At 68.3% G+C, this 91,174-nt stretch carries 88 protein-coding genes, 1 tRNA gene, 1 pseudogene and 1 riboswitch (1 of these 91 cut by a window edge); of the genes and pseudogenes, 47 read left to right on the top strand and 43 right to left on the bottom strand.

Annotated features, from left to right (window positions below; all coding sequences use genetic code 11):
• The 4 genes in view from rapZ to ACFFU4_RS01145 are tightly spaced (at most 40 nt apart) and all read left to right on the top strand, a layout consistent with a single transcriptional unit that may run on beyond the window.
• Positions 1-279, top strand: partial view of an RNase adapter RapZ gene (gene rapZ, locus ACFFU4_RS01130; protein ID WP_377066188.1) — the final stretch only. It extends 624 nt beyond the left edge of the window; the window shows 279 of its 903 coding nt (coding positions 625-903); the start codon falls outside the window, past its left edge; its stop codon occupies positions 277-279.
• Positions 276-668: a PTS sugar transporter subunit IIA gene (locus tag ACFFU4_RS01135; protein WP_377066190.1), complete on the top strand. Its 393-nt coding sequence runs from the start codon at positions 276-278 to the stop codon at positions 666-668. The genes rapZ and ACFFU4_RS01135 overlap by 4 nt, the downstream gene beginning before the upstream one ends.
• Before the next feature lie 11 nt (positions 669-679).
• Positions 680-958 carry an HPr family phosphocarrier protein gene (locus ACFFU4_RS01140; RefSeq protein ID WP_377066192.1) on the top strand — a complete coding sequence of 93 codons (279 nt, stop codon included), beginning with the start codon at positions 680-682 and terminating at the stop codon, positions 956-958.
• A gap of 40 nt (positions 959-998) precedes the next feature.
• The gene (locus ACFFU4_RS01145) at positions 999-1,898 is read left to right on the top strand and encodes a lysophospholipid acyltransferase family protein (protein ID WP_377066194.1); all 900 of its coding nucleotides are present in this window, start codon (positions 999-1,001) and stop codon (positions 1,896-1,898) included.
• A gap of 245 nt (positions 1,899-2,143) precedes the next feature.
• On the opposite strand, the gene parC is transcribed toward ACFFU4_RS01145, so the two are convergent.
• Positions 2,144-4,450: a DNA topoisomerase IV subunit A gene (gene parC, locus ACFFU4_RS01150; RefSeq protein ID WP_377066196.1), complete on the bottom strand. Its 2,307-nt coding sequence runs from the start codon at positions 4,448-4,450 to the stop codon at positions 2,144-2,146.
• A 93-nt stretch (positions 4,451-4,543) separates the two neighbouring features.
• On the opposite strand from parC, the gene ACFFU4_RS01155 reads away from it, so the two are divergent.
• The 5 genes from ACFFU4_RS01155 to ACFFU4_RS01175 all read left to right on the top strand — a co-directional run bounded on the left by ACFFU4_RS01155 (position 4,544) and on the right by ACFFU4_RS01175 (position 8,117).
• On the top strand, positions 4,544-5,371 hold the full coding sequence (locus ACFFU4_RS01155; RefSeq protein WP_377066198.1) for an SDR family NAD(P)-dependent oxidoreductase: 828 nt from the start codon (positions 4,544-4,546) through the stop codon (positions 5,369-5,371).
• A gap of 110 nt (positions 5,372-5,481) precedes the next feature.
• Positions 5,482-5,688 carry a twin transmembrane helix small protein gene (locus tag ACFFU4_RS01160; RefSeq protein WP_377066200.1) on the top strand — a complete coding sequence of 69 codons (207 nt, stop codon included), beginning with the start codon at positions 5,482-5,484 and terminating at the stop codon, positions 5,686-5,688.
• Positions 5,689-5,692: 4 nt separating this feature from the next.
• Entirely contained in the window at positions 5,693-6,265 is a 573-nt protein-coding gene (locus ACFFU4_RS01165; RefSeq protein WP_377066202.1) for a cob(I)yrinic acid a,c-diamide adenosyltransferase, read from the top strand.
• Positions 6,266-6,432: 167 nt separating this feature from the next.
• Positions 6,433-7,191, top strand: coding sequence for an electron transfer flavoprotein subunit beta/FixA family protein (locus ACFFU4_RS01170; RefSeq protein ID WP_377066204.1), 759 nt, complete (start codon positions 6,433-6,435; stop codon positions 7,189-7,191).
• Entirely contained in the window at positions 7,191-8,117 is a 927-nt protein-coding gene (locus ACFFU4_RS01175; RefSeq protein WP_377066206.1) for an electron transfer flavoprotein subunit alpha/FixB family protein, read from the top strand. Before ACFFU4_RS01170 ends, ACFFU4_RS01175 begins: the two co-directional genes overlap by 1 nt.
• Positions 8,118-8,681: 564 nt before the next feature.
• Here the strand turns inward: ACFFU4_RS01175 and ACFFU4_RS01180 are convergent.
• Entirely contained in the window at positions 8,682-9,515 is an 834-nt protein-coding gene (locus ACFFU4_RS01180) for a DUF6473 family protein (RefSeq protein ID WP_377066208.1), read from the bottom strand.
• A gap of 163 nt (positions 9,516-9,678) precedes the next feature.
• Between ACFFU4_RS01180 and ACFFU4_RS01185 the strand changes: the two genes are divergently transcribed.
• The 3 genes and pseudogenes from ACFFU4_RS01185 to ACFFU4_RS01195 all read left to right on the top strand — a co-directional run bounded on the left by ACFFU4_RS01185 (position 9,679) and on the right by ACFFU4_RS01195 (position 11,674).
• Positions 9,679-10,554 carry a 3-hydroxybutyryl-CoA dehydrogenase gene (locus tag ACFFU4_RS01185; RefSeq protein WP_377066210.1) on the top strand — a complete coding sequence of 292 codons (876 nt, stop codon included), beginning with the start codon at positions 9,679-9,681 and terminating at the stop codon, positions 10,552-10,554.
• A gap of 112 nt (positions 10,555-10,666) precedes the next feature.
• Positions 10,667-11,065, top strand: a pseudogene (locus tag ACFFU4_RS01190) (short-chain fatty acyl-CoA regulator family protein); the annotation flags it as partial.
• 93 nt (positions 11,066-11,158) lie between these two features.
• On the top strand, positions 11,159-11,674 hold the full coding sequence (locus tag ACFFU4_RS01195; RefSeq protein ID WP_377066212.1) for a hypothetical protein: 516 nt from the start codon (positions 11,159-11,161) through the stop codon (positions 11,672-11,674).
• A 59-nt stretch (positions 11,675-11,733) separates the two neighbouring features.
• Here ACFFU4_RS01195 and ACFFU4_RS01200 read toward each other — a convergent pair whose 3' ends face one another.
• The 10 genes from ACFFU4_RS01200 to ACFFU4_RS01245 all read right to left on the bottom strand — a co-directional run bounded on the left by ACFFU4_RS01200 (position 11,734) and on the right by ACFFU4_RS01245 (position 20,312).
• Positions 11,734-12,777, bottom strand: a complete 1,044-nt coding sequence (locus ACFFU4_RS01200; protein WP_377066214.1) for a patatin-like phospholipase family protein — start codon at positions 12,775-12,777, stop codon at positions 11,734-11,736.
• Between the two features lie 100 nt (positions 12,778-12,877).
• The gene (locus ACFFU4_RS01205) at positions 12,878-13,846 is read right to left on the bottom strand and encodes a TonB family protein (RefSeq protein WP_377066216.1); all 969 of its coding nucleotides are present in this window, start codon (positions 13,844-13,846) and stop codon (positions 12,878-12,880) included.
• Positions 13,843-14,226 (bottom strand): ExbD/TolR family protein, encoded by a 384-nt coding sequence (locus ACFFU4_RS01210; RefSeq protein WP_377066217.1) that lies wholly within the window; start codon positions 14,224-14,226, stop codon positions 13,843-13,845. The genes ACFFU4_RS01205 and ACFFU4_RS01210 overlap by 4 nt, the downstream gene beginning before the upstream one ends.
• 4 nt (positions 14,227-14,230) lie before the next feature.
• Positions 14,231-14,608: an ExbD/TolR family protein gene (locus tag ACFFU4_RS01215; RefSeq protein ID WP_377066219.1), complete on the bottom strand. Its 378-nt coding sequence runs from the start codon at positions 14,606-14,608 to the stop codon at positions 14,231-14,233.
• Positions 14,605-15,237, bottom strand: a complete 633-nt coding sequence (locus tag ACFFU4_RS01220; protein WP_377066221.1) for a MotA/TolQ/ExbB proton channel family protein — start codon at positions 15,235-15,237, stop codon at positions 14,605-14,607. Before ACFFU4_RS01220 ends, ACFFU4_RS01215 begins: the two co-directional genes overlap by 4 nt.
• Positions 15,230-15,922, bottom strand: coding sequence for an adenosylcobinamide amidohydrolase (locus ACFFU4_RS01225; RefSeq protein WP_377066223.1), 693 nt, complete (start codon positions 15,920-15,922; stop codon positions 15,230-15,232). Before ACFFU4_RS01225 ends, ACFFU4_RS01220 begins: the two co-directional genes overlap by 8 nt.
• Entirely contained in the window at positions 15,919-16,677 is a 759-nt protein-coding gene (locus ACFFU4_RS01230) for an ABC transporter ATP-binding protein (RefSeq protein WP_377066225.1), read from the bottom strand. The genes ACFFU4_RS01225 and ACFFU4_RS01230 overlap by 4 nt, the downstream gene beginning before the upstream one ends.
• Positions 16,674-17,657: a FecCD family ABC transporter permease gene (locus tag ACFFU4_RS01235; RefSeq protein WP_377066227.1), complete on the bottom strand. Its 984-nt coding sequence runs from the start codon at positions 17,655-17,657 to the stop codon at positions 16,674-16,676. Before ACFFU4_RS01235 ends, ACFFU4_RS01230 begins: the two co-directional genes overlap by 4 nt.
• Positions 17,654-18,439 carry an ABC transporter substrate-binding protein gene (locus ACFFU4_RS01240; protein WP_377066229.1) on the bottom strand — a complete coding sequence of 262 codons (786 nt, stop codon included), beginning with the start codon at positions 18,437-18,439 and terminating at the stop codon, positions 17,654-17,656. Before ACFFU4_RS01240 ends, ACFFU4_RS01235 begins: the two co-directional genes overlap by 4 nt.
• Positions 18,440-18,479: 40 nt before the next feature.
• On the bottom strand, positions 18,480-20,312 hold the full coding sequence (locus ACFFU4_RS01245; RefSeq protein WP_377066231.1) for a TonB-dependent receptor plug domain-containing protein: 1,833 nt from the start codon (positions 20,310-20,312) through the stop codon (positions 18,480-18,482).
• Positions 20,313-20,450: 138 nt separating this feature from the next.
• A riboswitch (cobalamin riboswitch) is annotated at positions 20,451-20,659 on the bottom strand.
• Positions 20,660-20,814: 155 nt separating this feature from the next.
• Between ACFFU4_RS01245 and ACFFU4_RS01250 the strand changes: the two genes are divergently transcribed.
• The 3 genes from ACFFU4_RS01250 (at position 20,815) to ppk2 (ending at position 24,143) form a co-directional block, all read left to right on the top strand.
• A complete protein-coding gene (locus ACFFU4_RS01250; RefSeq protein WP_377066233.1) occupies positions 20,815-22,611 on the top strand; it encodes an ABC transporter transmembrane domain-containing protein in 1,797 nt (598 codons plus the stop codon).
• 72 nt (positions 22,612-22,683) lie between these two features.
• Complete coding sequence (locus ACFFU4_RS01255; RefSeq protein WP_377066235.1) at positions 22,684-22,995, top strand: ETC complex I subunit; 312 nt, start codon at positions 22,684-22,686, stop codon at positions 22,993-22,995.
• Between the two features lie 179 nt (positions 22,996-23,174).
• Entirely contained in the window at positions 23,175-24,143 is a 969-nt protein-coding gene (ppk2, locus tag ACFFU4_RS01260) for a polyphosphate kinase 2 (protein WP_377066237.1), read from the top strand.
• 12 nt (positions 24,144-24,155) lie between these two features.
• On the opposite strand, the gene recN is transcribed toward ppk2, so the two are convergent.
• The 8 genes from recN to ACFFU4_RS01300 form a co-directional block, all read right to left on the bottom strand.
• Positions 24,156-25,805, bottom strand: a complete 1,650-nt coding sequence (gene recN, locus ACFFU4_RS01265; protein WP_377066239.1) for a DNA repair protein RecN — start codon at positions 25,803-25,805, stop codon at positions 24,156-24,158.
• A gap of 39 nt (positions 25,806-25,844) precedes the next feature.
• Positions 25,845-26,693 (bottom strand): outer membrane protein assembly factor BamD, encoded by an 849-nt coding sequence (locus tag ACFFU4_RS01270; RefSeq protein ID WP_377066241.1) that lies wholly within the window; start codon positions 26,691-26,693, stop codon positions 25,845-25,847.
• Positions 26,694-26,908: 215 nt separating this feature from the next.
• Entirely contained in the window at positions 26,909-28,528 is a 1,620-nt protein-coding gene (ftsZ, locus tag ACFFU4_RS01275; protein WP_377066243.1) for a cell division protein FtsZ, read from the bottom strand.
• Positions 28,529-28,702: 174 nt separating this feature from the next.
• Positions 28,703-30,037, bottom strand: a complete 1,335-nt coding sequence (gene ftsA / locus ACFFU4_RS01280) for a cell division protein FtsA (RefSeq protein WP_377066245.1) — start codon at positions 30,035-30,037, stop codon at positions 28,703-28,705.
• Entirely contained in the window at positions 30,034-30,927 is an 894-nt protein-coding gene (locus ACFFU4_RS01285; RefSeq protein WP_377066247.1) for a cell division protein FtsQ/DivIB, read from the bottom strand. Before ACFFU4_RS01285 ends, ftsA begins: the two co-directional genes overlap by 4 nt.
• Entirely contained in the window at positions 30,915-31,793 is an 879-nt protein-coding gene (locus tag ACFFU4_RS01290) for a D-alanine--D-alanine ligase (RefSeq protein WP_377066356.1), read from the bottom strand. Before ACFFU4_RS01290 ends, ACFFU4_RS01285 begins: the two co-directional genes overlap by 13 nt.
• Before the next feature lie 81 nt (positions 31,794-31,874).
• Positions 31,875-32,831 (bottom strand): UDP-N-acetylmuramate dehydrogenase, encoded by a 957-nt coding sequence (gene murB / locus ACFFU4_RS01295; protein ID WP_377066249.1) that lies wholly within the window; start codon positions 32,829-32,831, stop codon positions 31,875-31,877.
• A 44-nt stretch (positions 32,832-32,875) separates the two neighbouring features.
• A complete protein-coding gene (locus ACFFU4_RS01300; protein WP_377066251.1) occupies positions 32,876-34,252 on the bottom strand; it encodes an FAD-binding oxidoreductase in 1,377 nt (458 codons plus the stop codon).
• Between the two features lie 142 nt (positions 34,253-34,394).
• On the opposite strand from ACFFU4_RS01300, the gene ACFFU4_RS01305 reads away from it, so the two are divergent.
• Positions 34,395-36,035 (top strand): chloride channel protein, encoded by a 1,641-nt coding sequence (locus ACFFU4_RS01305; RefSeq protein ID WP_377066358.1) that lies wholly within the window; start codon positions 34,395-34,397, stop codon positions 36,033-36,035.
• Positions 36,036-36,062: 27 nt separating this feature from the next.
• On the opposite strand, the gene ACFFU4_RS01310 is transcribed toward ACFFU4_RS01305, so the two are convergent.
• Complete coding sequence (locus ACFFU4_RS01310) at positions 36,063-36,404, bottom strand: DUF427 domain-containing protein (RefSeq protein ID WP_377066253.1); 342 nt, start codon at positions 36,402-36,404, stop codon at positions 36,063-36,065.
• Positions 36,405-36,473: 69 nt separating this feature from the next.
• Complete coding sequence (locus ACFFU4_RS01315) at positions 36,474-38,273, bottom strand: aminopeptidase P family protein (RefSeq protein ID WP_377066255.1); 1,800 nt, start codon at positions 38,271-38,273, stop codon at positions 36,474-36,476.
• A gap of 81 nt (positions 38,274-38,354) precedes the next feature.
• Between ACFFU4_RS01315 and tsaA the strand changes: the two genes are divergently transcribed.
• The 4 genes from tsaA to ACFFU4_RS01335 all read left to right on the top strand — a co-directional run bounded on the left by tsaA (position 38,355) and on the right by ACFFU4_RS01335 (position 43,051).
• Entirely contained in the window at positions 38,355-38,825 is a 471-nt protein-coding gene (tsaA, locus tag ACFFU4_RS01320; RefSeq protein WP_377066257.1) for a tRNA (N6-threonylcarbamoyladenosine(37)-N6)-methyltransferase TrmO, read from the top strand.
• A gap of 71 nt (positions 38,826-38,896) precedes the next feature.
• Complete coding sequence (gene cysS, locus ACFFU4_RS01325; protein WP_377066259.1) at positions 38,897-40,393, top strand: cysteine--tRNA ligase; 1,497 nt, start codon at positions 38,897-38,899, stop codon at positions 40,391-40,393.
• 262 nt (positions 40,394-40,655) lie between these two features.
• Positions 40,656-42,272: a citramalate synthase gene (gene cimA / locus ACFFU4_RS01330; RefSeq protein ID WP_377066261.1), complete on the top strand. Its 1,617-nt coding sequence runs from the start codon at positions 40,656-40,658 to the stop codon at positions 42,270-42,272.
• Positions 42,269-43,051 (top strand): squalene/phytoene synthase family protein, encoded by a 783-nt coding sequence (locus ACFFU4_RS01335; protein ID WP_377066263.1) that lies wholly within the window; start codon positions 42,269-42,271, stop codon positions 43,049-43,051. The genes cimA and ACFFU4_RS01335 overlap by 4 nt, the downstream gene beginning before the upstream one ends.
• A gap of 5 nt (positions 43,052-43,056) precedes the next feature.
• Here the strand turns inward: ACFFU4_RS01335 and ACFFU4_RS01340 are convergent, their stop codons facing one another.
• The 4 genes from ACFFU4_RS01340 to ACFFU4_RS01355 form a co-directional block, all read right to left on the bottom strand.
• The gene (locus ACFFU4_RS01340) at positions 43,057-43,617 is read right to left on the bottom strand and encodes a TetR/AcrR family transcriptional regulator (RefSeq protein WP_377066265.1); all 561 of its coding nucleotides are present in this window, start codon (positions 43,615-43,617) and stop codon (positions 43,057-43,059) included.
• A gap of 280 nt (positions 43,618-43,897) precedes the next feature.
• Positions 43,898-44,848 (bottom strand): sterol desaturase family protein, encoded by a 951-nt coding sequence (locus ACFFU4_RS01345; RefSeq protein ID WP_377066267.1) that lies wholly within the window; start codon positions 44,846-44,848, stop codon positions 43,898-43,900.
• Positions 44,845-45,237 carry a hypothetical protein gene (locus ACFFU4_RS01350; RefSeq protein ID WP_377066269.1) on the bottom strand — a complete coding sequence of 131 codons (393 nt, stop codon included), beginning with the start codon at positions 45,235-45,237 and terminating at the stop codon, positions 44,845-44,847. The genes ACFFU4_RS01345 and ACFFU4_RS01350 overlap by 4 nt, the downstream gene beginning before the upstream one ends.
• A gap of 47 nt (positions 45,238-45,284) precedes the next feature.
• Positions 45,285-46,184 carry a DMT family transporter gene (locus tag ACFFU4_RS01355; RefSeq protein WP_377066271.1) on the bottom strand — a complete coding sequence of 300 codons (900 nt, stop codon included), beginning with the start codon at positions 46,182-46,184 and terminating at the stop codon, positions 45,285-45,287.
• A 168-nt stretch (positions 46,185-46,352) separates the two neighbouring features.
• Between ACFFU4_RS01355 and ACFFU4_RS01360 the strand changes: the two genes are divergently transcribed.
• From ACFFU4_RS01360 to gnd, 4 genes are all read left to right on the top strand, one after another.
• On the top strand, positions 46,353-47,612 hold the full coding sequence (locus ACFFU4_RS01360; protein ID WP_377066273.1) for an MFS transporter: 1,260 nt from the start codon (positions 46,353-46,355) through the stop codon (positions 47,610-47,612).
• A gap of 175 nt (positions 47,613-47,787) precedes the next feature.
• Entirely contained in the window at positions 47,788-48,963 is a 1,176-nt protein-coding gene (locus ACFFU4_RS01365) for an aspartate aminotransferase family protein (protein ID WP_377066275.1), read from the top strand.
• A gap of 79 nt (positions 48,964-49,042) precedes the next feature.
• Positions 49,043-49,969 carry an ornithine carbamoyltransferase gene (argF, locus tag ACFFU4_RS01370; protein ID WP_377066277.1) on the top strand — a complete coding sequence of 309 codons (927 nt, stop codon included), beginning with the start codon at positions 49,043-49,045 and terminating at the stop codon, positions 49,967-49,969.
• 70 nt (positions 49,970-50,039) lie between these two features.
• On the top strand, positions 50,040-51,440 hold the full coding sequence (gnd, locus tag ACFFU4_RS01375; RefSeq protein ID WP_377066279.1) for an NADP-dependent phosphogluconate dehydrogenase: 1,401 nt from the start codon (positions 50,040-50,042) through the stop codon (positions 51,438-51,440).
• A gap of 287 nt (positions 51,441-51,727) precedes the next feature.
• On the opposite strand, the gene ACFFU4_RS01380 is transcribed toward gnd, so the two are convergent.
• Complete coding sequence (locus ACFFU4_RS01380; protein ID WP_377066281.1) at positions 51,728-52,621, bottom strand: LysR family transcriptional regulator; 894 nt, start codon at positions 52,619-52,621, stop codon at positions 51,728-51,730.
• A gap of 166 nt (positions 52,622-52,787) precedes the next feature.
• Here ACFFU4_RS01380 and ACFFU4_RS01385 point away from each other — a divergent pair, with 166 nt between their 5' ends.
• The 10 genes from ACFFU4_RS01385 (at position 52,788) to ACFFU4_RS01430 (ending at position 64,273) form a co-directional block, all read left to right on the top strand.
• Positions 52,788-56,207: an indolepyruvate ferredoxin oxidoreductase family protein gene (locus ACFFU4_RS01385; protein WP_377066283.1), complete on the top strand. Its 3,420-nt coding sequence runs from the start codon at positions 52,788-52,790 to the stop codon at positions 56,205-56,207.
• Between the two features lie 80 nt (positions 56,208-56,287).
• Positions 56,288-57,151 carry a lysophospholipid acyltransferase family protein gene (locus ACFFU4_RS01390; RefSeq protein ID WP_377066285.1) on the top strand — a complete coding sequence of 288 codons (864 nt, stop codon included), beginning with the start codon at positions 56,288-56,290 and terminating at the stop codon, positions 57,149-57,151.
• A 16-nt stretch (positions 57,152-57,167) separates the two neighbouring features.
• Entirely contained in the window at positions 57,168-57,980 is an 813-nt protein-coding gene (locus tag ACFFU4_RS01395) for a glutamate racemase (protein WP_377066287.1), read from the top strand.
• A 34-nt stretch (positions 57,981-58,014) separates the two neighbouring features.
• Positions 58,015-59,043, top strand: coding sequence for an N-acetyl-gamma-glutamyl-phosphate reductase (gene argC, locus ACFFU4_RS01400; RefSeq protein WP_377066288.1), 1,029 nt, complete (start codon positions 58,015-58,017; stop codon positions 59,041-59,043).
• Positions 59,044-59,070: 27 nt separating this feature from the next.
• Positions 59,071-59,517: a cytochrome c maturation protein CcmE gene (ccmE, locus tag ACFFU4_RS01405; protein WP_377066289.1), complete on the top strand. Its 447-nt coding sequence runs from the start codon at positions 59,071-59,073 to the stop codon at positions 59,515-59,517.
• A gap of 243 nt (positions 59,518-59,760) precedes the next feature.
• Entirely contained in the window at positions 59,761-60,369 is a 609-nt protein-coding gene (locus ACFFU4_RS01410; protein WP_377066290.1) for a holin-associated N-acetylmuramidase, read from the top strand.
• Positions 60,363-60,929, top strand: a complete 567-nt coding sequence (locus ACFFU4_RS01415; protein ID WP_377066292.1) for a holin family protein — start codon at positions 60,363-60,365, stop codon at positions 60,927-60,929. Before ACFFU4_RS01410 ends, ACFFU4_RS01415 begins: the two co-directional genes overlap by 7 nt.
• Before the next feature lie 79 nt (positions 60,930-61,008).
• Complete coding sequence (locus ACFFU4_RS01420; protein WP_377066294.1) at positions 61,009-62,973, top strand: heme lyase CcmF/NrfE family subunit; 1,965 nt, start codon at positions 61,009-61,011, stop codon at positions 62,971-62,973.
• Positions 62,970-63,422 carry a cytochrome c-type biogenesis protein gene (locus tag ACFFU4_RS01425; protein WP_377066296.1) on the top strand — a complete coding sequence of 151 codons (453 nt, stop codon included), beginning with the start codon at positions 62,970-62,972 and terminating at the stop codon, positions 63,420-63,422. Before ACFFU4_RS01420 ends, ACFFU4_RS01425 begins: the two co-directional genes overlap by 4 nt.
• A 71-nt stretch (positions 63,423-63,493) precedes the next feature.
• A complete protein-coding gene (locus ACFFU4_RS01430; RefSeq protein ID WP_377066298.1) occupies positions 63,494-64,273 on the top strand; it encodes an enoyl-CoA hydratase-related protein in 780 nt (259 codons plus the stop codon).
• Positions 64,274-64,413: 140 nt separating this feature from the next.
• On the opposite strand, the gene ACFFU4_RS01435 is transcribed toward ACFFU4_RS01430, so the two are convergent.
• The 3 genes from ACFFU4_RS01435 to rpmB all read right to left on the bottom strand — a co-directional run bounded on the left by ACFFU4_RS01435 (position 64,414) and on the right by rpmB (position 65,658).
• Positions 64,414-64,872, bottom strand: a complete 459-nt coding sequence (locus ACFFU4_RS01435; protein ID WP_377066300.1) for a copper chaperone PCu(A)C — start codon at positions 64,870-64,872, stop codon at positions 64,414-64,416.
• A 23-nt stretch (positions 64,873-64,895) separates the two neighbouring features.
• Complete coding sequence (locus ACFFU4_RS01440; RefSeq protein ID WP_377066302.1) at positions 64,896-65,261, bottom strand: hypothetical protein; 366 nt, start codon at positions 65,259-65,261, stop codon at positions 64,896-64,898.
• A 106-nt stretch (positions 65,262-65,367) separates the two neighbouring features.
• Complete coding sequence (gene rpmB / locus ACFFU4_RS01445; protein WP_377066304.1) at positions 65,368-65,658, bottom strand: 50S ribosomal protein L28; 291 nt, start codon at positions 65,656-65,658, stop codon at positions 65,368-65,370.
• A gap of 200 nt (positions 65,659-65,858) precedes the next feature.
• Here rpmB and ACFFU4_RS01450 point away from each other — a divergent pair, with 200 nt between their 5' ends.
• Positions 65,859-66,254, top strand: coding sequence for a (R)-mandelonitrile lyase (locus tag ACFFU4_RS01450; RefSeq protein ID WP_377066306.1), 396 nt, complete (start codon positions 65,859-65,861; stop codon positions 66,252-66,254).
• Positions 66,255-66,347: 93 nt separating this feature from the next.
• Here ACFFU4_RS01450 and rlmH read toward each other — a convergent pair whose 3' ends face one another.
• The 3 genes from rlmH to ACFFU4_RS01465 all read right to left on the bottom strand — a co-directional run bounded on the left by rlmH (position 66,348) and on the right by ACFFU4_RS01465 (position 68,677).
• Positions 66,348-66,818, bottom strand: a complete 471-nt coding sequence (gene rlmH, locus ACFFU4_RS01455) for a 23S rRNA (pseudouridine(1915)-N(3))-methyltransferase RlmH (RefSeq protein WP_377066308.1) — start codon at positions 66,816-66,818, stop codon at positions 66,348-66,350.
• Positions 66,819-67,181: a ribosome silencing factor gene (gene rsfS / locus ACFFU4_RS01460; protein WP_377066310.1), complete on the bottom strand. Its 363-nt coding sequence runs from the start codon at positions 67,179-67,181 to the stop codon at positions 66,819-66,821.
• Between the two features lie 182 nt (positions 67,182-67,363).
• On the bottom strand, positions 67,364-68,677 hold the full coding sequence (locus ACFFU4_RS01465) for a mechanosensitive ion channel family protein (protein ID WP_377066312.1): 1,314 nt from the start codon (positions 68,675-68,677) through the stop codon (positions 67,364-67,366).
• Between the two features lie 95 nt (positions 68,678-68,772).
• On the opposite strand from ACFFU4_RS01465, the gene ACFFU4_RS01470 reads away from it, so the two are divergent.
• The 4 genes from ACFFU4_RS01470 to ACFFU4_RS01485 all read left to right on the top strand — a co-directional run bounded on the left by ACFFU4_RS01470 (position 68,773) and on the right by ACFFU4_RS01485 (position 74,070).
• Positions 68,773-69,702 (top strand): histone deacetylase family protein, encoded by a 930-nt coding sequence (locus ACFFU4_RS01470; RefSeq protein ID WP_377066314.1) that lies wholly within the window; start codon positions 68,773-68,775, stop codon positions 69,700-69,702.
• A 5-nt stretch (positions 69,703-69,707) separates the two neighbouring features.
• Positions 69,708-70,880, top strand: coding sequence for an MFS transporter (locus ACFFU4_RS01475; RefSeq protein ID WP_377066316.1), 1,173 nt, complete (start codon positions 69,708-69,710; stop codon positions 70,878-70,880).
• Between the two features lie 192 nt (positions 70,881-71,072).
• Entirely contained in the window at positions 71,073-72,911 is a 1,839-nt protein-coding gene (locus tag ACFFU4_RS01480) for a vWA domain-containing protein (RefSeq protein ID WP_377066318.1), read from the top strand.
• 136 nt (positions 72,912-73,047) lie between these two features.
• On the top strand, positions 73,048-74,070 hold the full coding sequence (locus ACFFU4_RS01485) for an aspartate-semialdehyde dehydrogenase (protein ID WP_377066320.1): 1,023 nt from the start codon (positions 73,048-73,050) through the stop codon (positions 74,068-74,070).
• 36 nt (positions 74,071-74,106) lie between these two features.
• On the opposite strand, the gene ACFFU4_RS01490 is transcribed toward ACFFU4_RS01485, so the two are convergent.
• Entirely contained in the window at positions 74,107-75,141 is a 1,035-nt protein-coding gene (locus tag ACFFU4_RS01490; protein WP_377066322.1) for a succinylglutamate desuccinylase/aspartoacylase family protein, read from the bottom strand.
• A gap of 249 nt (positions 75,142-75,390) precedes the next feature.
• Between ACFFU4_RS01490 and ACFFU4_RS01495 the strand changes: the two genes are divergently transcribed.
• Entirely contained in the window at positions 75,391-76,047 is a 657-nt protein-coding gene (locus ACFFU4_RS01495; protein ID WP_377066324.1) for a class I SAM-dependent methyltransferase, read from the top strand.
• Positions 76,048-76,052: 5 nt separating this feature from the next.
• On the top strand, positions 76,053-76,652 hold the full coding sequence (locus ACFFU4_RS01500; RefSeq protein WP_377066326.1) for a methyltransferase domain-containing protein: 600 nt from the start codon (positions 76,053-76,055) through the stop codon (positions 76,650-76,652).
• Here the strand turns inward: ACFFU4_RS01500 and ACFFU4_RS01505 are convergent.
• Complete coding sequence (locus ACFFU4_RS01505; protein WP_377066328.1) at positions 76,640-77,380, bottom strand: glutamine amidotransferase; 741 nt, start codon at positions 77,378-77,380, stop codon at positions 76,640-76,642. The genes ACFFU4_RS01500 and ACFFU4_RS01505 overlap by 13 nt on opposite strands.
• A gap of 128 nt (positions 77,381-77,508) precedes the next feature.
• Here ACFFU4_RS01505 and ACFFU4_RS01510 point away from each other — a divergent pair, with 128 nt between their 5' ends.
• From ACFFU4_RS01510 to lpxK, 3 genes are all read left to right on the top strand, one after another.
• Complete coding sequence (locus ACFFU4_RS01510; protein ID WP_377066330.1) at positions 77,509-77,751, top strand: DUF4170 domain-containing protein; 243 nt, start codon at positions 77,509-77,511, stop codon at positions 77,749-77,751.
• A gap of 112 nt (positions 77,752-77,863) precedes the next feature.
• Positions 77,864-79,096 carry a 3-deoxy-D-manno-octulosonic acid transferase gene (locus tag ACFFU4_RS01515; protein WP_377066332.1) on the top strand — a complete coding sequence of 411 codons (1,233 nt, stop codon included), beginning with the start codon at positions 77,864-77,866 and terminating at the stop codon, positions 79,094-79,096.
• On the top strand, positions 79,093-80,103 hold the full coding sequence (gene lpxK, locus ACFFU4_RS01520) for a tetraacyldisaccharide 4'-kinase (protein WP_377066334.1): 1,011 nt from the start codon (positions 79,093-79,095) through the stop codon (positions 80,101-80,103). The genes ACFFU4_RS01515 and lpxK overlap by 4 nt, the downstream gene beginning before the upstream one ends.
• Positions 80,104-80,130: 27 nt before the next feature.
• On the opposite strand, the gene ACFFU4_RS01525 is transcribed toward lpxK, so the two are convergent.
• A complete protein-coding gene (locus tag ACFFU4_RS01525; RefSeq protein ID WP_377066336.1) occupies positions 80,131-80,748 on the bottom strand; it encodes a DsbA family protein in 618 nt (205 codons plus the stop codon).
• Positions 80,748-81,272, bottom strand: a complete 525-nt coding sequence (locus ACFFU4_RS01530; RefSeq protein WP_377066338.1) for a DUF721 domain-containing protein — start codon at positions 81,270-81,272, stop codon at positions 80,748-80,750. Before ACFFU4_RS01530 ends, ACFFU4_RS01525 begins: the two co-directional genes overlap by 1 nt.
• Positions 81,273-81,353: 81 nt before the next feature.
• Between ACFFU4_RS01530 and ACFFU4_RS01535 the strand changes: the two genes are divergently transcribed.
• Together ACFFU4_RS01535 and ACFFU4_RS01540 are read left to right on the top strand one after the other, a co-directional pair.
• Positions 81,354-82,418 carry an A/G-specific adenine glycosylase gene (locus ACFFU4_RS01535; protein ID WP_377066340.1) on the top strand — a complete coding sequence of 355 codons (1,065 nt, stop codon included), beginning with the start codon at positions 81,354-81,356 and terminating at the stop codon, positions 82,416-82,418.
• 27 nt (positions 82,419-82,445) lie between these two features.
• The gene (locus ACFFU4_RS01540; protein ID WP_377066342.1) at positions 82,446-83,585 is read left to right on the top strand and encodes an alkane 1-monooxygenase; all 1,140 of its coding nucleotides are present in this window, start codon (positions 82,446-82,448) and stop codon (positions 83,583-83,585) included.
• 143 nt (positions 83,586-83,728) lie between these two features.
• Here the strand turns inward: ACFFU4_RS01540 and ACFFU4_RS01545 are convergent, their stop codons facing one another.
• The 6 genes from ACFFU4_RS01545 to dapF all read right to left on the bottom strand — a co-directional run bounded on the left by ACFFU4_RS01545 (position 83,729) and on the right by dapF (position 89,679).
• On the bottom strand, positions 83,729-84,577 hold the full coding sequence (locus ACFFU4_RS01545; RefSeq protein WP_377066344.1) for a cytochrome c1: 849 nt from the start codon (positions 84,575-84,577) through the stop codon (positions 83,729-83,731).
• 10 nt (positions 84,578-84,587) lie between these two features.
• Positions 84,588-85,910 (bottom strand): cytochrome b, encoded by a 1,323-nt coding sequence (petB, locus tag ACFFU4_RS01550; protein WP_377066346.1) that lies wholly within the window; start codon positions 85,908-85,910, stop codon positions 84,588-84,590.
• A gap of 12 nt (positions 85,911-85,922) precedes the next feature.
• On the bottom strand, positions 85,923-86,486 hold the full coding sequence (gene petA, locus ACFFU4_RS01555) for a ubiquinol-cytochrome c reductase iron-sulfur subunit (protein WP_377066348.1): 564 nt from the start codon (positions 86,484-86,486) through the stop codon (positions 85,923-85,925).
• 463 nt (positions 86,487-86,949) lie between these two features.
• Positions 86,950-87,570 carry an FMN-binding negative transcriptional regulator gene (locus ACFFU4_RS01560; protein ID WP_377066350.1) on the bottom strand — a complete coding sequence of 207 codons (621 nt, stop codon included), beginning with the start codon at positions 87,568-87,570 and terminating at the stop codon, positions 86,950-86,952.
• Positions 87,571-87,583: 13 nt separating this feature from the next.
• Positions 87,584-88,843 (bottom strand): tRNA (N(6)-L-threonylcarbamoyladenosine(37)-C(2))-methylthiotransferase MtaB, encoded by a 1,260-nt coding sequence (gene mtaB / locus ACFFU4_RS01565; protein WP_377066352.1) that lies wholly within the window; start codon positions 88,841-88,843, stop codon positions 87,584-87,586.
• Complete coding sequence (dapF, locus tag ACFFU4_RS01570; protein ID WP_377066354.1) at positions 88,840-89,679, bottom strand: diaminopimelate epimerase; 840 nt, start codon at positions 89,677-89,679, stop codon at positions 88,840-88,842. Before dapF ends, mtaB begins: the two co-directional genes overlap by 4 nt.
• Before the next feature lie 109 nt (positions 89,680-89,788).
• On the opposite strand from dapF, the gene ACFFU4_RS01575 reads away from it, so the two are divergent.
• Positions 89,789-89,864: transfer RNA gene (locus tag ACFFU4_RS01575), tRNA-Lys, on the top strand.
• Positions 89,865-91,174 lie beyond the last annotated feature (1,310 nt).

Here is a 91,174-nt window from a genome sequence, read left to right on the forward strand (position 1 = left end):
GCCGACGGGCGCGATGCGGCGGTGCAGGCGTTTCTGCGCGACGACCCGCGCCTGGCCCCGTTCCTCGACCGGCTGAATGCGCTGCTCGATCTGCTGTTGCCCGCGCACGAGGACGAGGGCAGGGCCTATCTCGCCATCGGCACCGGCTGTACCGGCGGGCAGCACCGCTCGGTCGCGGTGGCCGAATTCCTGCGGGCGAGGCTTGCACAGCAAGGCTGGCCGGTGTCATTAAGGCATCGGGAACTGGAGCGGCGGGAGCCGGGGGAAGGGCGGTCATGATCGGGATCGTGATCGTGGCACATGGCGGGCTGGCCCGCGAATATCTCAGGGCGGTCGAGCATGTGGTCGGCGCGCAGGGCGGCATCGTGGCCGTCGCCGTCGAGGGCGATCACGACCGCGCCGACAAGCAGGACGAGATCTGCGCCGCCGCCGACGCGGTGGACAGCGGCGACGGCGTGGTGGTGGTGACCGACATCTTCGGCGGCTCGCCGTCCAACCTGTCGCTGCGCGCGTGCCGGCCCGATGACCGGCGCATTCTCTACGGGGTCAACCTGCCGATGCTGATCAAGCTGGCCAAGAGCCGTCACAACCCGCTGCCGGTGGCGGTGCGCGCGGCGCTTGAGGCGGGGCGCAAATATATCGACAGCCACAACGTTTCACCGGAATGAGGACAAGCGGAATGACCGAGCGCACGCGGCGGCAACTCGAGATCGTCAACGAAAAGGGGTTGCACGCCCGCGCCGCCGCCAAGTTCGTCGAGGTGGTCGAGGGGTTCGACGCGCAGGTCGAGGTGAGCCACGGCCCCGAGAGCGCCTCGGGCGACAGCATCATGGGGCTTTTGATGTTGGCAGCGTGCAAAGGAAGCACTATTGACGTCGAGATCATGGGGGCCGATGCCGGGCCGCTGGGCGATGCGCTGGCCGCGCTGGTCGCCGATCGCTTTGGCGAGGACATCTAGGCCGCGCATGACACCGGCACAGCGAAGCGGGACGGATGACGTGAGCATCAAGGCGCAGCCAGAGACCGGCGCGGAGCCCGGCGGAGACACCGGCGGGCAGATCCTGTTCACGAAGTACGATCGCCGCAGCCTGACCTATGCCAACAGTTTCGACAGCCCCGGCACCGCCGCGATCATCCGCGGCATGGAGTGGCTGACCGGCAAGATCAGCATCATCCGCATGATCCGCGCCTTCGAGAAGCGCGGCGCGCCCTCGGGGCAGCCGTTCTGGCGCGCGGCGCTCGACACGATGGGCATTCCGCTGCTCACCCCCGGCGAGCAGATCGCCAACATTCCCGCCGAGGGTCCGGTGGTGGTGGTGGCCAACCATCCCCACGGTCTGGTGGACGGCATGATCCTCGCCGACCTGATCGGGCGGCGGCGCACGGATTACAAGATCCTGACGCGCGCGCTGCTGACCGGCATCGACGAGGTCGCGGCCTCCTACATGATCCCGGTGCCGTTCCCGCACGACCCCGAGGCGCAGCGCAAATCCGTCGAGATGCGCGCGAGCGCGATGGCGCATCTGCGCGAGGGGGGCGTCATCAGCGTGTTCCCCTCGGGGGTGGTGGCGTCATCCGACACGCTCTTTGGCCCGGTGATCGAGCGCGAGTGGAACGTGTTCACCGCGCAGATGATCCGCCGCTCGGGGGCGACGGTGGTGCCGGTGTTCTTTCCCGGCGCCAACTCGCGGTGGTACCAGATGGCCAACCGCCTCTCGCCCACCATGCGGCAGGGGCTGCTGTTGCACGAGGTGGTGCGCAGTTGCGGCAATCCGCAGACGCCCGTCGTCGGCGCGCCGGTGGAGCCTGAGCGGATGGAGATGCTGCAGGGCGACCCGCGCGGCTTCATGGAATGGCTGCGCGCGCACACGCTGTCGCTGGGGGAGCGGCGCGGGTAGGCCGGGGCTGACCGGGTCTGGCCTGTACCTGCCGTTCGGTGCCTGGCCCGGCGCGGAGTCGAGGGCGAAGCCCGCCGCGCCATCGCCAGGCCGCCCCCCGGACTGGCGATTTCGCGAAGTATCTGCCCCACTTCGAGATTCGGGTGATGCTGAGGCATAAAGCGCATCCCGTCACCGCCGGATCGCCAGCCCGCGGCCTGTCGATGGCGCGGCTCACTCCAACGCCCGCTCAAGGCCAAATCCCCTCAGGTGAACCGGTTGTCGCGCGGGAAGCCGCGCGGCGCCATGCGGCCCGCGCTTGCCCGCTTGCCCAGCCATTCGGCGAGGTTGCTTTCGGTGCGGGTGCGGCCCGCCGGATCGCGCCAGGTCAGGCCATCGGCGAGGGTGAAGGTGGTGGCGTCCGACAGCCCCCCGTCCTTGAACTTCTGGAGCCGCACGCCCTTGCCGCGGGTCAGTTCGGGCAACTCGTCGAGGGGGAACACCAGAACCTTGCGGTTCTCGCCCACGCAGGCGACGTGATCGCCCGTCACCGGCTTGCACAACAGCGCGCGGGCGGGGGCGCGCAGGTTGAGCACCTGCCTGCCGGTACGGGTCTGGGCGAGCACCTCGTCCTCGGTCACCACGAATCCGTCGCCCGCCGTGGACGCCACCAGAAGCTTGCGCCCCGGCTTGTGGATCAGCAACTCGACGATATCGGCCTCGTTGGGCAGGTCGGTCATCAGGCGCACCGGCTCTCCCATGCCGCGCCCGCCGGGCAGACCGGCGGCTGCGAGGGTGTAGACCCGCCCGTTGGTGCCGAAGATCAGCAGCCGGTCGGTGGTTTCGGCGTGGAAGATAAAGCGCGGGCCGTCGCCGTCCTTGAATTTCAGGTCGCGGTTCAGGTCGATATGGCCGGTCATGGCACGGATCCAGCCCATGCGTGAGCAGACCACGGTGATCGGTTCGCGCGGGGTTATCGCCTCGATCGGCACCTCCTCGACCCGGCCCGCCTCGGCAAAGGTGGTGCGGCGCGCACCGATGGGATGGGCCTTGCCGAAGGTCTTTTTCACCTCCCTGAGTTGATCGGCGACGGCGGCCCATTGCCGGGCGGGGTCGTCGAGCAGGTCCTCGAGCCCGGCGCGTTCCTCCATCAGCGCGTCGCGCTCGGCGCGCAACTCCATCTCTTCGAGGCGGCGCAGGGAGCGCAGGCGCATGTTGAGGATCGCCTCGGCCTGCACCTCCGACAGCCCGTCGGTGTCGGACGCGGCGGGCGAGACGTAATCGGCCTCGGAGGCGGCGCGCACGAAGCTGCGCCCCCAATCCTCGCGCATCAGCGCCGGTTTCGGCGCGTCGTCGTAGCGGATGATCTCGATCACGCGGTCGAGGTTGAGGAAGGCGACGATCAGCCCTTCGAGCACCTCGAGCCGGTGGTCGATCTTTTCCATCCGGTGGCGCGAGCGGCGCAGCAGCACCTCCTGCCGGAAATCCAGAAAGGCGCGCAGCACCTCGCGCAGCGAGCAGACCCGCGGCGTCACCCCGTCCACGAGCACGTTCATGTTGAGCGAGAAGCGCACCTCCAGATCGGTGTTGCGGAACATCAGCCCCATCAGCATCTCGGGATCGACGGTGCGGGTGCGCGGCTCGAGGATGAGGCGCACGTCGTCGGTGCTCTCGTCGCGGACATCGGCGAGGATCGGCACCTTGCGGGTCTGGATCAGGTCGGCGATGCGCTCGATCAGCCGGGATTTCTGCACCTGGTAGGGGATTTCGGTGATGACGACCTGCCAGCCGCCGCGGCCCAGCTCCTCGACCTGCCAGCGGGCGCGCAGCCGGAAGCTGCCGCGCCCGGTGCGGTAGGCTTGTGCGATGCTCTCTGCCGGCTCGACGATGACGCCGCCGGTGGGGAAATCGGGGCCGGGGATGTGGTTGAGCAATGTCTCGTCGCGCGCCTCGGGCGACTTGATGAGGTGCAGACAGGCGTCGATCAGCTCGGCGATGTTGTGCGGCGGGATGTTGGTGGCCATGCCCACGGCGATGCCCGACGCGCCGTTGGCCAGCAGGTTCGGAAAGGCGGCGGGCAGAACCACGGGCTCGCGCAGGGTGCCGTCGTAATTGTCGCGGAAATCGACCGCATCCTCGGCGAGGCCGTCGAGCAGCGCCTCGGCGAAGGGCGTCATCCGCGCCTCGGTGTAGCGCGAGGCGGCCGGGTTGTCGCCGTCGATATTGCCGAAATTGCCCTGCCCGTCGACGAGCGGGTAGCGCACTGCGAAATCCTGCGCGAGGCGGGCCATCGCATCGTAGATCGCGGCGTCGCCATGGGGGTGGTAATTGCCCATCACGTCGCCCGAGATCTTGGCCGATTTGCGGAATCCCCCGGTGCTGGACAGCCTGAGTTCGCGCATGGCGTAGAGGATGCGGCGGTGCACCGGCTTGAGCCCGTCGCGGGCATCGGGCAGCGCGCGGTGCATGATTGTCGAGAGCGCATAGGTCAGATACCGCTCGCCGATGGCGCGGCGCAGCGGCTCTGATGTGGCCTCGGGGCGCATGTTGGGGTCGTCGAGCAGGTCGGTCATGGATGTGGTGATACAGACGGCGTGCGCGGGCGTAAAGCGGGGACAGGGCCTCGTGTGCTTGCATCGTGCGTCGGGCCGGGCCACAAGGTGGCCATGAGCGAACGGAGCCTTCTCATCACCGGCTGTTCGTCGGGTATCGGGCTGGACGCGGCGCGGACGTTGCGCGCGCGCGGCTGGCGGGTCTTTGCCGCGTGCCGCAAGGAGGCCGATTGCGCGCGGCTGCGCGACGAGGGGTTCGAGGCCCCGCGCATCGACTATGAGGACGAGGCGAGGATCGAGGCCGGGCTGGCGGCGGTGCTGGAGGCCACCGGCGGGCGGCTCGATGCGCTGTTCAACAACGGCGCCTATGCCATCCCCGGCCCGGTCGAGGACGTCCCCACCGAGGCGCTGCGCACCATCTTTCAGGCCAACCTGATCGGCTGGCACGACCTGACGCGGCGGGTGATTCCGGTGATGCGCGCGCAGGGGCATGGCCGCATCGTGCAATGTTCTTCGGTGCTTGGCCTTGTCGCGATGAAATGGCGCGGGGCCTATGTGGCGACGAAATTCGCGCTGGAGGGGCTGAGCGACGCGATGCGGCTGGAGCTTTCGGGTACCGGGATCGAGGTGGCGATCATCGACCCGGGGCCGATCGACACGGCCTTTCGGCAGAACGCGATCAAGCAGTTCGAGAAATGGATCGACTGGGAGAATTCGGTGCGCGCCGACGAGTATCGCGAGAGCCTGCTCGACCAGCTCTACAAGGGCAGCAGCAAGGGGCCGCAATGGCCCGCCGCGGCGGTGACGAAGACGCTGGTTCACGCGCTCGAATCGCCGCGCCCGAAGGCGCGCTATTATGTCACGACGCCGACCTACGTGATGGGCGCGCTGCGCCGCGTGCTGCCGGTGCGGGCGCTCGATTGGGTGCTGGCCAGGGGGTGAATGGCCCGCGGCGGGACGGTGCGCACGGGTTTTTTCCTTTCGCTTTGCCCGCGCGCCGTCCTAGATGCGCGGCAGACGCGATTCGAACGCAAGAACGCAAGGAGGCCGCCATGCTGAGCGACCCGCTTTTCTGGCTCGTGGCCGCAGGCTGTCTGGTGACGGCGGCGATCCTCATCCGCGGCATCTCGACCTTCGGCAAGGAGGGTGTGGAGAACGCCAAGCGCGCCAACAAGTACATGCGCTGGCGGCTGATCGCGCAATTCGTGGCGGTGCTGCTGATCCTCGTATTCGTCTATTTCCGCAGGCAGGGAGGCTGATTTCATGGTCGTGCTCAACAAGATATACACCCGCACCGGCGACGCGGGCGACACCGCGCTGGGCAATGGCGCGCGGGTGGCCAAGCATTCGGCGCGCGTCACCGCCTATGGCACGGTGGACGAATTGAACGCCACGCTGGGGCTGGCGCGGCTGCATGCCGAGGGCGAGACCGACGCGGCGCTGGCGCGGATTCAGAACGATCTTTTCGATCTGGGCGCGGATCTGTGCCGCCCGGACATGGAGAAGGATGCCGAGGCCGAGTACACGCCGCTGCGCATGATGCCGGGCCAGGTGGACCGGCTGGAGGCCGAGATCGACGCGATGAACACCCATCTGGAGCCGCTGCGCAGCTTTATCCTGCCCGGCGGATCGCCGCTGGCCGCGCATCTGCACATGGGCCGCACCGTGGCGCGGCGCGCCGAGCGGCTGGTGGTGGAACTGGCGGCGCTGGAATCGGTCAACGAGGCGGCGGTGCGCTATCTCAACCGGGCGAGCGACTGGATGTTCGTGGCAGCAAGAATGGCCAATGATGGCGGCAAGGCCGATGTGCTGTGGGTTCCGGGCGCGAACCGCTGACACATTCTGGCAAGGATCGCGGGGCAGAAAACGGCCAAACGTGGCGTCCGCGAACCGCATCGTGACGATTTTACCCTGTTTTCCGCGTGCGCGAGCCGGTATCACCGCGCGGAAGAGCCAAGCCGGGGGGCATGCCCGCCCCCATCACTGTAAGGGAGACCGTGCCAATGAAGGTGCTCGTGCCTGTCAAGCGCGTGATTGATTACAACGTCAAAGTCCGTGTCAAGGCGGATGGCAGCGGTGTCGATCTCGCCAATGTCAAGATGTCGATGAACCCGTTCGACGAGATCGCCGTCGAGGAGGCCATCCGCCTGCGTGAGGCGGGCAAGGCCGAGGAGGTGATCGCCGTCTCCATCGGCGTCAAACAGGCGCAGGAGACGCTGCGCACGGCGCTGGCGATGGGCGCGGACCGTGCGATTCTCGTGGTCGCCGCCGATGACGTGCACAACGACATCGAGCCGCTCACCGTGGCCAAGATCCTCGGCAAGATCGTCGAGGAGGAACAGCCCGGCCTCGTGCTCTGCGGCAAGCAGGCGATCGACAACGACATGAACGCCACCGGGCAGATGCTGTCGGCGCTGCTGGGCTGGTCGCAGGCGACGTTTGCCTCGAAGCTGGAGATCGAGGGCGATCACGCGCTGGTCACCCGCGAGGTGGATGGCGGGCTCCAGACCATCAAGGTGACGATGCCGGCCATCGTGACGGTCGATCTGCGGCTGAACGAGCCGCGCTATGCGAGCCTGCCGAACATCATGAAGGCCAAGAAGAAGCCGCTCGACGAGAAGACCGCCCAGGATTACGGCGTCGATCCGGCCCCGCGGCTGGAGGTGCTCAGCACCGAGGAGCCGCCGGCACGCAAGGCGGGCGAAATCGTGGGCTCGGTGGATGAGCTGGTGGCGAAACTCAAGGAAGCGGGGGTCGTGTGATGGCTGTTCTTCTTCTTGCGGAAGTGACCGATGGCGAGCTGAACCTGGACGCGACGTCCAAGGCGGTGGCGGCGGTCGCCGATCTTGGCGATGTGACCGTGCTCTGCGCCGGGGCGCACGCCGCGGCGGCGGGCGAGGCGGCGGCGAAGATCGCCGGTGTCGGCAAGGTTCTGGTGGCCGAGGATGCGTCGCTCGGGCACCGGCTGGCGGAGCCGACGGCGGCGCTGATCGTCAGCCTTGCGGGCGATTACGATCACGTCGTGGCCCCGGCCACCACCGATGCCAAGAACGTGCTGCCCCGGGTGGCGGCGCTGCTCGATGTGATGGTGATCTCGGACGTCTCCGGCGTGGTCGATGCCGACACGTTTGAGCGCCCGATCTACGCCGGCAACGCCGTGCAGACGGTGAAATCGAAGGACGCGAGGAAGGTCGTCTCGATCCGTACCTCGACATTCGACGCGGCGGGCGAGCAGGATGCCTGCGCCGTCGAGACCATCGGCAGCACCGACAATCCGGGCCTGTCGGAATGGGTCGAGGACAAGGTGGCCGAGAGCGACCGGCCGGAACTGACCTCGGCGGGGGTGGTCGTGTCGGGGGGCCGCGGTGTCGGCTCCAAGGACGATTTCGCGCTGATCGAGGGGCTGGCCGACAAGCTGGGCGCCGCCGTGGGCGCGAGCCGCGCGGCGGTCGATTCGGGCTATGCGCCGAACGACTGGCAGGTGGGTCAGACCGGCAAGGTGGTGGCCCCCGATCTCTATGTCGCGGTGGGCATTTCCGGTGCGATCCAGCACCTGGCGGGGATGAAGGACAGCAAGGTGATCGTCGCGATCAACAAGGACGAGGAAGCGCCGATCTTCCAGGTCGCCGATTACGGGCTGGTGGCCGATCTGTTCTCTGCCGTGCCGGAGCTGACCGAGAAGCTCTGAGGCTCGGGGGACTGTCGAGACAACGGGGCTCGCGCCATTGCGCGGGCCCCGTTTCATTGCATCGGGCATGTGGGCGGCGCCCCGCCCCCGGTTGCGCGGACGAAGCTCCGGGGGCATGAGAGCGGACCGGAGCGGAGTGTGGCCGGGTGCGTCATGACGGGTGCGATTGGCTCGTTCCTGCCATTCGCCTTCTGCCCCGCGCGGAATCAAGGCGTGCTTGCACGCCGCCGCGCGAGCGCCCGACCGCCCCGTCGCACCAAAGGTGCGCCGATACTACCGGCACGCCTCCGGCGTGACGGGCGGGCGCTTTTGCAACGGCGCAAATAGCGGTGATTTCGGAAGTATCTTGCACCATAAATCGCACAGCACAGACCGAACTGCGCCCACCCGGCGGTCGGGCCCTCGCGCGGCTCATCGCGTCATGTCTAACGTCCGCTTCAGGCCATTCGGTTTCTCGGTCCCGCGTCGCGGGGTGCCGCGATCCGGCTGCAAACCCCGCTCCGGTATGTCGCTCAACGAGTCCGACCCGGTGTCCGGCCCCCCGCCTCCACCGGGAGGCGACCGCTAGTCCTTGAGCAGCCGGGTCAGCACGGGGTGCAGCGCCCCGGCCACCTCGCGATGGGCGAGCGGGCCGGGCAGGGCGGCGGCGATGTCTTCCTGCATGGGCGCGAAGCGCATCCCGAGGGTGCCTTGCGCCCGCGCCACCCCCGACGCCACCGCGATGACCTTGGCGGCGGCATGCGGGGCCACCGCGTCGAGCATGGCGCGGCTGACGAAGGCCGGGTCGGCACCGATGGCGGCGCTGCCCGCGCCGTCGCCGGGCGCATAGTTGGCCTGCCACAGCAGCACCACGGGCGGCGCGAGATCGCGGACCAGCGCCGACAGGCGGGCGATCCACGCCTGTTGCACGCCGCATCGCAGCCGCGCGAAGCGCGCGGGCGAGATTGCGGCGAGTCGGCTCATCAGGTGGCGGGTGAAGTGGAACTCGGTGAAATCGACATCGGGGTAGAGATCGCGCAGCGCGTCCGTCGCGGCGACGAAGCGGTCGTTGCGGCGCGGATGCACCCGGTAGAACCGGTTCGACAGGTTCATCGCGCAGGGCAGTTGCAGCACCACCGCGCGCGCGCCCTGCGCCATTTGCCGCAGCCCGCGGTCGCCGGCGAGCACGTCGGGCCCGGCATTGGGCACGCCGAGATTGACGCAGGCCGTGCCGAGATCGGCCTCGAGCAGCGCGGGCCAGGGCCGCGCCACGAATGTGCCATAGGTGCCGGTGCCGCCGAGGCAGGCCACGTAGCCGCCCGCGAGGCTGCGCCGCGGACCGCGAAACACCAGCCGCGAGCCGGCGTAGCGCACCGGCAGATAATCCGGGGGCTGCCGCCCCATGCGTTGATAAGCCATCGGTCCCACCCGTTTTCAGTCACCCGGGGACGAGGCTCGTCGATTCGCCTTTCCAATCCCCTAAACCTCGAATTCGCGGCGTATTTTAGCGGGTACCGGCCCTTGCGGCGCGTCCCCGCCGGGGCCTATGCTGTGCGCGACAAGCGAGGAAAGGGCGGATCGCATGGACATCCGGACAGTGGGCGTGGTGGGCGCGGGCCAGATGGGCAACGGCATTGCCCATGTCATGGCGCTCGCGGGCTATGAGGTGAAGCTCAACGACGTCAGCACCGAGGCGCTGGACAAGGCGCTGGCCACCATCGGGCGGAACATGGAACGGCAGGTCAGCCGCGAGAAAATAACCCGCGACGAGATGGACGCCGCGATGGCCCGCATCACGACGGAGGCGGCGCTGGAGACGCTGGGCACCTGCGATCTCATCATCGAATCGGCCACCGAGCGCGAGGAGATCAAGCAGAAGATATTCGACGCGCTGCTGCCGCATCTGGCGGAGCACACGATCCTGACCTCCAACACCTCGTCGATCTCGATCACGCGGCTGGCGAGCCGCACCGACCGGCCCGAGAAATTCATGGGGTTCCATTTCATGAACCCGGTTCCGGTGATGCAACTGGTGGAGCTCATTCGCGGTATCGCCACCGGCAAGGAGACCTTCGACGCCTGCCTCGCGGTGGTGGACCGGCTGGGCAAGACGGCGGCGAGCGCCGAGGATTTTCCCGCCTTCATCGTCAACCGCATCCTGATGCCGATGATCAACGAGGCGGTCTATACGCTCTACGAGGGGGTCGGCAACGTGCGCTCCATCGACCGGTCGATGAAGCTGGGGGCCAATCACCCGATGGGGCCGCTGGAGCTTGCGGATTTCATCGGGCTGGATACCTGTCTGGCGATCATGAACGTGTTGCATGACGGGCTGGCGGACACCAAGTACCGGCCCTGTCCGCTGCTGACGAAATATGTCGAGGCGGGCTGGCTCGGGCGCAAAAGCGGGCGCGGCTTCTACGACTATCGCGGCGACGAGCCGGTGCCGACGCGGTGACGGCGGGGCACCGGGCGGGCCGCCTATCCCTGATGCTCTGCGCCGATCCCCTGGAACATGGCGCGCAGGTCGATGGTGCTGTCCTCGCCGATCCGGTCGAAGCAGCGACCGAGCCACGCGGCTGCAGTTCGCGCGCTTCGGCGGGGCCTGTCCGCTGTGGAACGTGCACCGCGCGTTCGAGACACCGGGCCGCTTCCTGTGGCAACTGGCCGAGACGCCCGACGGGGTGCGCTATATCAGCCTTGCCTGCGATGTCAGCAAACCGGGGGGCAGCTTCGGCGCGCCGGTGCGCCGCTTTGCCATCGCGCTGGGCTGCGAGATCAAGCACGCGGGCGATCTGGTCTATGCCGACGACCTGGACGTGACCAATGCCCGCGCCTTCGAGCCCATCGGGATTTCCTGCCGCATCTGCGAGCGCACCGAATGCCATCAGCGCTCGGTCCCGCCGCTGGAACGGCGGTTGCAGGTGACACCCGACAAGCGCGGGGTGCTGCCCTACCGGGTGGGGTGAGGCGCGGGGGGGATTGCATAACAGCGAACCTTGAAATGTATAGCCGCATATGGCAGGCGCAATAAGCGCGATGTGTTGCAAAGGGCTACTGAAATGAACTTTCTATTTGTTATTTTCGCAATGGTTGGTGCAACATATTCTTTGATTGCTGGTTCTGCGCCTGCCGTAGCGAATGATTGGAAAAGAGAAGAAGTCGTTGATCGTATGACTGACGAGGTGTCAGTGTGGTATAGGGCGGATTCCTCTCATGCTTTTGATTGTGGTAACGGCTTATCAGATGCACAGATTTTCTTAACTTGTACATCCACCGGACCAGCCGCTTTGCTTGGAACTACCAATTGCTATTTTTTTGACGACCATGTTATTTCCTTTCGAGTCGATAAGCATCCGAAAGATATGTTGTTAGCGACACCTCAAGATTCAGGTAAATCAGTGCATTTGGGTAGCCTTGTAAACCCTAGTAGGCCCAGTCACCTGCTAGCGGCAATAAGATCAGGTAAAACGCTACTAATAGAACTTAATCCCGCCTACAGTGAAAAGGAAATTGTTGAGTTTGGGGTTGAGGGATTAATGGATGTAGTTGGTTCAGACTTTGATCAATGCCGCTAGAGTTGGTCTGAATAAACACGAAGACCATCGCTTGGGTTACCAGCAAGGTGTGTTCCTGTTCACCCCTGATGCTCTGCGCCGATCCCCTGGAACATGGCGCGCAGGTCGATGGTACTGTCTTTGCCGATCCGGTCGAAGCAGCGGTCGAGCCACGCGGCGGCGGTCTCGCGCCCGATATCGCGCAGCCGGGTGAGGAACGCCCATTCCACGTTCATCTTGGACGAGGCGCCCATCGGCTTGAGCGCATCCTCGTTCTCGATCAGGTGGACCTTGACGGGGCGGTAGTGATCGACCGAGAGCTTGCCCTGCCGGATCAGGCGATCGACGAAGTCGATGGCGCGCAATTCCTTGAGCAGGCTGGCGTTGAAGCTGATTTCGTTCATCCGGTTCTGGATGTCCTGGGCGGTGCGCGGGGTGCCGGTGCGCTCGACCGGGTTGATCTGGACGACGACGATATCGTCGGTGCCGGTCTTGCCGTAGAGCGGAAACAGCGCCGGGTTGCCCATGTAGCCGCCATCCCAATAGGGCACGCCGTCGATCTCGACCGCCTGGTAGATATGCGGCAGGCAGGCCGAGGCCATCACCATGTCGGCGGTCAGGTGCTCGCGCGGGAACACCTTGACGCGCCCGGTCTCGACATTGGTGGCGGAGATGAACAGCTCGAACGCGGTGCATTGGCGCACCATGTCGAAATCGACGCTCTCCTCGACCAGATCGCGCAGCGGATTGATGTTGAGCGGGTTGAGCTGGTACGGTGAGGCGACGCCGGTGAGCGCGTTCATGAAATGGTAGAACGGGTTGTTCTCCAGCCCCCAATTGCCGGTCACACGGTCCATCGGTGTGCGCTGGAGCGGCGTGGTGCTGGCGCTGGCGCTCATCGCGCGCCAGAATTCGTCGAGGGCGGCGCGCGCACCCTCGGGGCCCGCGCGGGTATAGCCATCCGCGAGCGCCACGGCGTTCATCGCCCCCGCCGAGGTGCCCGAGACACCCGCGATCCGCAGGCGGCCATCCGCGAGGAGGAAATCGAGCACGCCCCAGGTGAACGCCCCGTGCGCGCCGCCCCCTTGCAGGGCGAGGTTGACGGGTTTCTGCCCTTTGGCCATCGCTTGTCTCCTTGCGGCAACGCGGCACGTTCCGTCTTAGCCCAGTTCGTCCCCGGGATGTAGGGGGGAATCCGGCGGGCCGGGTCACGGCTGCGTGGGCTCAGCGGGCGAAGGCCACCGGCAGGTTGAAGCGGTGGCGGCTGCCCGGCAGCCGGTCCGGCGCGGCGGGCAGGCGGGCGCGGCGCACCGCATTCATCGCCGCCGCGTCGAGCCGTGCGTCGCCCGAGGAGCGCCGCAGCGCCACGGCCACGAGCCGCCCGTCGGCGGCCACGTCGAGCACCAGATGCGCGGTGCCGGAGGCGCGCGTACCGGAGGGGTAGCGCTTGTGCCGCTCGATCCGCGACCGGATCGCGCCGCCCCACCGGCCCATGAGGCTGGCGCGGGTGGCGTCATTGATCCGGGCCGGGGCGGCGGTCTGCGCCTGACCGCCGGCCTGCGCCCCGCCGCTGCCGCGTGCGACCTCCTTTTGCCGTGCGGGGGCCGGGTCTGCGGGCCGGGCGGGGCGCGCCCGTGGCCGCGTGGCCGGGGGCGGCGGGGCCTGCGCGGCGGGCGGGCTGCGGTCCGCCTGCGGCCGCGCGGCCATCGAGGGTGCGCGGGGCGCGGCGGGCGCGGCGCGTCGGGCTGCCGGAGCGGGTGCCTTCGGTGCGGGGCGCGCGGACCGCTGCGGTGCGTCGGGCGGCGGGGCGGCGGTGGGGGCGCGCGCCCCGATCCGGGGCGCGGGCAGGGGAAGCGGCGCGCTCTCCACCTGTGGACGGTGGGGGGCGCGGGCGGTGTCGGGCAGGGCGTCGGGCGCGGGCGGGGCCGCGGGGTGCGTTTCGGGGCGCAGCGCGACGGGTTGGGCATCCGGCGCGGGGGCGGTGCGGGGCTCCGGGGCGTCGGGCATCGTCTCGACCGGGCGCTGCCACGTCTCGACCAGCGCGGCCATCTGCGGGGTGGACGCGGCGAGCGTCGCGGTGTCGGTGCCGCGCGCGCCGCCCGCGCCGCCGCCCTCGGGGGTTGCGGTCCATATCCCGGCATGGACCGCCGCCGCCAGCGCCACGAAGCCCGCGAATTCCAGCCCCCGGATCATTTCGCCGCCGTCACGATCTCGACCTGCGCCACCCCGCGCGCGGCCAGTTGCGGCAGCAGGCGGGCCAGCGCGCGCGCCTCCAGCCGCGCGTCGGCGCGGATCTGCAAGGGAGCGTCGGGCGCGGCGCGGGCGGCGAGCGCGGCCAGCACCGCGTCGCCGCGCGCGTCGTTGAAGGCAAGCCGCCCCTCGGCATCCATGTAGAGCGTGTCAGCGGGGGCCGCGCGGTCGCCGCCCGCGCCTTTGGGGAGGGTCAGGTCGAACGGGGCGGGGGGCGCGATCTGCGCGCTCATCAGGAAGAAGATCAGGAGCAGGAACACCACGTTGATCATCGGCACGATGGGCTCTGGCGCGCGGCGGCGGCGGGGGAGGCTGAACTGCATGGGCCTACTCCACCACCACGATGCGCGTCAGACCGGCGGCGCGCAGCGCGTCGCTCACCGCGATGAGCCGTGCGAGGGCAACGCCCGCCTCGGGGCGCAGCACGACGATGTCCGACGGGTCCGACATGAGCGGTTCCAGCGCCTTGGGCAGGGTCCCCGGCGTGACGGTTTGCCCGTTGAGGGTGAGCGCGTCGGGGCCGATGGCCACGAGGCGCGGCGGGCCGTCATAGGCGGCGTCGCCGCCGCCGGTGGCCACCGGCAGGCTGAGGTCATGGCCGAAGCGCGCGGCCAGCATGAAGAACACCAGCAGCAGGAACACCACGTCGATCATCGGCGTGAGGCTGGGGCGGCGGGCGTGGCGGGGCGGGCCGAACTGCATCATGAGCCCGCCCCCAAAGCCGTGAAGACGCGGGTGGCGGCGTCCTCCATGTCGGCCTGCACATGGTCGGCCACGCTCTCGAACCAGGTCAGCGCCATCGAGGCCGGGATCGCCACCGCCATGCCGGCGGCGGTGGTCAGCAGCGCCTCCCAGATGCCTCCCGCCAGCACCGATGGGTCGGCGCTGTTGCCGCTGGTCTGGAGCGCCTGGAAGGCCGCGATCATGCCCAGAACGGTGCCCAGAAGGCCGATGAGCGGGGCGATGGTGGCGATGAGCTCCAGCGCGCGCAAGCCGGTGCGCGCCTCGTTCAGCAGCGCCTTGGCGACGCGGGTGGTCTCTTCGCGGGCCTGCGGCTCTGTCAGGTGGGGGGCTGTTGCTGCCTCCATCGCGGCGAGCGCGAGGCGGGCGCGAAGCGAGCGGCGCGGGCGCAGGAGCGCGGTGGCCTCGGTCCCTTGCCCGTTCTGCCAGAGCGCCACCGCGCGCTCGGTCATCGCCCCCGACCACGCGCCGGTGAGCGTCAGCCGCCAGATTTTCCACAGGATGAGGGCAAGCGTCAGCACAGAAAGCCCGGCGATCACCCAGAGCGCCGGGCCGCCGCGGTCGAGAAAGCCGGTGAGGGTGGTCTCATCCATGGCGGGCCCTCCTGATGGTTCCGGTGGCTTGCCAGAGCGCCACGCCGCGCGCAACGGCGGTGTGGACGGCGCGGCCCACGGCCTCGCCCGTGCCGGTGTGCAGCCCGGCATAGCGCGTGTCGCCGTCGGGGGCGGCGATGGCGATGCAGTCGGTGCCGGTGCCGGTGGCGGGGCCGGTGGGCAGGCGGATGCCTGCGGCCATGATGGCGGCGGTGCGGGCCTGCGTGGCGATGCTCAGCGCCTCCAGCCGGGCGGCCTCGGTCAGCCCCGCGCCGATCTCTACCGCGATGTTGATGGTGCCCCAGCCGTGGGCGGCGGCGGGCAGGCGATGGCCGACGGATTCGGCGTTGGAGAGGCCCACGGTGGCCACGGCACGGGCGCGGATGCCGTCGGCACGGGCCTCGGCGGTGGTGAATTGCGCGATGTCGCAGGAGGTGAGAAAGCACACCGCGTCGGTCGCGCCGCGCGCGGCAAGCTGCGCGTCGAGCCATGTGACCACGTCGAGATGTTCGGGCAGGTCGGCATTGCGCACCTCGCGCCACAGGATGCGCCTTGCGCGCACCAGGCCCGGGCGGTTCACCGCCCAGCTCAGCACCGGCATGTCGGTGGCCAGATCGAGCGTGAGCCAGGGTGGATCGAGGCGGGGCGGATCCAGGCGGGGCGGATCCAGGCGGGGTGCGGTCATCGGATCACCTCGAGCGGCTGAAAGACGGGGCCTTGCGGCGTGGTGGCGTAATGCGCGCTGACATGGAAGATGCGGGCGAGGTTGTCGGGGGTGAGCACCTCTGCCGGTGTCCCGTCGGCGGCGATGCCGCCCTCGCCCAGCAGGATGAGGCGCGTGCAGTGGCGCGCCGCCAGCCCGAGGTCGTGCAGCGAGGCAATCACCGCGCGACCCTCGCCCGCGAGCCGGGCAAAGACCTGCATGGTGGCGATCTGGTTGGCCGGGTCGAGCCCGGCAATGGGCTCGTCGGCCATCACGAGCGGCGTCTCCTGCGCCAGCGCGCGGGCGATGAGGGCCATCGCCTGCTCGCCCCCCGACAGCCGCGTGGCGGTGCGGTGGCGCAGAGGCTCCAGCCCCATCGTGGCGAGCGCCGTGTCGACATGGGCGCGGTCGGCGGCCCCCATCCCCTGCCAGCCGCCGAGATGCGGCGTGCGGCCCAGCGCCACCAGCGTTTCCACCGTGACCGGCCAGGCGATGTCGCGCGCCTGCGGCATCCACGCCGCCGCGCGGCCCCGCGCCGCGGGCGGCAGGGCGGCGAGGCTGCTGCGGCCCTCGTGGGGCAGGAGGCCGAGGGCGGCGCGCATCAGCGTGGTCTTGCCCGCGCCGTTGGGGCCGATCAGGCCGACGAACTCGCCCTCGGCCACGTCGAGCGTGACGCCGGTGAGGATCGCGCGCGCGCGCAGGCGCACCGACAGGTCATCGAGGGACAAGAGCGTCATGCCTGCGCCCCCCGCGTCTTGTAGATCAGGTGCAGGAACAGCGGCGCGCCGACGATGGCGGTGAGCACGCCGAGTTTCAGGTCGCGCTCGGGCAGGACGAGGCGCACGGCGATGTCGGCGGCCAGCACCATCGCCGCCCCCCCGAGGGCCGAGGCCCACAGGAGTCGCGAGGGCCGCGCGCCGACGAGGGGCCGCAGCAGGTGCGGCACCACGAGGCCGACAAAGCCGATGGCGCCGGCCACCGCCACCGCCGATCCGACCATCGCCGCCGTGCCCAGCACCAGCGTCAGCCGCAGGCGGGCGAGGCGCAGGCCCATCGCCTCGGCGGCGTCCTCGCCCAGCGTCAGCGCGTCGAGCCCGCGCCCCAGCGTCAGCAGCGCCGCGCCGCCCGCCAGCATCAAGGGCAGCGCCAGCCAGACATGGGTCATCGAGCGGTCGGCGAGCGAGCCCATCATCCAGAACACGATTTCCGAGGCGGCATAGGGGTTGGGCGAGAGGTTGAGCACAAGCGAGGTGAGCGCGGCGGCGAGCGCCGAGATGGCGATCCCGGCGAGGATCAGCGTGATCGACCCGCCGCGCGGCCCGGCCAGCATCAGGATCAGAAGCACGCCGGTGCCCGCGCCCGCCAGCGCCGCCACCGGCAGGGCGAGCGTGGTGGCCGCGGCCAGCCCGGTATGGATGGCCAGCACCGCGCCCAGCGCCGCGCTGCCCGACACGCCGATCAGCCCCGGCTCGGCCAGCGGGTTGCGCAGGTAGCCTTGCAGGGCCGCGCCTGAAAGCCCGAGGCTCGCCCCGATCATCACGCCCAGCAGTGCGCGCGGCAGGCGAATCTCGCGCATCACCAGCGGCGCGGGCCCGTCGCCGCCGAGGATCAGCGCGGCGAGGCCGTCGGTCGCGCCGATGCCCGCCGGGCCCACGGCGAGCGAGGCGAGGAACAGTGCGGCGGTGAGCGCCGAGAGGGCGAGGGCGAGGCGCTTCATTCCAGGCCCTCGCGTGCGGTGGTGAGCGTTTGCACCGCGTCCAGAACATGCGGCGTGCCGCAGATCCAGTCGGGCGAGGTGATGCGCAGGCCCGCCGTGCGGGCGGTGAGCGCGGCCAGCGCCGGGTGGGTCATCACCGCCTCGGAGCGCGAGGCGCCGGGCAGGGGCGTGCCGCGGATCAGCAGGTCGGGCGCGGCCATCACCAGTTGTTCCAGCACCACCGTGCCGCCGCCGCGCAGGCCGAGGGAGCGGGCCACGTTTTCGAACCCGGCGGCGCGCAGGATGTCGTCCGACAGGGTGCCCGCGCCGAGGCTGTAGCCGTTGGGGTGATAAAGCGCGGCGCTGTGGCGGGCGTCGGGGGCGCGCAGCGCGGCGAGCCGCGCGTCGAAATCCCCGATGAGAGCCGCGCCCGCCGCCTCGCGGTCCAGAACGCGGGCCATTCCTGCGATGCGGTCGCGGGTGTCGGCAAGCGAACGGGCGGTGTCGAACTGCACCACCCGCAGCCCCAGACGACGCAGCATCCCCACGGTCGCCGGATCGGTATAGGCCCCGGCGAGCACGAGGTCGGGATCGAGCAGGTAGACCTCCTCGGCGCGGCCGTGGTTGACCCGGTAGGCGCGCGCCTCGCGGGCCATCGCCGAGCTGTGCGGATCGGTGGCGAGGTCGGAGACCGAGACGAGCTGTCCCGGGGCGGCCAGCATCATGGCGAGCTGATCGGTGCACAGGTTGATCGACACCACGCGATCCGGGGCGTGGGCCGGATCCGCGCCCGCGCGCGCCATGGCCCCCGCGAGCGCGAGGGCCAGGCCGAGCGCTATGAGCCTAGAAGGACGCACGCAGCCCCGCATAGGCGGACCGCCCGGCGGTGTTGAACCCGCCCGCCGTCTCGTAATCCTCGTCGAAGAGGTTTTCCACGCGGAGGAAGGCATCGACGCTGTCGGTGACCGCGTAGGTGGCGTTGACGTGGAACAGGGTGTAGTCGCCCACCTTGTTCATGGCCGGCGCGAATTCCGACGGCTCCGAATCGGCGACATGCTGGAGCGTGAACTGCGCGTCGAGGTCCGGCGTGATCTGTGTCGCGAGCGCGATCAGGGCGTCGTGCCGGGGCACCCGCGAGGCCCGGGTGTCGCCTGCGTCGGCGTCGGTGAAGGTATAGGCCGCGTTGAGCGTCAGATAGGCGTTGATCGGCACTTCCGCCGACAACTCCACGCCACTCGCCTCGAAATCGCGGGTCTCGAAACAGCCGGGAAAGCCGAAGTCGGCGAAAGATTGGCAACCGGTGGAGTTGCTGTCGAAGAATATCTGGCCGTCGATCTCGGTGTAGAACAGCGTGCCGCGCAGGAAGCCGCCCCCGGCGAGGCGTTTTTCGAGCCCGAGATCGTAGCTGGTGCTGGTCTCCGGCTCGAAAGCGGGATCGCCGAAGCTCGGGTCAAGCTCGATCAGGGCGGGCGCGCGGAAGCCGTCGGAGGCCGAGGCGCGCAGGATCAGGTCCTCGCGCATCCGCCACGCCAATGCGGCGCGCGAGGACAGTTCGGAGGCAAACTCGGAATGGTCGTCGTTGCGGACCGAAAACGCGAGATCGAGGGCGTCGATGGGGGCGAACAGCAGTTCCGCCTGCACGCCGGTGATGTCGACGGTCTGGGTGATATCCTCCTCTTCCTCGTAATCGCCGCCGAAATTGAGCGTCCACATCCCGCCCGGATCGTAGCTGCCGCGATATTCGACGCGGCGGCGCTCGCCCTTGAAGCGGCGGCCGCCGAAATTGTCCGATGTCTGGCGTTCGGTGTCGAAATAGCTGACGGCGAGATCATGGCTGACGGCCCCGGTCTCAAGCTCGGCGAAGGCGCGCAGGCCCGCGGTCTCGCGGTCGGTGCGTTCGTTGAACGGGGGCGGGCCGTCGCCCGCGGCGGCACCCTCATCGAATTCGAGGGTCGCGTCGATGTAAAGGCCGCTCAGGCCGACCGCGACCATGTCCGACACCTGGTGGCGGGCGTAGAGGCTGGCCTGTGTCGCGTCGAACCCGTCATCCTCGGTGCCAGCGGCGGAGGCGGAAAAGCCGTTGGTTTCGGTGCGGCTGACGGAGAAGGACAGGTCGGTGCGGTCGGTGCGGGCGGTGAGGCCGAGCACGCCGCGGCGGAAATCGTAGCTCCCGGCCTGGGCCTCGGCAAAGCCGTGGACGCCATCTTCGGTGGGTCGCAGGCTCTGGATATTGATGACGCCGCCGACGGCGTTCTGGCCGAAGCGCGCCGATTGCGAGCCCTTGAGCACCTCGATCCGGCCCAGCCCCGCATTGGTCATCCCGCCGAAATCGAAGCCGCCGCCGGTGCCGGCCGGATCGGTCACGTCGATGCCGTCGATCAGCACCGGCACGTAAGAGCCGCCGAGGCCGCGGATACGGACGGTCGAGGCGGTGCCGAGCGGGCCCGTGGCCGAGGCGGAAACCCCCGGCTCGAAGGCGAGGCGGTCGCCGAGGCGGTTGGTGGGCGCGGTGCGGACCTCGGTGTCAGACAGCACCTCGACGGTAGAGCCGCTGCGTTCGAGCGCTGTGCGTGTCTGGTTGGCGATCACGGTGATCGTGTCGAGATCGAACGCCTCCTGTGCGATTGCAGGGGTGGTGGCGAGCGCGCAGAGGGCGCAGCTTGCGAGATATTTCATGTCATGTCCCCAGAATACCGGTATGCGGCATCGTGTTTTCCATCGGCTCGGTCATTGGAAAGGACATGCCCCCTCCGCAGACGGTGAAAGCGCCACCACTACGGAAAGGTCCGTTATCCACGGCGCGCCCCGCGCCCGGATAGGGTGATCACTTCGGCAGGTCTCCTGACTTGCGGGTCGTCGCTTGGCCGGGCCTTCCCATACCCCTTCGGGGGTGCAGTGGCATGTTCCGGCCTCGCTCGCCGCTTACAGTTGCGGGGGCAGTCACGGAATTGATCCATTTCGGGGATCGCACCGTATTCCCTATTGCCCGGGATGTTTCCCGGACCGAAGCAGTCCCGCGATACGCCCGAAACCGGATTCGCGCAAGAGATAATCGCCGCTGCCGCCGCGCGCATGCGATGCGGTTTTCCATGCCATGTCCCCTGCGACCATTCGGGGCACTTGACCCCGCGCGCCCTACTCGCCAAGAACCGGTGCGAACGGGACGGAGTAGACGGACATGGTGCGCAGGGCCGATAAAGGGGCCGATCTTCTGGATCGCGAGAAATCGAAGCGGCTGCGCGCGATGGCCGAGCTCTGGCCGTTCCTGCGCCCGTATCGCGTGCTGCTGGCCGCCGCCTTCGCCGCGCTGGTGCTGACCGCCGCCGCGGCGCTGGTCCTGCCGATGGCGGTGCGCCGGGTGGTGGACAATTTCGGCGGCGAGGACGGCGCGCTTCTCGATCAGTATTTTGGCGCGGCGCTCTTTTTCGCGGCGCTGCTGGCACTGGGTACGGGGCTGCGCTATCTGCTGGTGTCGCGGCTGGGCGAACGGGTGGTGGCCGATATCCGCAAGGCGGTGTTCGACCGGGTGATCGGCATGAGCCCGGCGTTCTACGAGCGGGTGATGACCGGCGAAGTGCTGAGCCGGATCACCACCGACACCACGCTGATCCAGTCGGTGATCGGCTCGTCGGTGTCGATCGCGCTGCGCAACCTGCTGCTGTTCGCGGGCGGCATGGTGCTGATGCTGTTGACCTCGGCCAAGCTGACCGGGATGGTGTTGTTGATCGTGCCGCTGGTGATCGTGCCGATCCTGGTGCTTGGCCGGCGTCTGCGCGGGCTCAGCCGCGAGAACCAGGACTGGATCGCCAACAGTTCCGGCAACGCCTCCGAGGCGCTCATGTCGGTGCAGACGGTGCAGGCGTTCACCCATGAGCGCGAGAGCCGGGCGCGGTTCGGCGACATCACCGAGCGCAGCTATGAAGCCGCGCGGCGGCGGGTGAATACCCGCGCGCTGATGACGGTGATCGTCATTTTCCTCGTGTTCACAGGCATCGTCGGTGTGCTGTGGATCGGGGCGCGCGATGTGCGCGCGGGCGACATGAGCGCCGGCAGCCTGGTGCAATTCGTGATCTACGCGGTGATGGTGGCGGGCGCGGTGGCGGCGCTGTCGGAAATCTGGGGCGAGTTGCAGCGCGCGGCGGGCGCGACCGAGCGGCTGGTGGAGCTGCTGCGCGCCGACGATCCGGTCAAGGATCCGGGCGCACCGGTGGCGGTGCCGCGCCCGGTACGTGGCGAGATCGCCTTTGACGCGGTGCGCTTTGCCTATCCCGCGCGGCCCGAGACCCCGGCGCTCGACGATTTCAGCCTGAGCATCAGGCCCGGCGAGACGGTGGCGCTGGTGGGGCCCTCGGGGGCGGGCAAGACCTCTGTCATTCAGCTTATCCAGCGGTTCTATGACCCGGATGAGGGGCGCATCACGCTTGACGGCGTGCCGCTCGGGGACATGGCGCGGCACGATTTCCGCGCCGATCTGGCCCTCGTGCCGCAGGACCCGGTGATCTTTGCCGCCTCGGCGCGCGAGAATATCCGCTTTGGCCGTCTCGGCGCGAGCGATGCCGAGATCGAGGCGGCGGCGCGTGCGGCCAATGCGCATGATTTCATCGCGCGGCTGCCCGAGGGCTACGACACCTATGTGGGCGAGCGCGGGGTGATGCTGTCGGGCGGGCAGAAACAGCGCATCGCCATCGCCCGCGCGATCCTGCGCGATGCGCCGGTGCTGCTGCTGGACGAGGCGACGAGCGCGCTTGACGCCGAGAGCGAGCGCGCGGTGCAGACCGCCGTCGAGACGATGGCGCAGACGCGTACCACGATCATCGTGGCGCACCGGCTCGCCACGGTGAAAAAGGCCGACCGCATCGTGGTGATGGACCAGGGCCGCATCGTGGCGCAGGGCACGCATGACAGCCTGGTGGCGGAAAACGGGCTCTATGCGCGGCTGGCGCGGTTGCAGTTCACCGACGGCGTCGCGGCCTGACCGCGGCGAACGGTCCCTTGCCGCGAGCGCGGCAATCTGGAATAACGGCGAGTGACAGTTTCGGAGAGTCCCATGCGCGCACGCATCTACAAACCCGCCCGGACCGCCACGCAATCGGGCGTCGCCAACACACAGAAATGGGTGCTGGAATTCGTGTCCGAGACCGCGCGCGAGATCGACCCGCTGATGGGCTGGACCTCGAACGCCGACACGCAGGCGCAGGTGCGGCTGCGCTTCGACAGCAAGGAGGCGGCGCTGCACTACGCCAGGGAGCACGGCATCGACGCCGTGGTTCAGGAGCCGCACACGCGCAAGCCCAACATCCGCCCCGGCGGCTATGCCGAGAATTTCTCGCCCCGGCGGCGGCAGGTCTGGACCCACTGAGGCGTCCCGCAGGCCATTCCGCTCTTTCCCTTTTCGCGGCCCGCCGCCGCCCCCGACCGGGGCGCGGGACCAGTGCATTTTCGGCGGCGACCGTCCTCCATTGACACGCATCAAGGCGCGGGAGGCGCGTAAACGTTAGACTGGGCGTCACAAAATCAACAGTGACGAGGGAGCCCGACATGACCGATACCGCCGCCAAGGACATCGAGTCCACGGCAGAGCCGCTCGCCGGACCTGCCACCGCTCCGGAAGCGGCGGACACGCATGACGAAGACCGGGAACCCGTCTCCACCGACAGGCTCGCCGAGGCGCGCGCCGCGTTCGAGAACGGCACATATCCCTATCAGGACAAGCTGGGGCGCCGCACCTACGAGGCGCAGAAGGCCAAGCTTCAGGCCGAACTGCTCAAGGTGCAACTCTGGGCGCAAGAGACCGGAGAGCGCTTCGTGCTGCTGTTCGAGGGACGCGACGCGGCGGGCAAGGGCGGCACGATCAAGCGCTTCACCGAGCACCTGAACCCCCGGCAGGCCCGTGTCGTGGCGCTGAACAAGCCGACATGGGAAGAAAAGGGTCAGTGGTTCTTTCAGCGCTATGTCGAGCATCTGCCCACGGTGGGCGAGATGGTATTCTATGACCGCTCCTGGTACAATCGCGGCGGTGTCGAGCGGGTCATGGGCTTTTGCGAGCCGTGGGAATACCTCGAATTCATGCGCCAGACGCCCGAGCTTGAGAGGATGCTGGTGCGCTCGGGCATCCGGCTCTACAAGTACTGGTTCTCGGTCACGCAGGAGGAGCAGAAGCGCCGCTTTGACAGCCGTGCCACCGACCCGCTGAAACAGTGGAAGCTGAGCCCGATCGACAAGCTGAGCCTCGACAAGTGGGAGGATTACACCGAGGCGAAAGAGGCGATGTTCTTCTATACAGACACTGCCGACGCGCCCTGGACGGTCATCAAGTCGAACGACAAGAAACGCGCGCGGCTGAACTGCATGCGGCATTTCCTGAGCACGCTGGAGTATTCGGGCAAGGACCAGCGGGTCGTCGGCACGCCCGATCCGCTGATCGTGTCGACCGCGCAGCACGTGCTGCACAATTCCGTGCACATCCTCGGAAAGTCGCTGCACCCCGACAGCCGCCAGCCGCGCTGAGCACGGGCGCGCTCATCCCGTCATCAGCGCCTCGGCGGCGGCCCGGGCCTCCTGGGTGATGCGTTCACCCGACAGCATCCGGGCGATTTCGTCGACGCGCTCTGTCCCCGCGAGGGCGCGCACGGTCGACAGCGTCATGTCGTTCTCGACCCGCTTTTCCACCCGCCAGTGATGCGCCCCGCGCGCCGCCACCTGCGGCGAATGGGTGACGACAAGCACCTGGCCCTCTGTCGCCAGCCGCGCCAGACGCCGCCCGACCGCGTCCGCCGTGGCCCCGCCGACGCCGCGGTCGATCTCGTCGAAGATCATGGTCAGGCCGGTCTCGGGGGCCGACAGGCACAGCTTGAGCGCCAGCAGGAAGCGGCTGAGCTCCCCCCCCGAGGCGATGCGGCTCAATGGACCGGCGGGGGCGCCGGGGTTGGTGGCGACGGTGAAGCTCACCGCGTCATGGCCGGAGGGGCCGGGATCGGCGGCGGTGATTCCGGTGGTGAAGATCGCCCGCTCCATCCTGAGCGGGGCCAGTTCGTGCATGACGGCGGCGTCGAGCCGGGCGGCGGCCTCGCGGCGGGCGGCGGTCAGGCGCTCTGCCTCGCGGTCGTAGGCCGTCGCGGCGGCGTCGCGCGCCTCGCGGCGGGCGGCGAGATCGCTGTCGCCCGCGTCGAGCGCGGCGAGCCGCGCACGCAGGCTGTCGGCGAATGTGGCGAGGTCGTCGGGCAGCACATCGTGCTTGCGCGCCAGCCCGCGAATGGCAAACAGCCGCTCTTCGCAATGTTCGAGATCGAGCGGGTCGAAGTCGAGCGCTTCGAGCGCGGCCTGCGTTTCGCGCCCGGCCTCGTCCAGCTCCACCAGCGCGCGCGACAGCGCGGCGAGCGCGCCGTCGAGCCGCCCCTCGGCCTTTTCGGCGACCCCTTCGAGCCAGCGCAGTGCGTCGCCCGCCGCGCCCTCGGCCCCGTCTAGGCCGATGGCCTGCGCGGCGCGGGCGATGTCCTCGCGGATTCGCTCGGCCCCCTGCATCAGGCGGCGGCGGGTGTCGAGCGCGGCATCCTCGCCGGGCTGCGGGTCGAGCGTGTCGAGTTCGGCCACGGAATGGCGCAGGAAATCCTCCTCGGCGCGCATCGCGGCGAGCGCCGACTCGGCCTCGTCCAATGCCTTTTGCGCGGCGGCGCGCGCGCGCCAGGCGGCCCGCACCGTGCCGCGCTGCGTTTCCAGCCCGCCGAAGATGTCGAGCATGTCGCGATGGCCGCGCGGGTCGAGCAGGCCGCGGTCGTCGTGCTGGCCGTGCAACTCCACCAGCGTCGCCGACAGCCGTCGCAGCACCTCGCCCGAGACGCGGCGGTCGTTGACCCAGGCGGTCTTGCGCCCGTCCTGCGCGTTGACGCGACGCAGGATCAGCTCGTCCTCGTCGGGCAGCCCGGCCTCGGCCAGCACCGCGCGGGCCGGATGGTCGGGGCCGGGCTCGAACACCGCGACCACCTCGCCGCGCGCGGTGCCTGCGCGCACCAGATCGGCGCGCCCGCGCCAGCCCAGCACGAAGCCGAGACAATCGAGCAGGATGGACTTGCCGGCCCCGGTCTCGCCGGTCAGCACGTTGAGGCCCGGCCGGAACCCGAGTTCCAGCCGGTCGATGATGAGCATGTCGCGGATTTCGAGTGTGGCCAGCATCCGGTCATTCCGCGGGGCGGGCGCGCGCCCCGCTGCCCCCTAGAGCCACCGGCCGAGCACGGTCTGACGGTAGATTCCGCGAAGCCAGCCGTCGCCCGCGGCCTCGAGCGTGTAGCCCTTGCCGGTGAGCAGCGCATAGGCGTCCTGATACCATTCGGTGCCGCGGAAATTGTGGCCCAGGATCGCGCCGGCGGTGCGCGCCTCGTCCACGAAGCCCAGCGAGAGGTAGGATTCGACCAGACGGTACAGCGCCTCGGGCGTGTGGGACGTGGTCTGGAAATCCTCGACCACGATGCGGAAGCGGCTGGCCGCGGCGGAGAAGTTGTCGCGTTTGAGGTAGTAGCGGCCGATCTCCATCTCCTTGGACGCGAGGTGATCGTAGGCGAGATCGAACTTCAGCCGCGCGGCATTGGCATACTGGCTTTCGGGGTAACGCTCGATCACCTCGCGCAGGGCCTGCAGCGCCTCGAAGGTGAGCTTCTGGTCGCGACCGATCTCGTCGATCTGGTCGTAATAGCTGAGCGCCAGCAGATACTGGGCATAGGCCGCGTCCTCGTCGGCGGGGTAGAAATCGATGTAGCGTTGCGCGGCAGCACGGCTTTCGGCATAGTTGCGGTCGCGGTGATAGGCGAATGCCTGCATGATGACAGCGCGCTTGGCGAAGGCCGAATAGGGATAGAGCCGCTCGACCTCGGCAAAGCTCTGCGCCGCGAGTTTGGGCTTGTCGCGCTCGAGGTCGTATTCGCCCCGTTCGAAAATCTGTTTCGCGGTGAAATTCTCGTAATTGAGATTGCCGCGCTCGACGCTTTCGCCGCCGTCGCAGCCCGCCAGCACCAGCGCCATGAGCGCCGCCCCCGCAAATCGCGCCGGACCCTTGCCGATTGTCATGACCATGCTTCCCGTCGTGTTTCGCACAGGCGTATCCCTCGCCACGGGGATGCTCTAGCACATAAATTCGCGGGGCAAAACGGGTTTGGCGGGGCGCGTGCGATCATGGCGGGGAGCCGCGCGGGGAATCCCCCGGCCCCGGCCCGGCCGGCATGGGCGGGCAAATGCGAACGGCCGCCCCGAGGGGCGGCCGCAGACTGTGCCGGGGTGCCGGTTCAGTTGGCCTGGCGCCGCAGGAAGGCGGGAATCTCGATCTGGTCTTCCTCGTCCTGCTCGCGGGGGGCAGGCTGCGGCGCGCGCGCGGCGGACTGTACCGGGGGCTGCTGGCGCGCGGGGCGCGGCGCCTCCTGTCCGCCATGCCCGGTCATCCGGTTGATGAGTGAATTGATCCCGAAGCGCGATCTCTCCTCGGCCGCGCCGCCGGTCTCCCGCGCCGAAGAGGCGTCGGCGGCGGTGTCGTGCCCGGCGGGCTGCTGGCGCGATGCCTGCGAGGGGGCATTGCGCACCGCGGTCTGCAGCCGCTGCAACGCTTCGGGCGAGGGGGTGCCGGGAGCGGGGGCGCGCGGCGCGAGGAAGGCGTCGAGCTCTTCCTCGAACTCCATCCCGGCCTCGTCCCTGGGCGCGGACTCTTCGGCGCCGGGCTGATAGGCGGGCGGGGGCAGATCGTCATCGTCGGCCTGCGCGACGAAGGCTGCGGGCTGATCGTGCCAGGCCGCGGCGTCCTCGGTGCGGTCGAAGAGCGAGGGCTCTTCGGCGACGGCGGGGGCGGTGTGGCCATGCTCGGCGTGGAGGTCAGCCTCGATGGCCTCGGGCTGGCGCAGCGGCTCGGCCAGCGTGCGGCGCGGCACCGGGACATCGGCCGAGCCTTCGCTGGCGTCGATGCCGGTGGCCACCACGCTCACGCGCATCCGGCCTTCCATCTCGATATCGAGGGTGGAGCCGACGATGATGTTGGCGTCGGGGTCGACCTCCTCGCGGATGCGGTTGGCGGCCTCGTCAAGCTCGAACAGCGTGAGGTCATGGCCGCCGGTGATGTTGATGAGCACGCCGCGCGCGCCCTTGAGGCTGATCTCGTCGAGCAGCGGGTTGGCGATCGCCTTCTCGGCGGCCTGCACGGCGCGGGTCTCGCCATCGGCCTCGCCGGTGCCCATCATCGCCTTGCCCATCTCGTCCATCACCGCGCGCACGTCGGCGAAATCGAGGTTGATGAGACCGGGCCGCACCATCAGGTCGGTCACGCCCTTGACCCCCTGGTAGAGCACGTCGTCGGCCATGCTGAACGCCTCGGTGAAGGTGGTCTTGTCATTGGCGAGGCGAAACAGGTTCTGGTTGGGAATGATGATGAGGGTGTCCACCATCTTTTGCAGCGCCTCGACGCCGGCCTCGGCCTGTTTCATGCGCTTGCCGCCCTCGAACTGGAACGGCTTGGTGACGACGCCCACCGTCAGCACGCCAAGCTCGCGCGCGGCCTGCGCGATGATCGGGGCGGCGCCGGTGCCGGTGCCGCCGCCCATGCCGGCGGTGATGAAGCACATGTGCGAGCCGGCGAGGTGATCGACGATGGCCTCGATGGATTCCTCGGCTGCGGCGGCCCCGATCGACGCCTTGGCGCCGGCGCCGAGACCCTCTGTCACCTTCACCCCCAACTGGACGCGGCTCTCGGCCTGGCTCTGGCTGAGGGCCTGGGCGTCGGTGTTGGCGACGACGAAATCGACGCCGTCGAGGGCCTTGTCGATCATGTTGTTGACCGCGTTGCCGCCGGCGCCGCCGACACCGAAGACGGTGATGCGCGGCTTGAGATCGTCCTGTCCGGGGAGTGAAAGGTTGAGTGTCATTGCTCTGTCCGCCTGTCTCTGGGCCTGTCTGCGCAGGCCGTTTTCCGCCTGATTGTCCCCATTCTTACCGATGGATGCGCCAATCGTCACCAAAAAAACACCGTGAAACTACCAAATATGCCCGGTTTTCCGGGAGTTTTCGCGGGATTTCGCTCATATCGCCACATGTTGCGTTCACCAGTTTTCCTTGAACCATTTGACAGCGCGCCGCAGCGAGCGGGCCGGGTAGCGGTCTACCGGGATCTCGAAATCCCACCATTCGTCCTGCGGGTTGGCGGCAAAGAGGCACATGCCGACGGCGCTGGCGAAGGCCGGGCCGGTGGCGGCCTGCGGCAGGCCGTGCACGCGCAAGGGCCGCCCGAGGCGCACGCGCTGCCCGAGGATGCGGCTGGCGAGCCCGTCGAGACCGGGGATCTGGCTGCCACCGCCGGTGAGCACGATCTGCTGGCTGGGCAGGTGGTCGAAGCCCGCGGCGTCGAGCCGGGCGCGCACCTCTTCGAGGATTTCCTCGACGCGGGGGCGCATGATGCCGATCAGTTCGGCGCGGCTGACCTTGCGGCGGTCATGCTCGTAATCGCCGGTATCGCCGCCGGTCTCGATCATCTCGCGGTCGTCCATGCCGGTGGCGACGACGCCGCCGTAGAAGGTCTTGATCCGCTCGGCGGTGGCCTGCGGCACCTGTAGCCCCATCGAGATGTCGCCGGTGACGTGATCGCCGCCGATACGCACGCAATCGGCGTAGATCATGTGCTTTTTCATGAAAATCGACAGCCCGGCGCTGCCGCCGCCGAGGTCGATGCAGGCGGCACCGAGCTCCTGCTCGTCCTCCACCAGCGCGGCCTTGCCCGAGACATAGGCGGAATTGGCCACGCCCGCGAGTTCCATGTCGCAGCGCTTGACGCAATGGGCGAGGTGCTGGACGGCCAGCGCATCGACGGTGAGCATGTGCATGTCGGTGGCCAGCCGGTTGCCGATCTGGCCGCGCGGGTCGATCAGCCCGGAGCGGTGGTCGAGCGCGAAATTCACCGGCTGCGCGTGCAGCACCTCGCGCGCTTCGCCGATGTCGGGCACCTCGCAGGCGCTGAGCACGCGGCTGATATCGTGTTCGGTCACGGTCTGGCCGGTCACATCGACGCCGCCGGCGAGCCCGTAACTGCGCGGCCGCGCCCCGGAGAAGCACGCGATGATATGATCGACGCGGATCTGCGCCATCTTCTGTGCCGCCTGTACGGCGGTGCGGATGGCGCGCTCGGTCTCGGCCATCGCCTCGATCTCGCCCAGCCGCACGCCGCGCGAGCGCGTCGTCGCCGCACCGATCACGCGGAACCCGGCCTGCCCGGCCATGCGCCCGACGCCCTCGGCGGCGGCAAAGCGCCCGGTGCCGTCGAAGCGCAGCACGAGGCAGGAAATCTTGGACGTGCCGACATCGAGGACCGCGACCACGCCGCGCTGGATCGCGGCCTTGCGCATGGCGCGCATCGCACGCTGGGTTTCGTATAGCTCGATCATCTGTTGTCCGCCCCTGACGAAGTGCGTGGCGCGCCCGACGCGCGCGTGATGCGCCACCATTCCCCGGTGGCGTGTTCGCTCATGCGCACCGTTGGGCGCGCGCCGAGCCGCATGTCTATGCTGACGAGGTCGCGTTCCAGCAGGTCGCTGGCGCGGTCGAGCACGACCACCCGCTCCACTGCGGGCACCGGTGCCCGCGCGGGCAGACGCACGCGCCTGCCATCGCCGAAAACCAGGTCCCAGCGCCGTTCGCCCATGCGCACGAGACCGCGCAGCGGACGGTTCAGCGCCGCCGCCGCGGCGAGGATATCGAGCGCCTGCGGCACCGCGCGATCGGCCCCTGTGCCCGACAGCACCGGCAGGCCGGGATGCGCGGCGCGGGTCTCGACCGTGGCGATGGCCGCGCCGGTGATGTCGAGCACCTCGAACCCGTGCCGCGTGCGCCACAGCGCCACCGGCACCCGCTCGGTCAGGGCGATGCGCAGCACGCCGCCCTGCCGGATGCGCAGCTCGGCGCGGGCGACGGCGGGTAGCCCCTCGACCATCTCGCGCAGCGCCGCCATGTCGATATCGAACGAGCTTGTCGGCAGGTCGTAGGGGAAGATCTCGTGGACATCCTCCTGCACCCCGGCACTGGCCCCGTCGAGTTCGAGCAGGTGGACCATGAATTCCGGCCGTGTCTCGATCTGGTGGCGAATGTCGGCAATGCGCTCGGCGATCTCCGCGCGCCGGTCGGCATCGTGGAGATAGCCCGCGACGAACCCGACGACGATCAGCAGCGGCAGGCCCAGCCGCGTGAGCCGCCGCCAGGCGGGGGTCAGGCGCATCCGCTCCAGCCGGTAGCGCAGCCGCGAGGGCGACGGATCGGCGCGGGGGCTCACCGGTCGCATGACGCATCCTCCACCATCCAGCGGACAAGGTCGGGAAAGGAGACCCCGACCGCCGCCGCCTGTTCGGGGCTGAGCGATGTCGGCGTCATGCCCGGTTGGGTGTTGGTTTCGAGCAGCACCAGCCCGTCGCGCCCGCGCGCCTCGTCCCAGCGGAAATCGGTGCGGCTCAGCCCGCGGCAGCCCAGCACCTCGTGGGCGCGCAGGGCATACTCCATGCAGGCGTCGAAAATGTCCTGCGGCAGGTCGGCAGGGACCACATGGCGCGAGCCGCCGGGTGTGTACTTGGCGTCGTAGTCATACCAGCCATCGGTGAGGATATCGGTGACCGTCAGCGCGCGGTCGCCCATCACCGTGGTGGTGAGCTCGCGGCCCGGGGCGTAGGCCTCGACCATGACCGTTTCGGGCATGTCGTCCGACAGGTGCGGCGGATCGTTGGCGGCCTCCTGCACCAGGTAGACGCCCACCGACGAGCCCTCGTTGTAGGGCTTGACCACGTAGGGCGGGGGCATGACGTGGCGCGCGCGCACCTCGTCGCGCGGGGCAAGCAGGCTTGCGACCACCGGCAGACCGGCGGCGCGGTAGGCGGATTTGGTGCGCTCCTTGTCCATCGCCAGCGCCGACGACAGCACGCCGGAATGGGTGTAGGGGATGCGCAGCCATTCCAGCAGGCCCTGCACGCAGCCATCCTCGCCCCAGCGACCGTGGAGCGCGTTGAACACCACGTCGGGGCAGATGTCCTGAAGGCGCGCGCAGAGATCGGCCCCGGCGTCGATCCCGACGACGCGGTAGCCTGCCTCCCGAAGGGCTGCGGCGCATTCGCGCCCTGACGACAGCGACACCTCGCGCTCTGCCGAGGGGCCGCCCATCATCACCGCAACCGTCGGGGTTGTTCTGCCCGAACCAACCACCTTTTGCCTCAATTCACCGGGTCGCTTGATGCGACCGCGTTATCGTTCTGACTGCTCGTTGTCGGGGCTGTCGCCCGGGGCCGGTTCGCCGACCCTCATGATCTCCCACTCTAGCTGTATTCCGCTGTTTTGGAAAACCCTTTTTCGCACCTCCTCGCCGAGACCTTCAAGGTCGGCGGCAGTGGCGCCGCCGGTGTTGAGCAGGAAATTGGGGTGCTTCCCGCTCATCTGCGCAGCCCCTCGGCGCGCGCCGCGCAGGCCCGCGCGGTCGATCACCGACCATGCCTTGAGGTCGTGCACGTCGTCGGCGCGCCCGGTGCTGCTATAGCCCGCCGGGTTGCGGAAGGTGCTGCCGGCGCTGCGCTCGCGCGTGGGCTGCGTGGCGTCGCGTTTGGCGATCTGCGCGGCCATCTTCGCGGCGAGTGTCTCCGGGTCGCCCATGGGGCCGCGAAACGTGGCGCGGGTGAGGACGCAGCTCTCGGGCAACGCGCTGTGGCGGTAGCCGAAATTCAGCGTGTCGGGTGTCAGCGTCACCACCTCGCCGTGCCGCGTCACCGCCTGTGCCTCGACGAGGTGATCGGCCACATAGGAGCCGTAGCAGCCCGCGTTCATCCGCACCGCCCCACCGATGCTGCCGGGGATGGTGCGCAGGAAGGTGAGATCCACCCCCGCCCCGGCCGCGCGCCGCGCCACATGCGCGTCGAGTGCCGCCGCCCCGGCGGTCACGCGGTCCCCCTCGACCCCGATCGTGTTGAAGCCGCGTCCCAGCCGGATCACCACGCCGCGGATACCGCCGTCGCGCACGATGAGATTCGATCCGACGCCCATCGGAAAGACCGGCACGGCGGGGTCGAGCGCGCGCAGGAAGGCGGCGAGGTCATCGGTGTCGGCGGGCTGGAACAGCCAGTCCGCCGGGCCGCCCACGCGCAGCCAGGTCAGATCAGAGAGTGGGCGGTCACGGCTGAGCCGTCCGCGTGGTTGCGGCATCCCGGTCATGGCGTCGCTTGTGCCCCGGCGCGGCGCGGAGGTAAAGCCGCGCGTCAGGTGCGCGGCGGCACCAGCTTGCCGGGGTTGAGGATATTGTCTGGATCGAGCGCCGCCTTGATCGCCCCCATCATCGCCCAGCCGCCCCCGTGCTCCTGCGCCATGTAGCCCAGCTTGCCCACGCCGATGCCGTGTTCGCCGGTGGCGGTGCCGCCCATCGCCAGCGCGCGCTCCACCATCCGGTCGGAGGCGGATTTGGCGCGGGCGATCTCGGCCTCGTCCTCCATGTCCACCATCAGCACGGCGTGGAAATTGCCGTCGCCCACATGGCCGAGGATCGGCCCCGCCACGCCCGCCCTTGCCAGGTCGGCGCGGGTCTCCTCGATGGCCTCGGCCAGCCGCGAGATCGGCACGCAGATATCGGTGACGATGGCGCGCGCGCCGGGACGGCTGGCGAGGATCGCGTAATAGGCGTTGTGACGCATCGTCCAGAGCGCGGTGCGCGCCTCGGGCATCGTGGCCCAGTCGAAGCCGCGGCCGCCATGATCGGCGGCGATGGCACCGAAGACCTCGGCCTGTTCGCGAACGCCGGTGTCACTGCCGTGGAATTCGAGCAGCAGGTGCGGGGTCTCGGTCAGGTCCATGCCGGAATACGCGTTGACGGCGCGGACGCTGTCCTCGTCCACAAGCTCGATCCGTGCCATCGGCACGCCGCACTGGATCGTGTCGATCACCGTGGCGACCGCATCGCCGACGCTGTCGAAGGCGCAGACCGCCGCCGAGATCGCCTCGGGCTGGCCATGCAGGCGCAGGGTCAGTTCGGTGATCAGGCCGAGCGTGCCTTCGGACCCGACGAAGAGCGCGGTGAGGTCGTAGCCCGAGGAGGACTTGCGTGCTGCCGTGCCGGTGCGAATCACCTCGCCGGCCGCCGTCACCACCTCGAGCGCCTGCACGTTGTCGCGCATCGTGCCGTAGCGCACGGCGGTGGTGCCGCTGGCGCGGGTCGCGGCCATGCCGCCAAGCGCCGCGTTGGCACCGGGATCGACCGGGAAGAACAGGCCGGTGGCGCGCAGTTCCTCGTTCAGCGCCTCGCGTGTGACGCCGGGTTGCACGCGCGCCACCATGTCGGCCTGTGCCACGTCGAGCACGCGGTTCATGCGGCTGAAATCGACCACCACGCCGCCGGAAAACGCCTGCGACTGCCCTTCGAGCGAGGTGCCGGTGCCCCATCCCACGACCGGCACCCGGTGGCGGGCGCAGACGGCCATGATGTGCGCGACCTCGTCGGTCGTCTCGGGATAGGCGACGGCGTCGGGGGGGCTGAGCGGGAAATGCGACTCGCTCTGCCCGTGCAGGTCCAGATCGGACTTGGAGAGGCTGAGCCGTTGGCCTAGACAGGTGCGCAGGTCGTCAAGGGCTTTTTGCGTGTCCATTGGGCAACTTTCGTTCGTGAGTGTCGCGTTAGCCTAGGCGATGACGCCGCGATGCGAAAGCGGCGCGGGACGCGCCCGGTCGGATGGTAACGTGACGCAGCCGAGAGATAGATCGTTTTTCGCGCGCCTGCGCAGGCAGGCGATGATTCGCCTGCGCGGGGGCTGGCGGATGATGCGCCGCCGCGGCCCGAGCCAATTCCAGTTCTGGGTGATCGCGCTGCTGCTGGGCAGCGCCGCGGGCTATGCGGCGGTGCTGTTCCGCAAGGCGATCTCGGCGCTGGAGGGGCTGGTCTACCAGACCGGCGACGTGGCGCGGCTGCACTCGCAGGCCGAGCATCTGCCGTGGTTCTGGGTGCTGCTGGTGCCGGTGGCGGGCGGGCTGATCGTGGGGCTGATCCTGCACCGGTTCACCGATGACGGGCGCGTGCGCACGGTCTCGGACGTGATCGAGGGTGCGGCGCTGCGCGAGGGCCGGGTCGAGCGGCGCGAAGGGCTGGTCTCGGCGGCGGCCTCGCTGGTGACGCTGGGCATGGGCGGTTCATCGGGGCGCGAGGGGCCGGTGGTGCATCTCGCGGCGGTCATCTCGGCCTGGGTGAGCGAGCGGCTCGATGCCGACGGGATCACCGGGCGCGATCTTCTGGGCTGTGCGGTGGCCGCCGCCGTCTCGGCCTCGTTCAACGCGCCCATCGCGGGCGCGCTCTTTGCGCTGGAGGTGGTGCTGCGGCATTTCGCGATCCACGCCTTCGCGCCCATCGTGATCGCGAGCGTCGCGGGCACGATCATCAGCCGGCTGCATTTCGGCGACGTGACCGAGTTCGCGCTGCCGACGAGCAGCGTGCTGTCCTTCTACGTGGAATTGCCCGCCTTCCTGATTCTCGGGCTGGTCTGCGGGCTGGTGGCGACGCTGATGATGCTGGCGGTGTTCGTGGCAGAGGACGTGGCCGGGCACGTACAGATGCGCCTGCGCGTGCCGCGCTGGCTGCGTCCGGCGGCGGCGGGGCTGATGCTGGGGGCGCTGGCGATCTGGTTTCCGCATATCATCGGCGTGGGCTACGAGACCACCTCGGCGGCGCTGACCGGGCGGCTGGTGTGGCACGAGGCGATGGTGTTTGCCGTGCTCAAGGTGCTGGCGGTGGCGATCACGCTGGGCGGGCGCATGGGCGGCGGCGTGTTCTCGCCCTCGCTGATGGTCGGCGCGCTCACCGGGCTGACCTTCGGCCTGCTGGCGACGGCGATCCTGCCCGACTACTCCGGCGCGGCCACGCTCTATGCGCTGGCGGGGATGGGCGCGGTTGCGGCGGCGGTGCTGGGCGCGCCCATTTCGACCACGCTGATCGTGTTCGAGCTGACCGGCGACTGGCAGACGGGCCTCGCGGTGATGGTGGCGGTCTCGACCTCGGTGGCGCTGTCGGCGCGGCTGGTGCGGCGGTCGTTCTTTCTCACGCAGCTTCGGCGGCGGGGCGTCCGGCTGGCCGCCGGGCCGCAAGCCTACCTGCTGGGCATGTTCGTCGTGTCGCGGCTGATGCGCGCGCCCGATGACCCCCGCGCCGCCGATCCCGACAAGTGCTGGGACCTGATCGAGGACGGGGTCTATGTCGATGCCGCCGCCACGCTCGAGACCGCGATGCCGGTGTTCGAGCGCGCGGGCGTGCCGTTCGTGCCGGTGGTCACGCTGTCGGGGGGCGATGCCCCGCCGGCGCTCGTCGGGGCACTGTTCCATGTCGATGCGCTCAAGGCCTACAACCGTGCGCTCGCTGCCGTGTCGAAGGAAGAGCACGGCTGAGCGCGACGCACCGCGACGGCCCGATGGTCAGATGCGTTCTACCGCGACCTTCTCGGTGCCGTAAAAGGCGATATGGTTCGCAATCTGCGCGACCGCCGGTTTGGGGGCCTCGTAGCTCCACGCGGCGTTTTCGATGATCTGGCTTTTGGTGTGGATCGAGAAATAGCGCGCATCGCCCTTGAACGGGCAATGGCTGGTCTGTTCGCTCTCGTCGAGAAAGGCCATCGCGATGTCCTCGCGCGGGAAATAGATCACCGGCGGGTAGTCGCCCTCGGTCAGTTCAAGCGCGTTGCGGCTCTCGGCGAGGATCGCGCCGCCGGCGCGCACCGTCCATGTTCCGTCCGCCTTGCGGATCGTGATCTTGCTCATGGTTGTCCCTCCTGTCGTTCCGGTTCGTTTGTTGATGTCCGTGTGCCGCCCCGATGTCACGGGAATGTGTCACAGCGGCGTTGTCTGCCGCTCCAACCATAACCGCGACTGGTCCGAAAGCAGAGGCCCGATCTTGTCGCGGCAGGCGGCGTGGTAGGTGTCGAGCCATGCGCGTTCGGGTGCGGACAGTATGTCGGCCACGATCAGGCGGCGGTCGATGGGCGCAAAGGTGAGGGTCTCGAAATCGAGCTGCGTGGCCCCGTCGCCCCGGGTCACGGGCGCGGCGTCGCGCACCACGATCAGGTTCTCGATGCGGATGCCGAAGGCACCTTCGCGGTAATATCCCGGCTCGTTCGACAGGATCATTCCGGGGGTGAGCGGTACCTCCGACAGGCGCGAAAGCCGTTGCGGCCCCTCGTGCACGCAGGAATAGACGCCGACGCCGTGTCCGGTGCCGTGGCCGTAATCCTGATCGGCGAGCCACAGCGGGTAGCGCGCCAGCGCGTCGAGATCGCGCCCGGCGAGCCCCGAGGGAAAGCGCAGGCGCGAGATGGCGATCATGCCCTGCAGTACGCGGGTGAAGGCCGCGCGCTCGGCCTCGCCGGGTGTGCCCACGGGCAGGGTGCGGGTGATGTCGGTGGTGCCGTCGAGATACTGCCCGCCGCTGTCGAGCACGAGCAGGTCGCCTTCGTGGAGCGTGCGGTCGCTGCCCTCGGTCACGCGGTAATGCGGCAGCGCGCCGTTGGGGCCGCTGCCTGCGATGGTGTCGAAACTGATGTCGAGCAGCTTGCCGGTGGCGGCGCGGCATTGCTCCAGCTTTGTCACTACGCCGATCTCGGTGAGCGTTCCGGCAGGCTGCGCGTCGAACCACGCGAGGAACTCGCAGACCGCCGCGCCGTCGCGCAGGTGAGCGGCGCGGGTGGCGGCGATTTCGGCGGCAGTCTTTTGCGCCTTGGGGAGGATACAGGGATCCTCGGCCCACGTATGGGCGACACCCGCCGCCTCAAGCCGCTGCACGACCCAAACCGGAGCGCTCTTGCGGTCGAGTTGCACCGGGCCGTCGAGTGCGTCGAGCGCGGGGCCAAAGGCATCGGGTGTGGCGAGCGTGACCTCCGTGCCCAGATGCGCGCGCGCCGCATCGTCGAGCTTGGCCGGGTCGGTGAAGAGCGCCACGCGCCCGTCATCGTGCAGGATGGCAAAGCCCTGCGGCACCGGGTTTCGGGGGATGTCGGTGCCGCGGATGTTCAGCAGCCATGCGAGGGAGTCGGTGAGCGTGATGACCGCCGCGCGCGTATCGGACGCGCGCAGGCTCCCGGCCAGTTGCGCGCGTTTTTCGGCATGGGTCATGCCCGCCAATGTCTCGGGCCAGGGCTGTATCGGGCCGCGCGGCGGGGGCGGGCGGTCCTGCCATATGGCATCCACGAGATTGTCGGACGGCACGAGCCGGACGCCGTCGGGCAGCGCCGTGGCGATCTCGTCGATCTGCGCGGGCGTCCACAGCCACGGGTCGAACCCCACCGGCCCGCCTGCGGGCAGGTGCTGCGCGAGCCATTGGCCCGGCCTTGTCGCCGGCCAGTCCACGGGGGTGAAATGCCCGGTGTCGACCTGCCCGTTCACCTGCACGCGGTACCGCCCGTCCACGAACACGCCCGCCACATCGTTCAGGACGACGCAGAGCCCTGCCGAGCCGGTGAAGCCGGTGAGCCACGCCAGCCGGTTGTCGCAGGCTGCTACATATTCGCCCTGGTGCGCGTCGGCGCGCGGCACAAGAAAGCCCGCGAGCCCCGCCCCGGCCATCGCGTGGCGCAGGCGGGCAAGGCGCGGCGGGCCCTGCTCGGGCTGCGCGGTCTCGGTAAAGCTCTGGAACAAGGGGCGCGTCTCTCTCGTGGTGCGGAATGTGCTTCAGTGCTAAAGAAGAGCCCGTGAAATGGCAATAACGGGGGCGGGGCGATGGAAAGCCGGGTGCGCGCGGGCGAGAAGCTGGTGGAGGTGCCGGAGGCGCAGGACGCCGCGCTGCAGTTCATCGGGCGCATCCGCACGCCGTGGAGTGAGCGCAAGGATTGCCCCCGGCAGGGGCGTGTGGACGGCCCCGAGTGCCGTGTGGAGGTGTTCGCGCCGTGGCGCGAGGCATTGCTGGGCGTCGGGGAGTATGCCCATCTCGACCTGCTCTACTGGCTTGACCGGGCGCGGCGCGACCTGGTGGTGCAGAACCCCGGCAATGACGGGCAGCGCTATTTCGGCACCTTCGCCCTGCGCTCGCCGCAGCGGCCCAACCCGATCGGCCTGTCGCGGGTGCGGCTGGAGCGGGTGGAGGGGGATGCGCTGATCGTGCGCGGCCTCGATTGTCTGGACGGCACGCCGCTGATCGACATCAAGCCTGTGACCTGCGAATTCACCCCCAAGGCCCCGCCGAAAGGCTGAGCAACGCGGTGGTTCCAAGCGCCGGGCGAAGCTGCTAAGCCCGCGCGCAATCCATCCCCCACGAGGACGCCATGACGACCATTCGCCTCACCAACACCCGCACACGGCGCAAGGAGGATTTTGCGCCTTTGGACCCCGACAATGTGCGGATGTATGTCTGCGGGCCGACGGTCTATGACCGGGCGCATCTGGGCAATGCGCGGCCGGTGGTGGTGTTTGACGTGCTGTATCGTTTGTTGCGGCATGTCTATGGGGCGGAGCATGTGACCTATGTGCGCAACTTTACGGATGTGGATGACAAGATCAACGCGCGCGCGGCGGAGAGCGGGCGGCCGATCGGCGAGATCACGGCGGAGACGACGCAGTGGTTTCTCGACGACATGGCCGAGTTGGGCGCGTTGGAGCCCGACCACATGCCGCGCGCGACCGAGTATATCCCGCAGATGGTGGCGATGATCGAGGATTTAATCGCCAAGGGCCACGCCTATGAGGCCGAGGGCCATGTGCTCTTTGCCGTGGACTCGTGGCGCGAGGGGTATGGCAAGCTGTCGGGCCGCTCGGTCGATGACATGATCGCCGGTGCGCGGGTCGAGGTGGCCCCCTACAAGCGCAACCCGATGGATTTCGTTTTGTGGAAGCCGTCGGATGAGGGCCAACCGGGGTGGGCGTCGCCCTGGGGGTACGGGCGGCCCGGCTGGCATATCGAATGCTCGGCGATGGCTTATGAGCTGTTGGGCGAGAGTTTCGACATTCACGGCGGCGGCAACGATCTGATGTTCCCCCACCACGAGAACGAGATCGCCCAAAGCTGCTGCGCGCATCCTCAGGGGGATTTTGCGCGCTACTGGCTGCATAACGAGATGTTGCAGGTCGAGGGCAAGAAGATGTCCAAATCCTTAGGCAATTTCTTTACGGTGCGGGATTTGCTGGAAAAAGGCATGCCCGGCAACAAAGGCGTTCCAGGCCCTGTCATCAGATATGTTTTTCTTTTGACGAACTATCGAAAGCCCATGGATTGGCGTCAGGCGTCTGCTGTTTCAGCAAAGAGACGATTGGATATCTGGGCGTCAGAAGTAGCGCATCAGGATCATCTTCGATCAGAGCTTAACAGCGATGTTGAAGCCTTCATTCGATCATATGTTGATCAGAACATCGTCGATGCTTTGTGTGACGACCTCAATACGTCTTTGGCAATTACTCATTTGATTTCTTTGGCGAAGTCATTGGAGGGCTCTTCGCGAGCGAAATTGTCGAGTGATCAAGTCGAGCAGGCAAGCAAAAGGCTCTTGGCTGGATGCGCTTTGCTTGGGATCAACCTGTTTTCGTATGGCGATTTAGAAGATGGTGTCATGCTTCATCCAACTCTTTCGGATGAGGTTATACGGGAACGAATTGTCTCTCTTGTCTGGGAGCGGCAGGATGCCAAGAAATCAAGGGATTTTGGACGTGCAGATGAAATTCGTGACGCGTTGACGAAAGCTGGAGTGGTGGTGGTTGATACCCCGCAAGGCCCCGAGTGGGATGTTGGCCCCGACTTCGACCCTGCCAAGCTGGAGGCGTTGAAGTGACGAGCCTTTCAGCGCACCGCCTGCAAGCCGCGCGAGGGCCCGACCGCGGGGGGGCGCTGCAACGGATGTTTGGTGCAGTTTATGGTTGCCAAATACATCGAACGATGGCGCGGGACTGCAACGTTGTAAAAGCGCCCGCCCGGGGGGCGGTCGGGCGCTCGCGCGGCGGCGCACAAGTGCGCCTTGATTCCGCGCGGAGTGAGGGGCCAGCCCCTCACGCTCCCCGGAGTATTTTTGCCAAAAAGAAACAGGGGCTTGGGTGATGGCTAAGGAACGCCTCTACCTCTACGACACCACCTTGCGGGATGGGCAGCAGACGCAGGGCGTCAGCTTTTCCACGCCTGAGAAAATCCAGATAGCTGAGGCGCTGGACCGTCTTGGCGTCGATTATATCGAGGGTGGCTGGCCCGGCGCGAACCCCACCGACAGCGCCTTTTTCGATGCCGTGCCGCAGACGCGCGCCACGCTCACCGCATTCGGCATGACCAAGCGGGCCGGGCGCTCGGCGGAGAACGATGACGTTCTGGCGGCGGTGATGAATGCCGGGACCAAGGCGGTCTGCATCGTCGGCAAGACCCATGATTTCCACGTCAGCGCGGCGCTTGGCATCACGCTGGAGGAAAACGTCGAAAACATCGCCCGCTCCGTCGCGCATCTGGTCGGGCAGGGGCGCGAGGCGCTGTTCGATGCCGAGCATTTCTTTGACGGCTACTGTGCGAATCCCGATTACGCGCTGGCGTGCCTGCGCGCGGCTTATGAGGGGGGCGCGCGGTGGATCGTCCTGTGCGACACCAATGGCGGCACCCTGCCCACCGAGATTGGGCGCATCGTGGGCGAGGTGATCGCGGCGGGTATCCCCGGCGACCGGCTGGGCATCCACACCCATGACGACACCGAAAATGCCGTGGCGGGCAGTCTGGCAGCCGTCGATGCGGGCGCGCGGCAGGTGCAGGGCACGCTGAACGGGCTGGGCGAGCGCTGTGGCAATGCCAACCTGACCACGCTCATTCCGACGCTGATGCTCAAGCCGCCCTATGCCGAGGCTTATGAGATCGGGGTGAGCCGCGAAGGGCTCAGGAGCCTCACGGCGGTGAGCCGACAACTGGACGAGATCCTCAACCGTGTGCCGCTGCGGCAGGCGGCTTATGTGGGGGCCTCGGCCTTTGCCCACAAGGCCGGGCTGCATGCGAGCGCGATCCTGAAAGACCCCAGCACCTATGAGCATATCGACCCCGAAACGGTGGGCAATGCGCGGATCATCCCGATGTCCAACCAGGCCGGGCAATCGAACCTGCGGCGTCGTCTGGCCGAGGCGGGGATCGAGGTGGCGCCGGGTGATCCGGCGCTGGCGCGGCTGCTGGAGGTGATCAAGGAGCGCGAGGATCAGGGCTATACCTATGACAGCGCGCAGGCCAGTTTCGAGATCCTCGCGCGCAAGGAACTGGGGCAGATGCCACAATTCTTCGAGGTCAAGCGCTACAAGGTGACGGTCGAGCGGCGCAAGAACAAGTATGATCGCATGGTGAGCCTGTCGGAGGCCGTCGTGGTGGTGAAGGTGGGCGACGAGAAGAAGCTGTCGGTGTCGGAGTCGATGGACGATCAGGGCCATGACCGCGGCCCGGTCAATGCGTTGGCGCGGGCGCTGGCCAAGGATCTCGGGCCCTATCAGGACCAGATCGCCGACATGCATCTGGTGGATTTCAAGGTGCGCATCACCCAAGGCGGCACCGAGGCGGTGACGCGGGTGATCATCGACAGTCAGGACAGTGCCGGGCGGCGCTGGTCCACGGTGGGGGTCAGCCCGAACATCGTTGATGCCAGCTTTGAGGCGCTGCTCGATGCGATCAACTGGAAGCTGGTGCATGAGGGGGCGGTGTGAGCCAGGGGTTCGACGCCGATCTCATCGCCTGTGCGGAGATCGTGCGCCGCGCCGATGCGGCACGGTTTCAGGCGGCGATGGCGGCCCCGGTGGCGGCGCGGCCGGTCTTGTTTCCGATCTATGCCTTCAACGTCGAGGTGGCGCGCGCGCCTTGGGTCACATCCGAGCCGATGATCGCCGAGATGCGTCTGCAATGGTGGGCCGACGCGCTGGAAGAGATCCGCGCGGGCGGCGTGGTGCGGCGGCACGAGGTGGTCACGCCGCTGGCGCGGGTGCTGGATGCCGGGGCGGCCGGGTTGCTGAGTGATCTGATCGAGGCGCGGCGGTGGGATGTCGAGCGCGATCCGTTCGAGGACGAGGCGGAGTTCACCCGCTATATCGAGACCACCTCGGGCAACCTGATCCGGGCGGCGGTGCGGGCGCTTGGCCCCGCCGAGGCGGACGTGCTGCGCAACGCGGGGTTTGCCCTCGGCCTTGCCAACTGGTTTCGGGCGGTCCCGGCGCTGGAGGCGGCGGGGCGCAAGCCCTTGCCGGACGGTCGGCCGGATGCGGTGCGCGCTCTGGCGCGTGAAGGGCTAAGTCGGCTGGCTAAGGCGCGGGCCGGGCGCGGGGGCGTGTCGCGTGCGGCGGCACCGGCGCTCTTGCCACTGTGGGAGGCCGGGCCTGTCCTTCGTGCGGCGGCGCGTCATCCGGGGTCTGTGGCCGACGGCACGCTCGATCCGGCCCCGGCGCGCAGCCGGTTCACGCTGATGCTGCGGGCGATGTCGGGGTGCTGGTAGGGCACTCAGCCGACAAGGCTGCGCACCTGTGCAAGCATCGCGGGGATCGACGGGCTGTCGCGATTGGTGCGGGTCATGACCAGAATGCCGATCATCAGCCCCTGCAAGACCTTGGCGGTCTCGCCCGCGTCCGGCGGCGGGCTGTCACCTTGTGAAAGGCAGGCGGCGAAGAACGCCTCGACCTCGGCCATGCTGCTTTCGACGATCGTGGCGATCTCGGGGTCATGCGGCGCGCGTTCCATCGCGGACTGGATCATCAGACAGCCGCCGGGCATCTGCGCGTCGCCGCGTGCCACCGTCTCGAATACGGCGAGGATGGACTCTTTTCCAGGGCCGTCCTGACGGAATTGATCGAGCAGACCGCTGCGATAGGTGTCATCGTAGTGCCGCAGTGCGCGCAGGAAGAGGGCGCGCTTGTTGCCGAAGCCTGCATAGAGGCTGCCGCGGTTGAGGCCGGTGGCGGCGACAAGGCCGGCCATTGACGTGCCATGGTAGCCATCGCTCCAGAACGCGTGCATCGCCGCCTCGAGCACCTCGGCCTCGTCATATGTCTTTTCCCAGGGCATGGACGCTCCGACAGGCTGGTTGGGTTCCGCAACGGCGCGCCGTACCGGACCCAAGGCCCGTAGCGTACGCCATCCCCGACACCCCGAACAAGGCTGAGTAATGGGCCTTGCACGGGATGCCGGGTAGGGTGCGGGCCGCCCGCGTCATGCTGGAAATGGCGGGGCGGCCCGATGGTCCCCTGATGGTCCCTTGTGAGTGATGGCATCTCAGCGCCTCCCGATGAAGCCGGGTTTGGAACGAACGGTCAAATGACAAAACCGTGTACGCCGCGTGAGTCGCCTATGGCGTGTGGTCCGGGAGTGGCGGCAATCCCGGCGTGCCCGCGGCCTCGGGATGCGCCGCGACGTGCCGCGTCTTGATCCCGGTCGAGGTCTCGCGGCTTCCGTCATGGCTCCAGCCCGGGGGCATGAGGCAGTAATTGAGCCGCTCGCGCCATGTCAGCCCCGGCTGCGTGGCATCGCGGTAAATGCCCACCCATTCGTGAAAGGCGACGCGGATCGGGTTGAAGGTACCGAGATTGCGGACGAGGCCGTAATCGGGCTTTTCCTCGTCGAGTTCCGGGACGAACGTCCCGAACATCTTGTCCCAGATGATGAATACGCCCGCGTAATTGCAATCGAGATAGCGCGGGTTGCGCCCGTGATGCACACGGTGATGCGAGGGCGTGTTCATCACCGCCTCGAACCAGCGGGGCATCTTGCCGATCGCCTCGGTATGGATCCAGAACTGGTAGATCAGGTTGAGCCCGCCGACAAACAGCACCATCGCCGGGTGAAAGCCCAGCAGGATCAGCGGCGCGCGCACCACCATCATGAAGGTGAAGGTGCCGGTCCAGGTCTGGCGCAGCGCCGTGGTCAGATTGTAATGCTGCGAGGAGTGGTGATTGACATGGGATGCCCAGACCCACCGGATGCGGTGCCCGAAGCGATGCACCCAGTAATAGCGCAGATCGTCCAGCACGAAGCACAGCGCGATGATGCCGACGGAGGTGCCCAGATCGAGCGGCGTGATCTCCCACAAAACCATGAAGAACCCGTAGGCGACAAAGCCCAGCAGGATACCCGAGGCCACGTTGCCCGCCCCCATGATGAGCGAGGTGAGCGCATCGCGCGTCTCATACCGCCCGCCGCGCCCCTTGATGACGATCCACAGCAGTTCGGCGAGGATGGCGGCGATGAAGAGCGGCACCGCCCAGTTCACCACGTCGGGAAAGGGGGGCGTGTCGGTCATGCGGTCTCCTTAAGGGCGTCTTGCCAGCGGGCGGATTCGTCCGCGTGGAGCGCAAGATGAATACGCGGGGCGGTGTAATCGGGCAGGTCGATGCGCAATCCGGTCTTCGTGGTGTGCAGCCGCGCGCCGTCGAGGTAACGCGCGGTGGTATCCGCCCCCATCGGCCAGACCACGCCGCGCCCGGTCTCCGTCTCGATCAGGGCGGCGGAGCGGTCGTGGCAGAGGGTGACATGCACCGGCGCATCGCCCGGAAACTCGCGCAGCCAGGCCGCGCGGGCCGCGGCCTTGTCGGCAAGTGTCGCCCGGCGCGACAGGCCGAGCAGATGCAGCAGCACCGCGATGCAAGCGATGCCCAGCACGACCATCGGCAACAGGATGCTCAGCGGCATGGTTCCCCTCTCTCGGCGCGAATTTAGCCAAAGCGCGGGTATGTTTGTCAAAGGGGGCGTTGCGTCACTCCATGTCGCCGACCTTCGCGCCAGACCAGAAGACCGGCCCCGCAGAGCACGACTGCGGCGCCGGTGACGGAAACCGCATCCGGCCAGACCCCGAAGATCACCCCGTCATAGAGCGCGGCAAAGACCAGCGCGGTGTAGAAGAACGGCGCCACGTAACTGGCGTCGCCCCGTGCCACGGCATTGACGAAACAGGCCTGCGCCAGCGCCATCAGCAGGCCGATGCCGATCAGCGCCGCCCATTGCGCGGGCGTTGGGGTGGCCCAGACCCAGATCACGGCAAGGGTCGCGATGCTCAGACCGATAGCGTTGTTGATCAGCAGGATCTGCCACGGTCCCTCGCGTCCCGAGAGCCGTTTGATAAAAATGAGTTCGGCCCCGAGGCACATCGCCGCGCCGAGCGCCAGAAGCGCGCCGGGGGAGATCGCGCCGCTGCCCGGTCGCATCAGGATCGCGGCGCCCGCAAGGCCGATGGCGGCGGCGCACCAGCGGATCGGGCCGACCTTCTCGCCCAGGAGCGGGATGGCGAGCATCATTCCGAAAACCGGGTTGAGAAAGCTGATCGCGGTGGCGTCCGACAGCGGGATGAAGGCGGCGGCGGCGAACATCAGCGTGACTCCGGCCCAGCCGAAGCCGGAGCGCTTGGCGTGGGTTGCCAGATCGGGGCGGGTGAGGTGCGGGCGGATCAGCGCCGTCATCGCGCCGATGGCCAGAAAGGCGAAGAGAAACCGGCCGTGGCTGACCTGCAGCGCATGCAGCGGCGGGCCGAGCGCGTCGGTCCCGAGCGCCTTGGCCAGCAACGTCGTGCCCGCCAGCAATGCGGCGGCCAGAAGGGTGAGCCCGGCGGCAAGCCCGGGATTGGGGGCGCGGGGTGTGAACATGCGCGCAGCCTTGCCGCGCCGCGCACCCGGCTGCAAGCGGTAACAGCCTGACACCCGCCGACAAATCCGCGTGTGCCACGGGCGGAAAACGACGCCATGTCGTGACCGGTCGCGCCCCGCCGCGCAATGTCGTGCAGCGAGGATATGAATCAATCCAAGACCCCGCCCATGCATGACCGCCGCATTCCCGAATGGCTCCGCCACGCCCCCACCCCCTCGGTCCGGGGCTTTGCCCTCCTGGCGGGCACCGAGGCGATGGCACGCGGCATTCTGATCTCGGTCATGCCGCTGGAGATGTATCGCGCGCTGCGCGATGCGGCGCTGGTGTCGGAGGTGTATTTCCTCGTCGGGGTGCTGTCGCTGGCGACCGGGTTGATGGTGCCCTTTGCCACCCGTTACCTGCCGCGCCGCTGGATCTACGTGATGGGCTGCGCGATGTTCGCGGGCGGCGCGGGGATGGGCGCGCAGGGCGGGGCGCTCGACATGATTGCGGCGCTGTCGCTGATGACGGCGGCGACGGTCATGGTCTTTGTCTGCTTCAACGCCTATGTGCTCGATTTCATCGCCAAGTCCGATCTGGGCCGCTGCGAGACGTCGCGCATGTTCTACAGTGCGGCGGGCTGGACGGCGGGGCCTTGGCTCGGCGTCGCCCTTCTCGGGCTTTGGAGACCGCTGCCCTTCCTGATCGCCGGGGTGGCGGCCTTCGCGATGATGGCGCTCTTTCTCTACATGCGGCTTGGCAATGGGCGGCTGATCACCCGCGCGCGGGCCCCGGCCCCCAATCCGCTGGCGTGGCTGCCGCGGTTCTTCGCGCAGCCGCGGCTGGTGGCGGGCTGGGTTTTCGCGGTGATCCGCTCCTGCGGCTGGTGGGCCTACGTGGTCTATCTGCCGATCTTCGCGGTGCAGCAGGGCTTGGGCGAGGATCTGGGCGGCATGCTGCTTTCGGCCTCGAACGGGATGCTGTTCGTGACACCGCTGATGCTGCGCTGGATGCAGCGCCGCTCGATCCGGCGGGCGGTGCGGGTAGGGTTTGCGGCCTCGGGGCTGCTCTTTCTGATAGGTGCTGTGGCGAGCGGCTGGCCCTGGGCAACGGTCGCGGGGCTGGCGCTAGCGTCGGTGTTTCTGGTGCTGCTCGATGTGTCGGCGGGGCTGCCCTTCCTGATGGCGGTGAAGCCGTCGGAGCGCACGGAGATGTCGGCGATCTATGCCAGTTTCCGCGATGTGTCGGGGATCATGACACCGGGGGCGGCGTGGCTGGTGCTGCTGGTGGCCCCTTTGCCGGGGATATTCGCATTGGCCGGTATGGGCCTTCTCGGCTGCTGGCATCTCGCGCGGCACCTGCATCCGAGGCTGGGGGCGGCGCGCGTTGCGGTGGTACCTGCCGCACCCCGCGATATTCCGCTTTCCCTGACGCGCGAAACCGGCTAAGACGCCGCTCATGATCACGAGCGCGACACATACTCCGACCCGACGCCGACGCACCCGCGCCTGACGTCCCGTCCCCTCGTGATCCCGGCGCGTCCGCGCCAAGCCCCCCCCAATAGATTGACTTGGCCCCGCCCTTGCGGCACTCAAAGGGCCTGTTTCTTACAAGGACCATGCCATGATCCCGTCGATCCTGCCGACCTACAACCGCGCGCCGCTCTCTTTCGTGAAGGGCGAGGGTGCCTGGCTGATCGAGGCCGACGGGCGCCGATTTCTCGATCTGGGCGCGGGGATCGCGGTCAATGCCATGGGGCACGCGCATCCCGATCTGGTCGCGGCGCTGACCGAGCAGGCGGGCAAGCTGTGGCATACCTCGAACCTCTACCAGATCCCGGCGCAGCAGGAGCTGGCCGACCGGCTGGTCGAGGCGACATTTGCCGACACGGTGTTTTTTACCAATTCCGGCACCGAATCCTGCGAGCTGGCGGTCAAGATGGCGCGCAAGTTCTTCTACGATGCAGGCCAGCCGGAGCGGACCGATATCATCGCCTTCGAGGGCGCGTTTCATGGCCGCTCCTCGGCGGGCATCGCCGCCGCTGGATCGGAGAAGATGACCAAGGGCTTCGGGCCGCTTTTGCCCGGGTTCAAGCATGTGCCCTGGGGCGACCACGAGGCGTTCCATGCCGCGATCGACGACAATACCGCCGCCATCCTGATCGAGCCGGTGCAGGGCGAGGGCGGTATCCGACCGTTGCCCGATCAATGCCTCAAGGGGCTGCGCGACCTCTGCGACGCGCGCGGCATCCTGCTCATCCTCGACGAGGTGCAATGCGGGGTGGGGCGCACCGGGCGGCTCTTTGCCCATGAATGGGCCGGCGTGACCCCGGATATCATGATGGTCGCCAAGGGCATCGGCGGGGGCTTCCCCTTGGGCGCGGTGCTGGCCACGGAGCGCGCTGCCTCGGGGATGGGCGCGGGCACGCATGGCTCCACCTATGGCGGCAACCCTCTGGGCTGTGCCGTTGGTTGTGCGGTAATGGCGCATGTCGCCACGCCCGAATTCCTCGCCGAGGTCAACCGCAAGGCGGGGCTGATGCGGCAACGTCTCGAGGGACTGGTGGCCGCACACCCGGATGTCTTTACCGGCGTGCGAGGCTCGGGCCTGATGCTGGGGCTGGCCTGCAAGGCGGTCAACACGGATGTGGTCAAGGCGGGCTATGACGCGCTGGTCGTCACCGTGCCCGCCGCCGACAACGTGATCCGCCTGCTGCCGCCGCTTACCATCACCGACGACGAGATCGCCGACGCGGTCGCCCGCCTCGACGCCGCCGCCGTCGCATTGGAAACCGCCTGATCTTCTTCCTGGCCGAAATACTCCGGGGGTGTGGGGGCTGGCCCCCGCATATACCTCGATTGCAAAAGCGAACGACGACATGACCCATTTTCTCGACATTCACAAAACCGACGCTGCCGACCTGCGGGCGATCATTGATCAGGCGCGCGACATGAAAGAGGCGCGCGGCGGGTGCCCGCGCGGCATGCCCGACGCCGAACAGCCGCTCGCCGGGCGCATGGTGGCGCTGATCTTCGAAAAGCCCTCGACGCGCACGCGGGTGTCGTTCGACGTCGGCGTGCGGCAGATGGGCGGGCAGACCATGGTGCTGTCGGGGGCCGACATGCAGCTTGGCCATGGCGAGACGATCGCCGACACCGCCCGCGTCATGAGCCGCTATGTCGATCTCATCATGATCCGCACCTTCGATGAATCGGTGCTTCTGGAAATGGCCGAGCATGCCGACGTGCCGGTCGTGAACGGGCTCACCGACCGCACCCATCCGTGCCAGATCATGGCCGATATCCTTACCTATGAGGAGCATCGCGGGCCGATCACCGGCCGACAGGTGGTGTGGTCGGGCGATGGCAACAACGTCTGCGCCTCGTTCCTGCATGCCGCGGCGCAGTTCGGGTTCGACCTGACCTTCACCGGCCCGATGCAGCTCGACCCCGAGCCTGAATTCATCGGGCTGGCGCGCAAGGCAGGGCGCAACGTGACCATCGAGCGCGACCCGGCGAAGGCGGTGGCGGGGGCCGATCTGGTGGTGACCGATACCTGGGTGTCGATGCACGACAGCCAATCCACAAAGGAACGTCGCCACAACATGTTGCGTCCCTACCAGGTCAATGCCGAGCTGATGGCGCAGGCGAAACCGGACGCGCTGTTCATGCATTGCCTGCCCGCACATCGCGGCGAGGAGGTGACATCGGAGGTCATGGACGGGCCCAACTCGGTGATCTTCGACGAGGCCGGGAACCGGCTGCACGCGCAGAAGGCGATCCTGCGGCACTGTCTCGGGGTGTGACGCGCGCGCTTGTGTTTTCTTGTTTCTGGGCATAGAGTTACGCCATTCCGTTGGCGGTGCCGGGGGGCGAATGGGCAAGGCGCAGATCGGCATATACGGGCTTGGCACGATGGGCAGCGCGCTGGCGCTCAACATCGCCGGACACGGCTTTGACGTGGCGGTGACCAATCGCGAGGCCGAGTGGATCGCGCCCTTCACCGACGCGGCGGGCGCGTTGGCGGCGCGGCTGCATCCCCATGAAAACCTTGCCGATTTCGTGGCCGCGCTGGAGCGTCCCCGCGTCGTCCTCTTCATGATCCCCTCGGGTGCGCCGATGGATGCGATGCTGGCCGAGATCGCGCCGCTGCTGGCACCCGGCGACATCGTGATCGACGCTGGCAACGCCGATTTCCACGACACGAGGAGGCGGGCGCAGGACCTGTCGGTATCGCGTCGGTATTACGTCGGTCTCGGTGTCTCGGGCGGCGAGGCGGGCGCGCGGCACGGTCCGTCGATGATGGTGGGCGGCCCGTCCGAGGCATGGGCGCGGATCGCGCCCGTCCTGACCGCCATAGCGGCGCGCCACGAGGGCAGCCCCTGTGTGGCGCATCTGGGCCCCGATGGCGCCGGGCATTTCGTCAAGACCGTGCATAACGGCATCGAGTATGCCGACATGCAGATCATCGCGGAAATCTATGGGCTCTTGCGCGGCGGCGCGGCGCTGTCGCCGCCGGAGATCGGCGCGCTGTTCGCGGAGTGGAACGCCGGGCCGCTGCGCTCTTTCCTCGTGGAGGTCACCGCCGAGGTGCTGGCCGCGCGCGACCCCGAGACCGGGCACCCGGTGGTCGATGTCATCAAGGACACGGCGGCGCAGAAGGGCACCGGGCGCCGGACGGTGATCGAGGCCCTGCGGCTGGGACAGTCGGCGAGCGCGATCGAGGCGGCGGTGGGCGCGCGGAGCTGGTCCTCGGAAAAGGAGGTGCGGCAGGCCGCCGAGGCGGTGCTGGGCGGGGCCGTTGGCGCGATCCGGGCCACGCCGGAGACGCTTGCCGAGGCGTTCCTGGCCGCCCGCCTGCTGGCCTATGCGCAGGGGTTCCGGGTGATCGCGGCGGCGTCGGAGGCGTATGGCTGGGCGCTGGATCCCGAGGTGATCGCGCGGATATGGCGGGCGGGCTGCATCATACGGGCCGATGTGCTCGACGATATCGCCGATGCCTTTGCGAGCGGCGCGCCGGAGGGCGAACTGATCCTCGCGCCCGGCTTTGCCGAGCGGCTGGTGCGGCATCTGCCGGCACTGCGGCAGGTGGTGGCCGAGGCGGTCCACGCGGGCCACCCGGTGCCCGCGCTGTCGGCGGCTCTGGCATGGTATGACACGATGCGCCACGGGCACGGCACCGCCGGGCTGATACAGGCGCAGCGCGACCGGTTCGGGCATCACGGGTTCGAGCGGCTGGGGCGGGCGGGGCGCCATCACGGGCCGTGGCGGGGATGACGCGGGTGGATGCAGCCCTGCCCGAATACCGTGCAGGACAAAAAAAGGCCGAGCACTAAGCTCGGCCAAAGTCCAACAGGGAGGTATGAGGGTAACAGGCTGTCGCCAGGCACCGTCATGCTTGGCACATAATGACGGCATCCCGCCCGATCAAGACCAATAATGCCGCAGGTGCAGCATGGCCGGTATGATAAAATTGCATATCTGGTCGATGATCTGCCTGCCGACTGTGCGACGTGATCGAAATCCGATCACGCGGAGGCCGCAGCGCCCGCCCGCGCGGGGGATCACTCGCGCAGGCTGCGGCGATAGGCGACGATTTCCTGCTGCACGAAATCGCGGAACGCCGAGACGCGCTTGGACTGGCGCAACTCCTCGGGGTAGGCGAGGAACACCGGCACCACGGTCGAGGCGAAATCGGGCAACACGCGCACGAGCTGCGGGAAATCGTGGATCAGGTAATCGGGCAGCACGCCGATCCCGAGACCGTGGAGCACGCCCTGAAGCACGCCGAAATAGTTGTTCACCGTCAGCAGCGACGAGATGTCGTTGGTCATCAGCTCGTTGACCAGCGTGGCGGCGGCCCCGACCTGCGCGGAGCGCGGATTCTGGCAGATCAGACGGTGACCGGACAGCGCCGCCGGGCTTTCGGGCATGCCGCGCGCCGCGACATAGCCTTCCGAGGCGTAGAGGCACATGTGCACCGTCATCAGCCGCTTGCGGATCAGGTCGGCCTGGCTTGGTTCCTTCATGCGGATGGCGATATCGGCCTCGCGCATCGGCAGGTCGAGCACGCGCTCCTCGAGCATCAGGTCGATCTTGAGATCGGGGTATTTCTCGTAGAGCTTGGGCAGGCGCGGGGCGAGCCACAGCGTGCCGAAGCCGGTGGTGGTGGTCACGCGCAATTCGCCGAACACCTCTTCCTCGCTGTCGCGGATGCGCGCGGTCGCGGCCTCGAGCCGCTTCATCATGGCGCGGGTGGCGTCGAACAGCAATTCGCCCTGTTCGGTGAGAATCAGCCCCCGCGCGTGGCGGTGGAACAGCGTTGCGGAGAGCGAGTCCTCCAGCGAGCGCACCTGGCGCGAGACCGCCGACTGGGACAGGTGCAGCATGTCACCGGCATGGGTGAGGCTCCCGGCATCGGCCACCGCGTGAAATATTCTGAGCTTGTCCCAGTCCATTGCGCCCAATTCCGAAAAGTATCAGCACTCGTGACGTAATAGCAGAAAATCCCGATACGGCGATAGCAAGAGCACGATCATTTTACGAAATTCCGCTTTATAGGTCACAAATTATGACCTATTATTATCCTATGTTGAGACTTAACTCTCAAAAGGGAGGCGCGACATGACTGTGCAGAAGGTATCGCTTGAGGACCGCTTCGATCTGGAGACATCGCCGGTCCTGCTCAACGGCACGCAGGCGCTGGTGCGGCTGATGCTGATGCAGAAGGCGCGCGACCGCGCGGCGGGGCTGAACACTGCCGGGTATGTCACCGGCTATCGCGGTTCGCCGCTGGGCGCGGTGGACATGCAGATGACCCGCGCCGAGAAGGTGCTGCGCGGCGCCGACATCCGCTTTCAGGCCGGGCTCAACGAGGATCTCGCCGCCACCGCGCTGTGGGGCACGCAGCAGGCGGAATTGCGCGGCGAGGGGAAATACGACGGGGTGTTTGGCCTGTGGTACGGCAAGGGCCCCGGCGTGGACCGCTCGGGCGACGTGATGCGCCATGCCAACATGGCGGGGACCTCCGCGCATGGCGGTGTGCTGATGGCGATGGGCGACGACCATACCGGCGAATCCTCGACCGTGCTGCATCAGAGCGAATGGGCGCTGGTGGATGCCTATATGCCGGTGGTCAGCCCCGCGGGCGTGCAGGAAATCATCGATTACGGCCTCTATGGCTATGCGCTGAGCCGGTTTGCCGGGGTCTGGGTGGGCCTCAAGACCATGAAGGACACGGTCGAGGCGACGGCGGTGGTCGATGGCCGCCCCGACCGGGTGCAGTTGGTGACGCCGGAGTTTCCGATGCCCGAGGGCGGGCTGAACATCCGGCTGATCGACACGCCGCATGCGCAAGAGGCGAGGATGATCGACTACAAGCGCTTTGCCGCCGAGGCGTTTTCCCGCGCCAATGGCATGGACAAGCGGATGTGGGGCAAGCCGGGTGCCAGGATAGGTTTTGTCGCGGCGGGCAAGAACTGGCTCGATCTGGTGCATGCGCTGGAATTGCTGGGGATTGATGCGGACGAGGCCGAGCGGCTGGGCATCACCACCTACAAGGTGGGGCAGGTGTTTCCGCTGGATATGCAGGGGTTTCACGACTGGGCCGAGGGGCTCGACCTGATCGTGGTGGTCGAGGAAAAGCGCAAGCTGATCGAGGTGCAGATCAAGGAGGCGATATTCGACGACCGGCGCGGGCGGCGCGTCTATGGCTGGTACAAGGGCGGCGCGGGCGGCATGCACCGCGACGAACTGTTCCCGACGACCGGCGCGCTCGATCCGATCTGGATCGCCGAGAAACTGGGCGACATCCTGATCGAGGAGGGGCGCGGCACCGACCGGGTCAAGGCGGGGCTGGCATCGCTGAGCGAGGCGCGCGCCGGCGACAATGCCGAGGAGATCGCGACGCGGCTGCCGTATTTCTGCGCCGGGTGTCCGCATAATTCGTCAACGAAGCTGCCCGAGGGCAGCCGCGCCTATGCCGGGATCGGCTGTCACTACATGGTGCAGTGGATGGACCGCGAGACGACGGGCTTTACCCATATGGGCGGCGAGGGGGCGAACTGGATCGGGGAGGCGCCGTTTTCGACGCGGGGCCACGTTTTCCAGAACCTCGGCGACGGCACCTATAACCATTCCGGGGTGCAGGCGATTCGCGCGGCGCTCGCCGCTGGCACGACGATGACCTACAAGATCCTCTACAACGACGCGGTGGCGATGACCGGCGGGCAGGGCAACGATGGCGGGCTCGACGCGCCGCAGATCGCCGCAGAGTTGCGCGCGATGGGGGTCAGGCATCTGGCGGTCGTTTATGACGACAAGGAGGATGTTGATCCCAAGGCGTTCCCGCAGGATATCGAATTCGCGGAACGATCCGATCTGATGGCCGTGCAGGAGCGGCTGGCAAAGGTCGAGGGGGTGAGCGTCATCCTCTACATCCAGACCTGCGCCGCCGAGAAGCGCCGCCGCCGCAAGCGCGGCAATTTCCCCGACCCGGACCGGCGCGTGTTCATCAACACCGATGTGTGCGAGGGTTGCGGCGATTGCGGGGCGCAGTCGAACTGCGTGGCGATCGTGCCGGTCGAGACCGAACTGGGGCGCAAGCGGGCCATCGACCAGTCGAGTTGCAACAAGGATTTCTCGTGCCTCAAGGGCTTCTGTCCCTCGTTCGTCACGCTGGAAGGGGCAAAGCCGCGCAAGGAGAGCACCGCCGATCTGAGTCTGCCCGAGATGCCCGCCCCCACGCTGCCCGCAATCGACGGCACGCATAACGTCGTCATCACCGGCGTGGGCGGCACCGGGGTCGTCACCGTCGGCGCGATCCTCGCGCAGGCGGCGCAGATCGACGGCAAGGGCGCGGGCATGATGGAGATGGCGGGCCTCGCGCAAAAGGGGGGTGCCGTGCATATCCATTGCCGCATCGCCGAGACGCCGGGCGATATCAGCGCCATCCGCGTGGCCACTGGCGAGGCGCACGCGCTCATCGGGGGCGATCTGGTGGTGAGTGCCGGGGCCAAGACGCTGGGCCTGACGCGCCCGGGGCGCACCGGCGCGGTGGTCAACAGCCACGAGATCGTGACCGGCGATTTCACCCGGCAGCCCGAGTTCCGCCTGCCTGCCGACCGGCTGCGACTGTCGCTGGAGGCGCGGCTGCGCGATGATGTGCAGCTCTTCGACGCCACGGATCTGGCCAAGGCGGCGATGGGCGATTCGATCTATTCCAACATGATGGTGTTCGGTGCGGCGTGGCAGCGCGGGCTGATCCCGCTGAGCCATGAGGCCATCGCCGAGGCGATCCGCCTCAACGGCGCGGCTGTGGAGGCCAACCTGCGCGCCTTCGAGGTGGGCCGCTGGGCGGCGCATGACCCGGCGGCGGCGGCGCGGCTGGTGACGCCCTCGGTGGTGGAGAAGCCCCGCAGCCTGGAGGAAAAGATTGCCTATCGCGCCGATCACCTGACCGCCTATCAGGGCAAGCGGCTGGCGAAACGCTACCGCAAGCTGGTGGACGGGATCGCCGACGACGGCGTGAAAGAGGCCGTCGCAAAGGGCTATCACAAGCTGCTGTCCTACAAGGACGAGTACGAGGTCGCGCGGCTGCACCTGGAGACGGCTACGAGGGCGCGCGCCGAGTTCGGCGGCGATTTCAGGATGAAGGTGCACCTCGCGCCGCCGATCATGGCGAAAACCGGCCCCGACGGGCGCCCGCAAAAGCGCGAGTTCGGGCCGTGGATTCTGCGCGCGTTCCGCGTGCTGGCCCCGTTGAAGCGGCTTCGCGGCACGCAGCTCGATCCGTTCGGACACAGCGCGGAGCGGAAGATGGAGCGCGCCCTCATCCGGCAGTACGAGGCCGACATGGCGGAGGTGCTGCCCAGGCTCGACGCGGACACCCGCGACGCGATCATCGCGCTGGCGGAGTTGCCGCTGTCGATCCGCGGTTTCGGCCCGGTGAAGGCGGCCAACGCCGCCAAGGCCGAAAAGCGGCGCGAGGAGGTGCTGGCCGCGATCCGCGCGGGCGGCGGCGATCTGGCGCGGGCGGCGGAGTGAGCGTCATGAAACCGTCATGTGATCTGGTCATGACCGTCGCGTAAACGTAGCCCACGCGCGACTCAGATCAGGACACCGCCATGCGCCCCGACCGCCACATCGCCCGCGACATCAGCTATGCCTATTCGGCCCAGACCAAGGGCGGGCGCGCGATGATCCGCACGATGGAGAACCTGACCGGCCGGATCGGGCTGATCAAGCGGGCGGCAGGCTACGAGCGCGAGGTCCTGCAGGGGCGCGATTTCTGGGAGGTGATCGTCGAGCGCTACGGGCTCAGCCTCGACATCATCGGCGGCAGTCTGGACGCTATCCCGCGCGAGGGGCCGTTGATCCTGATCGCCAATCACCCCTACGGCATCCTCGACGGGCTGATGATGGGGCATATCCTGCGGCGCACGCGCGGCGATTTCCGCATCCTCGCGCACAAGGTGTTTCGCAAGGCCGCCGATCTCGACCGCATGATCCTGCCGGTCAGCTTTGACGAGACGCGCGAGGCGGTGGCGCTCAACCTCGAAACGCGCAGGACCGCGCTGTCGTATCTGGGGCAGGGCGGGGCCATCGGCATCTTTCCCGGCGGCACGGTCAGCACCTCGGCGAAGCCGTTCTCGCGCCCGCTCGATCCGGGCTGGCGCGGCTTTACCGCGCGGATGATCGCCAAGAGCGCGGCGACGGTGGTGCCGGTTTATTTCGACGGTCACACAAGCCGCCTGTTCCAGTTGGCGAGCCACTTGCATTCCACGCTGCGGATGGGCCTGCTGATCAAGGAATTCAAGGCGCGGGTGGACAGCCCGGTGCGCGTGGTGATCGGTGCGCCCGTCCCGCGCCCCGAGCTTGACCGGTACGCGGGCGACACCAAATCGCTCATGGCGTTCCTGCGCCAAAGGACGTATGAGTTGTCGCCGGACCCGGTCGCGGCCTCCGAGATCGGGTTCGAATTCGACTGATTTTGCGGGTGGCCTCATGGCGGTAGGGATTTTCGACAGCGGGCTGGGTGGCCTGACGGTCTGGGACGCGGTGCACAAGCGCCTGCCCGAGGTGCCGCTGGTCTATCTCGGTGACAACGCGCATACGCCCTACGGGGTGCGCGATGCCGACGACATCTATGACCTGACCAAGTCCGGCGTGGCGCGGCTGTTCGATGCGGGCTGCGATCTGGTGATCCTGGCGTGTAACACCGCGTCCGCCGCCGCCCTTCGGCGGATGCAGGAACGTTGGGTGCCGCAGGGCAAGCGGGTGCTGGGCGTGTTTGTCCCGCTGATCGAGGCGCTGACCGAGCGGCAATGGGGCGACAACTCGCCGCCCCGCGAGGTGGCGGTCAGCAACGTGGCGCTATTTGCCACGCCCGCCACGGTGGCGAGCCGCGCGTTCCAGCGCGAACTGGCGTTTCGCGCCATCGGCGTGGATGTCGAGGCGCAGGCCTGCGGCGGCGTGGTCGATGCCATCGAGGAGGGCGACATGATCCTCGCCGAGGCGCTGGTGCGGTCCCATGTGGACGCGCTGAAACGCAAGATGCCGCACCCGCAGGCGGCGGTTCTGGGCTGCACGCATTACCCGCTGGTCGAGGAGGTGTTTCGCGAGGCCCTTGGCCCCGATGTGTCGGTCTATTCGCAGCCCGCGCTGGTGGCGGCGAGCCTCGCCGATTACCTCGGGCGCCACCCCGGCAAGCTGGGATCGGGGGAGGAGGCGATGTTTCTCACCACGGGCGATCCCAAGCGGGTGTCGAGCCGCGCGACGCAGTTCCTGCGACGAGAGATCGCGTTCCGGCCCGCCTGATCCCTGACTGACCATCCTCTGCGAGGACACTTCCATGACCTACAAGATCGCCATCCTCGGCGCGTCCGGCTATACCGGGGCCGAGCTTGTCCGGCTCATCGCCACCCACCCCGGGATCGAGATCGCAGCGCTTGCCGCCAACTCCAAGGCGGGGCAGGCGATGGGGGCTGTGTTCCCCCATCTGCGTCATCTCGACCTGCCCGATCTGGTGACGATCGGGGAGATCGATTTCACCGGCATCGACCTGTGTTTCTGCGCGCTGCCGCACAAGACCAGCCAGGAGGTGATCGCCGGGCTGCCGCGCGATCTGCGGATAGTGGACCTCTCTGCCGATTTCCGGCTGCGCGACCCGGCGGATTACGAGAAATGGTACGGCAACGCCCATGCCGCGCCCGGGTTGCAGAACGAGGCGGTCTATGGGCTGACGGAGTTCTACCGCGACGAGATCGCCGCCGCGCGGCTGGTGGCCGGGACGGGGTGCAACGCCGCCACCGGCCAATACATGCTGCGGCCGCTGATCGCGGCGGGGGTCATTGATCTCGACGAGATCATCCTCGATCTGAAATGCGGGGTGTCGGGGGCGGGGCGGAGCCTCAAAGAGAACCTGCTCCATGCCGAGTTGAGCGAGGGCTACCACGCCTACGCGGTGGGGGGCACGCACCGGCACCTGGGCGAGTTCGACCAGGAATTCTCGGCGCTTGCCGGACGGCCCGTGCAGGTGCAGTTCACGCCGCACCTGATCCCGGCGAATCGCGGCATCCTCGCCACCGGTTATGTGCGGGGCGAGGCGGGGGCGATCCACGAGGCGCTTGCCGCCGCCTATGACGGCGAGCCGTTCATCGAGGTGCTGCCGATGGGCGATGCCCCGAGTACGCGCCATGTGCGGGGCAGCAATTTCTGCCATGTCGGCGTGGTGCCCGACCGGCGCGCGGGCCGGACCATCGTTATCGCCGCGCTCGATAACCTGACAAAAGGTAGCAGCGGGCAGGCATTGCAAAACGCCAACCTGATGTTATCTCTGCCGGAGACAACCGGCCTGATGCTGGCCCCGGTCTTTCCCTGACGCGGGCCCTGAACGCGGACGCTGCCCATGAAAACCCTCAAGAAGAAACGCCGAGTGCAGGTCATCGCCATCGCCGCCGTGGCGTTGATCGCGGCCACCGCGCTCATCGGCTACGGCATGCGCGACGGCATCAACTTCTTCCGCTCGCCCAGCCAGGTCGCCGCCGAGCCGCCCGCGCCGACGGAGGTGTTCCGCATCGGCGGGCTGGTCGAGGCGGGAAGCATCCGGCGCGGCGAGGGCGAAACCGTGCGCTTTACCGTTACCGATGGCGGCGCGTCGGTGCCGGTCACGTTTACCGGCATCCTGCCCGATCTCTTTGCCGAGAATCAGGGCATGGTCGGTACCGGCTCGTTGCGCGATGGCGTCTTTGAAGCCTCTGAAATCCTCGCCAAGCACGACGAGGATTACATGCCCAAGGAGGTCGTGGACGCGCTCAAGGAGCAGGGCGTCTATCAGGAGCCGGGCGGAAGCTAGAGCATGTTGCTCAAAAGTGGGAACCGGTTTTGAGCTCCTCGAACATGCGAAATGAAACAGTTTGAGCGTGACGCGTGAATGCGCATGAACACGACACGTTCTAGGGCCGTCGGTGTCGGTTTTCGAGTATTTTTGCCAAGAAGAAGCCACGCCGAGGCGTCGGCGCGCGCTGCGTCAGGCGCGCGTTAACCTGTCTGCAACGATCCTCTCGCCCGTGTTTCACAGCGCGGGGCGGACAGGCGGATGCGGAGTGTCGAGCGGATAGCTGAAGAGATCGTCGCGCGCGAGGGCGGCTTCGTCAACGACCCGGACGATCCGGGCGGGGCCACGAATTTCGGGGTGACGATCCACACGCTGCGGCGTCTGGGGCTCGACCTTGACGGCGATGGCGATGTGGACGTGGCCGACGTGCGGCGGGTGACACGCGCGCAGGCGGTCGATCTCTTTATCGAGCATTATTACCACCGCCCCGGCATCGCGCGGTTGCCGGAGGCGTTGCGTGCGAGCGTGTTCGACATGCAGGTGAACGCCGGGGCCAATGCCGTGCGAATCCTGCAGCGCCTGTTGCGCGAGATGGGGCAGGCGGTGGCGGTGGACGGGGTGATCGGGCCAAAGACACTGGCCGCGGCGGAAGCCGCCGCGCGCGACGCCCCCGACCACATCGCCGACGCCTACGGGATCGCGCGGCGCGGCTATTATTTCCGGCTGGCCGATGCGCGCCCCGCGCTGCGCAAGTTCGCGCGCAGCCGCGCGGGCGGCAAGGGCGGGTGGATCCGGCGCGCGGAAGAGTTCATCGCGCCGCGCTATCGTCTGAGCGACGCGGAATTTCAAGGGAGGGTGGTGCAATGGTAGGCGATATCCTGCGGGCGCTGTTCGGCGGTGGCGGCAACGTGGTCGCCGAGACGGCGGAGGTGTTTCGCGTCAATGCCGAGGCCGCCGATGCCCGCGCGGCCGGGATGCAGCGCGCCGCGCTCGATCAGATGGCGGCGGAGTTCGGCACCGGGCAGCGGGGCGTCTTTGACCGGGTGGTCGACGGGCTCAACCGCCTGCCGCGCCCGGCGATGGCGCTGGGCACGCTGGGTTTGCTCGGTTCGGCGATGGTCGACCCATTGTGGTTCGGCGAGCGGATGGCGGGGCTGGCGCTGGTGCCCGAACCGCTGTGGTGGCTGCTGGGCGCGATCGTGAGCTTCTATTTCGGGGCGCGCCATCAGGCCAAGGGGCAGGCGTTTCAGCGCGGGCTGGCCGAGACGCTGGCGCGCGCGCCGCAGGTGCTGGCCACCGTCGAGGGGCTGCGCGCGCTGCGCCACGACAGCCCCGGTGCCGCCGATCCCGGCCCGGATGCGCGCGCCACGCTGGCGGCCACCGCCCCCGCTGACAACCCGGCGCTGGCCGAGTGGCGCGCCGGACGCTGAGCCGGGCCGCGACAATGTGATCCGCGATTCCCGCCGATTGCGATTGGACGGGGCACGCTGAGCGCATATACTCCTGTGCATGATTATCGAGCTCGGTCACTTCGCCCTCATCCTCGCCCTTTTCGTCGCCTGTCTTCAGGCGGCGATTCCGCTTGTCGGCGCGCACCGGCGATGGCCCGGATGGATGGCGGTGGCCGAGCCCGCCGCCATCGCGCAGTTCCTGCTGATCGCGGCGTCATTCGCCGCGCTCACCTATGCCTTTGTCACCTCGGATTTCTCGGTGCGGCTGGTGGTGCTCAACAGCCATACCGACAAGCCGCTGCTCTACAAGATCACCGGCGTCTGGGGCAATCACGAGGGCTCGATGCTGCTGTGGGTGATGATCGTGGCCCTTTTCGGCGCCGCAGTGGCGTGGTTCGGCGACAACCTGCCGCCGACCCTCAAGGCGCGGGTGCTGGCCGTGCAGGCGATGATCGGGGTGGCGTTCCTCGCCTTCGTGCTGTTCACCTCCAACCCGTTCCTGCGCATGGGCGTGCCGCCGTTCAACGGGCAGGACCTCAACCCGCTGTTGCAGGACCCCGGCCTCGCCTTTCATCCGCCGTTCCTCTACCTCGGGTATGTGGGTCTCTCGATGACCTTCTCCTTTGCCGTGGCGGCGCTGATCGAGGGGCGCGTGGATGCCGCCTGGGGCCGCTGGGTGCGGCCCTGGACGCTGGCGGCCTGGGTGTTTCTCACCATCGGGATCGGGCTTGGCTCCTGGTGGGCCTATTACGAGCTGGGCTGGGGCGGCTTCTGGTTCTGGGACCCGGTCGAGAACGCGAGTTTCATGCCGTGGCTGATCGCCGCCGCACTCTTGCACTCGGCCATCGTGGTGGAAAAGCGCGAGGCGCTCAAGAGCTGGACCATATTGCTGGCGATCATCGCGTTCGGCTTCTCGATGGTGGGGGCGTTCATCACCCGCTCGGGTGTGCTGACGAGCGTGCATGCCTTTGCCACCGACCCTGAGCGCGGGGTGTTCCTGCTGGCCATCCTCGCGGTGTTCATGATGGGGGCGCTGACGCTCTTTGCCGCGCGGGCGGGGGTGATGCAGGCCAAGGGCGTGTTTGGCGTGGTCAGTCGCGAATCGGCGCTGGTGCTCAACAATATCCTGCTCGCGGTCGCGGCGTTCGTGGTGTTCTTTGGCACGCTGTGGCCGCTGGTGGCGGAGATGGCGTTCGACCGCAAGCTGTCGGTGGGCGCGCCGTTCTTCAACGCGGCCTTCACGCCGTTCATGGTGGCGCTGGGGCTGGTGCTGCCGGTGGGGGCGATGCTGTCGTGGAAGCGCGCCCGCGCGCGCCGGGTGCTGCGGGCGCTGGCCCCGGCCTTTGTGCTGGCGGTGGCGGTTGGCGCGCTGGCCTGGGCGATGCAGTCAGGGCGCTCGGCGCTGGGGCCGGTGGGCATGTTTCTCGCGGCGTGGCTCGTCTCGGGGGCGGCGGTGGATCTGTGGTCGCGCACCGGGCGGGGCGCGGGGCGGCTTGCCCGGCTCACCCGCCTGCCGCGGGCCGACTGGGGCAAGTCGGTGGCGCATGCCGGGTTCGGCGTGACCATCGCGGGCATTTCAGCGATGCTGGCGTGGCAGGCCGAGGATATCCGCGTGATGCAGGAGGGCGACACGCTGGAGCTGTCGGGCTATACGCTGCGCCTGGACGAGGTGCATCGCGAGCAGGGGCCGAACTACGTCGCGACCGTCGCCACGCTGACCCTGGGGCAGGATGGTCGCGAGATCGGCACGATGCGGCCCGAGAAGCGGGTCTATCCGGTGGCGCAGATGCCGACCACCGAAGCCGCGCTCGACAACGGTTTTCTGCGTGACATCTATGTTGCCATCGGCGACCCGCAGGACGGCGGCGGCTGGGCGGTGCGCAGCTATTACAAGCCGCTGGCGAACTGGATCTGGGGGGGCGCGATCCTGATGGCGCTGGGCGGCTTCATCTCGCTGAGCGACCGGCGTTTCCGCGTGGCGGCGGGGGCGCGCAAGGTGCCGCAGGGGGTGCCGGCGGAATGAGACGGCTGGTCCTTGTCCTGTGCGTGCTCGCGGCGCCTGCCCTTGCGGTGCAGCCCGACGAGGTGCTCGACGATCCCGCCCTCGAAGAGCGCGCGCGCGACATCTCTGCCGGGTTGCGCTGTCTGGTGTGCCGCAACGAGAGCATCGACGAGTCCAACGCCGAGCTGGCGCGCGACCTGCGCCTGCTGGTGCGCGAGCGGCTGGTGGCGGGTGACAGCAACGAGGAGGCCGTCGACTATATCGTCGATCGCTACGGCGAATACGTGCTCCTCAACCCGACCGCCGAGGGCGCGAACCTGCTGCTTTGGCTCGCCGGGCCGCTGATGCTGGGCGCGGGGCTGGTGATGGGGGGGCTCTACCTGCGGCGCCGGTCGAAAGAGGCCGAGCCCGCGACCGACCGGCTCAGCGCCGACGAGGAGGCGCGGCTGCGCGAAATTCTGCGGGAATGACGCGCCGTCCCCCTTGGCCCCGTCGCCTGCCTGGGCTTTGATGGGGCCACACGGACGCAGGAGGCGCCACCATGAAGCAGTACGAGACCCTCACGCTCGACATCGCCGATGACGTGGCCACGCTGCGCCTCGACCGGCCCGAGCGCATGAACGCTCTCAACATCGCGATGCGCGCCGAGATCACCGATGCCGTCACCCATGCGGGCCGCGAGGCGCGGGTGGTGGTGCTTACCGGCAACGGCCGCGCGTTCTGTTCCGGGCAGGACCTTGGCGACGGGGGCAACGCCGCCACGCTCGATCTGGAGCGGGTGCTGCGCGAGGAATACGTGCCGATGCTGCGCGCGATCACCGATTGCCCGGTGCCGACGATCAGCGCGGTCGGCGGCCCGGCAGCGGGGGCGGGGGCCAACCTTGCGCTGGCGGCGGACGTGGTCATCGCCGCCGAGAGCGCCTATTTCCTGCAGGCGTTCACCCGGATCGGGCTGGTGCCGGATGCGGGCGGGACATGGGCGCTGCCCCGGCAGATGGGGCTGGCCAAGGCGATGGGCGCCGCTCTTTTTGCCGAGCCGATCAGCGCAAGCCAGGCGAGCGACTGGGGCATGATCTGGGAATGCGTGGCCGACGACGGTTTCGAGGCGCACTGGCAGGCGCGCGCCGCGCATCTGGCCAAGGGCCCGACGCAAGCCTACCGCGCGGTCAAGGAGGCGATCCGGGGGTCGTGGGACAATACGCTCGAGGCGCAGCTCGACCTTGAGGCGCGGCTGCAGGGCGCATGCGGGCAAAGCCGCGATTTCCAGGAGGGCGTTCTGGCCTTCCTGGAAAAGCGCAGCGCCCGGTTCGAAGGGCGCTGAGGGGGCGGGCGCTTGTGGCCTGTGGCTGACATTTGCCATCCACCCCGCGCGGGTCATCACCGGATGGGGCAATGTCCGCTCAAGGCCAACCCTTCTCTTGGCGGGCGCGCTGGTCAGGGCGCCCCCGCCGGAACGTGGTATCAGTTCTCCGCACCGTGTTCGGGCTTGCGGTCGAGGTCCACGGGCACCTCGATTCCGATCTCGCCTGCCTGCTCGAAGGTGAGGGTGAGCGGGATGGTCTTGCCCGGCTCGAACGGCTCGGTCAGGCCCATCATCATGATGTGATTGCCGCCGCGTTCGAGGAAAAAGGTCTCTCCCGCCGGGATGGCGAAGCCGTCCTCGACATGGATCATCTTCATCACGCCGCCCTCCTCGCGGTGGGTGTGAAGCTGCACCATCTTGGCGGCGGGCGAGGCGACGCCGATCAGCCGGTCGGCGCGGCCGCCGGTGTTGTGGATCATCATGAAGGCCGCGCCGGTCTTGGCCATCGGGCTGGCGCTGCGGGCATACTGGTCGTAAATCTCGATACTCTGCGCGAAGGCGGGCGCGGCAAGGGCGAGGGCGGCAAGCGCCGTCAGGACGGTTGATTTGAGGGACATGGTGTCGCTCCTGTCTGGTCTGGTTACGGGAAGTCGGAAACTCGGACCGGGAGCGGTGGCGCGCGCGCCAGCATCGCCGGGCGCGCGGGCGCGGCGGCGTGGCCTGAACCGGTGCAGGGCGCGCGCGCGGCGGCACGGGCAGCGCGCGGCGCGGGCAGCGGATCGCGCGGGGCGGTGGCGTGCAGGGCCAACAGGCAATCGGGGCAGACATGCGGCGGGGATACGGGCTGTCCGTCCGCATCGACGGCCACCCGCTGCACCCCCTCGCCGGTGCAGATCACCGCCACGGCCGCCGGGCCCGGCGCGCCGCGCGCCACCGCGAGGGTGACGCTGGTCAGCGCCAAGAACAGGCACAGGGCGATGGTGGTTATGCCGCGCAGGATGGTCATCGTCCGCCTGTATAGGCGGGCCGGGCCGCGCGCGACAAGCGACAAAAGGAAACAGCCCCGCCGCGGGGCGCGCGACGGGGCCGTGATTCCGTGCATCGTGGCGCGATCAGGCGGTGGCGGCCTGCGCGCGGGCGATCTCTTTCTTGACCTTCAGCGCGGCGGCGGACAGTTCCTCGTCCTTTGCCTTGGCGAGAAAGGCGTCGAGCCCGCCTCGGTGATCGACGCTGCGCAGCGCGTGCGCCGAGATGCGCAGCTTGATGCCGCGGTTCAGCGTTTCGGATTGCAGCGTCACGTCGTTGAGGTTCGGCAGATACCGACGCTTGGTCTTGTTGTTGGCGTGGCTCGAGTTGTTGCCGACCATCGGGCCTTTTCCAGTCAGTTCGCAGCGGCGCGACATGGGATCATCCTCGTCTCTGGGTGAGGGCGCATCGCGGCCCCGTCTCAATACCAACGGGCACCGCCACAGGCAGCGCCCCGAATTCCGTCAGCGGTCTTTAGGCGTAAAGCCTGGGAGCGTCAAGACCGTCGCGCGCGAAAACGCGCGTTGCATCATGTTCGCGCAGGGGTAGGATCGACAGGACACCAAGGGAGCGTCTCATGGAGATCATCAGGACCGACACGCGCGCAAGCCGCCCCGCCGACCCGGCCTGGTTCACGGGGCCGGTCTGGCAGGAGCCGGTGATCGGCGAGGGTGCGGAGACGGATATCCGCGCGCTGCGCGTCACCTTCGCGCCGGGTGCGCGCACCGCGTGGCACACCCATCCGCGCGGGCAGACGCTGCACGTATTGTCGGGCGTGGGGCGGATCGCCACGCGTGGCGGCGCGGTCGCGGTGATCCGCGAAGGCGACACGGTCTGGATTCCGCCGGGGGAGGAGCACTGGCACGGGGCCGCCCCGGACCGGATGATGTGCCACCTCGCCATCCAGGAATCGGTGGACGGGCGCGCGGCGGACTGGCTCGAACATGTGAGTGACGCGGATTACGGCGGCTGAGGTGGGATACTGGTCTGGAAGGGACGTTCGCCTCCTGCCTCGCGCGGCCCCTCAAGCGTTGTGCTCAACGTCACCTTCAGGGCATTCCTCGCCTCATACCCGGTGATACGGGCTGCCTGCGAGGATCGCGGCGGCGCGGTAGAGCTGTTCGGTGAGCATCACCCGGGCGAGCATATGCGGCCAGACCATGCGTCCGAAGGACAGCGCGGCATCGGCCCGAGCGCGCAGGGCCGGGGCGAGCCCATCGGCACCGCCGATGAGGAAGGCCACGTCGCCGCGCCCGGAATCGCGCCATCCGGCGAGCCACTCGGCAAAGGCAGGAGAGCCCATGACCTGCCCGCGTTCGTCGAGCGCCACCACCATCGCGCCGCGGGGGATCGCCCGCTCCAAGAGGGCGGCCTCGGCCTCCATGCCGCCGCCCTTGCGGTCCTCGACCTCGTGCATGTCGAGCGGCCCGAGCCCGAGGCCGCGCCCGGTCCGGTCGAATCGGGTGGTGTAATCGTCGATCAATGCGCGTTCCGGGCCGGTGCGCAACCGGCCCACCGCGCAGACATGCACGCGCATTCAGCCCCGAATTTTTGCCTGCCCGGCGGGCTGCCACATCTTTTCGAGCTGGTAGAACTCGCGCACCTCGGGACGGAAAACGTGAACGATCACGTCGCCGGTGTCGATCAGCACCCAGTCGCCGGTGTCGCGGCCCTCGGTACGGGACGCCACGCCGTGCTCGTGTTTGAGCCGGTCCACCAGTTTCTCGGAGATCGCCGCGACCTGACGCGAGGACCGGCCCGAGGCGATCACCATGTAATCGCCCATCGCCGTCTTGCCGCGCAGGTCGATCTGCACGACGTCTTCGGCCTTGTCATCGTCGAGAGACTTGAGGATGGCGGCAAGCTGCGTTTCGCTATCGGCCACATGCGGCGGCGTCATATGGGCCGCCGGGGAATCAGCGGCAGGGGCCGCGTGAGACATGAGAGACAGGACATCGTCCTCCTTGGCTGCGCACCGCTACGCCCCGGTGCCGGGCCTAAGTTCAAGGTAGCAAGAGAATTGCCACTTTTCAATGAAACGCGGAGAGGTGCGGGGCGATTGCGCGGGAACGTGCGTGAAATTTACCCACCCCGCGGCCCGTCCTCTAGCATCCGCACCTCGCGTTGCGGGAACGGGATGGAGATACCGTTGGTCTGGAACGCATCCCACAAGGCAAGATAGACGTTGCCGCGGATATTGGTGAGGCCCTGGGTGGGATCGCGTATCCAGAAGCGCAGGATGTAATCCACGCTGCTGTCGCCGAAACCGGTGATGTGGCAGACCGGTGCCGGGCTGGCCAGCACGCGGGTCACGCCGCTGGCGGCCTCTCTCGCGATCTTGCGCACCTTGTGCGGATCGTCGCCATAGGCGGTGCCGAAATGGATGTCGAGCCGCACGAAATCGTTGGAGTGCGACCAGTTGACCACCTGGCCGGTGATCAGGTCCTCGTTGGGGATGAGGTATTCGCGCCCGTCGCGCGTGGTGATCGAGACGTAGCGCGCGCCCAAGCTATTGATCCAGCCGAAGGTCTCGCCGAGGCTGATGACATCGCCGGGCTTGATCGACTTGTCGAGCAGGATGATGACGCCCGACACGAGGTTCGACACCACCTTTTGCAGGCCGAAGCCGAGCCCCACGCCGATCGCGCCCGACAGCACCGCCAGCCCGGTGAGGTCGACCCCGACCGTGCGCAGACCGATGAAGAACGCCGCACCGTAGAGCAGCAGTTGCAGGACCTTGACGACCAGCACCTGCATCGAGGGCGAGATGTCCTCGTTCCGGCGCACCTGCGCGGCGCTCGCCGTCGAGACGAATCGCGCCAGCGCGAACAGTACCCCGATGACGATCACCGCCTGCACCAGCAGCCAGACCGAGAGCCGCGTGCCGCCAAGCTCAAAGGCCCAGCCGTCAAGCAGCGCCTGCGCTTCGTCGGTGAGGTTGAGGATCAGCAGCGTCGCCCATGTCCAGCCGGCATAGCGCACCAGCGCCCGCAGGAACGAATTGCCGATGAGCCGGGTCACGACGGTGATGGTGAGCCAGGCCAGCGCCAGTTCGGCGAAGATCGAGAGCATGTAGGATCGGCTGGGCCAGGTGGTGGCGCGCAGAATCCATACTGCGGGCCACATGAGCATAACGAAGAAGATGAGCCGCAGCCGCCGGTGCAGCATCACCAGGATGCGCATCCGCCATTTCGGCCAGCCCTCGCGCCGCCGCATCCAGTCGTAACAGAGCGGGCCGAGCACGCGGTTGGCGAGATGCGCGGCGAGGAAGAGCCCCACGGCGATACCGACCTGATAGGCGTTCCACGGGCGCAGAAGCCCGCGCAGGAACAGCTCTGCCTGCGCCCAGAGCCCGAGCGCGATATCCTGGGTGAGCGTGACGGCATCGCCTTCCATCGGTCGAGAGTGGCACGCGGCCCGCACGCCGGCAAGGCGGCACTGGACAAGGGGCGGGAATCCGGGTCTTTTCCTGCCGGAGACGGAGGAGCGCCATGACCACAGCCCTGATCACCCATCCCGATTGCCTGCGCCACGAGACTCCGCAGGGTCACCCCGAGCAGGTGGCGCGGCTGGCCCGTGTGCTGGCGGCGCTGGAGGGCAAGGCGGTGACGCGCGTGACCGCGCCGATGGTGGCCGAGGATGATCTGCTGCGCGTGCACCCCAAGGCTTACGTGGAGGCGATTCGCGCCGCCGCCCCCGCCGAAGGGTTGGCGCAGATCGACGCCGACACCTGGATGTCGCCCGGCAGCCTCGATGCCGCACACCGTGCCGCCGGGGGCGCGGTGCGGGCGGTGGACCTGGTGCTGGCGGGCGAGGCGGGCAACGCCTTTGTCGCCGCGCGCCCGCCCGGCCACCATGCCGAGCGCGAGACGGCGATGGGGTTCTGCCTCTTTGGCAACGTGGCGCTGGCGGCGAAACATGCGCTCGACCATCACGGGCTGGCCCGCGTCGCGGTGGTGGATTTCGACGTGCATCACGGCAACGGCACGCAGGACCTGCTGGAGGACGAGGCACGGGCGCTGTTCATCTCGTCGCACCAGTTCCCGCTCTGGCCCGGTACCGGCACGGCGGACGAGACCGGGCCGCATGACACGGTGATGAACCTGCCCATCGCGCCGGGCACCGGCTCGGAGGAATTCCGGCGGCTCTACGAGGACAAGGTTTTCCCCCGGATCGAGGCGTTCGCGCCCGACCTGATCCTCGTCTCGGCCGGGTTCGACGCGCATCGCGACGACCCGCTGGCCGATTTGCGGCTGGAGACCGAGGATTTCGTCTGGATCACCGACCGGCTGTGCGATCTGGCCGACAGCCTCTGCGGCGGGCGGCTGGTGAGTTGCCTGGAGGGCGGCTATGACCTCGATGCGCTGGCCGAGAGTGCTGCGGCGCACGTCGACGTGCTGATCGCGCGCGGGGCGGGCTGAGGGGGATGCGCGCAGGGCTGATCCTTCTGTGCCTCGCCTATGTGCTGAGCCAGTTCTTTCGCGCCTTTCTCGCCGTTCTGAGCGGCCCGCTGGAGCGTGACCTCGGCGCGACGCCGGACGATCTGGCATTCGCCTCGGGGCTGTGGTTCCTGGTGTTTGCGGCGATGCAGATCCCCGTGGGCTGGGCGCTCGACCGGGTGGGGCCGCGGCGCACCGCCGCGGTGCTGCTGCTGATCGGCGGGGGCGGGGGGGCGGCGCTCTTTGCCGTGGCGACGGCGCCGCTGCACGTGATCCTCGCGATGGCGCTCATCGGGGTGGGCTGCGCGCCGGTGCTGATGGCGTCCTATTACATCTTTGCCCGGCAGTTTCCGCCGGCGCGCTTTGCCACGCTGGCCGCATTGATGCTGGGCGTGGGGTCGGTGGGCAACCTCGTGGCCTCGTACCCGATGGCCTGGGCCGCCGAAACCATGGGCTGGCGCGCCGCACTCTGGGGGTTGGCGGTGATCTCGGGCGTGGTGGCGGCGGGACTCGCGGCGCTGGTGCGCGATCCCGAAACGGTCACGGGCGAGGCGCGCGGCTCGGTGCTCGACCTTTTGCGGATGCCCGTGCTCTGGGCGATCCTGCCCCTGATGTTCGTGGCCTACGCGCCTTCGGCGGCGTTGCGCGGGCTGTGGGCGGGGCCCTACCTGCGCGATGTGTTCGGCCTCGATACCGGGGCGGTGGGGCAGGCGACTCTGGTGATGGGCGTGGCGATGATCGCCGGGACGCTCACCTATGGCCCGCTCGACCGGTTGGTGGGCAGCCGCAAATGGGTGATCTTCGGCGGCAACCTCGCAGCGGCGCTGGCGCTGGTGGCGCTGATCGCCTGGCCGGACCGGAGCCTTGTGCTGTCGGTGGCGCTGCTGGCGGTGATCGGCTTTGCCGGCGCGTCCTTTCCGGTGATCGTGGCGCATGGGCGGGCGTTCATCCCGGCGCATCTGGCGGGGCGGGGGGTGACGCTGCTCAACCTGTTCGGCATCGGCGGGGTGGGCGTGGCGCAGTTCCTCACCGGGCCGCTTCATGCCGGCATGGCGGCGCAGGGGGCGCTGGCCGGTCACGTGGCGATCTTTGGCCTTTTCGCCGGGGCGCTGGCGCTGGGGCTGGCGATCTATCTCTTCAGCCGCGACAGCATGGGGTGACGGCGCGCGGGACGCGATGGCGATGCCGAAAGGCTTGCCCGGTGCGGGTGCGCGGGCTATCCTCTGTCATCTTTAAATTGCAGGCGGATTTGAGGGCAACGCCCGTACTCTCCGGGCGGGTGCCAGGCAAGTGGACAGGCCGGGAAGGGTAACGATATGCGTTTGGTATTGATAACAATCGGATTTCTTTTCATGACGGCGGGCGCATATGCCCAGCAATTTGCGCTGGAGGCCCCGGCGCGTGTCGGGATGCGCGCCACCTTTGACGTCGGGTGGACCGCACCGCAAGCCAAGGGCGGGCTGATCGAGATCCGCCCCGAGGGCGAGAATGCGCGGCGCGTCGCCTATGCCTATATGCTGAAGAACCCGCAGGCGATCGGGGCCCCCGAGGCACCGGGCGATTACGTGATCGTGCTGACCTTTGAGGGTGAGGACCGCGTATCGCAGCCGCTGCGCGTCGATCCGGCGACCGCGACGCTGGGCGCTCCGGGCAGCGTCGATGCCGGGGCGGCCGTCACCGTCACCTGGGAGGGGCCCGACAATCGCAACGATTTCGTGACCTTCGCACAGCCCGGCGCGGCCCCGATCCGCGGTGCGGGCTATGCCTATACCGGCAACAGCAAGGACGGCACCGTCACCATCAAGGCACCGCAGGACGCGGGTGCCTATGACATCGTCTATGTCAGCGGCAAGACGGTGCTGGCGCGGCACCCGGTGCAGGTGGGCGGCATCTCGGCGACGCTGGGCGCAAGCGCGGAGGTGGCCGCCGGGGCGCGGCTGGAGGTCGGGTTCGACGGGCCGGACAACAGCGGCGACCGGATCACCTTCGCGGTGCGCGACGGCGGGCCGATAAGCCCTGCCAGCTATGCGTATACGGGGAACGCGACCGCGGACACGGTGACCCTGCGGGCCTTCGAGGAGCCGGGCAGCTATGACGTGGTCTACCTGTCCGGGGGCCGCGTGATCGGGCGCATACCGGTGGAGATCGTGCCGCCGCGCATGGAGATCGCGGCACCGGAGGCCGTCGAGGCGGGGCTTGTGTTCGAAGCCGGGTGGCGCGGCACCGGCAATCAGGGCGACCGCATCCTGATGGTGGCGCCGGGGCAGACCGAGGGCGGCGTCTATTCCTATATCGACCCGCTGGTCGAAGCGGTGAGGCTGACGGCTCCGGAGGCCGAGGGCGCGTATGAGCTTGTCTATGTCACCCGTGGCGGCCGCGCGCTGGCGCGCCGCGCCATCGAGGTGACACCGGCCCCGGTGGCCCCCGGCGAGATCGAGGTGTTGGCGGTGCCGGGCCTCGGTTTCGGGCCGCGCGATGCCGTCGAGGTGATCCTCGACGCGTCGGGCAGCATGTTGCAGCGGCAGAACGGCGAACGCCGGATCGAGATCGCCAAGCGCACCCTGTCGGAGCTGGTGAGTGACACGATCCCGGCGGGGACCGGCTTTGCCCTGCGGGTCTTTGGCAACCGCGAGGCGGATGCCTGCCGCACCGATCTGGAGCTTGCCCTCGGGCCGCACGACCCGGCAAGCGCAAGGGCGGTGATCGGGGGGATCACGGCGATCAACCTCGCGAAAACGCCGATCGCGCGGTCGATTTCGCTGTCGGCGCAGGATTTGGCCGGGGTCGAGGGATCGCGTGTGCTGATCGTGATCACCGATGGCGAGGAAACCTGCGAGGGCAACCCCGGTCAGGCCATCGCGGCGCTGCGCGCGCAGGGCACGGATGTCCGTGTCAATATCGTGGGTTATGCCATCGACGACGAGAACCTGGCCCGGACCTTTGAATCCTGGGCCGCGGCGGGGGGCGGCGGCTACTTCGATGCCGCCGATGCCGGCGAGTTGGGCGCTGCGCTGCGCCGTGCCGCGGCGGCGCCCTTCGAGATACGCGACGCGGCGGGCACGCTGATGGGCGTCGGGCTGGCGGGGGACGCGCCGGTGACCGTGGCGGCCGGCAGCTATGCCGTCCGCATCGGCGGCCGGGATCTGGCCGTCGTCGTCGAGCCCGGCACGCGGACAAGCGTCACCCCGTGACGCGCTGCCTGTTGCAGCGGGCGGGGCCGTGGCCGCGTCGCCTGGACCGTGGCGGCATGGGGCGCAAACCGCTTTTATCCCCTCGCCATTGCCTGTATGACCCGCTCCGCAACCCCGCTCAGGAGGCATGATACACATGGGTTACAGAATCGCCGTCGTGGGTGCCACGGGTAACGTGGGCCGCGAAATGCTCAACATCCTCGCCGAACGCGAGTTCCCGGTGGACGAGATCGCCGCGCTCGCCTCGCGCCGCTCGCTCGGCACCGAGGTGAGCTTTGGCGACCGAACTCTGAAGACGCAGGACCTCGACACGTTCGATTTCACCGGCTGGGATATCGCGCTCTTCGCCATCGGCTCGGACGCGACCAGGATTTACGCGCCCAAGGCGGCCAAGGCAGGCTGTGTCGTGATCGACAACTCGTCGCTCTACCGCTACGACCCGGACGTGCCGCTGGTGGTGCCCGAGGTGAACGCGCAGGCGGTCGACGGCTATGCCAGGAAGAACATCATCGCCAACCCCAACTGCTCCACCGCGCAGATGGTCGTGGCGCTGAAGCCGCTGCATGACCGTGCCCGGATCAAGCGCGTGGTGGTCTCGACCTACCAGTCGGTCTCGGGCTCGGGCAAGGACGGCATCGACGAGCTGTGGGACCAGACCAAGGCGGTCTACAACCCGACCGACGATTATCAGGCCAAGGTTTATCCCAAGCAGATCGCCTTCAACGTCATTCCCCATATCGACGTCTTCATGGAGGACGGCCAGACCAAGGAAGAGTGGAAGATGGTCGCCGAGACGAAAAAGATCGTCGATCCCGTGATCAAGGTCACCGCGACCTGCGTGCGCGTGCCGGTCTTTGTCGGTCATGCCGAGGCGATCAATATCGAGTTCGAGGACCATCTCGACGAGGCCGAGGCGCGCGACATCCTGCGCGAGGCCCCCGGCATCATGGTGATCGACAAGCGCGAGGACGGTGGCTACGTCACTCCTATCGAATGCGTCGGCGATTTCGCCACCTTCATCAGCCGCATCCGGCAGGACCCGACCATCGACAACGGCATCAACCTGTGGTGCGTCAGCGACAACCTGCGCAAAGGGGCCGCGCTCAACGCCGTGCAGATCGCCGAGACGCTGGGGCAGCGGGTGCTGAAAAAGGGCTGAGCGGCGCGCGGGCGCGGGCCGTTCCGGCCCGCGCCGTCAGATGATCTCGTCCTCGTCAAAGAGTGCGCCCACGTCGAGATGGGCGCTTATGCCCTCGGCGGCGGCCGCGGCGCGGGCGGTCTCGGCGACGTGAAAGAGCGCGTCGCCCTCGTAGACCACGGGCATGTTGGTGCGCCCGATGAGGATGCCGGTCTGGTCGCTGACGACCTCGCTCTCGACATCGCCGAAGGCATTGGCCACCGCGCCCAGCACGGTGCCCGGCGCCACCGCATCCCCGAGCCCGACGAAGCCCCGAAAGAGCCCGCCGCGCGGCGCGCGATACCACGAGGAGGCGCGCGCGCGCACGGGCCGCGCCTTGGCCCGCGGCACGCCCTTGGCCGCGATCATGCCCAGCCGGCGCATCACCCGCAGCGTCCCAGCCATCCCGGCGCGCGCCGCCGCCTCGTCGAAGCGCAGCCCCTCGCCGCCCTCGTAGAGCAGAACGTCGACGCCCGCCGCCTCGGCGGCCATGCGCAGCGAGCCGTCGCGCAGGCTCGATTCCATCATCACCGGCGCGCCGAAGGCGGCCCCCAGATCGGCCAGCCGCTCGTTGTCGGGGGTAAGGCGGATCTGCGGCAGGTTGGAGCGGTGGATCGCCGCCGAGTGCAGGTCGATCCCCACATCGGAGCGGCGCACCACCTCTTCCATGAAGATATGCGCCAGTTGCGACGCCATTGAGCCCGCCGAGAGCCCCGGAAACACGCGGTTGAGGTCGCGCCGGTCGGGCAGGTAGCGCGAATGGTTGAGAAACCCGAAGGTGTTGACGATGGGGACCGCGAGAAGCGTGCCTGCCATCGAATTGAGGGGTGCTGCGCGCAGCAGGCGGCGCACGATCTCGACGCCGATCACCTCGTCGCCGTGGATCGCCGCCGAGACGAACAGCACCGGCCCCTTGCGCCGCCCGTGGATCACCTCGACCGAGAGATGCACGGGCGTGTGGTTCGACAGCGTGCTCACCGGGATATCGACGCGGGCGCGGGTGCCCGGTGCGACACGCTCGCCGCCGATCTCGAAATGTGTGCGCTTTGCCATCTGCTGCCTTTCCCGACCTGGGTGAGGCTTAGGCAATCGCGGCGCGGCTGTCCATGCCGCACGCCGGATTTGGCCTGTTCCCGCCATTCGCCTGCCTTCCCCCGCGCGGCTCATCACCAGATGGGTCAACATCCCCTCCACGCCATGCCCGCCACCGCATCCCGGCCTTGCCGTCGTTTCACGCCGCCCTGACGCGCGGCGTTGCCACCACGGGCTTGCCCGCGCGCGACCCTGCCGCTAAGCGGGGCCATGTCCGCCCCCTTGCCCGCCCGATGCCCCGTCTGCCGCGCGCCCGCCCCGGCGGAATTCGGCGTGTTCGGGGGCCGGGGATACTGGCGCTGCGACGGCTGCGGGGCGCGCGGGATGAACCCGGCCCATCACCCCGATGCCGCCGCCGAGCGCGCCGAGTATGACCGGCACGAGAACGCGGTGGACGATCCCGGCTACCGGCGGTTTCTCGACCGGCTCGCCGCGCCGCTGCTTGCGCGGCTGGCACCGGGGGCGCGGGGGCTCGACTATGGCTGCGGCCCTGGCCCGGCGCTCGCGGCGATGCTGCGCGAGGCGGGTCACGCGGTGGCGCTCTTTGATCCCTTCTATTCCCCCGATCCCGCGCCGCTGGCCGACACCTACGATTTCATCACCTGCACGGAGGTGGCCGAGCATTTCCACCGCCCGGCGGAGGAATTCGACAGGCTGGGCAGGCTGCTGCGCCCCGGAGGCCGGCTGGCGGTGATGACCTGTTTCCAGACCGACGACGCGCGGTTCGGCGCGTGGCATTACCGCAAGGATCCCACCCATGTCGTGTTCTATCGGGCGGATACATTCGCCACCCTCGCCGCCGCGCGCGGCTGGTCCTGCGAGATACCACGCAAGGACGTGGCGCTCCTGCGGGTGCCGGGGCGATGACCACAATGCTGCACGAAGACCGGCTGGCGGCGGTCGTGGCGGTGGTGGCCGGGACCGGCGCGCGCACCGTGCTCGACCTTGGCTGTGGCGAGGGCGACCTGGTGCTGCGGCTGGCGGCGATACCGGGCATCGACCGCATCACCGGCATCGAGCTCGACGCGGAGCGGCTCCGCCGCGCGCAGGCGCGGCTGACCGATCGCCCGTCGGGGGGCGCGCGGGTGCAACTGGCCTGCGCCTCGCTCACGCAGGCGCATCCCAATCTGGCGGGCTATGACTGCGCCTGCCTCGTCGAGGTGATCGAGCATCTGCCCGCCGCCGACATCAACCGGCTGGAGCGCGCGGTGTTTGGCCGGATGCGGCCCCGCCATGTCATCGTCACCACCCCCAATGCAGAATACAACCCCGTCCTCGGCGTGCCGCCGCACCGCTTTCGCCACCCCGGGCACCATTTCGAATGGGACCGGGCGCGGTTTGCCCGCTGGGGGCGGGGGGTGGCGGCGCGCACCGGCTATGAGGTGACGTTCCGCGACATCTGCGGCGCGCATCCCGGCCTTGGCGGGGCGAGTCAGATGGCGGTGTTCCGACGCGCGGATCAGCCGCCGTAGCGGGCAATGAAATTGCGCAGGATGCGCTCGGGCGCGCTCACATCCGCGGCGCGGCACATGGCGATGAGGTCATCCGCCGTCTCGGGGGCGAAATAGCCCTTGTGGCGGTAGATGCGGATGCGCGTCTCGAAGCCTGCGGCGTCGGCCTCGGGGTGGAACTGCGTCGCATAGACGTGGCGTCCGTGGCGCACCATCTGGAACGGGCAGGTGGGCGAGGACACCAGATGCGCAGCCCCCTCCGGCAGGTTCTGCAACGCCTCCTTGTGGCCGACAAAGGCGGTGAATCGCTCCGGCACCCCGGCAAGAAGCGGGTCGTTGGTGCCGTCTTCTGTCAGTGCGCAGTCGGCGGTGCCCACAGGTTCGCCATGGGCGCGCTTGCTCACGTCCGCGCCAAGGTGCTTGCCGAGGATGCCGATGCCGTAGCAGCAGCCGAGAAACGGCGTGTCGGTGGCGATGATCCCGGGCATGAGCGACAGCACCTGATCCTCGATGCGCGCCTCGACGGGGGATTTCTCGTCGGGCGCGTCGCTCACGCAGCCGGGGCCGCCGCCGACGATCACCCCGGCATGATCGGCGAGCCGCAGGTCGCCGGGCAGGGGTTGCTGATCGAGGCGGACGCGGTGCACACGGTCGCTTGCCAGCCCGCCCTTGCGCAGGATCGCGGTGAACTCGTCGTCGGCGGCGTCGGTCTCGGGGCGCAATTGCAGGACGAGAAAGGGCTTGGTCATCGGCGGCTCCGGTTGGTGCGACAGGCTTGCCCCGCGCGCGTGCCCGCGTCAAGCCGCACGGGCCTGTCTTGATTCCACGGGCGAAAGGGATAGGGTGCGCCCAAGCCTGCAACAGCGAGGATATGCCCATGCCCCAACGTCTTCATCTTGTTTTCGGCGGCGAACTGGCCGATCCGTCGCGCACCGAGTTTCGCGACGTGAACGACATCCATATCGTGGGGATTTTCCCCGATTACGCCAGCGCCCACGACGCCTGGAAGGCCGAGGCGCAGCGCACGGTGGACAACGCCCACACGCGCTATTTCATCGCCCATCTGCACCGGCTGCGGGACGAGGAGCGCGAGGCCTCGTCCACCGAAGAGTTCAGCTAGCGGATGGTGCTCGGGAACGGGGCCCGGTTTTGAGCGTCTCGGATATGCGGAGTGAACCGCGAGGCGCGGGGCGCGGGACTGCGAATGAACGCGGCCCCGCTCTGGACCGGCGATGAGCCGCTCGCTGGCCCTTGCGGCCTATCTGGCGCTGGCGCGGCGCGGCGGGCAGGCGGGGGCCGTGCCCGACATTCCGCGGCCCGTGGGCCGCGTCATCTGGGCCCATGCGGTGGATGCCGGGCGCGCGCGCGCGCTCGCGGGGCTGGCGCGGCAACTGGCGCAGCACCGCACCGATCTCTCGATGGTGATGACCGTCCCCGCCGACGGGACGGATGACCGGGTGACTGACCTGCTGCGCGGTCCGGCCCTTCGCCAGCCGTTGCCGCCCGACACGGTCCCCGCGGCGGAGGGGTTCCTGGCGCATTGGCGGCCCGACCTGTGCCTGTGGAGCGGCGGCGCGTTGCAACCGGCGCTGCTGGTCTGCGCGGCCCGCGAGGGCGTGCCGCTGTGCATGGTGGATGCCGAGGAGGCGCTGCTGGAGCGCTCGCGCTGGCCGTGGCTGCGCGATCTGCCGCGCGCGGTGCTGGCGGAATTTGCCGAGATACACGCCCGCGACGAGGCGGCGGCGCGGCAGGCGCGGCGGATGGGCGCGGACCCGGCCCGCGTGCGGGTAACCGGCGAGTTGCAGGAGGAGGCGCTGGCCCTGCCCTATCGCGCGGACGATCACGAGACCCTCTCGCGAATCATGCGCACGCGCCCCGTCTGGCTGGCGGCGATGGTGCAGCAGGACGAGATCGAAACCGTGCTTGCCGCGCATCGCGAGGCCAGCCGGGCGGCGCATCGCTGCGTCCTGATCGTGGTGCCGGACGATCCGGCGCAGAGTGCGGAGATGGCGGCGCGGATCGCGGCGCAGGGCTGGCGCCACATCGCGTGGTCCGAGGGCGCACTGCCGGACGAGGCGACGCAGGTTATCCTTGCCGACACGATCGGCGAGATGGGGTTGTGGTACCGGCTGGCACCGATCTGTTTCATGGGCTCGTCGCTCGTCTCGGGTCAGCACGGGCGCGACCCCGACGAGCCGGCCGCGCATGGCTCGGCGATCCTCTACGGGCCGAACGTGGCGCGCTATCTCCATCGCTATTCGCGTTATGCCGAGGCCGGGGCGGCGCGCATCGTGCGCGATACCGACACGCTCGCCGCTGCGGTACAGGCGCTGTTGCCCCCCGACAGCGCGGCGGCGATGGCGCACGCGGCGTGGGAGGTGGCCTCGCGCGGGGCCGAGGTGACCGACCGGGTGGTGGAAACGGTGCTCGACTTGCTGGACCGGCGCGCGGCGGCGGAAACATGAGGCAGGCCGCCTTTTGGGACGCACCGCCCGACCGGCCCGGCCTGTGCGCGCGGCTGCTGTCCCCGCTGGGCGCGCTCCTTGCCGCGGCGATGGCGCGGCGGCTGGCGCGGGGCGGTGGCAGGCGGGTGCCGGTGCCGGTGATCTGCGTGGGGGATATCACCGTCGGCGGCACCGGCAGGGCAGCGGTGGTGCAGGCGGTGGCGATGCGGCTGCGCGCGCGTGGCCTTGCCCCCGCGATCCTGTCGCGGGGACGAGGCGGGCGGCTCGCCGGGCCGGTCGCGGTGGACCCGAAGGTTCACGGTGCGGGGGACGTGGGCGACGCGCCGCTTCTGGCGGCGGGTTTCGCGCCCACCTGGGTGGCGCGCGACAGGGTGGCGGGGGCGCGCGCGATTTGCGCGGCGGGTGCGGCGGATTGCATCGTGACGGAGGGCGGGATCCTCGATCCGGCGCTTGTCAGGGATGTCTCGGTCCTCGTGGTGGATGCCGCGCGCGGCTTTGGCAACGGGCGCTGCTGGCCCGCCGGGCCGCTGCGCGCGCCGGTGGCGGCGGCCATGGCGCGGGCCGACATGGTCCTGTCGGTGGGCGACGCGGCGACGCAGGCGGTGTTCGCCGGGCGCTGGGGCGGGGCCCTGACCGTGCCGCATCTGCGCGGGCGGCTGGTGCCCTTGCAGACCGGCATGGACTGGCGCGGCGCGCGGGTGCTGGCCTTTGCCGGGATCGGCCATCCGGCCCGGTTCTTTGCCACGCTGCGCGCGCTCGGGGCCGCGCCGGTGCGCGAGGTGGCGCTGTCGGACCATCAGCCGCTGACGCGGGCGCTGATGGCGCGGTTGCTGCGCGAGGCGGCGGAGAGCGGCGCGCAGCCCGTGACCACGGAAAAGGATGCGGTTCGCCTGCCCGCCGGGTTGCTGCGGCAGGTCATGGTGGTGCCGGTACGCCTCGAGTTGGATAATTGGGGGCCGTTCGACGCGGCGCTCGACCGGTGCGGGATCGGCGGCGGGGCGCGCTGAGGCACCGCCGCCGCCCGTGCGCGGGCCTTACTCGGCCAGCTTCTCGTCGATGATGGCGCTGAGTTCGTCATAGGCCATGTTGGAGTATTTCTGCTCGTTGATGATGAGCGTGGGGGTGGCATTCACGTCGTGTGCCTCGGCGTTCGCCTGGTACCAGCCGACCAGCGCCTGCGCCTTGTCGCGATCGTTGAGGCAGGCCTCGACCGCGTCGGCCTCGATCCCCGCGAGCTTGCCGATGCGGCGCAGGTTGTCGGCGATGGTGGCCGGGTCGCCCTGCGTCCACTCGCGTTGTTTCTCGTAGAGCATGTCGCTGATGCCAAAGAATTTCTCCGCGCTGCCATCGCAACGCGCCACCATGGCGCCCCACAGGCCGAAGCGGTCGAAATACACGTCGCGATAGACGAAACGAATCTTGCCGCTGTCGATGTAGTCGGCCTTGAGTTCCTTGAACGGCCCCTTGTGGAAATTGGCGCAATGCGGGCAGGTGAAGGAGGCGTATTCCATCACCGTGACCTTGGCATCTTCGGGGCCGAGGGCCATTTCGGCGATCTCGGGCGCGGCGGTGTCGGCGCCATCCTCCTGCGCCTGCGCGGGCGTGATGAAGGCGGCAAGCGCGAGGGCGCCGGCGGCGAAGAGATGTCTCATCAAGGGGATCCTTTCGTTGGTGTCGTCCTGGTCAATACGTTGCGCGCGAGCCGTTCCAGCGCGGCGCGCAGGTCGTCATCGGCCACAGGGGCGGCCATGTCGCGGGCGCGTGCCGCCACCTCGGGCGGTGGCGCTGTGGGGCCGCGTTTCGGTGCCCGGTGGGTGAAGTCCGCCTGCCCCTCGGCAAAGCCGGTGGGCGATGTCTGGGTCAGCCGGATGCGCGAGATGGCGTTGTAGCCGTAGACCGCGTTGATCCGCTCGCGAAGCGTTTCCTTCTGCATCTCGAGGATCGGGGCCTGCGCGCCGGTCGTGAGCAGGGTGAGCGTGGCCCCCATCCCCTGCCGGGCGTAGGAGACCTCGACCGGGCGGGCGATGGCGGCGATCGTATCGCCGGCGATCTCGGGCCAATGCGTGAGCAGGCGCGATTGCGCGAAGCCGCGCTTTTCCGAGACGCGGCGGATGCTCGGCTGCAACAGCGCCGAGGTGCGTTTGAATCCTCTTGATCTGCGCGTGCCCGCGGCCATGCTTGGCACCCTCCCTCGTGGCGCTAATCTATGTCATGTGGCACGGGATACCAGACCCGATTTCAGGCGAGGGGATAAACCATGAGTGAGGCGGTCGACACACAGGCCCTGCTCGATTGGTACGACGATCATGCCCGCGAATTGCCGTGGCGCGTGGGCCCGCGCGACCGCGCCGCCGGGTGGCGGCCCGATCCCTACCGGGTGTGGCTGTCGGAGGTGATGCTGCAACAGACCACGGTGGCCGCCGTGCGCGGCTATTTCGAGCGGTTCACCGCGCTGTGGCCCACCGTCGCCGATCTTGCGGCTGCCGAGGACGCGCGGGTGATGGGGGAATGGGCGGGGCTGGGGTATTACGCCCGCGCGCGCAACCTCTTGAAATGCGCGCGCGCGGTGGTGGCCGGTCACGGCGGGCGCTTTCCCGACACGCGCGACGGGCTGATGGCGCTGCCGGGCATCGGCCCCTATACCGCCGCCGCGATCGCGGCCATCGCCTTTGACCGGCCCGAGGCGGTGGTGGACGGCAATGTCGAGCGGGTGATGGCGCGGCTGTGGGATATCCGCACGCCGCTGCCCGCCGCCAAGCCCGAGATCGGCGCTGCGGCGGCGCGGCTCACGCATGACGCGCGCCCCGGCGATTACGCACAGGCGGTGATGGATCTCGGGGCCACTGTCTGCACGCCGCGCGCACCCGCCTGCGGGATTTGTCCCTGGATGGAGGCCTGCGCGGGCCGCGCGGCGGGCGTGGTCGCCGAGCTGCCCGCCAAGGCCCCGAAGAAGGCCAGGCCGCTGCGGCTGGGCCACGCCTATGTCGCGCGGCGCAGCGACGGTGCCTGGCTGCTGGAGCGGCGCGCCGGGCGCGGGCTGCTGGGCGGGATGCTGGGCTGGCCGGGCAGCGACTGGGACGACGCCCCGGACCACGCCCCGCCGCTGGAGGCAGGCTGGCGCGACATCGGGGCCGAGGCGCGCCACACGTTCACGCATTTTCACCTGCGGCTGCGGGTGCATGTCGCCGAGGTGGGGCCGGATGCGGCCCCCGCACGCGGTGAATTCCTGTCGCCCGCGGCGTTTCGCCCCTCGGACCTGCCCACGGTGATGCGAAAGGTGTTTGACCTTGCGCGGGGCGCGTTCGACACTGATATGTCGTGATACGCGCAATCGCGAGGACACACAGCGATGATACCCCCCGACCAGGTCGCCCGGCTCCGGCGTGCGTTACCGTTCTGGATGTCGTTCCTGCTGGTGCCTGTCGCGGTGCTGGGCGCGCTGAAGGGCGGCTGGACGGTGATCCTGCTGCCGGTCGTCACCTGGTTTTTCTTTTCGCTGCTCGATGCGTTTCTCGGGCTCTGCACGGAAAATGCCGATCCCGGCACGTCCGAGGCGCGGCTGACATGGTATCGCGCGGTCACGCTGGTCTGGGCCCCGGTGCAGTTCGCGCTGCTTTGGTGGATGATCTGGTATGTCACCGGGCCGGGTGACGCGCACCTGTCGGCACTGGAGACCATCGTGCTATTCTTTGGCGTCGGTGTCGTGACCGGCACGGTGGGGATCAATTACAGCCACGAATTGATGCATCAGAAGGATCGCGGCGAGCGGTTTCTTGGCGACGTGCTGCTTGCGATGGTGCTCTATTCGCATTTCCGGTCCGAGCACCTTCTGGTGCATCACCGCTATGTCGGCACGCCGCGCGACCCGGTGACAGCGCGCCTGGGCGAGGGCTTTCACCGGTTCTTTCCACGGGTACTGCGGCAGTGCTGGCATTCGGCGTTTCGCGCCGAGGCCGACAGGCTGGCGCGCAAGGGGCGGGCGTGGACCGACGCGCGCAACCCGTTCTGGCGCTACTGGGCGATGCAGGGATTCATGATCCTCCTGGCGGTGCTGATCGGCGGCTGGGAGGGCCTCTTGCTGTTCCTGTGGCAGGCCCTTGTCGCGGTCTGGCAACTGGAACTGGTGAATTACATCGAGCATTACGGCCTGACGCGCAAGCATCTGGGCGGGGGCAAATACGAGCATGTCCAGCCGCGCCATAGCTGGAACGCGGCGCACAAGGCGTCCAACTGGCTGCTCATCAACCTGCAGCGTCACTCCGACCACCACTACAAGCCCGACCGCCGCTTTCCGCTGCTTCAGAATTACGGCGCGGACGAGGCGCCGCAATTGCCCTACGGCTATCCGATCATGACGATGGCGGCGATGGTGCCGCGCCTTTGGCGGCGGATCATGAATCCGCGCGTGCGGCGCTGGCGGCAGATGTACTACCCCGAGATCACTGATTGGAGGGCCTATAACAGGGCGGCCAATCCGATGCCGCGCTGAGCCTGAAGCGGGGACACCGGCGGGCAGTGTCGGGGTGGAGTATTTGCCCCAAGAAGAAATGAAGTCGTCGCAGAAAGAAGGCCCCCGCCGAACGGGCGGGGGCCTTGCTGTGTCATGGCCGTGTCAGAGCCGTGGTGCCGGTGTCACGCCTTGCGGTGCTTGACCGGGGCCCAAATCCGCTTGTTGGTGAGGTAGAGCAGGACCGACAGCACGGTGAGGAAGATCACGCCGGTGAGGCCCGCGTCCTTGCGTGCCATCATCTTGGGCTCGGCCGTCCACATCAGGAAGGCGGCCACGTCCTCGGCTTCCTGTTCCAGCGTCGCCTCGGTGCCGTCGTCGTATTCGACATCGTCACCCCAGAGCGGCTGTGCCATGGCGATCCAGCTTCCGGGCACGGTCGGATGGCCATGCTCGTCCTTGCATTCCTCGGGATAGCCGCCGGCGGTGAAGGCGGCGTTGTAGGAGCCGGGGAAGTCCTCGGGCGCGCATTCCGGCGGTTCGTGATAGCCGATCATCAGCGAGTAGATGTATTCCGGACCCCCCATGCCATTGAAAAGCTGGCTGATGCCGGTGCCGTAAGGCCCGTGGAACCCGGCGCGCTTTTTCGCCATCAAGGACAGGTCGGGGGCATTTTCCAGTTGCGAGCCGGGGAAGTGGTCGGTCGGCTTCGCGGTCCGGAAATCGTCGATTTCCGGGTCAAAGACCTCGAACTGCTGCGCATAGGCGCGCATCTGGTCGCCGGGCAGGTGCGGCCCGCCCTCATCGGCGAGGGTCCGCAGCGGCACGTACTGCATGCCGTGGCAGGCCGAGCAGACCTGGCTGTAGACCTTGAGCCCGCGCTGCAACTGCACCTGATCGAACTTGCCGAACGGCCCCTCGAAGGAGAAGGCGATATCCTCGATATGCCCCTCGCCGCCGGCGGCGAATGCACCGCCCGCCGAGAGCGACAGGGCCGCGAGGGCCGCAATGCCTGTTTTTCTGAACATTGTCATCCGTCCTTTCTCATTCGGCGGGCGTTTCGGCCTTGCCATAATGCGCATCGAAATCCTCTTCGATGGTGGCAGGCTGCGCCTCGGGTTTCTCGATCACGCCCAGCAGCGGCAGGATCACCAGGAAATAGGCAAACCAGTAGGCCGCGCCGATCAGCGATATGATCGAATAGGGCGGCTCGGCCGGCATCGCGCCGGCCCACATCAGGACCACGAAGTCGATGCAGAGCAGTGCGAACCACCATTTGAACATCGGCCGGTAGCGGCCCGAGCGCACCGAGGAGGTGTCGAGCCACGGCGCCAGCGCCATCACCGCGATCGAGCCGAACATTGCCAGCACGCCGAAGAACTTGGCGTCGATGATGCCGCCGGTGATCCAGCTTGCGAACATCACCACCCAGACATCGCCGGTAAAGGCGCGCAGGATCGCGTAGAACGGCAGGAAATACCACTCCGGCACGATATGCGCCGGTGTCGAGAGCGGATTGGCCTCGATATAATTGTCGGGGTGGCCCAGATAGTTGGGCATGAAGCCGACGATCGCGAAGAAGATCACCATGATCACCGCAAGGGCGAACAGGTCCTTGATCACGAAATAGGGCCAGAACGGCACGGTGTCCTTCCGGGCCTCGGACTTGGAGCCGCGGCGCACGTCCACCCCGGTGGGGTTGTTGTTGCCGGTGGTGTGGAACGCCCAGATATGCAGCGCCACCAGTGCCGCGATCACGAAGGGCAGCAGGTAGTGCAGCGAGAAGAAGCGGTTGAGCGTCGCGTTGCCGACCGACGGCCCGCCCAGCAGCCAGGTCTGGATCGGCTCGCCGATGAACGGGATCGCGCCGAAGAGACCGGTGATCACCGTGGCCCCCCAGAACGACATCTGACCCCAGGGCAGAACGTAGCCCATGAAGGCGGTGCCCATCATGGCGAGATAGATCAACATGCCGATGATCCATGTCACCTCGCGCGGGGCCTTGTAGGAGCCGTAGTAGAGACCGCGGAAGATGTGCAGGTAGACGGCGGCAAAGAACAGCGACGCGCCGTTCATGTGCAGATAGCGGATGAAATGGCCGCCATTCACGTTGCGCATGATATGCTCGATCGAGGCGAAGGCCACGTCGATCTGCGGTGTGTAATGCATCGCCAGCACCACACCGGTGATGATCTGCAATGCCAGACAGAAGGTCAGGACAATCCCCCAGATCCACATCCAGTTGAGGTTCTTGGGGGTGGGAATCATGATGGTGTCATAAAGCAGCCCGACGATGGGCAGGCGCGAATGAAGCCATTTCTCGCCGCCCGTCCTGGGCTCGTAATGATCGTGCGGAATACCGGACATGTGCGCGTTTCCTTATCCCAGTTTGATCGTCGTGTCGTCGACGAATTCGGCCAGTGGCACCGGCAGGTTTTCCGGAGCGGGGCCTTTGCGGATGCGGCCGGCGCTGTCGTAATGCGAGCCGTGGCAGGGGCAGAACCAGCCGCCGAAATCACCGGCACCGTCGCCGATCGGAACGCAGCCCAGATGCGTGCAGACCCCCATTTCAACGAGCCATTCGCCGGCTTCGTCGAGGGTGCGGTTCGCGTCCTCGGCAGGCGCATTGGCGTCGATATTGGCGTTGCGTGCGATCGGATCGGGCAGGGCCTCGACATCGACGCTGCGGGCCGCCTCGATTTCCTTGTCGGTGCGGCGGCGGATGAAGACCGGCTTGCCCAGCCATTTGACCGTAAGTTGCGTGCCCGGCGCGATGCCCGAGACATCGACGCGGATCGAGGACAGCGCCTGCACATCCGCCGACGGGTTCATCTGGTTGACCAGCGGCCAGATGGCCGCCCCTGCGGTGACGGCACCCGCACCGGCGGTGGCGTAGTAGAGGAAATCCCTCCGGGTGCCTTCGTGATCTTCTGCGTGGGACACGAGGTTACTCCATTTATGTCAGTGGCGGTCACGGCCTCATGAGCTTCGGTGCCGGAGACTCTCCCCGACGATACTCTGCGGCTATTTAGCGGGGCTTTGGCAAGCCGTCCAGCCTGCTGCGCCGCAAGATGTGATCTGAGCGCGCTTCTGTCGCGCTTGCGGCGGGGGTTTCTGCCCTCCGGGGCGGCCGCCGGCAGGCTGTCGCGCGCAGTCGTCGCGAGGTTCACCGCCCCGGTGCTGCCGGTGAGCCCGGTTTCGAGCAGCACGACGCGCGCCTCGTGCACGAAGACCGGCAAAGGCGGGGAGGCGATGAGCCGCATGTGGCCGGTTCCTTTCAGACAGGTGGGGAAAGGCTAGGAACCCGGAGACGCGGTGTAAAGCGCGGTTTGGCCCGGAGGGGACGTTCGGTGCCTGTCTCCGGCGTGGAATGGGGGCGAAGCCCGCCGCGCCATCGCCCGCCCGCTCAGGCCGGTGGCGCGCGCATCAGCCGGGCCAGCATCGCCACCTCCTGCCCCTGCCCCGCCGCCTCCAGCGGATCGGCGGCGCGCAGGCGCACGTCCTCGGGCTTGTTCTGGCCCAGCTTCCATGTGCCCGCGATCTCATCGACCCGCATCGCGCAGGGCACGATCTGCCGCATCATGCGGTCCAGCACATCCGCCGTCATCTTCTCCGCCCGCCACTCCGGCTTGGGCGCCAGCCGCGCCTCGAACTCTGCCGATTGCCGGTCGAGCAGGTCGCGCATGTGCTCCTGCGGCTGCAACGTGATCTCACCCACCAGATGCACGGCGACGTAATTCCAGGTCGGCACCTGATCCGCGATGCCGTACCAATCCGGCGAGACGTAGGAATGCGGCCCCTGCACCGCGAGCCGGGCACGCAGCGGCGCGGACATGAGCCGCACGATCGGATTGGAGCGTACGAGGTGAAACTCGGCCCGGGTGCCGTCTTCCGACAACAGGAACGGGATATGGCTGATCAGCGGTGCATCGCCCGTGGCCACGGCCAGAAGGCCAAAGCCCTCATTCCGGGCGAAGGCGATGTTGCGCGCCGTGTCGGCCTGACGAAAGGCGGGATTGGGGTGCATCGCGACTGACCTCTCAGACGGCGGTAAGCTGCGTGCCGGTATGGCCGGTGACGGTCGCGGTGACAATCGCACCCTCGGGGCGGTCGCTGTCAAACGCGACCTCGGTGAATTGCCCGGTCCGGCCCATGCGCGGGCTTTCCATCAGCACGGCGTGGTTGCGGCCCTGCTGTTCGGCCAGATGCGCCACCACGCGCGCCTCACCGGCCGCCCGCAGCCGCGCGGCACGCGCCTTGATCGTGGCGCCATGAACCTGCGGCATCTTTGCTGCGGGGGTGCCGGGGCGCGGTGAATAGGGGAACACATGCAGCCAGGTGAGGTGGCATTCCTCCACCAGCCGCAGCGAATTCTCGAAGGCCGCGTCGGTCTCTGTCGGGAAACCGGCGATGATATCGGCGCCGAAAGTCATGTCGGGGCGCAGGCGCCGCGCCTCCTCGGCAAAGCGGATCGCGTCGTCGCTCAGGTGCCGCCGCTTCATCCGCTTGAGGATCAGGTCGTCGCCATGTTGCAGGCTCAGATGCAGATGCGGCATCAGGCGCGGCTCGGTTGCGATGGCCTGCATCAGGTTGCCGTCCACCTCGATCGAATCGATGGAGGAGATGCGCAGGCGCGGCAGGTCGGGCACCAGCTTGAGGATGCGCATCACCAGATCACCGAGTTTCGGCTGCGACGGCAGATCCGCGCCCCAGCTTGTCAGGTCCACGCCGGTCAGCACCACCTCGTTATAGCCCGTGCCCACCAGCCGCTTGATCTGATCGACCACGACGCCCGTCGGAACGCTGCGCGAATTCCCACGGCCATAGGGAATGATGCAGAAGGTGCAGCGATGGTCACAGCCGTTCTGCACCTGTACATAGGCGCGGCTGCGGGTGCCGAACCCGTCGATCAGGTGGCCCGCGGTCTCGGTCACCGACATGATGTCGTTGACCTGCACGCGCTCCGCATCGCCGATGAAATCGGCGGCAAGACGTCCCCATGTGTCGCCCTGCATCTTCTCGGTATTGCCGATGACGGCGTCGACCTCGGCCATCGCGGCAAAGGTCCCGGGCTCGGTCTGTGCCGCGCAGCCGGTGACGATCAGGCGCGCGTCCGGGTGCGCGCGGCGCAAGCGGCGGATCTCCTGCCGCGCCTTGCGCACCGCCTCCGACGTGACGGCGCAGGTATTGACCACGACGGCATTTTCCAGCCCCGCCTGCCCGGCGAGGTCCTTCATCGCCTCGGTCTCGTAGGCGTTGAGCCGACAGCCCAATGTGGTGAATCGCGGCGCCCCGGTCATTGGAACCCCGCCAGAAACTCGGGCGTCAGATGGCCGCTCGCGACATGCGCCGTCTCGCCGGTCATCCAGACGCCATCCTCGCGCCACTCGACGTCGAGCATCCCGCCATCAAGGGTGATCCGCACATGCCGTCCGGTGAGGCCCCGCCGCGCGGCGGCCACGGCCACGGCGCAAGAGGACGAGCCCGAGGCCAGCGTCACCCCCACACCCCGCTCCCACACCCGCATGCGCAGATGATCCGGGGCGATCATGCTCGCCACCTGCACATTGGTGCGCTCGGGATAGAGCGGGTGATGTTCATAGCGCGGCCCGAACCGGTCGAGCGGCACCGCCTCTGCATCCTCGACGAAAAACGTGCAATGCGGGTTGCCCATGCCGGTGGCCGCGGGGCCGCCCTCTATGGGCAGTTCCAGCGTCTCCATCTTTTCGGCCAGCGGAATTTCGTCCCAGACGAGTTGCGGCTGCCCCATGTTGACCGAGGTCAGCCCACCCCCCGCATCGACCGCCTGCAACGCGCCGCGCGCGGTGGTCAGCGCCAGCGCAGACTTGCCCGCCTCGTCCATCAGATGCCGCGCGATGCAGCGCGTGGCGTTGCCGCAGGCGGCGGACGCAGAGCCGTCGGCATTGTAGAAGGTGAGGTGCGCATCTGCGCCGCGCTCGCCCGCCGAGATCACCGCGAGTTGATCGAAGCCGATGCCGCGCCGCCGGTCGGCGATCGCGGCCACCAGCCCGGGCGACAGGGCGACGGCGCGCGCACGCCCGTCAAGCACGACGAAGTCGTTTCCCAGCCCATGCATCTTCATGAAGGGCAGCCCGGTGTCACGCGTGTCATTCATGCGCGGGGATATATGCGGACACGCTGCGGATTTCCAGCATCCTCCACGCACAGCCCGCGTTTTCGGGGTTGACCCCCCGCGCGCCTCTTTCTAGACACCGCGCTTGAGTGGGCCGTTAGCTCAGTTGGTAGAGCAACTGACTTTTAATCAGTGGGTCGCAGGTTCGAATCCTGCACGGCTCACCACTGAAATCAAATACTTAGATCGTTTTTGCCGGCTCTGAATGCTGAGCTGGCACACACATGGCACACACCAGGCCATCAAGTCACCCCGACAGGTTAGCCAGAACTCGACATCGCGCCGGGGCCTGAGCGGGCAGGATATTTTGTCGAATTTTTTTGTCATCCTACCGCACTCCATGACATGGAGAACCCGGCGGGCAGGCCGGGCGGCGACCAGTCGGACGGCACCGGGGTCAGAGTGCATGTGTGCGGGCTTGGGACGGCGGATCAAGGGAATGCTGGCATCGAAACTGAGCTCGACGGCACGGCAGCTTGATCACCTGGTGGACGCGATCGGGCCGGGGTGAGGGATGGCCGTGGCCGGGGTATGCAGCGGCCAGACGCCCGGCACCGGGGCCAGCGCGCCCTCGCCCGGCGGCACCCGATTGGACTGCCGCGACACAGACCGTCACGTGACTGTCCCGAACTGTCCCGTGTGACACTTTGGGACAGTTCGGGCGGTTTCGTAATTCAGCCCGGGGCGCCGGATCGAGGGCAGCGCCAGCATCGAGGCCGAGCTCGACGGCGCGGGCGGGATGATCACCAGGTGAGCGGGCAGGGCGAGGGACGGGGCGTGCCGGGCGAGGCAGCGGCCAGCCGGGCGGCACCGGGGGCCAGTACCACCGCGCTCGGCCCTGGGCGGATCGCCGCGATCGAGGCGGGGACAACGGATCGAGGGCAGCGCCAGCATCGAACATCGAGCCCGGCGGCACGGGCGGCGCGGTCACCTGGTGGTCGGGATCCATGCATTCCACTTGCCAAGATCAAGCCGGGCCTCTCTATTTTTGCTTGTTACCTTTGTAACTCTGTAACCTAAAGAATAATTTCCCTTTTTTATAAGAAGTTAGACACCGGATCAAGGTAACAGGAAAGGTAACAGCGCCTCGACCACTTTGTTACAGAACTGCACCAATCTGTGCACCGCTGCACGTTGTTGCACGGCGGCCCGTGCGTTGCACCCTCGCCGCACCCAGTCATTGAAAAACTAAAATGCTCGACCGCACCGTATACGTTCAGGCCACAGAAGGACCCGTGCTTACGCCTACCCGTGCGCCGCTGTTGCACCAAAGCCGCCAACAGCCGAGCCGCCCTGCAACGATTCACGGTGCAATATTTGAGGCGGTACGACGCTGGGTTAGAAAGCATTCGGCAGCGACATGAAGTACATTCTTTGGGGGTGCGGGGGCTGCAGATTAACTTTGCGTGCGCTCGACGGCGCGGGCGGGACGATCACCAGGTGAGCGGGCAGGGCGAGGGACAGGACGTGCCCGGCC

Source organism: Roseovarius ramblicola, from assembly GCF_042430665.1.
GTDB lineage: Bacteria > Pseudomonadota > Alphaproteobacteria > Rhodobacterales > Rhodobacteraceae > Roseovarius > Roseovarius ramblicola.

Excerpts from the sequence above, each read along its gene's own strand:
- rlmH (WP_377066308.1), bottom strand. The coding sequence starts at position 66,818 with ATGCGCGTGCATGTCTGCGCGGTGGGCCGGTTGCGCACCGGCCCGGAA.
- ccmE (WP_377066289.1), top strand. The coding sequence starts at position 59,071 with ATGAAAACCCTCAAGAAGAAACGCCGAGTGCAGGTCATCGCCATCGCC.
- ACFFU4_RS01395 (WP_377066287.1), top strand. The coding sequence starts at position 57,168 with ATGGCGGTAGGGATTTTCGACAGCGGGCTGGGTGGCCTGACGGTCTGG.
- ACFFU4_RS01305 (WP_377066358.1), top strand. The coding sequence starts at position 34,395 with ATGATTCGCCTGCGCGGGGGCTGGCGGATGATGCGCCGCCGCGGCCCG.
- ACFFU4_RS01480 (WP_377066318.1), top strand. The coding sequence starts at position 71,073 with ATGACGGCGGGCGCATATGCCCAGCAATTTGCGCTGGAGGCCCCGGCG.
- ACFFU4_RS01250 (WP_377066233.1), top strand. The coding sequence starts at position 20,815 with ATGGTGCGCAGGGCCGATAAAGGGGCCGATCTTCTGGATCGCGAGAAA.
- ACFFU4_RS01505 (WP_377066328.1), bottom strand. The coding sequence starts at position 77,380 with ATGACCAAGCCCTTTCTCGTCCTGCAATTGCGCCCCGAGACCGACGCC.
- recN (WP_377066239.1), bottom strand. The coding sequence starts at position 25,805 with ATGCTGGCCACACTCGAAATCCGCGACATGCTCATCATCGACCGGCTG.
- ACFFU4_RS01535 (WP_377066340.1), top strand. The coding sequence starts at position 81,354 with ATGAGTGAGGCGGTCGACACACAGGCCCTGCTCGATTGGTACGACGAT.
- ACFFU4_RS01390 (WP_377066285.1), top strand. The coding sequence starts at position 56,288 with ATGCGCCCCGACCGCCACATCGCCCGCGACATCAGCTATGCCTATTCG.
- ACFFU4_RS01540 (WP_377066342.1), top strand. The coding sequence starts at position 82,446 with ATGATACCCCCCGACCAGGTCGCCCGGCTCCGGCGTGCGTTACCGTTC.
- ACFFU4_RS01165 (WP_377066202.1), top strand. The coding sequence starts at position 5,693 with ATGGTCGTGCTCAACAAGATATACACCCGCACCGGCGACGCGGGCGAC.
- ACFFU4_RS01170 (WP_377066204.1), top strand. The coding sequence starts at position 6,433 with ATGAAGGTGCTCGTGCCTGTCAAGCGCGTGATTGATTACAACGTCAAA.
- ACFFU4_RS01380 (WP_377066281.1), bottom strand. The coding sequence starts at position 52,621 with ATGGACTGGGACAAGCTCAGAATATTTCACGCGGTGGCCGATGCCGGG.
- ACFFU4_RS01515 (WP_377066332.1), top strand. The coding sequence starts at position 77,864 with ATGAGCCGCTCGCTGGCCCTTGCGGCCTATCTGGCGCTGGCGCGGCGC.
- ACFFU4_RS01235 (WP_377066227.1), bottom strand. The coding sequence starts at position 17,657 with ATGAAGCGCCTCGCCCTCGCCCTCTCGGCGCTCACCGCCGCACTGTTC.
- ACFFU4_RS01525 (WP_377066336.1), bottom strand. The coding sequence starts at position 80,748 with ATGAGACATCTCTTCGCCGCCGGCGCCCTCGCGCTTGCCGCCTTCATC.
- cimA (WP_377066261.1), top strand. The coding sequence starts at position 40,656 with ATGGCTAAGGAACGCCTCTACCTCTACGACACCACCTTGCGGGATGGG.
- gnd (WP_377066279.1), top strand. The coding sequence starts at position 50,040 with ATGGGCAAGGCGCAGATCGGCATATACGGGCTTGGCACGATGGGCAGC.
- ACFFU4_RS01140 (WP_377066192.1), top strand. The coding sequence starts at position 680 with ATGACCGAGCGCACGCGGCGGCAACTCGAGATCGTCAACGAAAAGGGG.
- ACFFU4_RS01435 (WP_377066300.1), bottom strand. The coding sequence starts at position 64,872 with ATGTCCCTCAAATCAACCGTCCTGACGGCGCTTGCCGCCCTCGCCCTT.
- ACFFU4_RS01360 (WP_377066273.1), top strand. The coding sequence starts at position 46,353 with ATGCATGACCGCCGCATTCCCGAATGGCTCCGCCACGCCCCCACCCCC.
- argC (WP_377066288.1), top strand. The coding sequence starts at position 58,015 with ATGACCTACAAGATCGCCATCCTCGGCGCGTCCGGCTATACCGGGGCC.
- ACFFU4_RS01200 (WP_377066214.1), bottom strand. The coding sequence starts at position 12,777 with ATGGCCAAAGGGCAGAAACCCGTCAACCTCGCCCTGCAAGGGGGCGGC.
- ACFFU4_RS01345 (WP_377066267.1), bottom strand. The coding sequence starts at position 44,848 with ATGACCGACACGCCCCCCTTTCCCGACGTGGTGAACTGGGCGGTGCCG.
- ACFFU4_RS01410 (WP_377066290.1), top strand. The coding sequence starts at position 59,761 with ATGCGGAGTGTCGAGCGGATAGCTGAAGAGATCGTCGCGCGCGAGGGC.
- ACFFU4_RS01425 (WP_377066296.1), top strand. The coding sequence starts at position 62,970 with ATGAGACGGCTGGTCCTTGTCCTGTGCGTGCTCGCGGCGCCTGCCCTT.
- ACFFU4_RS01175 (WP_377066206.1), top strand. The coding sequence starts at position 7,191 with ATGGCTGTTCTTCTTCTTGCGGAAGTGACCGATGGCGAGCTGAACCTG.
- ACFFU4_RS01160 (WP_377066200.1), top strand. The coding sequence starts at position 5,482 with ATGCTGAGCGACCCGCTTTTCTGGCTCGTGGCCGCAGGCTGTCTGGTG.
- ACFFU4_RS01290 (WP_377066356.1), bottom strand. The coding sequence starts at position 31,793 with ATGGGCGGCCCCTCGGCAGAGCGCGAGGTGTCGCTGTCGTCAGGGCGC.
- ACFFU4_RS01560 (WP_377066350.1), bottom strand. The coding sequence starts at position 87,570 with ATGCACCCCAATCCCGCCTTTCGTCAGGCCGACACGGCGCGCAACATC.
- tsaA (WP_377066257.1), top strand. The coding sequence starts at position 38,355 with ATGGAAAGCCGGGTGCGCGCGGGCGAGAAGCTGGTGGAGGTGCCGGAG.
- ACFFU4_RS01225 (WP_377066223.1), bottom strand. The coding sequence starts at position 15,922 with ATGACCGCACCCCGCCTGGATCCGCCCCGCCTGGATCCGCCCCGCCTC.
- ACFFU4_RS01135 (WP_377066190.1), top strand. The coding sequence starts at position 276 with ATGATCGGGATCGTGATCGTGGCACATGGCGGGCTGGCCCGCGAATAT.
- ACFFU4_RS01185 (WP_377066210.1), top strand. The coding sequence starts at position 9,679 with ATGGACATCCGGACAGTGGGCGTGGTGGGCGCGGGCCAGATGGGCAAC.
- ACFFU4_RS01420 (WP_377066294.1), top strand. The coding sequence starts at position 61,009 with ATGATTATCGAGCTCGGTCACTTCGCCCTCATCCTCGCCCTTTTCGTC.
- ACFFU4_RS01470 (WP_377066314.1), top strand. The coding sequence starts at position 68,773 with ATGACCACAGCCCTGATCACCCATCCCGATTGCCTGCGCCACGAGACT.
- ACFFU4_RS01355 (WP_377066271.1), bottom strand. The coding sequence starts at position 46,184 with ATGTTCACACCCCGCGCCCCCAATCCCGGGCTTGCCGCCGGGCTCACC.
- ACFFU4_RS01210 (WP_377066217.1), bottom strand. The coding sequence starts at position 14,226 with ATGCAGTTCAGCCTCCCCCGCCGCCGCCGCGCGCCAGAGCCCATCGTG.
- ACFFU4_RS01415 (WP_377066292.1), top strand. The coding sequence starts at position 60,363 with ATGGTAGGCGATATCCTGCGGGCGCTGTTCGGCGGTGGCGGCAACGTG.
- ACFFU4_RS01300 (WP_377066251.1), bottom strand. The coding sequence starts at position 34,252 with ATGGACACGCAAAAAGCCCTTGACGACCTGCGCACCTGTCTAGGCCAA.
- ACFFU4_RS01240 (WP_377066229.1), bottom strand. The coding sequence starts at position 18,439 with ATGGCGCGCGCGGGCGCGGATCCGGCCCACGCCCCGGATCGCGTGGTG.
- murB (WP_377066249.1), bottom strand. The coding sequence starts at position 32,831 with ATGACCGGGATGCCGCAACCACGCGGACGGCTCAGCCGTGACCGCCCA.
- ACFFU4_RS01220 (WP_377066221.1), bottom strand. The coding sequence starts at position 15,237 with ATGGATGAGACCACCCTCACCGGCTTTCTCGACCGCGGCGGCCCGGCG.
- ACFFU4_RS01495 (WP_377066324.1), top strand. The coding sequence starts at position 75,391 with ATGTCCGCCCCCTTGCCCGCCCGATGCCCCGTCTGCCGCGCGCCCGCC.
- ACFFU4_RS01450 (WP_377066306.1), top strand. The coding sequence starts at position 65,859 with ATGGAGATCATCAGGACCGACACGCGCGCAAGCCGCCCCGCCGACCCG.
- lpxK (WP_377066334.1), top strand. The coding sequence starts at position 79,093 with ATGAGGCAGGCCGCCTTTTGGGACGCACCGCCCGACCGGCCCGGCCTG.
- ACFFU4_RS01365 (WP_377066275.1), top strand. The coding sequence starts at position 47,788 with ATGATCCCGTCGATCCTGCCGACCTACAACCGCGCGCCGCTCTCTTTC.
- ACFFU4_RS01545 (WP_377066344.1), bottom strand. The coding sequence starts at position 84,577 with ATGACAATGTTCAGAAAAACAGGCATTGCGGCCCTCGCGGCCCTGTCG.
- ftsA (WP_377066245.1), bottom strand. The coding sequence starts at position 30,037 with ATGATCGAGCTATACGAAACCCAGCGTGCGATGCGCGCCATGCGCAAG.
- ACFFU4_RS01340 (WP_377066265.1), bottom strand. The coding sequence starts at position 43,617 with ATGCCCTGGGAAAAGACATATGACGAGGCCGAGGTGCTCGAGGCGGCG.
- ACFFU4_RS01485 (WP_377066320.1), top strand. The coding sequence starts at position 73,048 with ATGGGTTACAGAATCGCCGTCGTGGGTGCCACGGGTAACGTGGGCCGC.
- rpmB (WP_377066304.1), bottom strand. The coding sequence starts at position 65,658 with ATGTCGCGCCGCTGCGAACTGACTGGAAAAGGCCCGATGGTCGGCAAC.
- petB (WP_377066346.1), bottom strand. The coding sequence starts at position 85,910 with ATGTCCGGTATTCCGCACGATCATTACGAGCCCAGGACGGGCGGCGAG.
- ACFFU4_RS01215 (WP_377066219.1), bottom strand. The coding sequence starts at position 14,608 with ATGATGCAGTTCGGCCCGCCCCGCCACGCCCGCCGCCCCAGCCTCACG.
- ACFFU4_RS01440 (WP_377066302.1), bottom strand. The coding sequence starts at position 65,261 with ATGACCATCCTGCGCGGCATAACCACCATCGCCCTGTGCCTGTTCTTG.
- ACFFU4_RS01385 (WP_377066283.1), top strand. The coding sequence starts at position 52,788 with ATGACTGTGCAGAAGGTATCGCTTGAGGACCGCTTCGATCTGGAGACA.
- ACFFU4_RS01155 (WP_377066198.1), top strand. The coding sequence starts at position 4,544 with ATGAGCGAACGGAGCCTTCTCATCACCGGCTGTTCGTCGGGTATCGGG.
- ACFFU4_RS01430 (WP_377066298.1), top strand. The coding sequence starts at position 63,494 with ATGAAGCAGTACGAGACCCTCACGCTCGACATCGCCGATGACGTGGCC.
- ACFFU4_RS01500 (WP_377066326.1), top strand. The coding sequence starts at position 76,053 with ATGCTGCACGAAGACCGGCTGGCGGCGGTCGTGGCGGTGGTGGCCGGG.
- ACFFU4_RS01285 (WP_377066247.1), bottom strand. The coding sequence starts at position 30,927 with ATGCGACCGGTGAGCCCCCGCGCCGATCCGTCGCCCTCGCGGCTGCGC.
- ACFFU4_RS01510 (WP_377066330.1), top strand. The coding sequence starts at position 77,509 with ATGCCCCAACGTCTTCATCTTGTTTTCGGCGGCGAACTGGCCGATCCG.
- cysS (WP_377066259.1), top strand. The coding sequence starts at position 38,897 with ATGACGACCATTCGCCTCACCAACACCCGCACACGGCGCAAGGAGGAT.
- ACFFU4_RS01180 (WP_377066208.1), bottom strand. The coding sequence starts at position 9,515 with ATGGCTTATCAACGCATGGGGCGGCAGCCCCCGGATTATCTGCCGGTG.
- ACFFU4_RS01490 (WP_377066322.1), bottom strand. The coding sequence starts at position 75,141 with ATGGCAAAGCGCACACATTTCGAGATCGGCGGCGAGCGTGTCGCACCG.
- dapF (WP_377066354.1), bottom strand. The coding sequence starts at position 89,679 with ATGAATGACACGCGTGACACCGGGCTGCCCTTCATGAAGATGCATGGG.
- ACFFU4_RS01350 (WP_377066269.1), bottom strand. The coding sequence starts at position 45,237 with ATGCCGCTGAGCATCCTGTTGCCGATGGTCGTGCTGGGCATCGCTTGC.
- ACFFU4_RS01270 (WP_377066241.1), bottom strand. The coding sequence starts at position 26,693 with ATGACAATCGGCAAGGGTCCGGCGCGATTTGCGGGGGCGGCGCTCATG.
- ACFFU4_RS01530 (WP_377066338.1), bottom strand. The coding sequence starts at position 81,272 with ATGGCCGCGGGCACGCGCAGATCAAGAGGATTCAAACGCACCTCGGCG.
- ACFFU4_RS01195 (WP_377066212.1), top strand. The coding sequence starts at position 11,159 with ATGAACTTTCTATTTGTTATTTTCGCAATGGTTGGTGCAACATATTCT.
- ppk2 (WP_377066237.1), top strand. The coding sequence starts at position 23,175 with ATGACCGATACCGCCGCCAAGGACATCGAGTCCACGGCAGAGCCGCTC.
- ACFFU4_RS01245 (WP_377066231.1), bottom strand. The coding sequence starts at position 20,312 with ATGAAATATCTCGCAAGCTGCGCCCTCTGCGCGCTCGCCACCACCCCT.
- ACFFU4_RS01230 (WP_377066225.1), bottom strand. The coding sequence starts at position 16,677 with ATGACGCTCTTGTCCCTCGATGACCTGTCGGTGCGCCTGCGCGCGCGC.
- ACFFU4_RS01465 (WP_377066312.1), bottom strand. The coding sequence starts at position 68,677 with ATGGAAGGCGATGCCGTCACGCTCACCCAGGATATCGCGCTCGGGCTC.
- parC (WP_377066196.1), bottom strand. The coding sequence starts at position 4,450 with ATGACCGACCTGCTCGACGACCCCAACATGCGCCCCGAGGCCACATCA.
- ACFFU4_RS01475 (WP_377066316.1), top strand. The coding sequence starts at position 69,708 with ATGCGCGCAGGGCTGATCCTTCTGTGCCTCGCCTATGTGCTGAGCCAG.
- argF (WP_377066277.1), top strand. The coding sequence starts at position 49,043 with ATGACCCATTTTCTCGACATTCACAAAACCGACGCTGCCGACCTGCGG.
- mtaB (WP_377066352.1), bottom strand. The coding sequence starts at position 88,843 with ATGACCGGGGCGCCGCGATTCACCACATTGGGCTGTCGGCTCAACGCC.
- ACFFU4_RS01310 (WP_377066253.1), bottom strand. The coding sequence starts at position 36,404 with ATGAGCAAGATCACGATCCGCAAGGCGGACGGAACATGGACGGTGCGC.
- ACFFU4_RS01205 (WP_377066216.1), bottom strand. The coding sequence starts at position 13,846 with ATGATCCGGGGGCTGGAATTCGCGGGCTTCGTGGCGCTGGCGGCGGCG.
- ftsZ (WP_377066243.1), bottom strand. The coding sequence starts at position 28,528 with ATGACACTCAACCTTTCACTCCCCGGACAGGACGATCTCAAGCCGCGC.
- ACFFU4_RS01255 (WP_377066235.1), top strand. The coding sequence starts at position 22,684 with ATGCGCGCACGCATCTACAAACCCGCCCGGACCGCCACGCAATCGGGC.
- rsfS (WP_377066310.1), bottom strand. The coding sequence starts at position 67,181 with ATGACGCCGCCGCATGTGGCCGATAGCGAAACGCAGCTTGCCGCCATC.